At 44.0% G+C, this 114,403-nt stretch carries 121 protein-coding genes, 8 pseudogenes, 1 riboswitch and 1 other annotated feature (1 of these 131 cut by a window edge); of the genes and pseudogenes, 33 read left to right on the plus strand and 96 right to left on the minus strand.

Annotated elements, in window-relative coordinates:
- The first annotated feature begins 194 nt into the window (after positions 1–194).
- Positions 195–1,073, plus strand: coding sequence for a phosphatidylinositol-specific phospholipase C/glycerophosphodiester phosphodiesterase family protein (locus ABHN01_RS05330; RefSeq protein ID WP_429874699.1), 879 nt, complete (start codon positions 195–197; stop codon positions 1,071–1,073).
- 172 nt (positions 1,074–1,245) lie between these two features.
- Entirely contained in the window at positions 1,246–2,307 is a 1,062-nt protein-coding gene (locus tag ABHN01_RS05335; RefSeq protein ID WP_429874700.1) for a sulfite oxidase, read from the plus strand.
- Positions 2,308–2,404: 97 nt separating this feature from the next.
- Here ABHN01_RS05335 and ABHN01_RS05340 read toward each other — a convergent pair.
- The 16 genes and pseudogenes from ABHN01_RS05340 to ABHN01_RS05415 all read right to left on the minus strand — a co-directional run bounded on the left by ABHN01_RS05340 (position 2,405) and on the right by ABHN01_RS05415 (position 12,183).
- Positions 2,405–2,887: pseudogene (locus ABHN01_RS05340) on the minus strand (hypothetical protein).
- 6 nt (positions 2,888–2,893) lie between these two features.
- Complete coding sequence (locus tag ABHN01_RS05345) at positions 2,894–3,172, minus strand: RDD family protein (protein WP_429874701.1); 279 nt, start codon at positions 3,170–3,172, stop codon at positions 2,894–2,896.
- 311 nt (positions 3,173–3,483) lie between these two features.
- A complete protein-coding gene (locus ABHN01_RS05350; protein WP_290401106.1) occupies positions 3,484–3,699 on the minus strand; it encodes an alpha/beta-type small acid-soluble spore protein in 216 nt (71 codons plus the stop codon).
- Between the two features lie 155 nt (positions 3,700–3,854).
- A complete protein-coding gene (locus tag ABHN01_RS05355) occupies positions 3,855–5,318 on the minus strand; it encodes a flavin monoamine oxidase family protein (protein WP_429874702.1) in 1,464 nt (487 codons plus the stop codon).
- A gap of 174 nt (positions 5,319–5,492) precedes the next feature.
- Positions 5,493–5,825: a TipAS antibiotic-recognition domain-containing protein gene (locus ABHN01_RS05360; RefSeq protein WP_429874703.1), complete on the minus strand. Its 333-nt coding sequence runs from the start codon at positions 5,823–5,825 to the stop codon at positions 5,493–5,495.
- Between the two features lie 38 nt (positions 5,826–5,863).
- The gene (locus ABHN01_RS05365) at positions 5,864–6,001 is read right to left on the minus strand and encodes a hypothetical protein (RefSeq protein ID WP_429874704.1); all 138 of its coding nucleotides are present in this window, start codon (positions 5,999–6,001) and stop codon (positions 5,864–5,866) included.
- Between the two features lie 33 nt (positions 6,002–6,034).
- Entirely contained in the window at positions 6,035–6,154 is a 120-nt protein-coding gene (locus ABHN01_RS05370) for a MerR family transcriptional regulator (protein WP_429874811.1), read from the minus strand.
- Positions 6,155–6,354: 200 nt separating this feature from the next.
- A pseudogene (locus ABHN01_RS05375) lies at positions 6,355–6,674 on the minus strand (MOSC domain-containing protein).
- Positions 6,557–7,207: an MOSC N-terminal beta barrel domain-containing protein gene (locus ABHN01_RS05380; RefSeq protein ID WP_429874705.1), complete on the minus strand. Its 651-nt coding sequence runs from the start codon at positions 7,205–7,207 to the stop codon at positions 6,557–6,559. Before ABHN01_RS05380 ends, ABHN01_RS05375 begins: the two are co-directional and overlap by 118 nt.
- Positions 7,208–7,460: 253 nt before the next feature.
- Positions 7,461–7,661 (minus strand): cold shock protein CspC, encoded by a 201-nt coding sequence (gene cspC, locus ABHN01_RS05385; protein WP_290401103.1) that lies wholly within the window; start codon positions 7,659–7,661, stop codon positions 7,461–7,463.
- A gap of 215 nt (positions 7,662–7,876) precedes the next feature.
- A pseudogene (locus tag ABHN01_RS05390) lies at positions 7,877–8,917 on the minus strand (alkene reductase); the annotation flags it as partial.
- Positions 8,918–9,013: 96 nt separating this feature from the next.
- Complete coding sequence (locus ABHN01_RS05395) at positions 9,014–9,484, minus strand: DUF523 domain-containing protein (RefSeq protein WP_429874706.1); 471 nt, start codon at positions 9,482–9,484, stop codon at positions 9,014–9,016.
- 27 nt (positions 9,485–9,511) lie between these two features.
- Positions 9,512–10,420, minus strand: a complete 909-nt coding sequence (locus ABHN01_RS05400; RefSeq protein ID WP_429874707.1) for a DMT family transporter — start codon at positions 10,418–10,420, stop codon at positions 9,512–9,514.
- A 31-nt stretch (positions 10,421–10,451) separates the two neighbouring features.
- A complete protein-coding gene (locus ABHN01_RS05405; protein WP_429874708.1) occupies positions 10,452–11,210 on the minus strand; it encodes an alpha/beta hydrolase family protein in 759 nt (252 codons plus the stop codon).
- A 5-nt stretch (positions 11,211–11,215) separates the two neighbouring features.
- Positions 11,216–11,521, minus strand: coding sequence for an antibiotic biosynthesis monooxygenase family protein (locus ABHN01_RS05410; protein WP_429874709.1), 306 nt, complete (start codon positions 11,519–11,521; stop codon positions 11,216–11,218).
- Between the two features lie 254 nt (positions 11,522–11,775).
- On the minus strand, positions 11,776–12,183 hold the full coding sequence (locus ABHN01_RS05415; protein WP_429874710.1) for a carboxymuconolactone decarboxylase family protein: 408 nt from the start codon (positions 12,181–12,183) through the stop codon (positions 11,776–11,778).
- A 121-nt stretch (positions 12,184–12,304) separates the two neighbouring features.
- On the opposite strand from ABHN01_RS05415, the gene ABHN01_RS05420 reads away from it, so the two are divergent.
- Together ABHN01_RS05420 and ABHN01_RS05425 are read left to right on the plus strand one after the other, a co-directional pair.
- A complete protein-coding gene (locus tag ABHN01_RS05420) occupies positions 12,305–12,754 on the plus strand; it encodes an Lrp/AsnC family transcriptional regulator (RefSeq protein WP_429874711.1) in 450 nt (149 codons plus the stop codon).
- A gap of 314 nt (positions 12,755–13,068) precedes the next feature.
- Complete coding sequence (locus ABHN01_RS05425; protein WP_290401096.1) at positions 13,069–13,332, plus strand: DnaA N-terminal domain-containing protein; 264 nt, start codon at positions 13,069–13,071, stop codon at positions 13,330–13,332.
- Between the two features lie 323 nt (positions 13,333–13,655).
- Here the strand turns inward: ABHN01_RS05425 and ABHN01_RS05430 are convergent, their stop codons facing one another.
- The gene (locus tag ABHN01_RS05430; protein WP_429874712.1) at positions 13,656–14,462 is read right to left on the minus strand and encodes a helix-turn-helix domain-containing protein; all 807 of its coding nucleotides are present in this window, start codon (positions 14,460–14,462) and stop codon (positions 13,656–13,658) included.
- A gap of 156 nt (positions 14,463–14,618) precedes the next feature.
- Between ABHN01_RS05430 and ABHN01_RS05435 the strand changes: the two genes are divergently transcribed.
- Positions 14,619–15,236, plus strand: a complete 618-nt coding sequence (locus ABHN01_RS05435; protein ID WP_429874713.1) for an SAM-dependent methyltransferase — start codon at positions 14,619–14,621, stop codon at positions 15,234–15,236.
- Positions 15,237–15,295: 59 nt separating this feature from the next.
- Here ABHN01_RS05435 and ABHN01_RS05440 read toward each other — a convergent pair whose 3' ends face one another.
- From ABHN01_RS05440 to ABHN01_RS05470, 7 genes and pseudogenes are all read right to left on the minus strand, one after another.
- The gene (locus ABHN01_RS05440) at positions 15,296–15,781 is read right to left on the minus strand and encodes a DUF3995 domain-containing protein (RefSeq protein WP_429874714.1); all 486 of its coding nucleotides are present in this window, start codon (positions 15,779–15,781) and stop codon (positions 15,296–15,298) included.
- Between the two features lie 222 nt (positions 15,782–16,003).
- A pseudogene (locus tag ABHN01_RS05445) lies at positions 16,004–16,288 on the minus strand (FAD-binding protein); the annotation flags it as partial.
- Positions 16,289–16,715: 427 nt separating this feature from the next.
- Positions 16,716–17,633 (minus strand): phosphotransferase, encoded by a 918-nt coding sequence (locus ABHN01_RS05450; protein WP_429874715.1) that lies wholly within the window; start codon positions 17,631–17,633, stop codon positions 16,716–16,718.
- 165 nt (positions 17,634–17,798) lie between these two features.
- Complete coding sequence (catA, locus tag ABHN01_RS05455) at positions 17,799–18,449, minus strand: type A chloramphenicol O-acetyltransferase (protein ID WP_429874716.1); 651 nt, start codon at positions 18,447–18,449, stop codon at positions 17,799–17,801.
- 263 nt (positions 18,450–18,712) lie between these two features.
- Positions 18,713–19,180: pseudogene (locus tag ABHN01_RS05460) on the minus strand (DinB family protein).
- 128 nt (positions 19,181–19,308) lie between these two features.
- Entirely contained in the window at positions 19,309–19,809 is a 501-nt protein-coding gene (locus tag ABHN01_RS05465; RefSeq protein ID WP_290401090.1) for a VOC family protein, read from the minus strand.
- 277 nt (positions 19,810–20,086) lie between these two features.
- Positions 20,087–20,362: a hypothetical protein gene (locus ABHN01_RS05470; RefSeq protein ID WP_290401089.1), complete on the minus strand. Its 276-nt coding sequence runs from the start codon at positions 20,360–20,362 to the stop codon at positions 20,087–20,089.
- Between the two features lie 347 nt (positions 20,363–20,709).
- Between ABHN01_RS05470 and ABHN01_RS05475 the strand changes: the two genes are divergently transcribed.
- Entirely contained in the window at positions 20,710–22,314 is a 1,605-nt protein-coding gene (locus tag ABHN01_RS05475; RefSeq protein ID WP_429874812.1) for a family 10 glycosylhydrolase, read from the plus strand.
- Positions 22,315–22,458: 144 nt separating this feature from the next.
- On the opposite strand, the gene ABHN01_RS05480 is transcribed toward ABHN01_RS05475, so the two are convergent.
- The 8 genes from ABHN01_RS05480 to ABHN01_RS05515 all read right to left on the minus strand — a co-directional run bounded on the left by ABHN01_RS05480 (position 22,459) and on the right by ABHN01_RS05515 (position 31,184).
- Positions 22,459–22,788, minus strand: coding sequence for a cupin domain-containing protein (locus ABHN01_RS05480; RefSeq protein WP_429874717.1), 330 nt, complete (start codon positions 22,786–22,788; stop codon positions 22,459–22,461).
- A 114-nt stretch (positions 22,789–22,902) separates the two neighbouring features.
- Complete coding sequence (locus ABHN01_RS05485; protein WP_429874718.1) at positions 22,903–23,184, minus strand: hypothetical protein; 282 nt, start codon at positions 23,182–23,184, stop codon at positions 22,903–22,905.
- Between the two features lie 293 nt (positions 23,185–23,477).
- Positions 23,478–24,320: an STAS domain-containing protein gene (locus ABHN01_RS05490; protein ID WP_429874719.1), complete on the minus strand. Its 843-nt coding sequence runs from the start codon at positions 24,318–24,320 to the stop codon at positions 23,478–23,480.
- Between the two features lie 581 nt (positions 24,321–24,901).
- Positions 24,902–25,297: a hypothetical protein gene (locus tag ABHN01_RS05495; RefSeq protein ID WP_290401085.1), complete on the minus strand. Its 396-nt coding sequence runs from the start codon at positions 25,295–25,297 to the stop codon at positions 24,902–24,904.
- A 408-nt stretch (positions 25,298–25,705) separates the two neighbouring features.
- On the minus strand, positions 25,706–27,406 hold the full coding sequence (locus tag ABHN01_RS05500) for a M28 family peptidase (RefSeq protein ID WP_429874720.1): 1,701 nt from the start codon (positions 27,404–27,406) through the stop codon (positions 25,706–25,708).
- A gap of 9 nt (positions 27,407–27,415) precedes the next feature.
- Entirely contained in the window at positions 27,416–28,852 is a 1,437-nt protein-coding gene (locus tag ABHN01_RS05505) for a YfcC family protein (protein ID WP_429874721.1), read from the minus strand.
- 62 nt (positions 28,853–28,914) lie between these two features.
- Entirely contained in the window at positions 28,915–30,108 is a 1,194-nt protein-coding gene (locus ABHN01_RS05510) for a M20 family metallopeptidase (RefSeq protein WP_429874722.1), read from the minus strand.
- Between the two features lie 161 nt (positions 30,109–30,269).
- Positions 30,270–31,184 (minus strand): LysR family transcriptional regulator, encoded by a 915-nt coding sequence (locus tag ABHN01_RS05515; RefSeq protein WP_429874723.1) that lies wholly within the window; start codon positions 31,182–31,184, stop codon positions 30,270–30,272.
- Positions 31,185–31,321: 137 nt separating this feature from the next.
- On the opposite strand from ABHN01_RS05515, the gene ABHN01_RS05520 reads away from it, so the two are divergent.
- On the plus strand, positions 31,322–32,083 hold the full coding sequence (locus tag ABHN01_RS05520) for a MerR family transcriptional regulator (RefSeq protein ID WP_429874724.1): 762 nt from the start codon (positions 31,322–31,324) through the stop codon (positions 32,081–32,083).
- Positions 32,084–32,171: 88 nt separating this feature from the next.
- Here ABHN01_RS05520 and ABHN01_RS05525 read toward each other — a convergent pair whose 3' ends face one another.
- The 4 genes from ABHN01_RS05525 to ABHN01_RS05540 all read right to left on the minus strand — a co-directional run bounded on the left by ABHN01_RS05525 (position 32,172) and on the right by ABHN01_RS05540 (position 35,217).
- Positions 32,172–32,999 carry a MetQ/NlpA family ABC transporter substrate-binding protein gene (locus ABHN01_RS05525; protein WP_429874725.1) on the minus strand — a complete coding sequence of 276 codons (828 nt, stop codon included), beginning with the start codon at positions 32,997–32,999 and terminating at the stop codon, positions 32,172–32,174.
- Positions 33,000–33,020: 21 nt separating this feature from the next.
- Positions 33,021–33,686 carry a methionine ABC transporter permease gene (locus ABHN01_RS05530; protein ID WP_429874813.1) on the minus strand — a complete coding sequence of 222 codons (666 nt, stop codon included), beginning with the start codon at positions 33,684–33,686 and terminating at the stop codon, positions 33,021–33,023.
- On the minus strand, positions 33,676–34,689 hold the full coding sequence (locus tag ABHN01_RS05535; protein ID WP_429874726.1) for a methionine ABC transporter ATP-binding protein: 1,014 nt from the start codon (positions 34,687–34,689) through the stop codon (positions 33,676–33,678). The genes ABHN01_RS05530 and ABHN01_RS05535 overlap by 11 nt, the downstream gene beginning before the upstream one ends.
- 76 nt (positions 34,690–34,765) lie before the next feature.
- Positions 34,766–34,870: riboswitch (SAM riboswitch) on the minus strand.
- Between the two features lie 86 nt (positions 34,871–34,956).
- Entirely contained in the window at positions 34,957–35,217 is a 261-nt protein-coding gene (locus ABHN01_RS05540; protein WP_429874727.1) for a hypothetical protein, read from the minus strand.
- Positions 35,218–35,324: 107 nt separating this feature from the next.
- On the opposite strand from ABHN01_RS05540, the gene ABHN01_RS05545 reads away from it, so the two are divergent.
- Positions 35,325–37,349: a Na+/H+ antiporter gene (locus ABHN01_RS05545; RefSeq protein ID WP_429874728.1), complete on the plus strand. Its 2,025-nt coding sequence runs from the start codon at positions 35,325–35,327 to the stop codon at positions 37,347–37,349.
- A gap of 40 nt (positions 37,350–37,389) precedes the next feature.
- Here ABHN01_RS05545 and ABHN01_RS05550 read toward each other — a convergent pair whose 3' ends face one another.
- The 5 genes from ABHN01_RS05550 to ABHN01_RS05570 form a co-directional block, all read right to left on the minus strand.
- Complete coding sequence (locus ABHN01_RS05550; RefSeq protein ID WP_429874729.1) at positions 37,390–38,259, minus strand: AraC family transcriptional regulator; 870 nt, start codon at positions 38,257–38,259, stop codon at positions 37,390–37,392.
- 98 nt (positions 38,260–38,357) lie between these two features.
- Entirely contained in the window at positions 38,358–39,635 is a 1,278-nt protein-coding gene (locus ABHN01_RS05555; protein ID WP_429874730.1) for an MFS transporter, read from the minus strand.
- Between the two features lie 37 nt (positions 39,636–39,672).
- Positions 39,673–40,125: an RpiB/LacA/LacB family sugar-phosphate isomerase gene (locus ABHN01_RS05560; protein WP_290401074.1), complete on the minus strand. Its 453-nt coding sequence runs from the start codon at positions 40,123–40,125 to the stop codon at positions 39,673–39,675.
- 127 nt (positions 40,126–40,252) lie between these two features.
- The gene (locus ABHN01_RS05565) at positions 40,253–41,260 is read right to left on the minus strand and encodes a LacI family DNA-binding transcriptional regulator (protein ID WP_429874731.1); all 1,008 of its coding nucleotides are present in this window, start codon (positions 41,258–41,260) and stop codon (positions 40,253–40,255) included.
- Positions 41,261–41,881: 621 nt separating this feature from the next.
- Positions 41,882–42,757, minus strand: a complete 876-nt coding sequence (locus tag ABHN01_RS05570; RefSeq protein WP_429874732.1) for an SDR family oxidoreductase — start codon at positions 42,755–42,757, stop codon at positions 41,882–41,884.
- 208 nt (positions 42,758–42,965) lie between these two features.
- On the opposite strand from ABHN01_RS05570, the gene ABHN01_RS05575 reads away from it, so the two are divergent.
- The 3 genes from ABHN01_RS05575 to brnQ all read left to right on the plus strand — a co-directional run bounded on the left by ABHN01_RS05575 (position 42,966) and on the right by brnQ (position 45,919).
- The gene (locus ABHN01_RS05575; protein ID WP_429874733.1) at positions 42,966–43,403 is read left to right on the plus strand and encodes an Rrf2 family transcriptional regulator; all 438 of its coding nucleotides are present in this window, start codon (positions 42,966–42,968) and stop codon (positions 43,401–43,403) included.
- Positions 43,404–43,564: 161 nt separating this feature from the next.
- Positions 43,565–44,185, plus strand: coding sequence for a hypothetical protein (locus ABHN01_RS05580; protein ID WP_429874734.1), 621 nt, complete (start codon positions 43,565–43,567; stop codon positions 44,183–44,185).
- A gap of 102 nt (positions 44,186–44,287) precedes the next feature.
- Positions 44,288–44,537: a binding site (T-box leader), on the plus strand.
- Positions 44,538–44,587: 50 nt separating this feature from the next.
- Positions 44,588–45,919 (plus strand): branched-chain amino acid transport system II carrier protein, encoded by a 1,332-nt coding sequence (brnQ, locus tag ABHN01_RS05585; RefSeq protein WP_429874735.1) that lies wholly within the window; start codon positions 44,588–44,590, stop codon positions 45,917–45,919.
- 119 nt (positions 45,920–46,038) lie between these two features.
- Here the strand turns inward: brnQ and ABHN01_RS05590 are convergent, their stop codons facing one another.
- The 6 genes and pseudogenes from ABHN01_RS05590 to ABHN01_RS05615 form a co-directional block, all read right to left on the minus strand.
- Positions 46,039–47,142, minus strand: a complete 1,104-nt coding sequence (locus tag ABHN01_RS05590; protein WP_429874736.1) for a 5-methyltetrahydropteroyltriglutamate--homocysteine S-methyltransferase — start codon at positions 47,140–47,142, stop codon at positions 46,039–46,041.
- A gap of 404 nt (positions 47,143–47,546) precedes the next feature.
- On the minus strand, positions 47,547–48,680 hold the full coding sequence (locus ABHN01_RS05595) for an ATP-binding protein (protein WP_429874737.1): 1,134 nt from the start codon (positions 48,678–48,680) through the stop codon (positions 47,547–47,549).
- Between the two features lie 477 nt (positions 48,681–49,157).
- Entirely contained in the window at positions 49,158–49,616 is a 459-nt protein-coding gene (locus ABHN01_RS05600) for a hypothetical protein (RefSeq protein WP_429874738.1), read from the minus strand.
- Between the two features lie 79 nt (positions 49,617–49,695).
- Entirely contained in the window at positions 49,696–50,778 is a 1,083-nt protein-coding gene (locus tag ABHN01_RS05605; protein WP_429874739.1) for a PQQ-dependent sugar dehydrogenase, read from the minus strand.
- A gap of 150 nt (positions 50,779–50,928) precedes the next feature.
- A pseudogene (locus tag ABHN01_RS05610) lies at positions 50,929–51,296 on the minus strand (VOC family protein).
- Between the two features lie 37 nt (positions 51,297–51,333).
- Positions 51,334–51,718: pseudogene (locus ABHN01_RS05615) on the minus strand (VOC family protein).
- Between the two features lie 274 nt (positions 51,719–51,992).
- Between ABHN01_RS05615 and ABHN01_RS05620 the strand changes: the two are divergent.
- From ABHN01_RS05620 to ABHN01_RS05635, 4 genes are read left to right on the plus strand one after another with little or no spacing between them, the layout of a single operon-like run.
- Complete coding sequence (locus ABHN01_RS05620) at positions 51,993–52,646, plus strand: GntR family transcriptional regulator (RefSeq protein WP_429874740.1); 654 nt, start codon at positions 51,993–51,995, stop codon at positions 52,644–52,646.
- Positions 52,646–53,347 (plus strand): DUF2848 domain-containing protein, encoded by a 702-nt coding sequence (locus tag ABHN01_RS05625; protein ID WP_429874741.1) that lies wholly within the window; start codon positions 52,646–52,648, stop codon positions 53,345–53,347. The genes ABHN01_RS05620 and ABHN01_RS05625 overlap by 1 nt, the downstream gene beginning before the upstream one ends.
- The gene (locus ABHN01_RS05630; RefSeq protein ID WP_429874742.1) at positions 53,344–54,126 is read left to right on the plus strand and encodes a carbon-nitrogen family hydrolase; all 783 of its coding nucleotides are present in this window, start codon (positions 53,344–53,346) and stop codon (positions 54,124–54,126) included. Before ABHN01_RS05625 ends, ABHN01_RS05630 begins: the two co-directional genes overlap by 4 nt.
- Positions 54,127–54,141: 15 nt before the next feature.
- On the plus strand, positions 54,142–55,446 hold the full coding sequence (locus ABHN01_RS05635) for an MFS transporter (RefSeq protein ID WP_429874743.1): 1,305 nt from the start codon (positions 54,142–54,144) through the stop codon (positions 55,444–55,446).
- A 212-nt stretch (positions 55,447–55,658) separates the two neighbouring features.
- Here the strand turns inward: ABHN01_RS05635 and ABHN01_RS05640 are convergent, their stop codons facing one another.
- The 9 genes from ABHN01_RS05640 to ABHN01_RS05680 all read right to left on the minus strand — a co-directional run bounded on the left by ABHN01_RS05640 (position 55,659) and on the right by ABHN01_RS05680 (position 64,023).
- On the minus strand, positions 55,659–56,084 hold the full coding sequence (locus ABHN01_RS05640) for an RbsD/FucU family protein (protein ID WP_429874744.1): 426 nt from the start codon (positions 56,082–56,084) through the stop codon (positions 55,659–55,661).
- A gap of 45 nt (positions 56,085–56,129) precedes the next feature.
- The gene (locus ABHN01_RS05645) at positions 56,130–56,942 is read right to left on the minus strand and encodes an SDR family NAD(P)-dependent oxidoreductase (RefSeq protein ID WP_429874814.1); all 813 of its coding nucleotides are present in this window, start codon (positions 56,940–56,942) and stop codon (positions 56,130–56,132) included.
- Between the two features lie 20 nt (positions 56,943–56,962).
- Positions 56,963–57,811, minus strand: a complete 849-nt coding sequence (locus tag ABHN01_RS05650) for an amidohydrolase family protein (protein WP_429874745.1) — start codon at positions 57,809–57,811, stop codon at positions 56,963–56,965.
- 47 nt (positions 57,812–57,858) lie between these two features.
- Positions 57,859–58,779, minus strand: coding sequence for a ribokinase (gene rbsK, locus ABHN01_RS05655; RefSeq protein ID WP_429874746.1), 921 nt, complete (start codon positions 58,777–58,779; stop codon positions 57,859–57,861).
- A 12-nt stretch (positions 58,780–58,791) separates the two neighbouring features.
- Positions 58,792–59,814 carry an aldose 1-epimerase family protein gene (locus ABHN01_RS05660; RefSeq protein ID WP_429874747.1) on the minus strand — a complete coding sequence of 341 codons (1,023 nt, stop codon included), beginning with the start codon at positions 59,812–59,814 and terminating at the stop codon, positions 58,792–58,794.
- A gap of 63 nt (positions 59,815–59,877) precedes the next feature.
- Positions 59,878–61,218, minus strand: a complete 1,341-nt coding sequence (gene fucP / locus ABHN01_RS05665; RefSeq protein ID WP_429874748.1) for an L-fucose:H+ symporter permease — start codon at positions 61,216–61,218, stop codon at positions 59,878–59,880.
- A 94-nt stretch (positions 61,219–61,312) separates the two neighbouring features.
- Positions 61,313–62,362, minus strand: coding sequence for a LacI family DNA-binding transcriptional regulator (locus ABHN01_RS05670; protein WP_429874749.1), 1,050 nt, complete (start codon positions 62,360–62,362; stop codon positions 61,313–61,315).
- A gap of 698 nt (positions 62,363–63,060) precedes the next feature.
- On the minus strand, positions 63,061–63,525 hold the full coding sequence (locus ABHN01_RS05675; RefSeq protein WP_429874750.1) for a phage tail protein: 465 nt from the start codon (positions 63,523–63,525) through the stop codon (positions 63,061–63,063).
- 18 nt (positions 63,526–63,543) lie between these two features.
- A complete protein-coding gene (locus tag ABHN01_RS05680) occupies positions 63,544–64,023 on the minus strand; it encodes a GyrI-like domain-containing protein (protein ID WP_429874751.1) in 480 nt (159 codons plus the stop codon).
- Positions 64,024–64,129: 106 nt separating this feature from the next.
- Here ABHN01_RS05680 and ABHN01_RS05685 point away from each other — a divergent pair, with 106 nt between their 5' ends.
- Together ABHN01_RS05685 and ABHN01_RS05690 are read left to right on the plus strand one after the other, a co-directional pair.
- A complete protein-coding gene (locus ABHN01_RS05685) occupies positions 64,130–65,092 on the plus strand; it encodes a helix-turn-helix transcriptional regulator (RefSeq protein ID WP_429874752.1) in 963 nt (320 codons plus the stop codon).
- Positions 65,093–65,210: 118 nt separating this feature from the next.
- Positions 65,211–65,387, plus strand: coding sequence for a VOC family protein (locus ABHN01_RS05690; RefSeq protein ID WP_429874753.1), 177 nt, complete (start codon positions 65,211–65,213; stop codon positions 65,385–65,387).
- A gap of 134 nt (positions 65,388–65,521) precedes the next feature.
- On the opposite strand, the gene ABHN01_RS05695 is transcribed toward ABHN01_RS05690, so the two are convergent.
- The gene (locus ABHN01_RS05695; RefSeq protein ID WP_429874754.1) at positions 65,522–66,505 is read right to left on the minus strand and encodes a tRNA dihydrouridine synthase; all 984 of its coding nucleotides are present in this window, start codon (positions 66,503–66,505) and stop codon (positions 65,522–65,524) included.
- 558 nt (positions 66,506–67,063) lie between these two features.
- On the opposite strand from ABHN01_RS05695, the gene ABHN01_RS05700 reads away from it, so the two are divergent.
- Entirely contained in the window at positions 67,064–67,453 is a 390-nt protein-coding gene (locus ABHN01_RS05700) for a hypothetical protein (protein ID WP_429874755.1), read from the plus strand.
- 20 nt (positions 67,454–67,473) lie between these two features.
- On the plus strand, positions 67,474–68,046 hold the full coding sequence (locus ABHN01_RS05705) for a VanZ family protein (RefSeq protein WP_429874756.1): 573 nt from the start codon (positions 67,474–67,476) through the stop codon (positions 68,044–68,046).
- Positions 68,047–68,521: 475 nt separating this feature from the next.
- On the opposite strand, the gene ABHN01_RS05710 is transcribed toward ABHN01_RS05705, so the two are convergent.
- The 6 genes from ABHN01_RS05710 to ABHN01_RS05735 all read right to left on the minus strand — a co-directional run bounded on the left by ABHN01_RS05710 (position 68,522) and on the right by ABHN01_RS05735 (position 73,625).
- Positions 68,522–69,190, minus strand: coding sequence for a Type 1 glutamine amidotransferase-like domain-containing protein (locus ABHN01_RS05710; protein ID WP_429874757.1), 669 nt, complete (start codon positions 69,188–69,190; stop codon positions 68,522–68,524).
- A gap of 409 nt (positions 69,191–69,599) precedes the next feature.
- A complete protein-coding gene (gene rlmD / locus ABHN01_RS05715; protein WP_429874758.1) occupies positions 69,600–70,979 on the minus strand; it encodes a 23S rRNA (uracil(1939)-C(5))-methyltransferase RlmD in 1,380 nt (459 codons plus the stop codon).
- A gap of 337 nt (positions 70,980–71,316) precedes the next feature.
- On the minus strand, positions 71,317–72,237 hold the full coding sequence (locus tag ABHN01_RS05720; RefSeq protein ID WP_429874759.1) for a diacylglycerol kinase: 921 nt from the start codon (positions 72,235–72,237) through the stop codon (positions 71,317–71,319).
- A 142-nt stretch (positions 72,238–72,379) separates the two neighbouring features.
- Positions 72,380–72,694 (minus strand): DMT family transporter, encoded by a 315-nt coding sequence (locus tag ABHN01_RS05725; RefSeq protein ID WP_429874760.1) that lies wholly within the window; start codon positions 72,692–72,694, stop codon positions 72,380–72,382.
- Positions 72,694–73,035, minus strand: a complete 342-nt coding sequence (locus tag ABHN01_RS05730; protein WP_290401032.1) for a DMT family transporter — start codon at positions 73,033–73,035, stop codon at positions 72,694–72,696. The genes ABHN01_RS05725 and ABHN01_RS05730 overlap by 1 nt, the downstream gene beginning before the upstream one ends.
- Before the next feature lie 14 nt (positions 73,036–73,049).
- Positions 73,050–73,625: a TetR/AcrR family transcriptional regulator gene (locus ABHN01_RS05735; RefSeq protein ID WP_429874761.1), complete on the minus strand. Its 576-nt coding sequence runs from the start codon at positions 73,623–73,625 to the stop codon at positions 73,050–73,052.
- A 127-nt stretch (positions 73,626–73,752) separates the two neighbouring features.
- Here ABHN01_RS05735 and ABHN01_RS05740 point away from each other — a divergent pair, with 127 nt between their 5' ends.
- The 4 genes from ABHN01_RS05740 (at position 73,753) to ABHN01_RS05755 (ending at position 75,091) form a co-directional block, all read left to right on the plus strand.
- Positions 73,753–73,875 (plus strand): hypothetical protein, encoded by a 123-nt coding sequence (locus tag ABHN01_RS05740; protein WP_429874819.1) that lies wholly within the window; start codon positions 73,753–73,755, stop codon positions 73,873–73,875.
- Entirely contained in the window at positions 73,856–74,245 is a 390-nt protein-coding gene (locus tag ABHN01_RS05745) for an N-acetyltransferase family protein (RefSeq protein ID WP_429874815.1), read from the plus strand. The genes ABHN01_RS05740 and ABHN01_RS05745 overlap by 20 nt, the downstream gene beginning before the upstream one ends.
- A gap of 92 nt (positions 74,246–74,337) precedes the next feature.
- A complete protein-coding gene (locus tag ABHN01_RS05750; RefSeq protein WP_429874816.1) occupies positions 74,338–74,706 on the plus strand; it encodes an HXXEE domain-containing protein in 369 nt (122 codons plus the stop codon).
- Between the two features lie 49 nt (positions 74,707–74,755).
- Entirely contained in the window at positions 74,756–75,091 is a 336-nt protein-coding gene (locus ABHN01_RS05755) for a DUF1516 family protein (RefSeq protein WP_429874762.1), read from the plus strand.
- Between the two features lie 142 nt (positions 75,092–75,233).
- Here ABHN01_RS05755 and ABHN01_RS05760 read toward each other — a convergent pair whose 3' ends face one another.
- From ABHN01_RS05760 to ABHN01_RS05780, 5 genes are all read right to left on the minus strand, one after another.
- Entirely contained in the window at positions 75,234–76,190 is a 957-nt protein-coding gene (locus ABHN01_RS05760; RefSeq protein ID WP_429874763.1) for a patatin-like phospholipase family protein, read from the minus strand.
- A 332-nt stretch (positions 76,191–76,522) separates the two neighbouring features.
- On the minus strand, positions 76,523–77,080 hold the full coding sequence (locus ABHN01_RS05765; RefSeq protein WP_429874817.1) for a GNAT family N-acetyltransferase: 558 nt from the start codon (positions 77,078–77,080) through the stop codon (positions 76,523–76,525).
- 277 nt (positions 77,081–77,357) lie between these two features.
- Positions 77,358–77,783 carry a hypothetical protein gene (locus tag ABHN01_RS05770; protein WP_429874764.1) on the minus strand — a complete coding sequence of 142 codons (426 nt, stop codon included), beginning with the start codon at positions 77,781–77,783 and terminating at the stop codon, positions 77,358–77,360.
- A 109-nt stretch (positions 77,784–77,892) separates the two neighbouring features.
- A complete protein-coding gene (locus ABHN01_RS05775) occupies positions 77,893–78,558 on the minus strand; it encodes a hypothetical protein (protein WP_429874765.1) in 666 nt (221 codons plus the stop codon).
- A 213-nt stretch (positions 78,559–78,771) separates the two neighbouring features.
- Complete coding sequence (locus ABHN01_RS05780; protein ID WP_429874766.1) at positions 78,772–79,335, minus strand: MEDS domain-containing protein; 564 nt, start codon at positions 79,333–79,335, stop codon at positions 78,772–78,774.
- A gap of 112 nt (positions 79,336–79,447) precedes the next feature.
- On the opposite strand from ABHN01_RS05780, the gene ABHN01_RS05785 reads away from it, so the two are divergent.
- The gene (locus tag ABHN01_RS05785; RefSeq protein ID WP_429874767.1) at positions 79,448–79,789 is read left to right on the plus strand and encodes a cupin domain-containing protein; all 342 of its coding nucleotides are present in this window, start codon (positions 79,448–79,450) and stop codon (positions 79,787–79,789) included.
- Positions 79,790–79,831: 42 nt separating this feature from the next.
- On the opposite strand, the gene ABHN01_RS05790 is transcribed toward ABHN01_RS05785, so the two are convergent.
- From ABHN01_RS05790 to ABHN01_RS05815, 6 genes are all read right to left on the minus strand, one after another.
- The gene (locus ABHN01_RS05790; RefSeq protein ID WP_429874768.1) at positions 79,832–80,920 is read right to left on the minus strand and encodes a glycerophosphodiester phosphodiesterase; all 1,089 of its coding nucleotides are present in this window, start codon (positions 80,918–80,920) and stop codon (positions 79,832–79,834) included.
- 96 nt (positions 80,921–81,016) lie between these two features.
- Positions 81,017–81,472 carry a GNAT family N-acetyltransferase gene (locus ABHN01_RS05795; protein WP_429874769.1) on the minus strand — a complete coding sequence of 152 codons (456 nt, stop codon included), beginning with the start codon at positions 81,470–81,472 and terminating at the stop codon, positions 81,017–81,019.
- Between the two features lie 331 nt (positions 81,473–81,803).
- Entirely contained in the window at positions 81,804–82,655 is an 852-nt protein-coding gene (locus tag ABHN01_RS05800; RefSeq protein ID WP_429874770.1) for a DUF2935 domain-containing protein, read from the minus strand.
- A gap of 116 nt (positions 82,656–82,771) precedes the next feature.
- Entirely contained in the window at positions 82,772–83,386 is a 615-nt protein-coding gene (locus ABHN01_RS05805; protein ID WP_429874771.1) for a PH domain-containing protein, read from the minus strand.
- 67 nt (positions 83,387–83,453) lie between these two features.
- Entirely contained in the window at positions 83,454–83,942 is a 489-nt protein-coding gene (locus ABHN01_RS05810; protein WP_429874772.1) for a DinB family protein, read from the minus strand.
- On the minus strand, positions 83,939–84,442 hold the full coding sequence (locus ABHN01_RS05815) for a GNAT family N-acetyltransferase (protein WP_429874773.1): 504 nt from the start codon (positions 84,440–84,442) through the stop codon (positions 83,939–83,941). The genes ABHN01_RS05810 and ABHN01_RS05815 overlap by 4 nt, the downstream gene beginning before the upstream one ends.
- Before the next feature lie 496 nt (positions 84,443–84,938).
- Here ABHN01_RS05815 and ABHN01_RS05820 point away from each other — a divergent pair, with 496 nt between their 5' ends.
- The gene (locus ABHN01_RS05820; RefSeq protein ID WP_429874774.1) at positions 84,939–85,076 is read left to right on the plus strand and encodes a hypothetical protein; all 138 of its coding nucleotides are present in this window, start codon (positions 84,939–84,941) and stop codon (positions 85,074–85,076) included.
- Positions 85,077–85,131: 55 nt separating this feature from the next.
- Here ABHN01_RS05820 and ABHN01_RS05825 read toward each other — a convergent pair whose 3' ends face one another.
- Complete coding sequence (locus ABHN01_RS05825; RefSeq protein WP_429874775.1) at positions 85,132–86,100, minus strand: DUF6454 family protein; 969 nt, start codon at positions 86,098–86,100, stop codon at positions 85,132–85,134.
- Positions 86,101–86,335: 235 nt separating this feature from the next.
- Between ABHN01_RS05825 and ABHN01_RS05830 the strand changes: the two are divergent.
- A pseudogene (locus ABHN01_RS05830) lies at positions 86,336–86,515 on the plus strand (aldo/keto reductase); the annotation flags it as partial.
- Between the two features lie 214 nt (positions 86,516–86,729).
- Here ABHN01_RS05830 and ABHN01_RS05835 read toward each other — a convergent pair.
- From ABHN01_RS05835 to ABHN01_RS05860, 6 genes are all read right to left on the minus strand, one after another.
- Positions 86,730–87,203, minus strand: coding sequence for a hypothetical protein (locus ABHN01_RS05835; RefSeq protein WP_429874776.1), 474 nt, complete (start codon positions 87,201–87,203; stop codon positions 86,730–86,732).
- Between the two features lie 13 nt (positions 87,204–87,216).
- On the minus strand, positions 87,217–87,765 hold the full coding sequence (locus ABHN01_RS05840; RefSeq protein WP_429874777.1) for a hypothetical protein: 549 nt from the start codon (positions 87,763–87,765) through the stop codon (positions 87,217–87,219).
- Positions 87,766–88,025: 260 nt separating this feature from the next.
- Entirely contained in the window at positions 88,026–89,456 is a 1,431-nt protein-coding gene (gatB, locus tag ABHN01_RS05845) for an Asp-tRNA(Asn)/Glu-tRNA(Gln) amidotransferase subunit GatB (RefSeq protein WP_429874778.1), read from the minus strand.
- A gap of 11 nt (positions 89,457–89,467) precedes the next feature.
- Positions 89,468–90,925 carry an Asp-tRNA(Asn)/Glu-tRNA(Gln) amidotransferase subunit GatA gene (gene gatA / locus ABHN01_RS05850; protein ID WP_429874779.1) on the minus strand — a complete coding sequence of 486 codons (1,458 nt, stop codon included), beginning with the start codon at positions 90,923–90,925 and terminating at the stop codon, positions 89,468–89,470.
- Positions 90,926–90,940: 15 nt separating this feature from the next.
- On the minus strand, positions 90,941–91,228 hold the full coding sequence (gatC, locus tag ABHN01_RS05855; RefSeq protein WP_429874780.1) for an Asp-tRNA(Asn)/Glu-tRNA(Gln) amidotransferase subunit GatC: 288 nt from the start codon (positions 91,226–91,228) through the stop codon (positions 90,941–90,943).
- 818 nt (positions 91,229–92,046) lie between these two features.
- Entirely contained in the window at positions 92,047–92,409 is a 363-nt protein-coding gene (locus tag ABHN01_RS05860) for a DUF3905 domain-containing protein (RefSeq protein ID WP_429874781.1), read from the minus strand.
- Between the two features lie 182 nt (positions 92,410–92,591).
- Between ABHN01_RS05860 and ABHN01_RS05865 the strand changes: the two genes are divergently transcribed.
- The gene (locus ABHN01_RS05865) at positions 92,592–92,993 is read left to right on the plus strand and encodes a DoxX family protein (RefSeq protein WP_290401007.1); all 402 of its coding nucleotides are present in this window, start codon (positions 92,592–92,594) and stop codon (positions 92,991–92,993) included.
- Between the two features lie 55 nt (positions 92,994–93,048).
- Here ABHN01_RS05865 and bla read toward each other — a convergent pair whose 3' ends face one another.
- Entirely contained in the window at positions 93,049–93,849 is an 801-nt protein-coding gene (gene bla / locus ABHN01_RS05870) for a subclass B1 metallo-beta-lactamase (protein WP_429874782.1), read from the minus strand.
- Between the two features lie 136 nt (positions 93,850–93,985).
- Here bla and ABHN01_RS05875 point away from each other — a divergent pair, with 136 nt between their 5' ends.
- Positions 93,986–94,687, plus strand: coding sequence for an FHA domain-containing protein (locus ABHN01_RS05875; RefSeq protein ID WP_429874783.1), 702 nt, complete (start codon positions 93,986–93,988; stop codon positions 94,685–94,687).
- 39 nt (positions 94,688–94,726) lie between these two features.
- Here the strand turns inward: ABHN01_RS05875 and pruA are convergent, their stop codons facing one another.
- The 5 genes from pruA to ABHN01_RS05900 all read right to left on the minus strand — a co-directional run bounded on the left by pruA (position 94,727) and on the right by ABHN01_RS05900 (position 102,787).
- Positions 94,727–96,274: an L-glutamate gamma-semialdehyde dehydrogenase gene (gene pruA / locus ABHN01_RS05880; protein WP_429874784.1), complete on the minus strand. Its 1,548-nt coding sequence runs from the start codon at positions 96,272–96,274 to the stop codon at positions 94,727–94,729.
- Positions 96,275–96,473: 199 nt separating this feature from the next.
- Positions 96,474–97,673, minus strand: a complete 1,200-nt coding sequence (locus ABHN01_RS05885; protein ID WP_429874785.1) for a CamS family sex pheromone protein — start codon at positions 97,671–97,673, stop codon at positions 96,474–96,476.
- Between the two features lie 42 nt (positions 97,674–97,715).
- Complete coding sequence (gene ligA, locus ABHN01_RS05890) at positions 97,716–99,725, minus strand: NAD-dependent DNA ligase LigA (protein WP_429874786.1); 2,010 nt, start codon at positions 99,723–99,725, stop codon at positions 97,716–97,718.
- Positions 99,726–99,790: 65 nt separating this feature from the next.
- Positions 99,791–102,025, minus strand: a complete 2,235-nt coding sequence (gene pcrA, locus ABHN01_RS05895) for a DNA helicase PcrA (protein WP_429874818.1) — start codon at positions 102,023–102,025, stop codon at positions 99,791–99,793.
- Positions 102,026–102,097: 72 nt separating this feature from the next.
- Positions 102,098–102,787, minus strand: coding sequence for a heptaprenylglyceryl phosphate synthase (locus tag ABHN01_RS05900; protein ID WP_429874787.1), 690 nt, complete (start codon positions 102,785–102,787; stop codon positions 102,098–102,100).
- Positions 102,788–103,072: 285 nt separating this feature from the next.
- Here ABHN01_RS05900 and ABHN01_RS05905 point away from each other — a divergent pair, with 285 nt between their 5' ends.
- Complete coding sequence (locus tag ABHN01_RS05905) at positions 103,073–103,618, plus strand: GNAT family N-acetyltransferase (protein WP_429874788.1); 546 nt, start codon at positions 103,073–103,075, stop codon at positions 103,616–103,618.
- Between the two features lies 1 nt (position 103,619).
- On the opposite strand, the gene ABHN01_RS05910 is transcribed toward ABHN01_RS05905, so the two are convergent.
- Positions 103,620–104,285, minus strand: coding sequence for a VC0807 family protein (locus ABHN01_RS05910; protein WP_429874789.1), 666 nt, complete (start codon positions 104,283–104,285; stop codon positions 103,620–103,622).
- Positions 104,286–104,417: 132 nt separating this feature from the next.
- Between ABHN01_RS05910 and ABHN01_RS05915 the strand changes: the two genes are divergently transcribed.
- Together ABHN01_RS05915 and ABHN01_RS05920 are read left to right on the plus strand one after the other, a co-directional pair.
- Positions 104,418–104,627, plus strand: a complete 210-nt coding sequence (locus tag ABHN01_RS05915) for a hypothetical protein (RefSeq protein ID WP_429874790.1) — start codon at positions 104,418–104,420, stop codon at positions 104,625–104,627.
- Entirely contained in the window at positions 104,605–104,724 is a 120-nt protein-coding gene (locus ABHN01_RS05920; protein ID WP_429874791.1) for a GNAT family N-acetyltransferase, read from the plus strand. Before ABHN01_RS05915 ends, ABHN01_RS05920 begins: the two co-directional genes overlap by 23 nt.
- 257 nt (positions 104,725–104,981) lie before the next feature.
- On the opposite strand, the gene ABHN01_RS05925 is transcribed toward ABHN01_RS05920, so the two are convergent.
- The 3 genes from ABHN01_RS05925 to ABHN01_RS05935 all read right to left on the minus strand — a co-directional run bounded on the left by ABHN01_RS05925 (position 104,982) and on the right by ABHN01_RS05935 (position 108,141).
- Complete coding sequence (locus ABHN01_RS05925; RefSeq protein ID WP_290400997.1) at positions 104,982–105,290, minus strand: YerC/YecD family TrpR-related protein; 309 nt, start codon at positions 105,288–105,290, stop codon at positions 104,982–104,984.
- 21 nt (positions 105,291–105,311) lie between these two features.
- The gene (locus ABHN01_RS05930) at positions 105,312–106,337 is read right to left on the minus strand and encodes a DUF3048 domain-containing protein (RefSeq protein WP_429874792.1); all 1,026 of its coding nucleotides are present in this window, start codon (positions 106,335–106,337) and stop codon (positions 105,312–105,314) included.
- A gap of 61 nt (positions 106,338–106,398) precedes the next feature.
- On the minus strand, positions 106,399–108,141 hold the full coding sequence (locus tag ABHN01_RS05935) for an adenine deaminase C-terminal domain-containing protein (RefSeq protein ID WP_429874793.1): 1,743 nt from the start codon (positions 108,139–108,141) through the stop codon (positions 106,399–106,401).
- A gap of 118 nt (positions 108,142–108,259) precedes the next feature.
- Here ABHN01_RS05935 and ABHN01_RS05940 point away from each other — a divergent pair, with 118 nt between their 5' ends.
- A complete protein-coding gene (locus ABHN01_RS05940) occupies positions 108,260–108,520 on the plus strand; it encodes a YgaP family membrane protein (RefSeq protein ID WP_429874794.1) in 261 nt (86 codons plus the stop codon).
- 93 nt (positions 108,521–108,613) lie between these two features.
- Positions 108,614–108,715 carry an EYxxD motif small membrane protein gene (locus tag ABHN01_RS05945; RefSeq protein ID WP_354005851.1) on the plus strand — a complete coding sequence of 34 codons (102 nt, stop codon included), beginning with the start codon at positions 108,614–108,616 and terminating at the stop codon, positions 108,713–108,715.
- On the opposite strand, the gene purD is transcribed toward ABHN01_RS05945, so the two are convergent.
- The 5 genes in view from purD to purF are tightly spaced (at most 25 nt apart) and all read right to left on the minus strand, a layout consistent with a single transcriptional unit that may run on beyond the window.
- A complete protein-coding gene (gene purD / locus ABHN01_RS05950; RefSeq protein ID WP_429874795.1) occupies positions 108,693–109,961 on the minus strand; it encodes a phosphoribosylamine--glycine ligase in 1,269 nt (422 codons plus the stop codon). The genes ABHN01_RS05945 and purD overlap by 23 nt on opposite strands.
- A 12-nt stretch (positions 109,962–109,973) precedes the next feature.
- Positions 109,974–111,512 carry a bifunctional phosphoribosylaminoimidazolecarboxamide formyltransferase/IMP cyclohydrolase gene (gene purH / locus ABHN01_RS05955; protein WP_429874796.1) on the minus strand — a complete coding sequence of 513 codons (1,539 nt, stop codon included), beginning with the start codon at positions 111,510–111,512 and terminating at the stop codon, positions 109,974–109,976.
- Positions 111,509–112,099: a phosphoribosylglycinamide formyltransferase gene (gene purN / locus ABHN01_RS05960; protein ID WP_429874797.1), complete on the minus strand. Its 591-nt coding sequence runs from the start codon at positions 112,097–112,099 to the stop codon at positions 111,509–111,511. Before purN ends, purH begins: the two co-directional genes overlap by 4 nt.
- Positions 112,096–113,136, minus strand: a complete 1,041-nt coding sequence (gene purM, locus ABHN01_RS05965; protein ID WP_429874798.1) for a phosphoribosylformylglycinamidine cyclo-ligase — start codon at positions 113,134–113,136, stop codon at positions 112,096–112,098. The genes purN and purM overlap by 4 nt, the downstream gene beginning before the upstream one ends.
- Before the next feature lie 25 nt (positions 113,137–113,161).
- Positions 113,162–114,403, minus strand: the 3' portion of a protein-coding gene (gene purF, locus ABHN01_RS05970) for an amidophosphoribosyltransferase (RefSeq protein ID WP_429874799.1). It continues 177 nt past the right edge of the window; only the last 1,242 of its 1,419 coding nucleotides appear in the window; the start codon falls outside the window, past its right edge; the stop codon is at positions 113,162–113,164.

The raw sequence follows: 114,403 nt of genomic DNA on the forward strand, positions 1-114,403 counted from the left end.
GTCAGTCCCTTGAAAAAAAAGGGATGAAATCCTGCGAATTCATGAGTATTTAAGAGATATTCCTTAGTTACCGAGGGAGTTGAATTAGTATTGAACAAATGAATCTTGATTTTTTGTTAAGTTTCTATTGATTTCATTTTTTCGTCATGATTATGAGCTAGAATGGTAGTGAAATTGAAGTGGGGAGGAAAAATATGAAACGATTGAGATTAATGGTGTCGGTGGCCATAACAGCTATAACGATGTCCATTGCAGCCATACCAGTTTTTGCAGAAACTGAGCCAAATGATTCTAAGATTGTGCCCCTTGCCAAAGCCCATGCGCATAACGACTATGAACATGAAAGGCCGCTTTATGACGCACTCGGCCATGGCTTTACTAGTGTAGAAGCAGATGTATGGCTAAAGGATGGAAAATTACTTGTGGCTCATGATGAGGTCGATGTCAAACCAGAACGGACGTTAAAATCTTTATATTTAGAACCACTCAAACGAAAAGTTACTCAAAACCAAGGATCAGTATACAAAGGTTCGGATCAGGATTTCTTGCTATGGATTGATATTAAATCTGAAGACGTGGCCACTTATAAAAAAATTCATCAACAGCTTGCTGATTATCAAAAAATGCTCACGAAATTTTCAAAGGTTGGCGTAAACGAAAGTGCGGTAACCATAATTATTTCAGGAAATCGTCCAAGAGATTTGATGGAGAACCAAGCCGTTCGTTATGCAGCTTATGATGGCAGAATGAGTGATCTAGGAACACCTGCTTCCAATGAATTCATGCCCGTAATCAGCGATAACTGGACGAAACATTTTACATGGCAAGGTGAAGGTGAAATGCCTTCAGAAGAACGAGACAAGCTGAATCGTATCGTAAAAACTGCACACAACAACGGACAGATGGTCAGATTTTGGGCGACACCTGATCTCGACCTTCCAAATCGTAAAGCTGTATGGGATGAGCTCATGAAGGCGGATGTAGACTTAATCAATACCGATGATCTTCCCGAACTACAAAAGTATATACTCGAAAACGATCCAAACCCTACCCAGCAGCATATCGAGTGGTAAAAAAACACTTACTTGAATTCGCGAAACATTGACCAGCCAAAGGATGCCCAGAGCATCCTTTTTTAGTTGTATCGATAAAATGCTCGTTATTTGGATAAAAGGCTGATGGAAATAGAAAATGCGCGACTCACATATGCTTTAATATCTATTTCATTGTAAAGAGGGGATCTATATGCAGGATTTCGGTCAAATCGATGTTAAACCATACTTAACTACAAAATCATTAGTGCCGGAAAATCAAGAAACTCCTATACAATTTTCAAATAATGATATTGTCCACCCTAAGCTTTTCTATAGAAGGAATCACTTTACTTATCCAAACTTTACTTTCTATTTCCTTACAGTCGAGGGGCTTGTTCATACTTCAAAGGCATTTTCTCTCCAGGATATTTACTCTTTTCCTTCAAAGAACGTAAAAGCTGTATTGGAATGCTCCGGTAATAAACGGGGATTATTTCAACCTAAAGTTTTTGGGGAGCAGTGGGGTAAAGGAGCAATAAGTCAAGGAATTTGGAAAGGGGTTTCTTTAAGAATATTATTACAGCATACGGGACTTCTTAATACGGCTAAGGAAATTGTTTTTGAGGGTCATGACTTTGGAGAAAGGCCTGATTCTAACCGGATTGTTCATTTTTCAAGAAGTCTGCCTATAGAGATAGCTCTTGATCCAGATACAATCATTGCCTATCAATATAATAGTCGCCCCATACCCTTTAAGCATGGTTTCCCTTTGAGGCTAATTGTTCCAGGTTGGTATGGCATGGCGTCCGTTAAATGGATCAAAAAGATCACTGTGATCGACAGGGCTTTTAAAGGACCTTTTCAAGCCAAGGATTATATCTATTATCCCAATAAAGAAAATGAAAAAGGGAAATTTCCTGTTACAAACATTAATGTAAATTCCACTATCCAGTTTCCCCGTGAAATGCAATTGCTGCATAAAGGCATATATGAAATAAAGGGAATCGCCTGGACAGGTAAAGGAAGTATAGAAAAGGTAGAAATAAGCTTTGATGAGGGACACACTTGGGAACCTTGCCAATTAGATGCGATCCCCCAAAAATATGCATGGGTTTCTTGGAATTATAAATGGAACGCAGCAAACGATGGTGAATACGCCATACGATCAAAAGCCACTGACACTTATGGCAATGTTCAACCATTTGATCCATTTTGGAACAAAAAAGGATATGGGTACAATGCACATGACCGTATAAAAGTGAAAATCGAGTAAGGACAACTGGATTCCTCCCCCTTGTAATACCCATCTTGGATCCCTATCTTATACAGGAAGTTTACTCTGAGAAATATGAAAGGGAGAGGTTATTCATTTATCTAACCGGTTGTTCCGTCATTCTTTGACCTTTAACGAGCTTAGTAAACACATACCGAACAAAAGGTCCCATAATGAAAAGCTGGAGAGGGAAAGCAAATATGAAATTTTTTAAAGCAATGGAAAAGTAACTTTTAAGTAATGATTCTTCACCCGGGCCATTATAAAAACAGGCGGTCCCCAAAGAGACATAAAAAGAACCATTCCAACCACCATAAAAAATGAAAGGGATAGTATAACAAAGAGCTTCTTTGATTTGTCATACGGCAAAGACAAAGCTATTTTATGTGCCGCTGGACCGACAATAAATAACTCCAGCAGGAAGGCAATAAAAAAACCCATCTAAAGCTGGATAAGAATGGCTTTGAACGGTACTTTGCCAATGATGCCATTGATAACTAAATTATAAAATGTCATGAATACGACCATACCCAAGCACATCATTAGCAAAATAAAAACTTTCTTTCTTCGTTGTTGGCAATTTCCATCATCCCTTCCCCATTTTTCGTTTTCCCCAAGTTGCATGAAATCTCGTCCCCTCACCTATGGCCAAATACAGATATACGGGCAGCGTAATGAATAGGAATCCGGTCATTTCCGCAGTCAAGGCGTTTTCACTGAACAGCGGAATGAGCAATGGACGTGCAAAAAAAGATACCCCGAACAGCAGAAAGAAATAACTCAGAATAATAACATAGTCCCACAAAAAAGCGATGAAACGTGTTCCGGGCGATACATTCTTTAATTTTTCTAGCCGCTCCTCCACTGTTTTCAACTCCCATCACCACGATGCCTATACAGCAGCTTCATATAACACTATTTAATTATTTAAGTTTATATTCAACGCTAGTTCTGATAATATTTACATTTATTTAACAAGAAAAAACGGATACATCGTTGTCCTTTTGTTTATGCTGAATGATATGGGGATAACTGCTATAGGCAGGTGTTGTTATCCATTGTTGTTTTAACAGGCGGCTACATTCAGCGGACAATACGAAAAGACTGCCTATTGGTTAGGCAGCCTGATCCATTATGTTTTGATTAAGAATGTAAAACTTATGCATTATTGATCAATTAGCGAGTTCCAAAGCCTCCAGATAGTTGCGATTGTGCTTGAGCAACAAGTCGTTTTGTGATCTCACCACCTACTGAACCGTTCGCACGAGAAGCTGTGTCAGCTCCTAGTTGAACACCAAACTCAGTAGCAATTTCATATTTCATTTGATCTAGTGCTTGTTGTGCACCTGGTACCAAAACCTGATTACGATTCCCACCACTACGATTTGCCATTATGTATTCACCTCCTTTTTCCATAACATCTCACTTTAAATTGTTTTTTATGCAATAATTTTTAAAATGTATAATTTATGATTCCGTTTCTCTAATTAATCTGCCCGATGATCATAAGAAAAGCCGCCTCGGAGGGCAGCTAGTTCCGTTCTGGCTTACGGCTTTGATCTTGGCAGATTGGTAACTTCATGTGCAACCCGTATTCCGGATTGAATCGCCCCTTCTATCCAGGCTGGGGCTGTTGAAGTATGTTCGCCAGCAAAATGGACCCTTCCTTCAGGCGTGGGGATAACTGGAAATAAGTCGGTCTCCTGCCCAGGCTTAAACATAGAAAAAGCCCCCCCTGAAAACTGATATTGTGACCAGCTATGAGAAGCGCCTGTTAGAAATCTTGAATATATTTGATTGCCATGGATTAAAGATAAATTGTCTAATGCATTTCGGATTCGGTCACCTTCGGGCAAGTTATCCCATGACAATGTATCATCTTCCCATGTATAGCTGGCTAAAATGATGCCTGATCCGGTTGAACCGATTAAATGGCTGGGATAATAAGCAAACCTGATCGGTAAGTCCGTCATCAATTTCCCGCCTCTTATCCCTTCCTTTTCCCAGAATCGCTCTTTAAATTGCAGACCGATTTTCGTTGAGGAAACGTAATGAAGCTCCCGAATCGCTTTCCTTTTGTGATGTGAAAAAGCAGGCTGAGTCTCCACAAAGGATAACACTGAAAACGGAATGGTGATAATGGCTACATCCCCTGTAACTGTTAAAGGCTTTTGACTTTGTGTATGTCTGGAATGAATGGTTACTTCACTATTGTGCTGTTCAATTTTTGTCATTTGATATCCTAAAAAGAGGTTTTCTTTTAATTGAGGTAAAAAAGCCTTAGGAAGCAGGTCATTCCCACCGACTACTTCGTAAAATTTGACACCGGCGCTAAAGAGAGGCAATAGTTCTCTGAGGATGGCCGGAAACGAAAGTTCAGGAAATCCCTCAAGACCAAGGAGTACTTTAATGCTTTCAATTGCGCCTGGAGATAAGCTCATCCCTACAGGATTATATTGCAAAAAAAAAGACATGGGATACTTGTCAAAGTCTCTTACGACTTGTTTCCAATTCTTAATGGGGTCTTTAAGGATAAAGTCAGCAACCGGTTTAATCGCTGTCATTAATAATTTTTCAGCTGTCTTCCCTTTCTCATGCGGAGCAACAGGGTAATTTAGCATGTCTGGATTTCTCTCATATGCCACCTTATTGGTTTTTATACCATTTGCATAGATCAGGTCATTGGGAGTCGTATTTAAGAACGAGTTAACGCGCAATTGAAATTTTTTTATATATTCTAGGACCAAATAGTGATCATGGGGAATCCGCATAGCTCCAACATCAAGATACATATTATCAACGAAGGGGCTTCGCATCGTGTATACACGGCCCCCAACCCTCGCGGTAGCTTCCAGTAACGTTACGTCATGACCAGCATCCTTTAATAAGGAAGCTGCAACCAATCCCGACATCCCTGCCCCAACAACCACTATTTTTTTTTGGACCTGCGATAGACCAAGTCCATTTCTAATATAGAAAAGCATCTGTTCTGTCGTTAACTGTCTGTTCAAATGACATGCCTCCTCTCGACCGCCTCACAAAGTTATAACGCCTTTTGATTGCCGTGTGTATAACTGACTTCTAAAGTTTATTCTTAAGGAGAAATAACTATGTTTGTAAGTTGAGGTGCTAAAAACAACTAAAAAAACCGTATGCACTATTTGGCATACGGTTTGGTTTGAGAATCATTTAAGGTGTGAGATGGCCTTCTTGATGTAGTCAGACAGCTGTTGACCTATTCCAAATTTCTCTCCGATTTGTGGGTTCTCTCTGTAATACCTTTCAGCGGCCTTGGAAATCTCGGGATCTCCAAAACTCAGCTTATCGAGGAATTCATTCCATTGTTTGGCCAAATGTGTGACATCCACGTTTTCCGGCGGTGTCCCCTTCTCATATTCCACACGGATTTTTGCAGTGATTTCAGCCCATTCAATCACATACTCCTTTCGTTTCTCCAGTCCAAGCTGTTTGAACATCTTTTCCTGCTGTTCTTTTGTAAAGTATTTATCTTTATTCAAGTTAATCACCTCTATTAAATTTATAAATTGTTCATGCGTTACTTCTTGCTGACTAATAAGCAATTCATATACTTTCTGAAACGGCTGCATAACAGTTCTTGCAGCCGAATACTCTTTTTCACATCATTCAACTGTACTTTGATCAGTTCAACCGGATTGAAATTTCGATTGTCCATGATCTCCTTAATCTCCTCCAACGCAAATCCTAACTACTTAAGTGACATGATTTGCTGAAGCCTTACGATATCTGATTCTGTATAAAGCCTGTGACCCGAATCTGAATATTTTGAAGGAGAAAATAGTCCAATCTTATCGTAATGATGTAGCATGCGTACCGTAAGTCCGGTTTGTTTAGCTAATTCTCCAACCTTCCAGTTTTTATTATACAGGCTCAACCCCTCATTTCGTACGAATTGTTTTTGCCGGCAACCTTACTATACAACCTGACACTGTGTGAGCTTCAAGCCCCTTCAATCATTTTTTTTAAATGAGGTAAACAAAAAAAAGAGCTGCATACGCAACTCCATATTCATTCCAGAAGGTGGACCTCATCACCGTTGTGCAGTTCCCCCGTTTTTATGACCGCAGCATAAACGCCAAAATGATTGTTTCTTTCTTGAACAACCGTTTTAAGTAAAGTGGAATCTCTCTCTGCTTTTCTGGGTGAATGGTAATAATCATACACCTTTCACAATGCCTTTTTACTTGAATTTCCACTTCTTTTCCTATCCTTAGCCGTTTGCCAAACCATGTCTCTTCAATAAACGGTATCTTTTCTTGTAGGGATATATATAAATTAGGACGAAAACGTCGATAATCAAGTTCTGTGTTACCCCATTTTCTTTTAATTGATCTAGTGAAGCATCCGTAATCAGTTGAATATGTTCTTCTTCAATGGCCCCTAGTGGAACAGCCGAAGGTGTGTATGAAACAAGGGAGATTTTCCGTTTCGATTTACTTTCTATTTCTTTCGTTAGTTCTTTATCTCCCCAATGAAAAATGGGGCCCTCAGGCGTCACTATTTCGACTTTAGGATACCGATCGATTGACTCTTCTCCGGCAAACCTCGCTTTATATCGGACCATTTCTGGGAATTGTGTGATCGTCAAAAACTTTCCTTTTCGTGTTTCATCCAAAAAAGCGTGGCTGCGGTCTCCATACAAACCATATTTCATTATTTTTGTTTCCTTGACACTTTCTCCATAGAAAGATTTCACAGGATGTCGAATGATTTCTTTGATATGGCCAATTAAACATTTAATCCACCTCACCCTTTTCCCTGTCGTATCGCCCCTGTCCAAAGATGGCTTCAGGAATTGCAAGTTTATTAATATCCATGCAAATTTCTCTATATTTAATAAATTCCCTTTAATAAAACTCATAATGGACCCTGCTTCTTACTGCAATTTTAGCTAAGGAATTAAATCTCCCTGCATACGGTAACTAAATTTCCCATTTTAAAATTAGGATATCTCCTGTCACTATGCTATACTTAGTTAAACCATTTAAACGAGCATCACTTTACTTGTGCCATTTACCCGCTCTTGCGTTGAGCGGGTTTTTTCATTGCACTTTTTTTAGAAAACAAAAAAACAGATCCTTGTAAGAAGGACCTGTTAAATAGAGAAGAGCTAATTATGCTTTTTGAACATTGGCAGCTTGAGCTCCACGAGCACCTTGCTCAACATCAAAAGTAACTTTTTGACCTTCATCTAATGATTTGAAACCATCAGTTTGGATAGCAGAGAAATGAACGAATACGTCGTCTCCACCTTCACGCTCGATAAATCCAAAACCTTTTTCTGCATTAAACCATTTAACTGTACCTTGCTCCATATATGTTGCCTCCTAGTGTGTTAAACACACAATGTGTTACTATCCTTGCCCAAAGTGATCATCAAGATCATCAGATGAAAAGTAAAATAGTTATTCTAGTTTTACACCGAACAAAAATAATTCTTTTTTAGAATAACAGAAAATAGAAATTAAAGCAAATTAAATGAAAGAAATAGGTACTGCCTTTTTCGAGGCAGCTGGTCATTTCGTTTCTATTACACTAATTGAATTAAATGTTTTTGGGCTTCATACTCGACAAGTGGCTGATCCTGTTTAATACGCGCCAGATAATCCGGATTGGCAATCAGCGGCCGGCCAATGGCGGCCACATCAATTGTACCTTTTTTCAATGCAACTTCTGCTGTATTTGCATCAAGTCCACCTACACCAACGATAACTCCATCCCAGTGGCTGCGTACCAATTCATGCAACGTTAATCCTCTGGCGATGGGTTTGGTAAATTCCATGGTAGAAGGGTGAATCATTTGAACGCCTGTTTCTTTAAAAGCATCAATAAATGTTTGAATGGCAGCTTCAGGGTCTTCCCACATGTATGTAGGCTGATCAATCTTAAGAGCCGAGAAACGAATAAGGGTACGGTCTGCTCCGACAGCATCAATGACTGCTTTTAGAACTTCTTTCATAAACGTAAGACGCTGTTTCAAATCACCGCCGTACCGATCCGTCCTTTTATTTGAAACGTCCGAGTTAAACTGGTCGATTAAGTAACCGTGTGCACCATGGATTTCGACGCCGTCAAAGCCAGCTTCCATCGCATTTTTTGCAGCTTGTGCGTATTGATTCACGACTTCTGCAATTTCTTCCTCGCTCATTTCTTCAGGAACATCGAAAGGTTTACCGAACCGTGACACTTTTCCTTCAGCAGCAATAGCAGATGGCGCCTGTGGAGGAAGCCCTCCTGCTATTTCATGGTGGCTTGCCCGGCCGACATGCCATATTTGTGCAATGATCGTTCCGCCTTCAGCGTGTACCGCGTCGGTGACTTTTTTCCAGCCATCGATCTGTTCTTGAGTGTATAGCCCAGGTACGCCAGGATTCCCCTTTGCTCGAGGTGAGATCACAACACCTTCTGTAATGATGAGTCCGATTCCATCCTGAGCCCGCTTTCGGTAATATTCTACGATTTGATCATTAACCACACCGGTTTTGTCATCGGCAAACGCCCGTGTCATAGGCGCCATTGCTGTTCTTGTTCTTAAGTTCCATGCACCAATGGTTACAGGTTCAACAAGCTTAGAAATTTGACTCAATTGAATTCCTCCCTTAACCTCTTATTGTTTGAGAAAACTTACTTTAAGTAATCGTTAAGAGTAAGATTATACGAGAAGAGCCTAATAATCAAATGATTGGATCCGGTTAAGAAAGTCATCTTCTGACAGCACTTGAATGCCGTTTCTTTGCAGAAGTGCTGCTGTCACACCATTTCCCGCTATTTTTGTTCCTTTAAATTCACCGTTATAGATGAACCTGCTTCCACAGGAAGGACTGAACTCCTTGAGGACGACCGTATCAGCTTTCAGCTCTCTGGCTTTTTCAAGCGCAGCATTTGCTCCTTTTATGTACAGTTCTGTAACGTCTCTTCCTGATTTCTCATGCACCCTCGCTTTACCATCAAGAACGTGTTCTCCATGCCCGCCAACTATTTCTGCTGGTTCTCTCGGTGTTGGAAGACCGCCAAGCAACTCGGGACATATAGTTACGGCCTTATTCTCTTCTATTAGTTTCCTGATTTTTGTATTAAGACAATGGGTGCCATTATACCTTACCTCTAAACCAGCTAAGCAAGCACTGATCAGTATCACATCATCACCTCCACCCATAATTCCACATCATGCTGTCTTCTTTTTCACTTTCAATGGCTTCTTATCCAGGACATTAACAACAAGAACACCCGATATTGCAACTAATCCGCCGATAAGCGAAAGGGTGCTCGGCCACTCGTTCAGCCAGATCCACGCTGTCAATATCGCGACAGCCGGTTCCAAGTAGATCATGCTGGCCACAGAGCTGGCATTACCTGATGAAAGAGCGATCGCCCACGTGACATAAGCAATGGCTGCCGGAAAGACTCCTGCATAAATCGCACAAAGATGAGCCTCCATGGTGGCGTGCTGTATCGAATCAAAGAGTCCCGGAGAGAACCAGAAAAATGGAATCGTACCTGCCCACGTCATATACGCCGTTAATTCAATGGGGGTATACCGCTGAAAGAACGGTTTTTGATAAACAAAAAAGACAGACGTGGCTACAGCAGCCATCAAAACTAAAAGGGCTCCTCTGGAAATGGTCAGGGACGGGCCTGCACTCCCCAGTGTGATCAATACCACTCCCGCCAAGCCGATGCCAAGGCCGATCCATCCGAACCTCCCCAACCGCTCTTTAAGCACAAAAACTGCGATCAGCGCTGTAAAGACAGGTGCTGCTCCAATCAGCATGCCGGCTGTTCCTGCGGAAATGGTCTGCTCACCAAATGTTACTCCGATATGATAAATGCTGATGCCGATCCATCCAAGCAGAAGAAGCCTAAAAAGGTCTTCTTTTTTCGGCAGCCGAAATTTCACCCCCGGCCACAAGGCGTAAAGGATAAAAACACTGGATGCGATGAAGTAACGGGTGAGAACTAAGTGGCCCGCCGAATAGCCGCCATGCAGACCCGCTCGGATCGCCGCAAATGTTGATCCCCAAATGATAATCGTAATGAATGCCATAATGAAAGCCTTAGCGTTCAACTTTTCCACCTTCAGTTCTATAAATCCTGTTTAGAAAGCTCTATTTTTTCAGAAATCGAATACTGTGACCAAATAGCTCCTCGATCCAGCTTAACCTGGAGAATACATGGTTAACATCCTCCATTAAATGAATCACGCGATCGTTGTTTAAATAAGCATCGTAATACCTTTGTCCGTATTCATGCGGAACCGTCTGGTCATCTGTTCCATGGATGATCATGACCGGATTCGTATATGCTGTGATATCGTGATAGAGATCGCGGCCCTTTAAGTCTTCATAAAATGCGCGGCCCAGCTCAAGTCCGTCTAAATCAACATTCCCATTCGGAAGCTTGGGGTACTTTTCAAAGTAAGAAGCGGCCAGCTTATTCATGTTGCCGGCTGGCGCCCATAAGCACACTTTATGTATGTTATCTGGAATTTCTTTCGCTACTTGGACAGCAACTGCACCGCCCATACTGTGCCCCACTAACATCATTCTTTCTGGATCTGCCCAGTCCATTTCTTTTACGAAATTCACGATCTCCCTGCCCTCATGTACCTCGCCGCTAAATGTCATCTCTGAAAAAGAACCGTCACTTTCTCCTGAACCGGAAAAGTCAAACCTCACACAGCCAATTCCCTGTTTTGCCAGCTCACGGGAAAAGCGCACCCATAAGAAGTGGTCATCCATTTTCGATCCAGTAAATCCGTGAAACAGAATAGCCACGGGCACTTTTACAGGACCGTCTGATACTGGCTTATGAGCCATCCCGCGCAGTGTTAATCCATTGACTTCAAGTGTTATCGCATATTCCATACGGATCAGCCCATCTCTTCTAAAGGCACGTTTTCAAAATGTTCAACGGTTGGAAAGGGATCATAGAAATCGTGCAGCTGATGCTTCCATTCTTGATACTCACTCGATTGCCTGAATCCAACGGTATGATCCTCTAATGTTTCCCACTTCACCAGCAATAAATATTTGCCATTAACTTCCATGCAGCGCTGCAGTTCGTGTGAAATGTAGCCTTTCATAGACGAAATGATCGTTGAGGCCTGACGAAACGCTTCTTCATATTCCTCCTCCATGCCTTGCTTCACCTGCAGCATAACCGCTTCCAATATCATGTCACCACTCCTTTTTTTAACAGTATAACATGAAGAAAAAGAGCTGCCGAAGCAACTCTTATCCTTGCACTATACGGATTTGATCATCGCAAAGACATCGGTTCTTCCGTTATTGCCATTTGCTTAACAAATCCGCATTTTTCATAAAGTTCAACAATCGAAAACTGTATATTCATCCCCTCTAATTTAAGATCTTTCCATTTGCTAGTTCGACATGATGAAGGGGTTTACCTTTTCGATTGAGAGTTTACATTTTAAGCTTCCAATTTCATCATCGCTCCAAAATATTGGGAAGCGGTTGTAAACGCCATGAACGCACAAAGCTCACTGATCTCTTCATCAGAGAATGATTCTCTCAAGACATTGAAAATGGAATCCGGCAGATCTCCTTTCGTCTTCAGGAACACCTCGGTAAAACCGATGGCAATCGATGTTTTCTCATCAAATAGATGCGGTTCAGGCTTTCCTTTTGCTTTGCAGTACTCACAGCCATTTTCCTGGGCTAATGCCCTTCTCACCTGCTCTTTCAGCTCGGAGGAAAGCCTCACATCCTTCCCCAAAACCTCCCCTAAACGGCTCCATGAGTCCATTATCTCCGGGTTATGCCCTAACAGTTTTTGAAACGGGGTAGCCCCGAAATTCGATTCCTGTATCCTTGCCATTATTCTAACCTCCTTGTACATTTAGGATAGCAAAGCTCCTGGTTGCTTCCCATTAAATGGGGAATGTACTTTCCCCGATTACTTTAAGAAGAAAATGAGTTTAGGAGGATTTCTTTAAGAAATGAAAATTGACGATATGGATAGAAGAATCATAGATGAACTGAGCAAGAACAGCCGCTTATCGATGAGTGAGCTTGGCAGAAGGGTTAACCTCTCTTCACCCTCTGTCACAGAGCGCGTAAGAAGAATGGAATCGTTCGGCATCATTAAAAAGTATACGGTGGAAGTAGATTATGAAAAGCTGGGGCAGCCGATCCAATGCATGGTGGAAGCCACCATTAAAAACGGGGACTACAGGTCCTTCAAACACTTTATCGAGAGGCTGCCGAACGTGGAGTTCTGCTACCGTATTGCCGGCAATGCGTGTTTTATGCTGAAGCTGCAGTTCCCGACATTCGCGAAAGCAGAAGAATTTATTGAACACGTAAACCCCTATGCCCAAACCGTCACCCATTTTATCTTTTCACAGGTTGAAACGTCTGGACGGGCTTTCTATGAAACGAACGTTTAAAAAAGTTTAATAGGCCATTGTACGTTTTTCCATATTTTGTTTAAATTTGCAGGACCCAAATTAAATAATAGTCACGTTGAAAACAAATGTTGTCTAAGAAGATTAACCTAAGGAGAGGGTATAATGACCACGATTGGAATCGATTTGGGGAGAACACGAATCTCAACTAATAAAAGGGCAGAGCCCCTGTGCGGGCTTCTGGTCTTTGTTTCATTTTCTGCATTTTCTGTATAACAAGCCCTTTCTTTGGAAATACCGTTCCCAAAGTATGATAAGATTAAATTGATCAGTTGAGGTAAAGGAGAGTAGTGTAAATGGACGCTCAAATCTTGTGGGATGAAATTTTGAAAGAGATTAAGGAAAAAATAAGCGGTCCCAACTTCGAGACATGGTTCAGTACGGTCATTGCCCGTAACATTGAGGGTAATACCCTCATACTGCTTGTTGATGATCCAATCCAGCAGGAATGGCTGGAAGCCAGATATACCTCAACCGTTTTAGAAGCCGCTTCCAAAGTAAAAGCAAGCATAAAGCATGTAGCCTTTATTTATAGAGAAGCATCTCCCTACATTAATTAAAGAGTAAACGCCTCCGAATAGGAGGCGTTTACTCTTTAATCAGTATAGTATCCGGATCATCCAGCCAGCCCTGCAGCCTGCTAAAGTACTTTCCAGTATGAACGCCGTCCACCAGGGCATGATGGGCTTAAACCGATACCGGCATCTTGATACTGCCATTCTCTTCAACAAAATTTCCCCCATGCGATTCTTGGAATGCTGTCTGGGGGTCTTCTTTCCTTCTTCTATTTAAACAAATGTTTAATTAATTAGTTTCCTTTTTCAAGAATGCCCTTTATTTTCTTTAAATCTACTATCCTTGCTCCCTCCGATTTTTAAGGAAACTATTTATTTTCAACGTAATTTTTCAGAAGGGTTCCGAGAAGATACTCCCATCCTTTCGCGTGCTCTTGTTCCCATTGCTCTTCCAGCAGTCCAGATGCGGAATGGGAAAGTTGAAGCAAGGTTCCTCCATCTTTCTCGACAAGACGGTACGTATAGGCACTGTTTACAGCTCCGCGCATGCCAAGATGTCCGTACAGACGAATTTCTTCCGGAGCATTTACATAATAAACATTGCCCCAGACTGCCCCCTCATTATCCCCCCATTTTTCCATAAAGAGCCCTCCCGGCACTGGATCAAATGTAAAATGGGAAGATACCCCCTTTGGCGCAATGCGGAACTCCCACCAATCCCCTGCTTTTTCTGTTAATGCGTGAAAAACCTCTGCCCTAGTTGCATTGATGAAGATCTCTTGTTCAATATGAAAATCCTTAGTGTTTGCCATCGTTTCATTTCCTCCTTTTTGTTCTGCAAGCGACTGCAGGTTTAACAATGAGCTGGCCGTTGTCTCCATATATTTACCTACCCAGCGGTTATGCACTTCTTGCAGCGGCACTGCATTGAGAAAGTTTCTTTTATATTTGCCTTCACGCCGAACCAGCACCAGATTCCCTTCCTCCAGAATCCTTAAATGCTTCATGATGGCGTAGCGCGTCACATCGGGAAAATATTCGATAAGTTCACCCGTAGTTTTCGGCGATTGCTTCAGAAGATCCAGTATGTGCCTTCGGATCGGGTGTCCCAAGGCTTTAAATACAGTAGAAAGCTTCTCATCCATTCCAACAATCCTTTCAGTCGAATTAAACATGTGAACAAAGGGTCACCTGTATTAAGTGACCTAATAGTAACATGTTATGCAGTGACATTCAACTTACTTGTTCAAAAAAGAAAAAAATTTCATAAGTGTTTGTTCCTGGTATTGTGATATTATTTATTTTAATTCTTGATATTGAGGTGAGTTCAGTTGAGCAGTGTCGAGCAGTTTAAAAAGTTAGATCTGGAGAGAATTGTTTTTATCGGAAGAACCTTTGAGGAGTATTTGGATATGTTTTCTCTTTCTGTAGAAGCACTGAAGGGAAAGAAAATACTTGATTGCCCAGCGGGAGCATGTTCTTTTACGGCGGTCGGCAACAAAACAGGTTTAGACGTTACAGCTTGTGATATTACGTATTATTTTTCTGATGAGGACTTAACAAACAAAGGCCATTTGGATATCGGCCATGCTTTGGAGCATATGGAGACAGTCAAGAGCAACTACGTATGGAGTTATTTCAAGGATATGGAAGATCTTAGAAAACATCGTTTAAACGCCTTAGATGACTGTTCCAAAGATATGAAAGACTCCAGAGAGCGATATGTTCCTGCTGCTTTGCCTTCTTTGCCGTTTGAAGATGCAGAATTTGATATTCTTCTTTCCGCACATTTCCTTTTTACGTATGCTGACCGGTTAGATCACCAATTTCATTTGGAAACTCTAAAAGAGCTGCTGAGGGTTACTAAAGAAGAAATTTGTATATTCCCATTGGTCGATTTGGCAGGAAAACGATATAAATATTTAGAAATAACCTGCCCCATAAGTTAAAAAAGAAAAGCTGCCAGATTGGGCAGCATGATCCTGGATCCTGGAGGACGCATCCGTATTTAGAAATCGTTGAGCGGATTCACTTTGTACAGGTAAAGCCGAGTTGTCATCACAAAAAGAATAGCACCAATCATCACATAGGCATCAAAAATTCGACCTGCCCAAGTTACATACTGTGATTCTGCACTCCCGAAGAAACCATATGGAAGGATTCCGGTTAATCGAAAAATCTGGTCGATAGCACCACCGCCACCCCGTAGGACAAGGAGTATACACCCCGACCAAGCTGGGATTGAGACAGTCCACCTTGGTACTGTCCTGCCCCACGCTCGAACTGCTGCGAGTGATACAAAAATACCGGCAATGCACATCATAGTAACTACAATGTTTGCCATCCATTCAAGTGAATCAGCGTGGTGAGTCCCTGGATCGCTCGAAACTGCATAGTATCCTCCGAAAGCGGAGTAAATATGAGCTGCTCCAAAAATAATCATCCAAATACAGGCTGCGTATGCTGCTCTTTTTTGCTCTTTTTCTACTTTCACCAACGGTTACCTCCCTCAAAAAAAATTGATAAAGGTTCAATTAATCCATCCCTCGTTACCCATCTACTCCTCGGTCAGTGATAGTCATCCTAAAATGACCCATTACTGCCATTTTTTATAGTATAGGAAGCGCCGATAAACAGGAGGTAAACAGAGGATAAACATCACACTAACAATGTGCTGAGGGCAAGCTGGCCTTCTTTTTATACCACTATTTTTCAGTAAAAATATGACAGCTGAAGCTATAAGACCAATCGAACGTGAGAGCACTCCAAATCCACCGCCCATCGTAATTCCTCCGATTCTGACGGTTGGACTGTCTCCAAACGGAGCCATAAACCCTTGTCGCGCTAATCCTTTTACAAGCGGACCTACATGAATTCCTGTTTCTACGGTTGCAATGGCCTTTCTTTTATCCAAGAGCACTTTTTGCATGTCACTCACATCAATAACAACCCCTCCCTTTACTACTGAGAGGTTCTTATCAAGAGCATGCCGGCCCGTTCGAGTAGAAGCAGAAACTGAACAAGCTGCTATTGCGGTTCAAACGATGACAAACGTATTGACAGTAGTCCTTACTTTAATTGCATCAAACGCATCCTAATTATAAATTAAACCTGCCTGAATGAAAGTTCAGGTTTTTTTCTATTCTCCTGTTCACCTAAACACAAAGGAACCCGATCATATATGAACGGGTTTTATAAGTAAGTTTCAATAGGAGTACATTAATATATGCAAAGATAAGTAAAAAGTTACTGAGAAATAGGCTCAATAGGGGCTTTCCGGCAGCCTGGCCACCCTACATGTACTAGAATCACATCTGAAACACTTTTATAACTTTCAAATAGCAAACTTTTTCAATAAACTGCTGGTACACAACCTAATAAAAAAGAGGATTCTTAATGCCCCATCAAGCCAGGTTTAACCACGATGCCTAAGTATGTGGCTTTTTCATTTCACACTGAATGATTTCTATTGCTTTGTTTACAATCTCTCTATTATTTCTTTTTAAGCCTTCCAATAATAGCAAAACGTTATCAGCTGTCAGGAAAAAAGAGAGCTTTTCCAGCCTCTGTTGAACGTTTTCTTCCTTTCTCACTTCCATCACTTTTTTTGTAAATGCCTCTCCGCACTCCTCCAGCAAATACAAATATTCATAATCGGGATCACCCATTTTCATGTCGCCAAAATCGATGATTCCAGTTAGTTCTTGCCTCTTTTGATTCAATAATAAATGGTCCAACGATAAATCAGCATGAAGGAGCTTAGGTGTATAGCTGAAGTGGTTCTTACTCTCGAGGTATGTTTCAAATCGAAAAGATAGATATGTTTTCATTTCTTGGTCGATTCGAGTAAAAGCTTTTTTCTTCACTTCACGGAATGTCTCTAAGTAATGTTGATAGAAGCTCTTTATCCGTATATTATATTCCCTCGCCTGGTCAACACAAAATGAACTGTTCTGATCCATAAATTCAGCGATTTGCTCGGCAATTTTGTTTTTTGTTTCTGATGGTAATGAGTGAAATAGTTGTTCATCCATGGGCTCTCCAGGCAATAGTTTGTAGCCGACAAAAGGAAAACCATTAGCTTGTTTGCCACAATAAATAAATTCCGGGATGTTTAGGGAAATATGTTTTTTCAGGTTGGGTAACGCCTTTATTTCTTTTGCTGTATCAATGGCTCCTTCTTTTTCCATTGGAAATCGAAACACAAGCTCATGATTAATTAGAAATGCACGACTCCTCCAGCCTTCACCAAGTGGCGCGATATGATTAATTTTCATGTGTTCAAAATTTCTCATAATCGTTTTTTTTACCCAGTCAAACTCAGCATTCTCTATGCGGCTGCTCATCCTGATTAGTCTCCTTTTTAATACAATGGGTTCTTTTAAAGTCATATACAGACGCCCTTAAAAATACGAAAACCAGGCGCTGATCCTTGTGACAGGAAAGCGCCCTTTACAGAAGAGGGTGCATATCTCAAGGTACTCACCCTATATCAAACGGATCGGTTATCTTTACGGCAGCCAGTCATGAAAGTTATTGGCTAATTGTTGCAGCTCCTCTATAAAAAGACCAGCGTGATATCCATCACATACGGCATGATGTACTTGAAGTGCTACAGGCAACCATGTTTTATTTTCTCGATTAAAATATTTTCCACTTGTAACGATGGGCAATAAAAAGCCGTTATCCTCATTTATATTTAGGTTAAAGCTAGTAAAACTGACCCATGGGATTGCAGATATATGAAATGCATTTTTAGGTACATGGTTTTTTGTAAAAAGTCCTTTAACATTTGCATATTGCTTTATATCATCATTGTAATTTTTATAAAACACACAAAAATCATTTGAAAACTCAGTTGATAGGCAAGAGAATGATTTGTTATCACTATGGAAGATTGTATAGCTCGGAAACATTTGGTCCCAATAACCTAAATTTCCCTCATCATCAAAGGAAGTTCTAAATTCTACATGAGCGTTCACTATTCTGCTGACCATGTAGATAAAGGCGGGATATCGCTTGATTTCCTTGTTTCGAAGCTGCTCTAATAACGTTGTAATGTCTATATTTGCTGTTAAGCTAAAGGTGCATTTTTGACCTAAATAATGCTCGAAATACTGAGTTCTATACCAGTTTTCTCTTTTAATTAAATAAAACCTCATATAATCAGCCTCCTAAAATTGTGCTTACGTTATTTAGGAGGCTAATTTATCTGCTTTCACCAAATCCCTCACCTCTATTTAATCACCATTATTGCGTTATGAAATGCTGCTTCTCGATCTGTTCTCCAATTGATGTTTTCGCTCTACCCAAATTTTTCTATTATATTTATTCGGAAAGAGAAATAAGAATTCCTCCTTGGAGTCATCTGCTCGATCGTTCAATAAGAACAAAGACTGCCAATTTTGGCAGCCTGATCTCAATATTAAAGTGGTGGATTTTCCACCCCTAAATGAATCCAATCTTCTTTTGGTGGTCCATAAACCCCAAAAGGTTTTATTCCTGCTTGACGCATAAGAACTGTAACTTGTCCGCGATGATGAACGATATGCTTGATTAGTCCGATCAGAATTGAAGCATTTGTTTCCTGTCTTCCGAATGCTTCTTGTATTTGGTTTAAGGATTCGTCTGTCCATTGTTGTTCAATGACTTTTGCTGCGTCAGCACTGACGTTGGGACGCTTTCTGAATTTTCTACCCCATTTATCTTAAACCCGAAATGAGCTAGATAATCTGGAATACTTGTTGTGAGATGCCACGCAATCCTTCCCAGGGTACGACCTTCCGGATAAACGGTGTTTTAATGAATCGTCTGTCAAACCGTCCAAAACCTTTTGCGTTAATATCGCTTCCTTATCCCATTCTTTAATGAAATCTGAAATCGTTACATACATATATACTTCCTCCATCTCATTTCGGTACGTATTTTAATCTCAAACACGTTTTAAAACATATGTTCGTATATTTCAAAATGCCTTTCTTAGGCAGGCACCGGTTCATTAACCCACATGTTTATAAAGTTCTATTCCTCATACACATCCTTCAAGACATTGATGTTGATTTTTTTCATTTGCAGCAATGCCTGCATAACTCTTTCGGACTTTTCGGGGTTGGGGTCGGTTAACATATCATTTAGAGCGATAGGAACAATTTGCCAGGATACACCGTATCTATCTTTCAGCCAACCACAAACTTGTGCTTTCTCATCTCCACCCTCTGAGAGTTTTTGCCAAAAGTAGTCCAATTCTTCTTGCGTTTCACAATTCACGATAAAGGATATTGCTTCTGTAAATTTGAATTGCGGACCGCCGTTCAACGCTACGAATTCCTGCCCTTCCAATTGGAACCTTATGGTCATTACGTCCCCTTCTGTTAGCCCGTCAATTTTATGCCTTTCTTTTCCATAGCGGGTGATTGTTCCGATTTTAGAATTTCTAAAAATAGAAGTGTAGTACCTCGCTGCCTCTTCGGCTTCTGTGTTGAACCACAAGTTGGTTGTTATTTTTTGAATTTTATCATTCAAATTGTTCACTCCTTATGGCTATTAGTATTATTAAGAGCTTGCTTCCTATGGTGTTGTTATTCACCACCTTTCCACAACTATCCTGCCCTTTTGTTCATTAAAAAAAGCCGACTTATATGGCAGCACGATCTTTAGATCCCACAGTGACAAATAATAATTACCTTCATCCTTTACATAATGCATATGGCCTTGGTAACCATCTCTCACTTTTGACAATAAAAAAAGCTTGTGAATATAAAGAGGTCACAAGCTAGAATAGTAAAGTACTGCGATATTCCTACTGTTTCTTTTCATTAAAATAGTGGACACCATAGACGGAACCTTCTGATACCATTTTAGAATCCTCGTGGTCATATGGATTCGGATGGCCGCCTTTTTCCACAGGTAAAACTTTGGTTTTGTAGCATGGATCCGGCATCACTTTTCTAGTAAAATTCCTTACCCAGCATTTGGCGCGTATACGATTGTGTTTAGAGGATAACCATACTGCAGTTGCTGATGTGCCTAATCCAACTATTACCCATGGCTTAAAGCTTGTAGTTGTTTGGCTCATTGTTACCCCTCCTTTGCTAGTAAAATACCCGGAATTCTTAAGGAATAACATCTCATTTTTATTACAAAAGCGGTGCGAGAGCTGTCTATCTTTAGAACTGTGATAAGATTTTTCCGCATAGTACCTGCCAGCCTTATTTTCTTCCGACAGATATGTTTTACACGCATGCAATCTAGTACTCTGCCTTATTAGCAGATCCATTGCGCGATTAGTCAGCGGATGATCTAAGAAGATAGGCCCATTACTTTTTATGAAAAATAAACCAAAAGCTATGGTTCGTGGTTCCTCCAATCTTTTATAATAAAATTATTCCTAAAAATTACAAAATAAGGAAGAGAGGTTTTGTGATGGTATGTAGGAAAAAGGCGGTTTCATTATGGTTAGCTGCTTTAATCGGCGGAAATCTTCTGCTTTCTCCCCAAGATGCTTTTGCTGAAAAATCCCCTCATCATGCACAAACACTTTATCCCAAACAAGAATTGCGGGCGGCCTGGATTGCCAGCGTAACCAACATTGACTGGCCGTCCAAACCCGGGCTTTCCATTGCACAGCAAAAAGAAGAGTTTACTAGATTCCTTGATGAACAAAAGGCCATGAACATGAATGCGGTTGTCATGCAGATTAAACCGACGGCTGACGCCTTCTACCCTTCCCAATATGGTCTTTGGTCCAAGTATTTAACGGGTGTCCAGGGAAAAGACCCTGGCTATGATCCCCTTTCTTTCATGGTAGAAGAAGCACATAAACGCAACTTGGAATTTCATGCCTGGTTTAATCCGTACCGTATTACGATGCCGCTGGGCAAAACAGCCGGCCTGTCGGACCTGAATAAACTGCCCGCCGACCATCCGGCCAGACAGCATCCGGACTGGGTTGTTCCTTATGGCCAGCAGCTGTATTTTAATCCCGGCATCCCTGAAGCACAGCAATTTATCATCGATGGTATTTTGGAGGTGGTTCAACATTATGATATTGATGCGGTTCATATGGATGACTATTTCTATCCCTACAAAATCGCAGGAGTTCCTTTTCCAGATCAATCCACATATGAAGCATACGGAAAAACACGATTCTCCAATATTGACGATTGGCGCCGCGACAATGTGAACCAGCTTGTAAAGCACCTGAACGAAGCGATAAAATCAGAAAAATCCTATGTCAAGTTTGGCATAAGCCCCTTTGGTGTGTGGCGCAATAAGGCCGTAGATCCAACTGGTTCAGACACCGCAGCCGGGCAAACGAACTATGATGATTTGTATGCAGACACCAGGACTTGGATCAACAATGGATATATTGATTACATTGCACCGCAAATTTATTGGAACATTGGCCTGCCCGTTGCAGATTATGCGAAGCTGCTGGATTGGTGGGCAAAGGAAGTCAGGGGCAAAAACGTTCAGCTCTATATAGGACAAGCAGATTATAAAATCAATACGATAACGAATGGAGTATCCAACTGGCTGAACCCGGAAGAAATGCCCAATCAGTTAAAATTAAATCGTACGTATGGAGACTTTAAAGGAAGCATGCACTTTAGTGCCAAAGATCTACGCAAAAATCCGCTTGGAATCGCCGACCGTTTACAGAACGATATCTACAAATATCCTTCTTTAATACCTCCCATGCCCTGGATTGATGATCAAACACCGAAAGCGCCAAAAATCCGCAGAATTCAGGTTAATAATAATGAGGTTTCCTTTGCGATCGAAAAGCATAATAAGCACAGCGATGCCACTGCTTACGCCGTCTACCGTTTTAAAGGGAAAAAATCAGGAAGCATAGAAGATCCGGCCCACTTGCTTACAACGGTATACAGCCCAAAGAAACGATACTTGTTCTCCGACAAAACAATAGAGAGTGGAAGGGCTTACACGTATTTGGTTACAGCACTGGACCGGACCCACAACGAGAGCAAACCTTCAAAGAGGATAAGAGTGGACACAGAGAAGTAATGCGAATGTCTGAACAAAAAAGCGAGCCGGTTTTCATTCCGCTCGCTTTTTTTATTCTTTTATATTCCCGGGGGTTCATTAGATAGCATTTTATCAATAATGCTGACTAATTCCTTCTTTGCCAGGCTAAGCGATACATTTGATTTAACCGATGTTACCTGTTATATCATTACTCGCCTTTTCAAAGCATAGATTAACTGTCCTCTCCTTTGAACGAGTACGATGCATTGTGTTCGCAGGTATGGTGAATATTTCACCTGGTTTCAAAGAAATGGTTTCATTGTTTTCAAGGTCAATGAAAAGTTCTCCTTCCAGTACATAGAATAGTTCATCACATTCTTCGTGCTTATGCCAGTGGTATTCGCCATTTATCACAGCTATTCGGAGTGCGTGGTCATTGACTTCGCTTACGATAAAATTTGTATATTCGTTTTGATTTTCTATTAATGTGTTTAAGTTTAACAACTCTAGCACGACTTATCCACCCTTCTGCAAGTTGGATTATATTTAGTGTTTAAAGTTGTTCCCTTACCTCCACTATACACCTCTCACTAACACTGCCGCTAACGGAAGTTCCTATATTTCATTTCATTTTTGCAGCGCCTTAACAGCTAAATATTCTTCATCTATTTTTACGTATATATCATATTGTTGTGTACTCTCCTTAAATCGGTCAATGTTATGATCAAAGCCTCTGTTTGGAGTCTCGGTTTTAAACTTTATTCCTTCTGTTTTTAATTTCTCAACGATCTTAAAGTAATCTTCACTGCCATATGTAGAGTAAACAAGTTTCCAATTCCAGTTAGAAACAATTCGAAGGATTAAAATAATAATCAACAACAATATAAGAATAGCTATTCCTAAATACATCCCATTCCTCCCTCAATCGAATCGTTGATTATATACTTTTATATTCCTGTAACGGTTATGTAATTCCTTCTGTAACAGAGCTGCCCTTTAAATCACCTTTGGCAGCAAGATGAAGAAAAGAGGAAGACGAGACGAATAAAGAAAAAGCGAGCGGTTTTCCTTCCGCTCGCTTCTTTATTTATTCTCCTAAGTTACAGTTATATCCCATTTGACAGCTTTCTTACCTTCTTGCCACGCTGTTTCCCCATGAAAATCAATAATAATCCGGCAAGTCCCATAAGAAGCACCTTATTTTATACGGACGCTGTGCTAAAATATTCGTTCAATGTTTGCTGAAGCGTACCATTGGTGGATGCATACTCATCAAAGGATACATCCAAGTGAATCATTTTCCTGACAAGTTCTGCGCGCAAACCGGTAATGACCGCCTCACATCCCATCAGTGAAATGCCGCTCAATACTCTTTGAAAATGGTGGATCACTTCAATACCCATATCTGTAATGCCCGATAGATCCATAATTAACGTTCGGATTTTTAAATTTGAAATATCCGTTAATATTTTTTCTTCAATGGTATCCATACGGTACACATCAATCATACCGATTAAAGGAAGGACGGCTATATGAGGACTGATCGGTATGATAGGAACAGATAAATGCTCAACCATTTTTCGCTGAGCGCTGATCAATTCATCTTTATAAGATGAATAACTAATGAAGAAGGTATTAAGAAATTTATCGATGCCGTCATTGATCTGCTTCTCCATCTCATAAATCATTGATCGGTAGTCTGAAATGTTTAATCCATGGGTATTCAGTTGATCATATTCAAACAGATAGTACCATACCGTCCTTCTAATCGCATGTACCCACTCCAGCTTAAGAGTAAGAGTTAAAGCATGCTCCGCCCAAGCTATCCCTTCTTGCTCAGCAAAGGAAATAAGTTCGGAATCTTTCCCCTCAACAACAAACGCTACCATCTTCTCAGCGTTTTTCAAAAGATCAATATTCCCAGACTGTAAAATATCATTTATTTTAGCTGCGACTTCTACAGCCTCGGATAACAGCCTGTTTTGAAACTCTTCTCTGTGGCTGACGATAAACTCCGTAATCTCCTTTTGCTGAAATTTTCCCATTGGTTCTTCTCCTCCAGTATTTAAAAAATGGTCTCTTTTATTTTAAATGATTTCCTTTATTATTGCGCACCCCTTTGTCTCAATAATTAGATGATAATCCTCTTGGTAAAAATCCTTTTTACTTCTCTTATTACCCTATCCAAGTTTAAACAAAACTTTAATTTATGCAGGCAAGATTCATTGCTTTTTTAACTTTGAAGTACAGAACGGACATTTTCTTATTTCACTAAGACGAAAAAATTTCCATTATATCACTCTCTGGTGTATACTTTTATTGCCAATCATACCGGTAGGGGTAAAAACGGCCGTCCTATTCATCATAGAGGCGTCAGCCCTGTAAAAGGTTTATATTTTATCGGATTACCCTGGCAGAATCAACGGGGTTCAGCATTAGTATGCGGTGTAGGAAGAGATGCAGAGTACCTGGCAAATCAGGTGATGTTTGATTTGAAATCGGACACTTGAAAAGGGTTTTCAACCAACCTGCTCTTTCGTTCAAAAAGAAAAGCCGATTCTCCTTAAGACTAAAGGACAATCGGCTTTTATACTTCCTATATATTTTCAGGACTAGTTCCTTTTCTCTAATCCCAGGCATACACCGTTGAATTTCCACCCGAGTATTTTGCTAAATAAAATTCCGCTTGATCTCCATCTACATATTTACCGATATTTCTGAAGATATGACAGCCTTTGGAATCGAAATCGTTACTGCCTGCTGTTTTATAGTAGAGGCCTCTAACACCATTTGAATACACTACATCATCGCGATTATAAGGATCTTCGTCATATAACTCATAAAATCCTGGTTGACTATTAGAACTAAGGCAAATTTTAAAATCGCCTCCACCTGATAGGAAGATTTTGCTTTGGTTAGTAAATGCATCACTCCCTTGATAATCCCAGCCACTGGCATATGTAGTTACTGGAAGTACCAATGAAAGTGCGAACGCAGACAAAATTACACTTATTTTCTTCATTATTTCGTCAATCTCCTTTCGATAATAAGATAAAAGGAGCCAAGTTGTACCGCTTGGCTCGGCGGGAACCTACTGGCTGTTGTTGAAAAAATGGTATTAATGGGTCATATAACCAATACTTTATCAATATATATTATATGGATATAATTGTAAATGAATAATTGGTCTTAATTTCCCGTCAATCCATAGCCTGGGACTCTTTAGATCTGCCCGTTTCACTACCCCAAATGGCCTGGTTCTTCGCTAATCGATCCGTTAAATCAACACTCCCCTCTTTTTTGATATAATTTTTTAACTCAGAATGAACTTGTTTTTGAGCCTTTAGCAATGTTTAACTAATTGCCATGTGTTCAAGGGAATACAAAAAGCCCGGGGAATCTCCCCGAGCTTTGTTGATGGAAACTAAATTTAGTTAGACCGTAAATAATCATCAATTATGAGACATAAGTCTTTTACTTCGTTGACAATCCGATTCCGTTGTCTGACAAAATAAGTTATTGTGAACAAAAATTCTTCGGGTGATACGCTGGATGAGAAGATATTCTTGGCCTTTGATAGACCGGGAAAAGGCTGAAACGGAAATGTATTATCAAATTCATATTTACTGGAGCAGGAAAACATTAATCGGTTCAAAGTCCCGCCGACTGTTTTAAGCAAACGATTATAATCCTCGACCTTTACCCTCTCTTTTTTTGAGAGTGCCGTTACCTTTTCGCTCAATCTATCAAGCATCTTATAAACAGGTGTGAAATCAAATTGTTCGTCTGAACATCTGTCAATATCCCCAATAATCCTGCTGCTGTTTTTAACAAAATCGATCAGGTTAAGCGGCAAAACATCCAAATTGCATAATTCAAGAACAAGTGAAGTATGAATCTTTGAATCTCTGGCTAATAGCTCCAAGTCGACTTTGTCATATGAATCTTCCTCCGTATGCCACCACCAGTTACCTCCAGGAGTTTGATAGAGTTTATCCACTTCGTTCGGTTCATATTTCAGCTGAAAATGAAGCGGAATATTCGTTCCCCAGAAGGACTGATCAGCACCACGAGGTAAAAATGCGAAATGATTTGGCTTCTTCCCTGTAAAATATAAGATTATATCATCTAGTAAACTTCTATCCTCGATAGAACTGGACCTCGGGAGAACATTGATACCGCCCTTCGTTCCGGGAAAATCCACATTGATATGAGCGATACAATTTTCATTAATCTCATGCCAGAATTGATCACAATACCAGGCAGACCCAGCATACCTTCCATTGGAATGGCCTGGCCACCATGCAAATTTTATCCCACGAGTCAATTTTCCGCTCATAGATGAGAAGATTCGCGCCAACTCAAGCAGTAATGCATTTCCCCCGGCATTATCGGTCGCTCCTTTATGCCAGGAGTCGTAATGTCCTGATATTAAAATGTATTGATCCGTATTGCCTGGAATGGCAGCCATCGGTAAACTCACTCGCTTGATTCCTGTCTGTATTTCCGTTTTCAGGATGACTTTGATGTCTTCTTTTTGAATCTGTTTGATTAAATGTATACCATCGTCATACGTGATCCCAACGACAGGAATCTTCGTTAGCTGGTCTGCGTTTTCGATTGTCGGTGTCCCCCATACTGTCCCAACGGTTTCTTCATGGATGACTTTTTCAGGAGATGGCCAAATATGAATTAACCCTACCGTACCAGCACTTTCAATTTTTTTGACGTAATCCTCATAATAATTCCAGCTAACCACAATTTTCCCTTTTAGGTTTGTGTATCGATCACCAGGATGCATGCCGCTATCTGGCTTCTCACTGTATATGTCATAGAACACATCACCTTTGATTCCTTCGGGACAATGTAAGCTGTATGATCTGGCTTTGGCCCGGATATTAAAATTTTCAGGAGAGATGACCGTGACCTGCCCTTGAATGGGATCACTGAAATAACCGTCAAATTGGTGGCATTCATATTGAATTTCATACTGTTTCAGCTGTTCTGCAATGTAATCGGCTGCTTGTTCGGCTTCTTTCTCACCTGATAAACGGTCCCACTGAGTCAGTGTTTGGACATGACGGTCTAGTTGTTTTTCATCGATTAAGTTAAAAAGTGTATGTTTTTCCATACGATCACCTTAATATTGAATCGCATCTGCAATGAGAACAAAAACAGCTCCGATTACTGTCCATATGAAAAGCAGCGGCCAGAAAAACTTTACCCATTCCTGATATTTGATCCTGGAGACAGCTAGACTTCCCATTAACATGGCTGAAGTCGGCAGTATACAGTTGGATAAACCATCTCCCAGCTGAAAAATTAAAACTGTGGTTTGTCTTGTCACATTAATCAAATCAGCAAGAGGAACTAAGATCGGCATCGTTGTGGCGGCTTGTCCCGTTCCAGAAGTAATGAAAACATTCATGATGTTTTGAACGATATAAATGCCCATAACCTGAATTTGGGTCGGCAAGTGCTCTATCGCTGTAAACAAACCATTCACAACAGAATCGATCACGGCACCTTGCTCTAATACAACCACAACACCTTTAGCGATCCCAACAATGAACGCTCCAAACGTAATCTCTTTTGCCCCTATCACAAACTCACTGGCAATTTTACTTGGTCCATATCTAGAAAGAAAACCTACAATGATTCCGAGGGATAAGAAAAATGCAGCCAGCTCCTCCATCCACCAGCCCTTTTGAGAGACACCCCAAATTAAAACTCCAAACCCTAGTACAATGGTAAGTATCGTGAAATAATGTGTCAGCTTTAATTGTGGTAAAGAGGTCATAAAATCAAGCTTTCCTTTACCCTCCGTTTGTTCCAGCTCATAAGCAAGGCCCAGAGAAGGATCTCTTTTCACTTTTTTCGCATAACGCATGATGTACAGACTCGTCACAGCCAGCAATACAACTAAAAGAATGGCGCGCAGCCACATTCCTGAGAACAATGGAATCTCAGCGATTGATTGGGCAATCCCAACGTTAAATGGGTTTAAGAGCCCAGCTGTAAATCCGCTGGCAGCACCAAGCATCACCATCGCAGTACCTGTTACAGCATCATATCCCAGTGAACGGGCAATCGCTATTCCTATCGGAACAAACGCCATAACCTCTGCCGACATTCCCATCGTAAACCCGCCGATGGAGAACAACGTTAAGAAGATAGGAATCACAACGAGCCCGCGGTTCATAAAGGTTTTCCCAACCCTTGCCGTTACTGCCTCAATCGTTCCAGTCGAATTAATGATCTGGAACACTCCACCAATGATAAAAATGAAAAAGACCACATCACTCGCACTCGTTAATCCATGAACGATAGCTAATGGCACTTCTATGATGCTTACTGGATTTTGATCAAACGAATGAAACGTATTTTCGACGGCAACCTTGTTGCCTGTCTCTTTATCCTCCACTCGATCAAATTCACCCGCAGGCAAAATATAGGTTAATAGTGCAGAAGCTAGAATAATAAAAATGATGATGACCAACGTATGAGGCATTTTAAAAAAGCTTTTGAATTTCGAAGGAGGATCCGTACTAAACTCAACCGTTGATTTTGTACTCATTAGAAATACCACCTTTCTAGAGTTAGGGCTGCATGCCAAAATCGTTTCTTTTAAACAAATGTTTAAACCGATCTTTTATTCTTTTTCCATCCTTCGAACTCATTCCGTATCGCTTGGAAATGTTCGGGATTGCTGCAAACATCATAAGCGGTCATCGCTAATGCTTTTGCGGCCTTATTTAGGCCGATCATCCCCTCTTCCGAAGCTGATGCTTCCACGAATTCTGGAGTATGTGTCGTTGCATCGGTAATTTTTATGTAAGGGTGAATGGCTGCGGTCACTTGTCCGACATTTCCAATATCCGACGAACCGATGCCACCTTTATTCGGAGGCTCAATCACCACTTCTCCTAATGATTCCAAATTGTCCTTGAATAAGTGAGCCAATGTTTTATTATTGTTTCGTTCAGCGTAAACAAGTCCTTCCGTAATATCGATCCTCGCACCAACGGCTTCCGCCGCATGACGTGCGGCGGAGTATACCTTTTCGCGTACGATCTTCAGTTCATCCACTGTCTCAGCCCTAAGTAAGAACTCAGCTTCACAATAGGCTGGCACCACATTTGTAGCTTCCCCGCCTTTTGTAATAATCCCATGGATTCTGACATCATCCTTGAAAAACTGCCGCAAGGAATTAATCGCAACAAACGTATGGATTACCGCGTCAAGAGCACTAATCCCTTTTTCGGGTGCAGAGGAAGCATGCGAAGCCTTTCCATAAAATTTAAAGGAGGCATCCACACAGGCTAGTCCATCCCGCAACACCATCGACTGTTTCTGTGGGTGGCACATCATGGCGACATCAATATCATCGAAAACTCCATTTTCAACCATCAGGATTTTACCGCCTCCCTCTTCTTCAGCGGGTGTGCCCAGAACCACGATTTTCCCAGGCAGATCGGGATAAGTATCCTTTAGAGCGAGTGCTGCACCAACAGCAGACGTTCCAATAATGTTATGGCCGCACCCGTGTCCGAGACCTGCCAGTGCATCATATTCCGCTAAAATCGCAACAGTGGGTCCGCCTGATTTCCCTTCCCATGTCGCCCTAAACGAGGTTTCAAGATTTGAAATTCCTTTTTCAACATGAAAACCCGCCTTTTCTAAAGGCTCCGTCAACCATTTCATGGCTTGATATTCATTAAAGCTGAGCTCAGGATGGGCATGAATTTTTAATGATATCTCTCTTAGTTCAGCATCACGGGCATCAACGGCCGCCAGGATGGCCTCTTTTTCTCTCAAGTCAATGGTATTCATACTATATGACCTCCAAAACATTCAGAAAAATCAAATTAGTTTATTCCATTATTCATTTGTTGAAATGATAAGTAAACTTAATGTTTTTTAGGCACCTATAAAATTATTTTATATGCAAACAAAAAAACGCCGAATCGGCGTTTTTCTTAAATCTTCAGCAATCATGTACTCCTTGCATGTTCAAGTTTATAAATTTCTTTAATATAATTCACAAATGTAGAAATGGCCGCTAATTGCATGGATGATTGCCTGTATAACATCCACGTTCTTCTTGTTAATTCCTGGCCGTCCTTGAAAATCAATGGATGACAATATAAATCATCACTTTCTTTCACAAATACCTTTGGAATAATTGCATACCCCAGCCCTTTTTTCACCATTTCTTTACTGGTCTCATAACTATCCAATTGCATCGTAATGAGAGGCGGTTCATCAAATTGTTCGTTCCACCAGCATTGAATGCTTTGATCTAAAGGACGGATGGGCAAAATTTTATACTTCATTAAAACAGTGGGTTCTTTTCGATTAATCAAGGGCAGCTGAGGAAGTTTATGAAGATCAAGTTTGTTCTTCGATATGAGGCAAATGTTTTCCTCGCTCAGCAAATACTTTTGATCCGGCCAGTTGTATTCACCTTTAACAATGGAAACATCAATTTCCCCTTCCATCAGCAGATCCACGATTTCCGTGCTGAACCCTGTATCCACATTCACATGAAGATTTGGGTACTGATTCACTAAATATTCCAGAATCGAAGGCAGATTATAGAGCCCAAAGTTACTGCTTACACCTATTTTCAAACTTCCCTGAACTTCATTTCCCATGTTCAGTAAGTACTCTCTTGTACCCCGTAAATCCATGAGGATCCTTTTCGCATAGCCGACCAAATATTCACCAGCAGGAGTCATCTTCATGTTCTTCCCATTTTTGCTGAATATCACAATTTGAAATTCCTTCTCGATTTGGCGCAGCCGATAAGTGAGAGCAGGCTGTGTCATATAAAAGCGTTCTGCTGCTTTCGTCAAATTCGCGTTCTCATACAAGTACTGTAATATTAAACAATCCTTCTCATCCATCTGATGGATTCACCCGCTCTCTTATATATTGGTTTACGAAATGTTCATCCTAAATTTAATTGAAAAAACAGATCTCCAGTTCTTGACTCTAACCTAAAGGGAGCCCTTAAGCTAAATACAAGAAAGGAGTGAATCCAATGCTCTATACGGTAAAAGAGATTGCAGATCTATCGAACGTAACGAACGTAACAGTCAAGACATTATATCACTATCACAAGATCGGACTTTTACTGCCCTGCGAGACGAGCGAGGCAGGTTACCGCTTGTATGGAATGAAAGAACTGGAGCGTTTGCAGCAAATATTATTTTACAGGGAGCTTGATTTTCCGCTGGAGAAGATCAAGCAGCTGCTTGAAGGTGAACCGGAGCGATTATCGATATTGTCCAGCCAGAAAGAACTGCTCCTTGCCCGCAAGCTGAGACTTGATCGTTTGATCCAGACACTGGACGAATCGATTGGTTGTTCTGAGAGAGGAGAAGCTATGGACAAAACAGACATGTTTAAAGGATTTAATACAGAAAATGAATGGAAGGAAGCACTCGTTGAGCAAAATCAATATTTGAAAGAGACGTACGATTACGATTTACTCGACAATACTACGATTGATGTTGAAACGATGAATGAAACCGCTATTGAAGCACAACGATTTATGAATGGCATAGCAAGTGCCCTTCGATCAGGATTGAAAATCGATGACAAGATCGTAAGAGGCCTGATTCGCGATCATATCGATCTCTTAAATAAACAAGGCCATCTGATTACTCATAAAGATTATGCCACACAGGCAAGGTTTTTCCCAGATGATGATTTTCATCGGAATATGCTGGAGGCACAACAGACTGGCCTTGCGTACTTTCATTCGACCGCTGCAGAATCATTCGCAGCTGAAACAGATTAAGCATCTCAAAACGGAACCAATAGAAAAACTGGGAAAGGAAAAAGCAGCCTAACTCTTGTTAGACTGCTTTTTCCTTTCTACAACAAACTTACTTCTTCATCCACTCCGGTTTCCCGAACCCTTTAAATTCTTTATCAATGGTTTGTTCAAAGGCTTTGGATTCCACAACCTTTTTGATGTCTTTCGCGAATTTCGAGTCAACATCCTTTGTGTTTACAACTACTCGGTTGCGGTATTGATCCGGCATGTTCTCAAGGAACAGTGCATCCTGCAAGTTCATTTTTGCAGCGAGGGCAAAGTTACCAGGAACGGCTGATACATCTGCACTCCCGACAGCTCTTGGCAATTGCGCAGCTTCAAGCGCATTGAACTGCAATTTCTTCGGATTGTCCTGAACGTCTTTTTCTGAAGCAGTTAATGGATTAACACCTTTTTTAATGGTGATGAGTCCGGCATCCTGGAACATGATCAGCGTTCTTGCAAGGTTAACAGGATCGTTGGCAATGGCCACCGTGCTGCCGTTTTTGATGTCTTCCATCTTTTTGAATTTATCGGAATAGACGCCCATTGGCGCAGTTGGTACAATAATCAGCTCAGAAAGCTTTAAATTCTTTTCTTTTGCGAAATTCTCCATATAGATCTTGTGCTGGAACAGGTTCGCATCAATGGATCCTTTGGCTAATGACAGGTTCGGCTGAATGTAATCACTGAACTCGACCACCTTAACGTTATAACCCTTCTTCTCCAGTTCAGGTTTGATCGCTTTCGATACCATATCACTGTAAGGTCCGGCTGTTGCTCCAATGCTGATGTCCTTCTTGTCTCCCGCGCCTGATGATCCGCTGGAGGTTGATCCGCACGCTGAAAGAACAGCAATAGCGAATAGTAGAATGAGTGCTGAAGTAAACTTTTTCATTGGTTTCTCTCCCCTATTGTTTTATCTCTTGTCTACGAGTTTGGAGATCCTATCTCCGGCCAATTGAATGATTTGTACGAGTAGAATCAGAACGACTACGGTAGTGATCATCACAGTATTATCGTAGCGATAGTAACCAAACCGGATGGCCAGGTCCCCGATTCCTCCCCCTCCGACAATCCCTGCCATGGCCGAATAACCGACCAAAGAGATTGTCGTGATCGTCAATCCTTGAATGAGGCCAGGTTTGGCTTCTGGCAGAAGCACATCCTTAATGATCATCCATGAGGTTGCCCCGACTGCAACCGACGATTCGATCACTCCCTTATCGATTTCCCGGAGCGAGGTTTCAACCATCCTTGCAAAAAAGGGAATCGCGGCAACAGAGAGGGATACAGAAGCCGCAGTCGGCCCAATCGTTGTCCCTGTCAGCAAATCCGTTAACGGCAACAGCGCCACCAAAAGAATAATGTACGGAATGGAACGTATCAGGTTGACGATCCATCCTGTAATACTTTTCACAGCCGAGTTTTCAAGGAATAATCCTTTTTCCGTGACAAAAAGCAATACACCAAGCGGGAGCCCGATGATGATGGCCACGGCTAAAGAGATGCCTACCATATAAAGCGTTTGGAAGAACGCCTTGTTTAAATCCGGAAGAAGCTGCACCAGTGAATCAAGCGACATCATGCACCACCTCCAGACTCCTTGTTTTCTCCGTAATATATTCGATCGCTCTCTCTACTTCAGAACCTTCACCGGTAAGCTCCATAATGAAAATACCGAGCGGGATCTCCTGTATGTACTCAATCTTTCCATGCAGGATGTTCCCTTTGACCTTGTATTTCTGGAAGAGCTCAGACACTACCGATTCTTCTGCAATCTCGCCCTTGAACTGAATCCTGATGATCTTCCCTTTACGGTTTTGGATGAGCTGCTGAGGCAGTTCATACTGCAGGATACTGTTGATGAAATCTTTGGTCAATGGTTCCTGAGGATTGGAGAAGATGTCATAGACTCCGCCTTCCTCAATCACTTCACCGTTTTGCATGACGGCAACCTTGTGGCAGATCTCCTTCACCACTTCCATTTCATGCGTGATCAAAACGATGGTCAATCCCAGCTTTCGGTTAATGTCCTTTAGCAGGTTGAGGATGGATTTCGTTGTACTCGGATCGAGTGCTGACGTTGCCTCATCACATAATAGGACCTTCGGGTTATTGGCGAGCGCCCTGGCAATTCCGACCCTTTGTTTCTGCCCGCCGCTCAATTGAGCCGGATATTGGTCCTTCTTATCCGCAAGACCGACGAGATCCAATAGCTCCAATACTCTCTTCTCCGCCTCATCCTTCGATTTGCCTGCTGCTTTTAAGGCAAACGCAATATTTTCATAGACGGTTTTTGAACTGACGAGATGAAAGTGCTGAAAGATCATCCCAATCTTTAACCGCGCTTTTCTTAAGTCTTCTCCTTTTAGTGAAGGCAGATTGACCCCATCAATTTCTACCTCGCCGGATGTCGGCTTCTCCAAAAGGTTCAAACACCGTAACAGGGAGCTTTTGCCGGCGCCGCTGTATCCGATGATGCCATAGATCTCCCCCGCCTTGACGGATAAGGAAACATTGTTGACCCCTACGATCTCTTTTTTCTTTGATCGATACACCTTCACCAGATTTCTCACTTCTATCAAGTTACAACCCCCTCTTTCTTTCCAACCAAAAATGCCTCTTTCATCATGAAAGAGGCATTGGATTATACATTCAATCACCTTATCTTTCAGAATGACTTCATTCTGCAGGAAGTGGCACCTTTCCAAAATGGAGGTTGCCGGACGTCATAGGGCCTAATCCCTCAGTCTCTCTTGATAAGAACGGATATGTAATTATTATTAGAACATTTTTAATAATAAAGCGATTATCCTCCATTGTCAATGGCATTCATAGTGGAAAGGTTGGAATTAGGCCAGGATGGATGCAGAAATCCATTTTAAAAAGCTTTTTATTTTAATCATACTGATAACCGCTAAAATAATGGAAGCTGCGAAAAGAAGCATTAACATCCATTCGTACAAGTAGAACAGTGATTCCTTGTAGACAGCGAATAGATAACCAACAATGGAAAGAGGTATGATGGCAAATAATAAAAGGCGGCGTTTGTTCTTGCATATTTCAATTCTTCCAATTGACTTCCTCTCCAGCATCCAACCGTATTTTACCATCCAAAATGTTCAGATAAAAAGCCATGATTCCCGCAAAAAATAACAGGCAAAGATGTACAATGAAAAACACATTTGTGGTACAAACTGAATATGAAAGGAGGCAGATCATGGAGTTTTTTCTCGTTATTTTATTGCTGCTGTCCCTGATCGGGCTATCCAGCTTAATCAATCACCTTTTGCCATACATACCGGTGCCGCTCGTCCAGATTGCATTGGGCGTAACGCTCGCTTCCCTTCCCTTGGGGTTACAAATTCCTCTGGAGCCGGAATTATTTTTTATTCTCTTTATCGCGCCATTGCTCTTCCACGACGGAAGGCATGTTTCGAGGCAGGATTTATGGAAGCTCCGTAAACCCATCCTGTTGCTCGCCCTCGGTCTCGTGTTTCTCACAGTCTTGGTGATCGGAAGCTTGATCCATTGGCTCATACCAACGATCCCATGGCCTGCAGCCTTTGCCCTTGCAGCGATTCTATCCCCTACCGATGTGGTGGCTGTAAGCTCGATCTCGGCGCGGGTAAAGATTCCGAAGCCGATCATGCATGTTCTTGAAGGCGAAGGATTAATGAACGATGCCTCCGGGTTGGTCGCCTTTAAATTTGCCGTTGCCGCAACGGTGACCGGCGCTTTTTCATTGGCACAGGCCAGTGGAAGTTTTGTCGTGATTTCAATTGGAGGGTTCCTCGGCGGTGCGTTATTGGTTATCGTGATCATCCAGTTGAGGACGTTTATTCGGAGGCTCGGTATGGAGGATGTGACGATCCATATGCTCATCCAGCTCCTTACGCCCTTTTTTATCTTTTACATCATCGAACATTTCCATCTCTCGGGGATTCTATCGGTCGTTGCCGCCGGGATTATCCATGCCATCCATCAGGAGCGCAGCCGGATTCCCGCTGGAAAATTGCAAATTGTTTCCGAAAGCACCTGGACGGTTCTCATCTACATATTAAACGGACTGGTATTTGTGCTGCTCGGCTTGCAGATTCCAAGCGTGATCAATGAAATCCTTGAGGATCCCCTCTTCAATAACTGGCAGGTTACGGTGTACACTCTCATCATTTCCGTGGCGTTGATTCTTCTTCGCTTTTTGTGGATTTCGGCCACGTGGAGGGGATGGATGGAAAAAAAGAAGCCTCACATGCAGTCTCTGAGAGCGATATCCATCCTTACGATTTCCGGAGTACGAGGGGCGGTTACCCTTGCTGGTGCATTTACGATTCCCTTTGTCATTGCGGGAGGAGCTCCCTTTCCGGAGCGTTCATTGATCCTCTTTATCGCAGCCGGTGTGATCTTGTTTACATTGATCGCAGCCAGTGTTTTTCTGCCGGTTCTTTCACGAACGGAAAAAGGCGACCGTAATACGCTGAAAGAGGAAATGGAAAGGAAAGCAGCGCTCCGGACCATCGACGCAGCCATCCATTCGATCGAGGAATCCATAACCGATGAGAACCGGAGCGCGGCCATTTCCGTCATCAACAATTACAATACGGTACGCAATGAGGTAAGTGAAAAGAGTTCGGAGCAAATGAAACGGGAAGAAAACGAGGCACGGCTTACGGCACTCGAAGCGGAAGTCCGCTACTATGTGCATGTAAAAAGAGCCGGGGAGGTTGACCGGGAGACAGCGCATCTCATCGGGGAACATATCCAGAGAAGGCGGCTCGCCCGAACCAACCGGATGCAATACAGGAGATTGTTCCTTTGGACGCTTTTTAAACGCGGCTTGTTTGCCTTGCTAAAGCTTTTTATACCCAAACATAAGGAACGTAAAAAAACGCGTCGCGCAAGGACAAAAAAGCTGGTGAAGCTAAAAGTGAGCATGGCGAAAGCAGCCATTCACTATTTAAGGAACCATATCACTCCTGAAAATAAAAATAGTTATTTAGCGGTCATCGGGGAATACAATCGCCTCATCCGGCAGTTCAAGCTGGCGAAAAAAGGAGAGGAATCCAATCACTACACCCTGATGAAAAGAGATCTCCAGATCAAAGCCTTCCAGGCAGAGAGGGACGAAATTCAGCATCTTTACGAAGAGGGCGAAATCACCATCGACATCATCAGGGAATTGCGTAAACAGGTGAATATCAGGGAGGCGTATTGGATCGAGGAAACGACCGTTCAGCCGCATTAAAACAAACAGCATCGGCCTGCTTGGGCCGATGCTTGTCTTGTTATTTCTTTTTGACGGGAATCCAGATTTCACTTCTAAAGGTTTTGGACGAGGTGTCTTTATCCGCATTCCAGAGAATTTCCGGTCCTTCCACCTGTTCATACGACGATGACGGGAACCACTCGGAATAGATACGGCCCCAAATGTTCTGCAACGTATCAGGAAACGGGCCGGCTGATTCAAAAACAGCCCATGCAGACGGTTTTACATCAAGCTTCTCGAAGTGCTCCGGACACCCAGCTGTCGTGGCAGCCCCAATATAATGATCAAGCTCACTGTTCTCGGCTAGCCTCTCCGAAAAATTAGTGGATGCACTGATCAGCCCTTTTGGCTCGACATCCGATAAACCTTTTAACTCATCGATCATATCCGGGTTTAGACTCTGCCACATCGCAGCGATCTCAGGGTTCACCCCGCTAAAGACCAATGGCACTCTTTTTTTGATCCCGACGACATGAAACGCATCCTTCTCGACGATCCGATAATTCATCTCATTTCCTCCCTTAATGGATAACTGAAAGGACATACGCGGAAATGCTTTTAGAGAATGACCATTCTTCTTTGCTTCTGTCGGGGTAACGCCGTGCAGCTGCTGGAATGCCTTTGTAAAACCGTCGGCAGAACCGTATCCATACTTGACGGCTGCGTCAATGACCTTACAGTTACCGTTCATTAGTTCAAAAGCAGCCAGTGTCAATCTGCGGCGGCGAACATATTCCGATAACGGGATCCCTGCCAGAAACGAGAACATCCGTTTAAAATGATACTCAGAGCAGCAACCCCTTCTTGCGGCCTCGCGATAATCGAGCTCATCATCCAGGTTTTCCTCTATATACAGTAATGCATCATTCATGCTTTTAAGCGAATCCACTATCATTTCCCTCCTTTCATCCTCATCCTATCAAGAGACGAATCAACCCATCCGACAATCCGTGCACCGGTTTAACCGATTATTATTGTGAACTCCCCTTAGCTGCTGATGATGATCTTCTCCGCACCCACCGCTTTGTTCCTTTCTTTTAAAAATAATGCCAATATTCCTGATAAGGTTAACGAGGAAACGAGGAAGACAATTCCAAAGAGAAAACTGCCGGTTCCTGAAATGAGATATCCCACCATAAAAGGACCAATAAATCCTCCCAAATTCCCTATAGCGTTAATGGTGCCTATTCCAACGGATAACACTTCGTCTGCTAAATAGGCTGAAACCGCTGTCCAAAAAACTCCATAGCAATACATAAATCCTAGGCACAGACATAAAAACAAAATCGACAGGATAGGGTTGCTGCGGCCGAATAAAACAGAGATCAGTAAACACCCTGCTCCTGCCAATATCGGCACCGCTAACGTCCATTTATAATTCCCTGTTCGGTCTGCGCGTTTCGAGTTAATAACTGAGCCGATCATCGCAGCGATCCAAGGAAGAGCGGAGAGCAAACTGGTCACCATTAAACTTCCGGAGGATATGGAGTCTATTAATTTTGGAAGCCAGAGTCCAAAGCCATAAAAACCGACTTGAAGAAAGCAGAACACAAGCAGCAAAAGAATAACATTTCGATTGGTTAGAGCGTCTTTTATGCGCGGTGCAGCTTTTTTAATGACTTTTCTTTCCGCCGCCAACGTTGTTTCTAAGTATTCCCTCTCCTGTTTAGAGATCCACTTGGCCTGATTCGGTTCATCGTCAATCGTGAACCACCATACCAGTGCCCATAATAGAGGCGGAATCCCTTCTATTATAAACATCCACCGCCAATCCATATGAGTAAGGATGAAACCGGATAATGGGGCCACAATGATCGAAGCAAACGGAATACATAAATACCAGTAGGCATTGGCCCTGGCCCTTTCATTTAATGGGAACCATTTTGTTAACAGGATCATAGTAGCAGGCGACACTCCGCCCTCAGCTACCCCCAGCAATAATCGGACAATAAGAAGCTGCGTAAAATTTTGGACAAAGCCTGTTGCTATTGAAAAAACACTCCAGAAAAGCAAAGAAATCAAAATGAATTTCTTGGCACTCCATTTCTGTGCCAGCAAAGCGCCCGGTACTTGAAGAAACAAATAACCAAAAAAGAAAACTCCGGCTGCAAGGCCTGCATCCTTATCATCGATCCCCAAATCCTCTTGCATCCCAAACAAACCAAAACTAATATTGGTCCTGTCCATAAAAGCAATGGTATACATTAAAAAAGCAACTGGAATAATTCGTTTCCAACGATTAGAAGGTATTTCCAAAGCAGGCATGTCACTTCCTCCTTTAATAGGGTGTTTATAACCTCACTTAACGGCGTGAATAGTTCTCCATTTGTTTAAGCTTTTCAACCCTTCTTCTGCAATCTTCATCTGTACTGAACTCAGCGTTCAGGAAACTGGCGACTAAATCACCAGCAAGCCAAGGGCCAACAATTTGCGCTCCTATACACATGACATTGACATCATCGTGTTCCACACATTGATGGGCAGAATGTACATCATGACATACAGCTGCACGGATACCGGGAATTTTATTAGCTGCAATACAAGCGCCCACTCCTGTGCCACAAACTAAAACAGCCTTTTCCGCTTCTCCAGAAAGGATTTTATCGCACACTTCCCGAGTGATATCCGGAAAATCTATTGGTGTTTCATCAAAACAGCCACAATCAATAACCTCATAATCCATGTTTTTGATAACGTTTACAATTTTACTCTTCAAAGGATAACCCGCATGATCCCCGCCTACTACAATTATCATATTTCTTTTTCCACCTTTTCTGGTTAATCGTTTAACTGAACATGACAAAAAAATCCTTACACAGGAGAAAAATAAGTTAATCGTTTAACTTCTATGCAGAAATCACCTCCTTTGCCTTATTTATTTATCAACATCCACAAGATTCTCTAACTATCAGTGACGGATCCAGGTAGATTTCTCTTGGTTTAAATGGATCCTTTCTTTTAATTCTTTCGCAGATTAAATTAGCAGCTTGAACCCCCTGGTCATACGCCGGCTGTTTAACGGCTGTTAAAGAAGGATTGGAAACTGCAGCCCAGTCAGGGTCATCATAACCAATGATGGCCAGATCTTCTGGTACACGAATACCTGACTCTTTTATGGCATGGTAAGCCCCTAGTGTCATAAAGTTATTGCTTATTAATAAGGCATCAGTCTTAAAGTCTTGCTTGATCAGCTCTTTTGTTAACCTATTACCGCTCTCTGCCTTGAAATCTCCCTCTTTTATCAGTCTTTCATCAATAGGGAGATGATGTTTGTCCAGCGCCTGCTTATATCCAATTAAACGGTCACGTCCCGTACTTATACTTTGAGGACCTGTAATCATTCCTATCCTTTTATAGCCATGCTGTATTAAATGTTCAGTGGCTGTATATGCTCCTTTAATATTATTGGTTGCAACAATATCAGATAGTAGAGGATCCGGATACCGGTTCAAAAAAACAACGGGAACGTCCAAATTTCCAAGCTCTTCTAAATAACCATCAGCGTTTCCAGAAGAAGATACGATTAATCCATCCACTCTCTTCCCTAGTAAAACCTTCAAGTATTTTTTTTCCTTTTCAACATCCGAATCGGTATTACAGAGCAGGACGTTATAGCCAAGCTCGGTTAAATTATCCTCAATGCCTCTCACCACATGAGAAAAAAAGGGATTGGAGATATCGGAAATCATTAATCCGATCAGGTTCGACTCCTGAACCCGCAAACTCTTTGCAACGGTATTGGGGACATAGTTCAGAGCGTTCATCGCCGAGTATACATTTTTCTTTACGGAATCGCTTACATATTTGGTTTCATTAATAACATTGGAAACAGTGGCAGTGGATACGTTTGCTAATTGTGCCACCTCTTTTAGCGTTGCGTTTCTTTTCACGTTACTCCACCTTTTGAGTTAATCGATTAACCGAACTCTCTGAATTATTTGAATTCTATCAAATAAATGGGAATACTGTCAATGTTTTTTTACTAGAGTAAAATGCAATGGAGTTGGGCGCCTATTTGAAAAAGAAATAAGCACACTTTTAAGCTTTGCCCTCACGATCTACCATAATTTTACATAGTATATTCAGAGATTAAGAGATTTTCTCTTCCTCTCAAATCGTTTACAAGGGGGTGGAATTGAATGTCATCTTCTCGTAAAAAGTATTATTCACATGATGAGAGTGCACAAGAATCTTCAAGTTCTTCACATCACAAGAGAAAAAAGGAATCTTCAAGCTCTTCAAGCTCTTCAAGTTCTTCGAGTTCTTCAAGTTCTTCAAGTTCTTCGCATAAAAAAAGAAAAAAACGATCCTGTGATCATTGCTGGGAAAAAATTGATCATAGTAATTGGCTTAAAAAACTTGGACCTGCCCCAAGGCTATAACCTAAGTAAAACAGCTTAATTTTAAGCTGTCTAAGCTGGGCATAGAGAAGCCCATGTCCAGCTTTAACTTAAAAAAACAGAACAAACCCCTTTTCAAAGAAAATTGAAAGGGGGTTTGTTTTTTTGCGCTTAATTCTTATTTGCAGACAGTTCATTAACCATTTGACTCAAAGCCTCGTTTACTGGTGTAGCCGGGCGGCCAAGCAATTTTTCAAAACCCTTGCTCTCGACCTCCAATTCACCGTCCCGAATGCCTTTTTGGATGTCGACAAGCATAGGAATAATAAAATCCGGTACGCCGGCACCCTTCATCATGTCAGCATACGAAGCATCATCGACTTGCTGAACAGGTACTTCTTTACCCAATACATTCCCAACAGCAGATGCCAATTCTTCTTGCGTCATAAGCTTACCGGAAAGTTCGTAAACGGTATTCTCGTGTCCGTTCCCAGCCAATACAGCAGCTGCTGCCTCCGCATAATCCTGCTGCATCGCCCAGCCTGCTCTGCCGGATCCCGCAGATGTCACCCAAGGCGCTCCTGCGATCACACCTTGTATGCTCCCCATTTCATTTTCCAGATACCAGTTATTGCGCAGGAAGGAGTATGGAATGCCGGTTTTCAAAATCGCCTCTTCCGCTGCTTGGTGAGGCGGAGCAAGGAACAGCTTACTTTCACGTGCGTTTGCTAAACTCGTATAGGCAATAAATTTAACTTGAGCACGCGCTGCCGCAGCAACCGCATCAGTGTGCTGTCTGATTCTTGTTTCATTGTCCCCATCGGCAGATATGATCAAAAGACGGTCAATACCCGCAAAAGCAGAATCCAATGATCCCGGCTGGTCAAAATCTCCGTGTCGAACCTCTACTCCACGAGCCCGCAGGCCCTCCGCTTTCTCCGGATTACGAACACTTACAGCCAACTGATCGGCTGGTACAGTCTTCAACAATGTCTCTACAATCCTGGCGCCCAATTTCCCTGTAGCCCCTGTAACTAACATTTTCATTTGATAATCCCCCCATTTATAATTTTTGGTTAAACCTTTTATTCGCTATTTGTAATCAACTCTGTTACCTGTAATCACTTTAATTACATTTAAGTTTTTTGTCAATAGATATATCCTTGCACTTGGAGTATACTAGTGCTTGTAACCAATATAATTACATTTAAAAATATTACTGTTTTAGAAAATGGCAAGGAAGGTGATGAAAAAGATGTCCATCAGCAGCCGTTTTGCTGTAGGCGTTCATATATTGACTCTCATCGAGTTTAATAAAGACGGGGTAAGCTCATCTGAGTATTTGGCGGAAAGTGTAAACACAAACCCTGCCCTCATCAGAAAAATTACAGGAATGCTGAAGAAAGCCGGGTTAGTAGAAGTACACCCTGGCATCGCAGGGGCCAGGGTAGCCAGGAAATTATCCGAAATTACACTGCTGGACGTATATAAGGCGGTCGATGTCGTACAGGAAAATGAATTGTTCAGTGTTCACGGGAATCCGAATCCTAAATGTCCTGTAGGAAGAAACATTCAAGATACGATCATTCCTGTACTGTCCACCGCTCAACTCGCCTTGGAAAAAGTGCTGGGAAATGTAACGATTGAAGATATTGTTAAAGGTATCGTTGAAAAAGAGAATATCTCATCATAAATTGAAAAAGACATTCCTGATATCAGGGATGTCTTTTTGCGCAGGTAACATGTTAAACGACCGTTTAAATGAATGGAGGAAATTGATATATTTACTGACTTCTAAGTAATTTATGCGTTGAATATAAATATTAAGATACTACCTAAGTTAAAGGAGGATTAATGGAAAAGGCAAAAACAAAAATAACTCTCTCAGATTTTGTGGATTTCAGCATTAAAAATGGACTTTCGCGATTAACCAAAATAGAAGAGATAAAGGCCAGGGAAGAATATCATCCTGGAAAAGATTATTGGAAAAAGTTCAGAGATGGAATTGTAAATTTTCATAAAAATAAACATTCGGAGGATTATCTAAACCACATAGTGAATGAAATCACGGCGGCTAGAAAAAAGAATTACGAGAATGCAATAAATACCTACAAGAATTTAATAGAAAAAAAAGACATTCAATGGTTTAATCCTAAAAAAGATGATTGGCACTTCAGCAATTCAAGTATTAGAGTTAATCCCGAATTAGGCTTAGTCATTTCAAATGAACCCCATGTGATAAAACTTTACTTTAAGGAAGACAAGAGTAAGCCTGAAACAATATTAGATAAAAGAAAGTTAAGTACCATATTTTTTCTAATGGAAGACACTTTATCCTATGATGAGAATTATAAATATTCCATATATAACGTCAAAACAGGAAAACTGATTACTAAAAACAAGTCTCCTGTTGGTATAAAAAAAATACTTGAATCCGATATCCTATCTCTTGAGCATTTATTGCATAATGATTAACCATTTCAATAGAGCTTAAAGCGCAGCAGCAATAATTGGAATTACTCAAACTGTCAAAATATATTGACTTATCGATTTACCTCTGCTAAATTATTTTTATACTTAAAATCGATGAAGAGAAGAGTAAGATGGGATCCCTGTCCTACAGAGAATCGGCGCTTGGTGAAAGCCGATGTTCAGGCCTTGTCCGAAAATCATCTCTGAGATGCAAAGCTGATGAATGGTAAGCTTTTGCCGGGTTGTCCGCCGTTACAATGGAACACGTATGATGGTACGTTGACTGAGAGCCGTAAGCTTACTTTTTGGAGCTGCGGAATTAGGGTGGTAACGCGAGCACAAACTCGTCCCTGCATACAGGGGCGGGTTTTTTTATGTTTCAAAAACAATAAAGGAGAGATTACTTTGAGAAGACTGGACACCTTATTTATTGGATTAATGCTATTTTCTATGTTTTTTGGGGCAGGAAACCTGATTTTCCCTCCATTCCTGGGAGCACAATCAGGAACATCGTACTGGCTCGCCATGGCAGGCTTTATCATTACCGGGGTAGGTCTTCCCTTCGCCGTGCTATACGCTGTTTCCCTTGTAAAAGGCGGCGCACAGACGATCGGAAACCGTGTGCATCCGGTATTCAGTACCGTCTTTATGGTGGTCGTCTATTTATCCATCGGACCATTCCTGGCGATTCCCAGAAATGCCAATGTTGCTTATGAGATGGGAGTTAAACCATTTCTCGGACAATCTTTGAACTCATCCTTGGTTTTATTCTTATTCACCGTGTTATTCTTTGCCCTGGTTTATGTCGTCAGCTTAAACCCGTCCAAAATGGAAAAATACATGGGCCGTTGGATTACCCCTGCTTTGCTGTTAGCGATGGTAGTGCTATGCGTGGCTGGTTTTGTTAAACTCGATGCACCGTTCCAATCACCATCAGCGGCATATCAATCCGGGGCCTTTTCCAAAGGCTTCCTTGAAGGGTATAACACCATGGATGCCCTTGCTTCACTGGCATTTGGAATCGTTATTCTTACATCTATCCAGCAAAGAGGCATCCGTGACAGAAAGCAATTGACGAACTATACATTGAAAGCCGGCCTCATTGCGGGAGTATTGCTCTCCTTGATTTATGTCAGCCTCGGGTTGATGGGGGCAAGAATGGCAGCCAGCGGGTCGTTTGAAAATGGTACCGACATTCTTTCAGCAGCTTCCACCCTTTTATTGGGACAGAGCGGTAAAACCTTGCTTGGATTGATCTTTACGTTAGCGTGCTTCACGACAGTCGTTGGTTTAACCTCAGCCTGTGGCCAATATTTTTCCAATCTGATGCCAAAAGCAAGCTACAAGTCAGTGGTGTTAGCCGTCACTCTGGCAGGCTTCACCCTTTCAAACCTGGGGTTAAACCAAATCCTAAAGGTTTCAGTGCCGTTCCTTGTCACAGCTTACCCGTTAACCATCGTGCTGATCACACTCACGTTCTTTCATCGTTTCTTTAAACATGCGAAAACAGTGTACGGATGCGCCCTCTTATTTACCGGTGTATTTACCGTCATCGGCGGGTTAAACGCCTTTGGACTGAAGCTCGGTCCGGTTCAAACGATGAGTGATATCCTGCCGCTATCTTCTGTCGGATTGGGCTGGGTCGTACCCGCACTCGCCGGTACCGCTGCAGGACTGGCCATTAGCCGATTCCGGAGCCATACGCCAGCGGTTGAGAAGGAATTGAAGGTTTCATAGTTCTATACAAGATAAGAAGCAGATCCACAATGGATCTGCTTCTTATTTTGTCGTATTTTCCGATTTCGTCAATCGATAAAGTCCACAGAAAGAACACTGCCCTTTTTTCGACTTTTGAGTTATTTCCATACCTCATCAGCAATCGAAATGACATGTTTTATCTTGGCCCATTGCTGTTCTTCAGTCAGTAGATTCCCTTCTTCTGTGGAGGAAAACCCGCACTGTGGGCTTAGGCAGATTTGACCAAGCGGCACATACTTCGATGCTTCCCGAATCCGTTCTTTTATCGTTTCAGGATGTTCCAAATCACCAAATTTTGATGTAATCAGCCCAAGAACAATTTGCAGGTCATCGCGGTTGACGTGCTGAATCGGTTCAAAACCGCCGGAGCGCTCATCATCAAATTCCAAAAATAATCCGTCTACTTTCAACTTGCCAAAGATAAATTCAGATGCATTATCATATCCCCCGCTTGCTGTATAGCTGGATTTAAAGTTCCCGCGGCAGATGTGCATCGTAATCACCATATCCTCAGGCTTATGAGCGATGGATTCATTGATGGCACTCGTGAAACGTTCCAGCAGCTCTTCTGGCGAGTATCCCTTTGCGGCGATCTGTTCTTGTCCCTGATCTGAGAAAAAGACGGCCCATGCCGTATCATCCAGCTGCAAATAACGGCATCCAGCATCATAAAATGCCTGGATCGCTTTTTGGTACACTTTTATTACATCATCAAAGAAATCATCCTGATTGGAATAAGCGGTCTCTTCAATCCGGCCTCTAAAAAAAAGCATGTTTGGACTTGGAATCGTAAATTTGGCCACATGATCCCCTGCAGCACGATGCAAGAATTTATAGTCTTCAATCATTGGGTGATCATGAAAGTCCAGTTTTCCCACTACTTTTACGCCGTGAGCTTTCGTTTGTACACCATTAAACTGAATTCCTGCTTCTGTTTCATAGAGCTCCACGCCAACAAGTTCTGATAGAAAATCAAAATGCCACCAAGCCCGTCTGAACTCCCCATCTGTAACGGCTGTCAAACCCACTTCTTTTTGTTTTTCAACAAGGCGAATGATCTCTTCATCTTCAATTTCACGAAGCTGCTGGCTGGTTATCTTTCCATTTTGTTTGAGGACACGAGCTTCTTTAATCCGCTCCGGACGTAAGAAACTTCCGACATGATCTGCTTTATACGGTCCTTTAGTTAATGTTTTTGTCAATTGGTACAGCTCCTTAAAAATTTTATCCCTATTATATACACAAGATTCTGATAAAGGCTATGTAAAATAGTTAAAAAATTTAAATACTGAACCAATTAAATGAAAACTGGAACGGGAGATCGTGTACCTTTTTTTTCCGAATCATAATGGGAGTTTTTGTGCATTACCATTTCATTCACACAATGTTTTGTCCCATAACAAGATATGCAGGTTCAGCTGTCATTTTAATTGGAATTGTTCTGAAGGAGTTTAAACAACAAAAAAAAAGGCACAAAATGACCTTCGTTGAACAAGAAAAGCCGCCTATAGAACGGGCAGCTTAATCCCCGTTATTTAAACAAATTCACTTTTGTTGCTGCCTTTAAAGACGGGGTGGCAACATTCCTGTTACCTTAATTCCCTCATCATAATGTTCTCTGTTTTTTATACGTTTTAGATGGCAGATTTATCGTAAAGGATGTTCCTTTTTTTAACTCGCTCTTGATCCTAATTTGTCCGCCCATTTGCTTCACGATTTGATGGCATACGGTTAAACCAAGGCCTGTTCCTTTTTCCTTTGTTGAGTAATACGGGCTGCCTAGTTTTTTCATTTGGTCTTCGGTCATCCCTACACCGTTATCTTTAATTTGAATGGATACGAAGCCATCGGAATTTTTTGCAGCCGAAATCCTGATTTCCCCTTCGCTTTTAATCGCTTCAATCGCATTTTTGATGATGTTGATTAACACTTGCTGAATTTCCAGCTTAAGTCCCTCGATTTCGAGAGATGATTCCACTTGCTGTGTAATATGAATGCTGTTTAGAATGGCGTACGAATGCATCACGTCAATCGATTGTTGAATGACGGAAGTTAAATCAATGGTTTCATATTGATCGGTTTGCGGCTTTGCGAGAGCTAAATATTGATTAATGATTTCCTGTGCCCGGTCTAATTCCTCAATCGAGATGCTTATGTACAATTGCTGTTCCTTCGTTAAATTTTCTTTTTGCATCAACTGCATAAATCCCCGGACAGATGTCATCGGATTGCGGATTTCGTGTGCAACCGAAGCGGCCAGCTGGCTGACGACATTCATTTTTTCCGTTCGGATCAGCTCTTGTTTCATTTCAATTTGCTCATTCATATTTTCAATTAAATATACGATTGCAATCAGGGTCGCCAATACAATAAGAGAAGAGCTTAATTCAAAAAAGGTCTGCCGGTGGTCTCCTTTTGACAGAAGAAAGGCCCCTCTTGTGATCGGAATCATCATATAAAACAAGCTGATCAATATGACTTTACCTTTTATTCGATAACGGTGAAACATGCTGGTTACAGGGAGTAACAATAGACAAAACACTGTATAATTGCCAAATAGGACCAACAGCCTCTGGTCTGTAAAGAAACCGGTTACAAGCAGTGCCAGGAAGGCTGCAAATCCTGCCCTTTTGCCTCCGTATAAAAAGGACAGGATGATAGCGACTGCTTTAAAGTCATACTTATAGATCTCGGAATAAAGGACAGGCTGGCTCATTGTAAAAACTAATATAATCAGCATGGTCAGAAAGAATTCGAACGAATTTTTTTCCGTTTCTCTTCTCTTTCTTTAAAAAAGACTTGATAGATAAGGATTGTAAAAAGAATGAAGACCACGTGCAAGCACATGCTTTGGATTGAATCCCACATACCGTTCCCTACTTCCTGGATTGACATACCTTATTGGATTTTTTCTACAAAATTCAGGAATCTCCTTGTCCACACAACTAAAATTGCAGGTATTTATATCGATAATTTCGGTTTCGCCTTTAAGAAAACCTGGCTGACACCAAGGACAGCTATGGGTTTATTCTGCAAGATTCAGCTTAAAAACACAAGCGTCCCTATACTCCTATGGAAGGCACAAACAAGGCAGTTTACCGCTGAACAAATGTAGAATACAGGGATCTTCAGGGACGGTCTTATAATGAAACCACACACAAAAAAAGAGTAAGCGGTAAGCTCTACTCCATAGCAATTTATATTAAACATATTCTGTTTATTGACTTTGATATTGATCTTGCGTTTCAAATCCCATTTGTGTTAAAAGCTGTTTAGCTGAGGTTAAACTTTGTTCTGCTTGCTGCTGCCATCTGATGATGATTTCTATAGTGGATCTAAACGGATTAGGGGCATTGTCTCTCATGATACGTAACCCTTTCATTACTTCCTGATCTTGTCTTAGTGCATTATTTACACATGAAGTCAGAGTTTGAATAATCGACGCATGAGTTTCACCATTACGTAAACGCAGTGCACTTCCTGCTGCTGTCACTCGATGATAAGAAGCTGGAACAAGATGATTATGCATTTCTGCATTTCCTTTTATATTTGCGGCTGCCGGGATGTGAAATAGTTGTGTGCTCATTGAACAAACCATTTCTTCGGCATGTAAGGTTTGATTTAAAAGCTGCAAAACAGCGGTCCAATCCTGTCTATATAAATAATGATTCAACACTTTCACCCACTTTTGAAAATTCTTTATATCCTATGTGGCATAAAAGTTTTTGCTAAAAAAATTCGAAAGGCGGGTGTGTTCAATTCTCTAAAGGAAGTTTGATTAATTTATCATCGCCTTCTCGCGGATTGCCTCTCCCGTCACGATTATTCGTAATCGAGTATATGGAACGATCTTCAATCAGCACATCCCGCATTCTCCCTGCGTTTTTAAAAAAAGTTTCTACGGTTTGGTCAGTCAAATCAACCACGAGAATACTTTCACCACGTAAATTGGCAACATACATTTTATTGTTTTTAATCGCAATACCTGATGGGGCCCACGTGTCATCCCCTGATTGAAATAAAGGAGAGACCATATTCGGAGCTTGCTGACTGCCCTCAATGACCGGCCATCCATAGTTCTTTCCGGGTTCAATCAAGTTAATTTCATCATGAGCCGTTTGGCCATGCTCAGAGCTATACAGTTTTCCGTTATGATCCCAGGCTAACCCTTGTGGATTTCGGTGCCCATAGGAATACACATAAGAATTTTGAAATGGGTTATCGTTCGGCACAGTACCATCTAACCCCATTCGCAAAATTTTCCCTGCCAGACTTTTCGTGTTTTGAGCATTTTCTGGATTCCCTGCATCACCTGCAGCAGCATACAACCTTCCATCGGGTCCAATTTTAATTCGTCCGCCATTGTGTATGGTTCCTCCCGGGATCCTCTCCAGGATGATCCTTCTTTCCGTCCATTTGTTGCCGTTAAGTTTAAGAACGATGATGCGGTTAAAAACAGTACCATCCTGTTTGTAGGTATGGTAGGCAAACGCCTCTTGAGAAGTATCAAAGTCAGGAGCAAGGATAAAACCTAATAATCCCCCCTCGCCTTCATGCAGGACATTCTTCGCAGCTTCTACATTCTGAACCGTTTTCGATCCGTTCTCCCCATTAACTCGAATGATATAGCCTGGCCGTTGACTCATATAAAAGGTATGATCATGTTTGTTAATATTCCATGGGATTTCTAAATCTGTTGAGATTACCTCAGCTTGTCTTGCCGCCACTTCTTTTGCATCTTTATCGTTCTTTTCGGATGTGTTTTTATTTGCCGGTGAACATCCAAAAATAAAGACGATCGAAATTAGTGTGAAGATCAGCCGTTTCAATACGAACACCCCCATTTTGCTGTTTTACTATAAATATAGTTTAGCCATATATTTAATAGAATTAACAACGGTTTTTTTGGAACAACGACAAAAAGGAGCTCAACCCAATGAACTCCTTCAATACCAATTCCATCTGAACAGCATCTTCTATATGTTTATTTATTGTGGCTGTTTACTTTTTTCCAGGACGGCAAAGTAATTTTCTTCATTATCTGCAAAGTTAAATACTCTGCCCGAAGGAATAGTTACAATTTCTCCAACGGTAATATTTTATTTGATAGTTCATCATGTAATTTATCGAGATTTTCTGTGAAAAACATTAAAGAAGGAGTACCAAGATTTAACCCAGGTGACATTTTAGCAACGAATTCCTTATTTTGCAGAATGATGCTTGTTTCTGTTCCCTTTGTCGGCGCCATTTCAATCCATCTCATTCCTTGACAGTGATCTTCATCAGAAATTACGGTAAATTCTAGTTGTTCTCTCCAAAATTCCACTGCCTCATCTTGGTCATTTACGTATAACATGATTTGACCGACCTTATTAATCTAATGATCATAGATTCTATTTTGCGTTCTCATCGGGTTGATGAATTCCGAAGATATTCCCTTCCGTATCCATATAGTAACCTTGCCACGCCATTCCTGGCAGGGCATATTTCGGCATGGCTACCTTGCCGCCATTCTCCAACAGTAGAATCGTAATTTTCCACTCCCATGGTACAGGCAAATCCATTTAAAGGTTGGTTTGGCTCCGGCGGAGCACTTTGCCGCTGCATCAAAGCACCGTTGATCCCTGGTTCATTCGCATTGCCCGTCACTGCTCCAAAGTAAGGCATTCCTGCATATTCACTCCAATCTTCGAATGACCATCCGAATACCTCTCCATAAAACTTCTTTGCACGTTCCATGTCATCTGCATGAACTTCAAAATGAACTAATCTTCCCATGATACCCTCCTATTTTTTTTAATATGACTGCGCTTTCACCACTTACCTATTAATTAGTATAACGGACATGGAAATAAATTTAATTAGCAGAATCTTATTCTATGAAATCACCCAAATATTTGCATGTAAGGTTTACTATAGAAAATAAACAAAGAAGCAGGAAGCAGCATGGAACTGCTTCTTGTTTTATTTACGGCAAAAACAACAATGCCCTTGAGATTATCTGAATAATCTGTATTATATATTATATATTATATATCTGAGGTGCTAAGTGATGAAAAGTCGATCGTTCCATGCTAACCCATTAAAAGTGCAAGCTTACAACATTCTGAAAGAAGCGATTATCAACGGGCTTTTCAAAAAAAACGAGGTGATTACAGAAAAAAGAGCTTTAGAAGAGTTCAATATTAGCAGAACCCCTTTTAGAGAAGCCGTTCAATCCCTTGAAACAGAAGGATGGCTCGTATCCATCCCTTATAAGGGGACATTTGTCAGCCCTGTTACAAAAAAAGATATTGAGGATGTTTTTGAGCTTAGAATGCTTGTGGAACTACATATTGTAAAAAAAATCTGCTCTTCTATCAGCGACAAGAGTTTAGAAGAGTTAGAGAACATTATTTTTTTAATGGAACGAGAAATGAGTCAGGGCAATGAAGATCAATTCATTATCCTCGACCGGGAGTTTCATAAAACGTTATATGACCTTGCAGAAAACAAAAGGCTGATTAGTATTTCGGAACAAATATCCGATCTGTTCCGCAGAATTGGAGTCCAGGTTATTCACCGTCAAAACCGTTGTGAAGAAGTAATTGACGAACATAAAAAAATAGTTGAGGGGTTAAAAAACGGTGATGCGGTGGATGCTATGAGGATTCACCTTGAGAAAACAAAATCAGCACTGGAAGAAATAAACGAGGAGGATGAGTGATGAGATTTTCTGTAGATAACTCTGAGGATGTAACCATCAAGATAAAGCAAAGTGTATGCATTGGGTATTCCGGCAGAAACCAGGAATCGGTTCAGCATCATATTGACGAGCTGGCAAATGAAGGAATTCCCGCTCCCCCAGAAATCCCTATGGTCTACCCTGTCAGTAATCTTCTTGTAACCCAGGAAGATCAGATTCAGCTTTTAGGTGAAAAAACTTCCGGAGAAGTCGAATTCGTTCTGGTCATTACACCACAAGGTAATTATGTGACCGTAGGATCAGATCATACGGACCGCTTACTTGAAGCGATAAGCATTCCATACGCCAAACAAGTATGTCCAAAACCAATTGGTAAAACCGTATGGCCTCTGGAAGAACTGCTTCCTCATTGGGATGAACTGAAGCTGAAATGTGAAATTTTCACGGAAAATGAATGGGAGATCTATCAGGATGGCAGCATCTCTTCTGTCCTCCCTGTTACTGACATCTTAAAGTTTGCTTCAGAAAGAGACCGTATCGACCAGGAAGGGACAATCCTTTTCTGCGGAACCGTACCCATCAAAGGCGGAAAATTTAAATATGCGGATGCCTACCGGATGACGTTAACTGATCCTGTCTTGAAAAGAGAGATCGAACTGGAATATAAAGTTGTACCTGTTGAGAACTCAGATTGTCTATTACCAAAGGAGGCAGTGAAATGAAAGTAGCGGTATGCCAGTTAAATGTGCTGCAGGGGGATCGCGAAAGCAACTTGTTGAATGCCGAGCAAAAGATTGATGAAGCCGTTTCTAACGGAGCAGAGATTGTTGTCCTGCCGGAGATGTGGTTAAGCGGTTATGATTTTAAGCATTTAAGCAAACACAGTGAACCCATTGATGGAGAAACAAGCCTCTTTTTATCAAGAAAAGCAAAACAGCACCAAATTTGGCTGATTGGCGGTTCATTCACAGCCGATCGGGGAGACGGTGTTTACAACACAAGCCTGAGCTACAACCCATCAGGAGAGCTCATTAATACATACAGCAAGATGCATTTAATTGGCCTTATGAAGGAAGACCAGTATTTAAAAGGCGGTCTTGATTCTCCCTTGTTTGATTTGGGTAACCATCGGGCCAGTACAGTGATTTGTTATGATATTCGTTTCCCTGAGCTCATGCGCCATTACGCGGTTGAAAATGCATCGGTTCTTTTCGTTCCGGCGCAATGGCCGATCCAGCGTGAAGAACACTGGAGAATACTCCTTCGTGCAAGAGCGATTGAAAACCAATTCTTTGTGATTGGAGCCAATGTAGCCGGCCGAAACGAAAATGATGTTTTCAATGGACATTCTATGATCATCAGCCCATTGGGAGAGATCATTGCGGAAGCAGGTTCAGAACCAACCATTCTCTATGCCACAATTGACCTTGACTCCGTTTCCTCCGTCCGTGAGAGGATGCCGGTGCTGAAGGATAGAAGACCGGAATTGTATAAAATTTGAGGAGGTCACTGAAAAATGGAGCAACCCATAAGCAAACAAGAAATGGAATTCAGCGGTAATACAAAACCCCGTTCACGAGTACGCTGGTGGCTCGCTTTATTATTCTTTGTTATTGGTTTGATCGCCTATATGGACCGTTCCAACATCGCGGTCATTGCGAAGCCTATGATGGACGATTTAAATATGACAAAGGTACAGTTTGGGCTGCTTGCTTCCTTTTTTTCATTAGGCTATGCTTTATCACAAATTCCAGCGGGAATGCTGGCTGAACGCTTCGGAGCCAGAAAAATTGTGTTTTTTGCCTTAGTCTGGTGGTCCATCTTTACTGGGTTGACGGCCATTGTAAAATCACACGGTCTATTAGCCGCTGTTCGTTTTCTTTTTGGTGTTGGAGAAGGACCAATGTATCCGGGAAATGCCGTGTTTAATACGTATTGGTTTCCCAAACAGGAAAAAGGACGTGCTTCCAGTGCATTATTGGCTGGTTCCTACTTCGGACCGGTTATTGCGCCGGTTCTGACCGTAGCTATCTTTCAACAATGGGGATGGGAGGCTGTTTTTTATATTTTTGGCTTTCTAGGAGTAGTCGTGGCCTTTTTATGGTACTGGCTCGGGAGAAATAAACCAGAAGATCATCCCTTTATCAGTAAAGAAGAAACTCAATACATTCTTGAAAATCGAACGGTACAAGAAGAGAAGAAAGAGATTGCTCCTTGGAGAGCCTTTTTAAAGAATGGCCGTTTTTGGGCACTCGGTTTACAATACTTTGTGGTCCTTTATATAGTTACCTTCTTTTTAGTATGGCTTCCTACTTACCTCCAAGAAGCGAGAGACTTTTCTTTGGCCAGTATGGGCTTCGCAGCAAGCCTTCCTTGGCTCTGTATCTTTGTAACCGTTATGACGGGCGGTGCCATATCTGATTATCTTGTAAAAATCGGCAAGTCGAAGCTCATCGCCCGCGGTGCTTTAGCCATAGGGGGACTGATTGTCTTTTCGATATCCATGTACCTGGCTGCCTATGCGACTACCCCTTGGATGAATGTCCTCTGGTTAACCATCTCCCTTGGTTCCCTTGGGTTTCCGGTAGTGACTTCATGGGCTGCAGCTGTTGACCTCGGGAATGAATTCTCCGGTTCCGTTTCAGGCTGGATGAACCTCTGGGGCAACATCGGCGCATTTTTATCCCCTCTACTCTGTGGATGGCTTGCCCAGACGGTCGGCTGGGAAAATACACTCATCATTTCGATCATGCCGATCCTTGCTGCTGTTGTTTTGTGGTTTGCTGTTAAGCCGGATCGTCCGTTAACGGAACCGAAATAATTTCCTTTATTACTAAAAAACCCTGCCACGCAGCCTTTTGTTTGCTGCTGACAGGGTTTTTCTGCTTATTAAACGATCGTTTAATACTATGCTTCTACTCCCTCACAGCGTTTTGGTGACCATCAACACCTCGGAACCGAGCTTATGAAAATATCTTCTAGCCCGCATTTATTAAAGCAGTAAAGTGTGCCTTCGCATCAGTGTTTCATTAACTATAAAACACCTTTTTTTAAAATGATATTCGCATACGGTACTTGTTCACTTGTCGCCAGAATGGCATAGGCAGCCTTGCTGCGCTCATAGAATGCATGCCGTTCCAGCGTTTCAAATGGAACGGGAGAACCTGTCATTTTTCCTAAGATTTCCTCGTATTCCTTCCAGATCGCCGGCGGATTGTTATCACCTTCCACTGGATTCATTAGTACGATTGGAGCTGTCACATATGTATCGAGCGGAAACAATTCCAGGATGGCACGCAGGAAATCACTTACGCCGTGGCCATACCCGGGAATGAATCGGCGAGCATGACTGGCTGCCGGAAAATTCCCGTCGGCAAGAACCATTTCATCGCCATGGCCCATCTCCATCAGAATTTTGATCAGTTCCGGAGAAATGATGGGAGGAATGCCCTTAAGCATGTCTCTTGTCCTTTCTGCGTGCTTTCACAATATTAGCAGAGATCCTCATCGTATGGCTGCCTCATGATCCATGTGGTCTTCCGGCTGTGCCGCTTTCACCGTTAATCCGCCATCTACCATCAACAGGTGCCCGTTGACCTGCATTGCTTCATCTGAAGCGAGGAAGACGGCCGCATCTCCGATTTGCTTCTCTGTTCCCAATCGTTTCATGGGATTCGCTTCGATTTCTTTTTCCAGGATCTCTGGATCTGCCAGATAATCCTCACACATGTCTGTTGCAATGGTGCTCGGACCGACAGCATTGACGTTAATATTGTATTTGCCCAGTTCAATGGCCAGCGCTCTTGTTAAGTGCGCGGCTGCGGCCTTTGAAGAGATATAATGAGGAACGACCGGGCTCGTCACAACAGTACTTGCTGTAGAGGTGATGTTGATAATTTTTCCGTACTTCTTCTGGATCATGTTCTTCGCCACTCTTTGTGAGGTTAAAAAAATCGATTTCACATTGGTCTGATACGTTTTATCCCAGGTTTCTTCTGAAAGGCTTAAAAAAGGTTCAAACGGGTTGATCCCCGCATTGTTTACCAGAATTTCAACCGATCCCAATTCCTTTTCCACTTCATCGATCATCTGGTCGACCTCTTGCTTGATCCCGACGTTTCCCTTCACAACCATCGCCTTGATTTGAAATTGCTCCTCCACTTGCTGTCTTAGTGCATTGGCTTTTTCAAAGGAACCCGGCGAAGTATAGTTGATCGCTACATTGGCACCTTCCTCAGCCAGCCGTCTCACGATCGCTTCCCCGATCCCGCGGCTTCCTCCTGTAACAAGCGCTGTTCGATTGGCAAGTCTGTTCATCATGATTCCCCTTTCCTTTTTTATAAGACCGATTTTCGTTCCTTTAGGTTGTAAAACTGCCTGGCATTTTCAGAGAAAATTTGGTCCATTTCCGCCGGACTTACAGTGCTCTGCAGGTTCTCCCTTATGATCTCTATTGTGTCCTGGTAGCTGCCTGCTGCTAAACAGACGGGCCAGTCACTGCCAAAGAGCAGACGTGATGTCCCGAAGGTCTCAACAATATGGCCGATATAAGGTTCAAAGTCTTTTGTTTTCCACGTGTATGGTTCCGCTTCTGTCATGAAGCCCGATACTTTGCACCACACATTTGGATATTCAGATAAGGATTTCATATCTTGCTTCCAGCCATCCAGCTCTCCACCTGATATATTCGGTTTCGCCATGTGATCCACAACCGCCTTTAATTCAGGGAGCGCTTTCAAAAGAGTTAAGATAGACGGAATGTGTTTTTGGTTAATCAATAGATCCAAAGGAAGATGATGTTGATGAAGGCAGTTCACATTCTCTGTGACCTGGTCTTGTAAAATCCAATCCGGTTCCTCAATATCCTGCAGCATCGGCCTCAGACCAACAATTCCGGGGTGCTCCAAAAGTGACGCTAGCTGCGCAGGAAACGATGGAGACGATAGATCGAGCCAGCCAACGACTCCGCAGATCCAGTCATAGCGGTCATACAAAGATAAAAGAAACAAAGTCTCTTCATATGCAGGTGCCGCCTGAACAACAACCGTCCCCGAAATCTGATACTGCTTCAGCAATGGCGTTAAGTCTTCCGGCATGTAATCCTGATAGAGCACCCCCATGTCTTCTGACAGCCAGCCATAATCGTTCCGTTGAAGCTTCCAAAAGTGCTGATGACTATCAATCAAAAGAGCCGCTCCTTTCCTGTTATTTTTAGGTTAGGGTGTTTTAACGATTAAACGCTTGCTTTTAAAAACTGTTCCACTTCTTCCCTGCCCGGATACGATGTCTGTGTCCCGCGCTTTGTTACACTCAATGCCGCAAATGCGGTCGCTTTTTTCATCGCATCCATCACATCTCCGCTTTGCACATAATAATGAGAGAAACAGCCGATGAACGCGTCCCCGGCACCTGTCGTGTCGATGGCATTCACTTTGTGTGAAGCGACGGTTTGTACATCATCTCTCGTTACCCACATCACTCCTCGGCTTCGCATCGTGACGATGACATTCTTCAATCCGCGTTCGATCAGCGTCATTGCCGCTGCCCGAATCTGTTCGTCCGTTTCCACTGGCATGTCCGTCAGAATCTCCAGCTCGCTTTCGTTCGGAATGAAGAAGTCGCTCTTGCACACGTACTCAAAATCCAGTTCCTTGGACGCTGGAGCAGGGTTCAAGATGACCGGAATGCCATGCTCGTTTCCGAATTCAATCGCACGGTAAACGGCAGGCAACGGAACCTCCAGCTGCAGGACGATGAGTGAGCACTGCTTCAGTTTTTCGGCCGCTGCGTCCACATCCTCCGGCGAAAGATGCTGGTTCGCTCCCTTAATGATGAGGATGCGGTTCTTGGACTCTGGATCCACGAAGATCGGCGCGACCCCGCTCGAGGTGCCAGGCACCTTGACGGTAAATTCCGTATCAATGCCGTACTTTTTCAGGTTGCTGATGGTGTTGTCGGCAAACAGGTCATCCCCGACTTTTGTGACCATCATGATTTTTGAGCCGAGTTTCGCCGCGGCTACCGCCTGGTTCGCTCCCTTTCCGCCACAGCCGATTTCAAAGTCCGGCGCTTCAAGCGTCTCCCCTTCTTTTGGCATCTTATCAATGTACGAAATGAGATCCACCATGTTGGATCCGATCACTGCAATATCCATATCTCTTCCTCCTTATTTCTTACCGGTCACAACGGTAAATGAACGCTCTTCTCCCGCACCGAGCGTGATCAATGTTCCAGCATTTTCCGCTGCTTTAAATCCTTCCGGACGGCATGTCGCAGGCAGTACGAACGCTCCTACCTGCTGGTCGCTGTTATGAAGCAGCCAGCGGGTCGCATGGTTCAGCTCTGCCGTTGAAAACCTTGTGAAAAAAGACGTTCCGTCCGGTGCCGTCATCTCAAACTCGGCTTCTTCACCATAAGCATTTAAGTGATCGGCAAAAAAGACGATCTCCGGGTCATACATCTTTGGCTTGTCCAGCACATCCAGCGTTTCTTCTCCGTTCAAAAGCTTCTTATTGTATGCCAGCCATTGTTCGGTCGGCTTCACATGTGCTGGTATGGATTCCCGAAGCACAAAAGCATCATCCGGAATGTTCTGCTTCATCTCTGCTTCTTCCACATACGCATAATTTGTGTGGCACATATACTGAAGCGGCATGCCGGATCCTGACAGGTTCTTCACCTTCATATTCATCTCAATAAATGAGTTTTCCTTCACCATGGTAACACTCGGTGATGCCAAATAGTGATGTCCAAAGCCCTTCACATATTCGGTCTCTCCACAAACCTTGATTCCCTCTTCGCTGATCTCAAGCCATGCCCGGTCCATCTCGGCACACGCCATCTCGCCATGCAGCTCGTGGTCATCGTCCGGACCTGGACAGCCATTCGCGATCAACCCGGAGTGAAAGGCAAAACAGCCGTATGTATCGACGATTTCAATCGCCCTTTTCGGCTGGGAGAACATGTTCTTCATCTTCAGGTCAGTCCCGTCAAACTCAAGATCCCAGATGATCTGCCCCATATACGGCAAAACGACCATCCGTCCCCGAGAATTGATGAGCTCAATCGCCTCCACCCCTGACGGATAGCGGAACAGACTCGCTGTAAATTCCTCATCTCTGTAGATTACTTTTTTATATTCTTTAAAAAAGTCACGCTGCAATTCAACGATTCCTGTCATGTCTAGCATCCCTTTCCTGCTGAGTCACCCATCTGGGCAGCCAGCACAGGCTGCCTGACAGGTCACTACTTTTTACTGAGCCAATCCGATCTTTCCGTCTCTCTTTTTCACAGCAGATTTTTTCATCTCTCCGAAGAAATAAATGCCGACGTAAACGAAACACGCCATCGATACGAGGAACGCCGTCTGCATGGAGCCGAATACGTCAGACGCATAGCCCTGCAGAGCCGGAATGACCGCACCGCCGACGATGGACATGACGAGGATCGCTCCAGCCGTTTCCGTGTACTTCTTTTCTACGACCTCAAGTGTTTCCGCATAAATGGTTGGCCAGCACGGACCAAACAGCATGCTTACCGCGATGGCTCCATAAACCGCCGTCATATTCGGAACGAGGACCACATACGCCAGGAGCGCGGAACCGATGATGGAATAGCTGAACAGAATTTTCGATGGCGAGAAGCGTGCCATCAGGAAGTTCGCGATGAACTTTCCGACGAAAAAGGCGATAAAGCTGTAGACCATAAAGTTGGACGCCGTTCGTTCATTGAAATCCGGGTTCAAGTCGAGCGCCAAACGGATCGTAAACGACCAGACCGTTACCTGCATTCCGACATATAAAAATTGAGCAGCAATTCCATTTTTGAATCGTTTGTTGCCTGCCAGGTATTTTAGGGTCTCGCCAATGCCGGGTGATTTCTCAGTCCCCTTCGCACTCTTAACCAGCGGCTTACAGACAGGGAATTTCGTTACGGCGAACAGGATGAACATGGCAATCAATACGAAGATGATATATTTATAAGGTTGAAGGGTATGCTGCAGCATCTTCAGCCCAAACGCATGCGCTTCAGCCGCAGACATCTTCGCCATCTGGGATTCAAGGCTTGCCCCCTCCTGGAACACCAGGTACTTCCCGAGTAAAATTCCTGCGATGGAGCCAAGCGGGTAAAACGTTTGAGAAATGTTCAAGCGAAGAATTCCGTATTTTTGCGGCCCGATCATCGAACTGTACGTATTCGCCGCTGTTTCCAAAAAGCTTAGCCCGATCGCAATCGCAAAGATCGCAAACAGGAACATCGTGTACGTCCCCATGTTTGATGCCGGATAAAACATCGAGCAGCCTACGATATAAAACAGAAGACCGGTCATGATCGCAAACTTGTAGCTCATCTTCTTAATGACCATCGATGCCGGAATGGCTACGAGAAAGTAGCCTCCGTAAAACGCACTCTGTACGAAAGCGCTTGCAAAGTCACTGAGTTCAAACACATGTTTAAATTGCGCAATGAGGATATCGTTCAGGCTTGCCGCCACCGCCCATAACGGGAACAGCAGGGAGACGAGGATAAACTGGAAAATCGGCGTGCGGTTCAAATAGCCATCAAGCAGCTGAATCAATGCATGGTTCTTCATATGTAACATCCCCTCTTCTTCCATCAATTTTTAGTAAAGCGCTTACATCCATGCGGTAAAGAGAAGGCACAGAGTGACCTCCTCTTGTGCCCGTTTACTTTTTAAGAGATTGTCCGGTAGGCGAGTTGTGTGGAAAACGCAGCCGGCAGGAATCCCGGATGATGAGTTCCGGTGACAGGTTGTATTCCCGCTTCGGCATCTCCCCTTTAAAATGAATCCGTTCAAACAGGAGCTGAAATGCGATCTCCCCTAACGCATTCATCGGACGGGAAACGACACTGAGCTTCGGATTCACGAATGTGGCGATATCGACATCGTCAAAACCGAAGAACGAAATTTCCTCGCCAAGCTTCCAATCGAGATCACCGATCGCTTTTACACACCCGGTGGTCATCAGGTTATTGGACGAGAAAATGGCAGTCGGCCGGTGGTTTAAGGAGAAAAACTCGTGAGCTGCCTGATACCCGCTCCGCTCTCCAAAATCCCCCTGGAAAACGTAACGCTCGTCCAGCTTCAGGTTGTAATCCTCGAGCGCCTTTTTGTAGCCGATGAACCGGTCGCGTCCCGGTGATGTGTTCTGAGGACCGCAAATGATCGCGATCTTCTTATGCCCCTGAAGGATCATATGCTGCACCGCTTGATACGACCCCTTCACGTTATCGACCAGCACCGTATCCACGTCATAGCTTTGAATGCTGCGGTCGACCGCCACCATCGGTATGCCCTGTTCATGAAGCTGCTTCAGATGGTCGCCGTTCTCGTTGGCCGTGGTGAGGATGACACCATCCACGCCCCGCTCGATGAAGTTCTTCAGGATCTCTTCCTCCACGACCGGCGACTCGTTCGTACTGCTCAGGATCGCAAAGTACCCTTTCTCCCTGGCCTTCTGCTCGATTCCGGCCATCACGAGCGGAAAGAACGGGTTGCTGATGTCAGGGACAATGACCCCGATCGTCTTCGTATCCTTGCTCTTCATCGTCCGGGCAGCCGCGTTGCGGATATAACCGAGCTCCTCTATGGCATTAAGGATCTTCTCCTCCGTCACCTTGCGCACGCCGCCCTGGTTATTGATTACCCGAGAAACCGTCGCAATTGACACATTGGCCAGCCTGGCCACATCCTGAATATTCGCTTTCCCTTCCATTGGACAAAACTCCTAAAATGTAAACGTTTAGATTTTTACAGAAAAGAATAGAATTTGTATGTATGATTCTTAGTTGTCCAGTTTGAACAATAATGTAAACGTTTAGATTTTTGTTCTTGGGTATAATTTAGCATGAGGGAAGATAGATTGCAAGAGGATTTTAAAACGCTTACAAATAATAAAAAGGATAATCTCAATTAATATGGCTCATCCTAAGATTTTTCTTTACTCTGTTTTCATGGCTCTAAATAGTATCTCATTGGCGTATTATTTGTATATGGCAACACTGGCGAGATGCTGGTGAGTTTATTCATCTTCTCCAGTGAGTTAAATGGTAAATGGTTTTAATTCCTTAGCAGGACAAATCTCAAAAAATCAAAATTGTAAAGTGTATTTTCCAGTTTAAAGTTCTTATATTTTTTCTGCTTAATTTCAAGTAGATTGAAAATGGGCTGCTTTCTTATCAATGGTTTTCACTTTGTTCCGGCGAATGCTATGGTTTATTGGTGAACGGGTTATCAGGATTTATTTTATCGCTTTATTCTTTATATAAATCAATGACAAGTTTACTGCCTCTTTGGATATATCATTAACCTGAAGCTCCAAATTGAAATACCCAGTTCAAAAAAATAAACAGAAACCATTTTCGGTTTCTGCCTAATTTAAGGGATAAGCCATGCCAGTGTACTGCGCTTACTTTAATATTCTCCTTTAATGACAAAGAACGAGCCCCGAATGGTTCCAGCTAGTTTTGACTTCTGTCTGGCAAACTTAAACTTGCCTTCTAACTCCTTTGGTACCGCCATCCCTTCAGAAAGCTTAAAACCAACGGCCCGCTTCTTAGGGTCATCAACTGTATACATGACGTTGACCGCAAGACCATCCTCATAAAAGACGTAGGCAAATTGGATGTTTTCCACTTGAAACCTCGACGTTTCCAAAGGTTTGGCCGCAAACTCAATATCACGTTCTTCTTTTAGAATCCGGTTCACATAATCAATGGTCTCCTGGCTTTCGCTGGCTGGTACAACTTTAAATTCGTGTTTGTATTTGTTCATAAAGTAACGGGCTTCATTCGCACGTAAACCAGCAAGTGCTTCTGCTGCAGGTGAAGATTCCAAACCTGCTTCCGACACATTTTTAAAATCAACGGTATAGCTCATAGCCTTTCCTCCCTACGATTATTTTCGGATAACAGGAATCCACATTTCACCATAAATCAAGCCGTTACGCTTCCCCATCTCAACCGATGCATTGGGTCCGCCAACATAGGCAACATTCTCTGCTTCTGGCAGGACTTGCCCAAAGGCGACTGCCGCAAGCTTGTTATTCAGATCATCAGCCGATTCCCCTTCCCCTTTGACCACTACGTATTCCCCTTTAGGAAATTGGATCACTCTGGCTTCTTCTGGAGCCGGTTCCTCTGTCATGACGCCGGCATAATGCATCATCTTGTTGTTCACCGCTTCATTCACCGCAAAAATGTAGTCATTTGACGCCATGGATTTTAACGTATCCAGCCTTCCATCTTGGCCGACTGCCTGCCAAAAGTCTGCCTTTTCCTTGTGAATGCCCGCATAGTCTGTGTAATCGCTCTTTAGCTCCGTTCCAAGACCGATCACGGTAAAGCCTTCTTTTTCTTCCAGGGTATAATTGGCCATGTTCAATACCTCTCTTCTCCATTTTTTTAATGATTTGTATTGATTGCTTGATAGGTATATCATAGCCTTAAATTATGTCAAAAAATGATACTGTTTAGGAGCCCCGATGAAAAAAGTTGAGCGGATCAATGTCATTATGCGGTACATCAACAATCGTGCCCAATTTACCATTTCTGAAATTATGCGGGAGTTTAATATCTCCCGTTCGACCGCCATTCGAGACATAAGAGAAATTGAGGCCATGGGAATGCCCCTTGTCGCTGAAGTTGGAAGGGACGGGGGTTATTTTGTCATGCACAACTCTGTCCTGCCCGATGTCCGCTTTACCAATCATGAGGTCAAAGCGCTTTTTATTGCCTTTATGGCCACCAGAAACCAGCAACTCCCTTATCTGAAGAGCCGTCAGTCTTTAGCTGAAAAATTATTGGGTCTGATATCCGAAAACCAGCAGGATGACCTCGTTCTTTTAAATCAGATCTTGCTTTTTGAAGGAACCAATCCGCACAATCCTGATTTGCTTGATCTCTCTGACCTTCCCCATCCCATGTTAGAAACACTGATCCAAACCCTGCTTGTGGACCGCTATTTATCACTTACCATCAGAAAAGAGAAGAGCATCACATCGTATCCGATCTATCTCCTGCACCTGTTTCGTGAAAAAAGTGCCTGGCTGATCGAAGGCTTTGACTTACAGGAAGAAAAAAAGAAAATCATCCCTGTCGACCATCTCACTGAGGTTAAATCCTACCCAGTGAAGAAAAGAGTCAGCAAGAAAAAGATCCTGGAAAAACTGAGCAAGCAGGAAGAAGCCATCAACCTCGTCCTCGAGCTCGGCCCAAAAGCCATCGCCCAGTTCAAAAAATACCATCCTTTAAAAGTTTCGATTTCCTATACGAATCCTTATCAGACCACAGCTCTATTAAAAACGTTTATCTATGTTCATAAGCAAGAAGAACTGAACGAAGTCACCAATTGGCTGCTGTTTCTGGGGGAAGATATCAAGATTAGGGAAATGCCAGAAGAGGTTTTGGAAGGTATTGAAGAGCGGTTAGGTATATACGGGCCATGAGCAGTGCTTTGTTTATGGGGCCCATACCTGTTTGGTTAATAAAGAGGAAAACGATTAAGCCATCGAGAAGTTCCTTTAGAGACATACCGGATTAAACTTCGGAACATGGGAGGTAGACATGAAGATTCGTAGAATTGATCATGTGGGTATCATTGTAGAGGACCTTGCTGCTGCAAAAGCGTTTTTTCTTGAACTTGGGCTTAACGTGCTGGGGGAAGCACACACAAATAACCCTGGGTTTGGCCACTATTTCACTTTGGAATCGCCTGTTTATTCCTACGTGGCGCCTTTCTAAATAAGGAATAATTTTCTTGAAGCATGAATGGCTATTACTATCCGCTCCCTTCTCTCAAAAAAACTAACGGAACCTGTGTCACCTGATCCCGTTAGCAATACTTCATTTAAGACACCATTTTTCTCGGAACACTTCTACAGTTCCCCCATACCATCAAGATTCTTTGAAACAAAGTTATCGAGCAACACACGCACTTCATCTGTTGATTTTGTGCTCATCAATTGATTTCTTAATTCACTTGCCCCTCGAAAGCCTTTGACATACATCTTAAAAAAGCGATGAAGGGCCGTGAACGGACGCAGCTCCAATTCGGAGTATTGATCATAGAGATCCAGATGCAATCGTAAGAGATCAAGCAATTCCTTACTGCTATGTTCTTTCGGCTCCTTTTCAAAGGCGAATGGATTATGGAAAATACCACGCCCAATCATCACCCCATCCACCCCATATTGATCAACGAGCTTCAAGCCCGTTTGACGGTCAGGAATATCCCCATTGATCGTCAAAAGTGTATCGGGTGCCACCTCGTCACGGAGTTTCTTGATCTCCGGGATCAGCTCCCAATGCGCATCTACTTTGCTCATTTCCTCCCGTGTACGCAGATGGATGGATAGATTGACAATGTCTTGTTTTAAGATGTGTGTGAGCCAATCCTGCCATTCGTCTACATCCGTGAAACCAAGCCTTGTCTTTACACTTACGGGCAATCCTCCTGCTTTTGCGGCTTGTATTAAATCTGCCGCTACTTCCGGACGAAGGATAAGGCCGCTTCCCTTCCCATTCTGTGTCACATTCGGTACAGGACAGCCCATATTGATATCGATCCCCCGAAAGCCCAGTTCCGCCATGCCAATACTCATCTGCCGAAAATTTTCAGGCTTGTCTCCCCATATATGGGCTACCATTGGCTGTTCATCCTCTGTAAACGTCAAACGCCCCTTCACACTCTGAATCCCCTCTGGGTGGCAATAACTCTCACTGTTTGTGAACTCTGTAAAAAACACATCAGGCCTTGCTGCTTCACTTACCACATGACGGAACACAACATCCGTCACTTCTTCCATTGGTGCTAGTATAAAAAATGGCCGTGGTAACTCACGCCAAAAATTATCTTTCATAATTCAAATCCAAATCCTCTCATCATGGGATACCTGGACAAACCCTTATCCCAAAATTAAAAAGCAAGATATCCCTGCTTCATTTATACTTATACCATGCTTAAACACTTATTATCAAACGGATTGAAAATAGTTTAGCTCCACAATCTCTGTACAATCAAAATAATCTCCTGCTAAAGATCCACCCCTATCAACCATTATTCCACTTTTCGAGTTAAATAAGAAAAGACTGAAAAGAAAATCGAACACTGGATTTACCGAAATTCAAAAGAATTTTTTAGCGAGATCAGGATCGGACTGGTAAATGGTTCGTCACGACTTCTCCATGTCCAGACTGTATGTGGCAACAAATGAGTTGTTGGTGAGTTTATACACTTGTTTTAATAAGCCTTTATCAAACTTATTTGTTTCTTTCAAGAAGAAAGGCATTCTATTACAGCTTGTTTTAATTTATCGAATTTTGTAAAAATATGAATTATATTGACAATATTTTGAATTTAATGTTATTATATGGTAGTCATTTGCGCGAATAACTATTAACTTAAAAGGGGAATACCTATGAAATACAAGTTTAAAAGAATCGCAGGAATCTTAGTCTTCACCTCTGTTATGTTAATGCCAGTCAGTGCATTAGCTGCCTCTAAAAGCTTTACATTTGATATGACACATCAATTATCAATAGGTACATACACTTCTACAAAAGGTACCGTTACTGGTACAATTAATATGAGTAGCTGGGGTGGAGATGATTACTTTACAATTCACATTTATAAAAAGGGACTTCTCTCATCTACACTTGTTGATAAATTGCAATACGAGAAATCCAGTTCTGGATCACTTTATACAGATTCAAGCAGTGCCGTTACAACTGGAGAATCATATGGTTATGAAATTTGGAAAAACCAAAATGGTCTAAGGATTAAAGGTTCTGGATCTTTAAGTTACTAAAATAAGTTTGGGGTTATCGTATGTTAAATGGTGTTTTTCCTAGTATTGTTATAATCATTTGTTTTGCGCTGATTTTTGGTAGTAAGTTTTTAAAGCGGTCAATTACTGGCTTACAGTTTTTTTATTGGGTGATAGTTGGTCTCTATGTTGCCGGATCAGTATCTGTTACTTTATTTCCCTTTCCATACCAAAAGTTTTTAATAGATACTATGATTGAAGATAAATTAGGACTGCCAAATAACTATATTCCTTTTAAAGGAATAAAAGAAGCCATCCAAACCGGTTACTCTCCTGTGATAATAAAACAAATAGGTGGTAACATCTTATTATTTATTCCACTTGGATTTGCATTGCCTATACTATTTTCAAATATAAAGAAGAAAAAGGTTATGATTGTCAGTTTTCTGGTGAGCTTAACGATTGAAACAACCCAGCTTATTGCTGGTAAATTAATAGGGTATAATTATCGAGCATTTGACATTGATGACCTCATGATGAACACTCTGGGCGCATTTATAGGCTTAATAATTTTTAAATTGTTATTTACATTTCTAAAGAAGAACAATTTACTAATCAATCAAAAATCAGCTTAGTCGCATCTTAAATAAGGACAAACCTCTATTTCTGAGGTTTGTCCTTTTTATCGATCCAACATTTAAAAATCCGACCATAGTGTAGGTGGTAATGATAACACTTTTGCACGAAACATGGTTTAACAAGGGAGTATACTCTAAAACCTTTTTTTCTAAACCCGAGCCCTCCACTTTCGCCTTACAGCCTGTTTGAATTCTTCTTTTGAATTGAGAATGGTTGGTATGGTAGTGGCTCTTTTTTTCTCCTGATCCCACTTCAATCAACGAAAGTCATGCCTCATGCATATAAGGCTCTAAAAGGACATACAAAAAGTAACCTCCTCAGTGACGAAAATCTGTTTAAAGGTTACTTTTCATTTTGTTTGTTCAGTAGCCTTCCTTCTACTAATAGGGAGAGATAAATCAAATTCAGTATGGTGTATTTCATCATAAGAATCTCGCCTGCGATTTTGATATGTTTAGCGGCGGAGTAATATCAGGGCGAAAACAGTTTCCAATGTCCTTCGGAGACAACTTCGACTGCTCCGTCGATCACTTTGATGGCGGTTTGATCGTCAATCGCATACGCCGGCCCCTGCATCCCGGCGGCCCATCTCTCTGCGGCAGCCATAGTGTTTTCCGGCAGCATCTCGTGATCCAGATGCGGAAATATTGCAAAATCGACCAGCTTCAGCGTTTCATCGCCACCGTTGGGTGGAGTCCAACCAACGAAGAATTCACCGATGTTAGGTGCCATCACCATGCTCCCAGCACTCATTCCCACATAGACTGAACGCAGCGACGGCAAGAGGTCTGCCAGTCCGGACTGCCGCATCCAGTGGCACAGGTAGAGGGCGTCGCCTCCCGCCACCAGCAGGACGTCCGTCTCCCGTACCAGTGGCACCCAGCGGTCTTCACTTATACTTGGCAGCGCTGTGAGCTCCAGTACGCCGACGGATTTCCAGCCCAGGTCTACCATAGGATTATCTTCATTCCCGCTGATGAACTCCCAAGCTTTGACGCCGGGGCCAACCCAGGGGTGTCCGTACATCGCGGTGGGGATGCATAGGGCGTTGGAGTCGGCGATCGGCTTGTCCAGCATGTCAACCAACGCGTCATGTATGCTTTTGTTATTGATGCCAGCAGATGTAAGCAGAAGTTTCATAACTCCACTCCTTGTCGTTGTGTGGTATTGACAGATTACACTTACCATGTGTTATTTTACTTAATATTCAGAAAATTGTACAGCTTTTAAGTATAACAAATTTCCGATGGATTCAACTGATTCTTCAAGTAGATTTTCAATATTATTTACTAATTCATTAAGTTCAATTTCTTCATCATTCTTTGACTCTACCGAAATATAACCCTTCCCATTCGTGGGTTCTTTTAACAATTTCTAAATTCAATTTCTTTAATAAACTATCATAAGTTCCAAAGTTACAGTCATCAAGTGACAAGTTCTAAGTAAGAGTTAGACCCCTAAAGAAAAATCCCCCAGACTTTTTAGTCCGAGGGAATATAAAACACAATTAAATATTCAACTAAAACCTGCTAAGCCCACTAATACCAAGCTATTTTAGCTCTATCAACGCGACCGCTTCCACATGCGTCGTCTGCGGAAACATATCCACCGGCTGCACTTCTACTGTCTTAAATCCACCATCTTCAAGTATCCTCAAATCCCTCGCCAGCGTTGACGGATTACAGCTCACATACACCACACGCTTGGGCTTCATTTCAATAATCGTTTGAAGCAGGGCTTCGTCACACCCTTTTCTTGGCGGATCGACGACAATGACATCCGGTGTGATGCCTTGCTCCTTCCATCGAGGAATCACCACTTCCGATTCCCCTACGGCAAACTCCGCATTGTCCATTCCGTTCAGTTCCGCATTACGTCTTGCATCTTCAATGGCTTCCGGTACAATCTCTACTCCATATACTTTCTTCGCCTTTTGCGCCAGGAAAAGGGAGATCGTTCCGATGCCGCAATAGGCGTCGATGACGGTTTCGTCCCCTGTTAACTCCGCATACTTGAGGGCCTGGTCGTACAGCACCTTCGTTTGCTGCGGGTTGATCTGGTAGAAGGAGCGGGCGGAGATGGCGAACTTGATGTCGCCGATGTAATCGTAAATGTATTCTGAGCCCCAGATGACTTTCGTTTCGTCACCGAAGATCACGTTTGTTCGTCGTGTGTTCACGTTTTGCACGACCGATTTGACCTGTGGAATGGTCTGGACGATGTCATCCACAATCTTTTTGCGGTTCGGCAGGTCTTTGCCGTTCGTCACCAGGACGATCATCAGCTCGTTCGTTGTTTTGCCGAAGCGGGCGATGACGTGGCGGATGATGCCTTTATGGCGCTTCTCTTCATACGGAGAGATGCCGTACTTGTTCAGGATGTCCTTGACCGCCTGGATCGCTTCGTCGGCGGTGTCGCCGGTGATGATGCACGTGTCCATCTCCACGATCTCATGGCTTCCCCTTCTGAAAAAGCCGGTGATCAGCTGGCCTTCGCGTTCGCCGACCGGCACCTGGGCTTTGTTCCGGTAGCGCCATGGCTCGTCCCCCATGCCGAGTGTCGGCAGGACAGGTACGTTGTCGAGCTTGCCGATCCGCTGAAGTACATCTTCAACCTGCTTGCGTTTGAATTCCAGCTGTCCTTCATAAGACAGATGCTGAAGCTGGCAGCCGCCGCAGCCTCTTTTATAGACCGGGCATGGCGGGTCGACCCGATGCCCGCTAGCTTCGGTTAGTTCCATCAAACGGCCGAAGCCGTAGCCTTTTTTTATGCCGACGACCTTCACCTGGGCTTTCTCGCCCGGCAGGCCGTTCGGGACAAACAGCGGGAATCCATCGACCTTTGCCACTCCGGCTCCGTCATGGGTCAGATCCGTGAATTCCACCTCTATGATTTCATTTTTTGAAACCGGCACATTTGCCTTCGTCATTGTACATCGATCCTTTATGTTCAGTTCTTTCCTGATTGTAGCATAACTCTCTTGTTAAACGATCGTTTCATTAAACATCCGTTTAACTCCTATCCTGAGTATACCCTTAGAATTCAAGCGGTAACGGGCGAAAGGATAGATAAGCTCTCTTATGTTAACATACTGCTCACCGGGGCCCCCATCGATGTGTCACAGTATTTGCTTACTTTTGCACACTGGGAGCTCCCCCATGCGATGAACCACTCCTTTTCTGGCCAAAAACAAAGCCCCTTCTATGTGTGGAGTCTCGAGGACTCATACATAAAGGGACTTTTTATAAAGAAAAGATGGGGCTCTCTTATTGAGCCTCATCCTCTGTTGGTTTTACGCGCTCTTTTGGCACGAGCATCTGGAAGTGGTGGCGAAGGTTCACGAATTCGCCCGGCAGGAGTCCGCCGAATTCACCGTCCAGGTTGAGCTGCATTTTATCGGTCGGCCGTACTTTCACGCGGTTCGCTTTCGTGTAGATGACATGGTCGTCATTGATATGCTCGCCTCGAAGAGCCAATGTCGCGATGCGGACAAATTCAGCCAGGTTCGTTTTCTTCAATATAATCAGGTCAAACATGCCGTCGTTGAACTCGGACGTCGGCGCCAGTTTTTCAAAACCGCCGATGGAGTTCGTGTTCGCCACGAGGAACAGCATGATCTCGCCTTGAAAGAGCTTGCCGTCATACTCGATCTCCGCGTACGTCGGACGGATGGACGGAAGCATCTCGATGCCTTTCAGGAAATAGGCGAGCTGACCGATCATCGTCTTGAGCTTGCTTGGGACTTCATACGTCAGCTCGGTAATACGGCCGCCGCCGGCAATGTTGATGAAGTATTTGTCGTTGACTTTTCCGATATCGACGGGTATTTCTGCACCCTGGCACAGGACGTCACACGCACCTTCAATTGTTCTTGGCACGCCAAGGGCACGGGCAAAATCGTTCGTTGTTCCGGCCGGAATAATGCCGAGCTTCGGACGTTCTTCAAGATCGGCAAGGCCGTTGACAACCTCATAGATCGTTCCGTCACCGCCTGCAGCGATGACAAGGTCAAACCCGCGTTGGCCTGCGAGCTTGGCCGCTTTTGTGGCTGACCCTTCCTCCGGTGTTGTTGCATGGGCAGACGTTTCATAGCCTGCAATTTCTAAACGCTCCAGAATATAAGGAAGCTGCTTCTTGATCGCTTCTCTGCCTGAAGTTGGATTGTATATTAATCGTGCACGTTTCATAGTTTTCACCTGATTTTTCTAATGGTTTGTTATTAAACATTGTACGCTGTAACCAGAAAAAACAGCCCATGTTTGGACTGTTTTAATACCCATTTTTATTATAGTGATTTCGCCTAAAAAAAGCAAAACTGTGAAAAATTTTTCATGAAATAAATTTAAGTCCAATTGCCGCGCTCAGCACCATCGCCATGAACAAAATGCGTTTCCAGTCGCGCGATTCACCGTATACGAGCATTCCGACAAGCACACCGCCCACCGTTCCGATTCCCGTCCATACCGCATAGGCGGTTCCCATGGACAGGCTTTCCATGGCAAGGGATAAAAGCGAAAAGCTGCAGGCGAACCCGAGCGCCAGAAACAAGAACGAAGCAATGCTTTTCTTCTGGTTCACTTTATTCAGGCCGATGACCCCTAACACCTCAAACGCACCGGCGAGCACAACATAAAGCCAGCCCATTACGCTTCACTTCCTTTCCCCGCCGGTTCCCCCGTAACGGCTTTTAATCCGATGACCCCGGCGAGCAGCAGCGCGATCAGGGAAATCTTCGCCCAGCTGAACGGTTCGTCGAAGAACAGCATTTCCGCAAGCACGGTTCCCGCTGTTCCGATTCCGGTAAAGACGGCATACACCGTACCGACCGGCAGTTTATCCAAACATGGCAGCAATAGGAAGAAGCTGATGATGATCACAAGTCCGGTCCCTGTCCACGCCAGGGCAGAATCCGCATGCTTCAGTCCGCTGACCCACAGCACTTCCAAAATGCCTCCCATGATCACTAATGTCCAATATCGATTCATTTTACGTTCACCTCTTAGCTGAATAAGGCCCGTTCATACATATACCATGATGCTTCAAGCCGCTCTTCCGTTCTTCTCTCTCCGCCATACAGCAGCTCAACGAACACACCGTCCAGCAGCGCGATGTACGCTTTGGCCGCATGCTCGATGTTCAACGAATGAAGCTGTGGCTCTTGTTCCTTTGCTTCTTTAAATTCCTGAAGCAGAAGAGTCTCCATTTTATCCAATAGATTGTATACATCCTTCATCACTTGATCGTGCAGATGCTCCGGGGGAAAGTACGACGTCCGCAGCCAGAACTTCGCCCGCTCATCCTCATCGTAGTTTTCCTTTTGCGATCGTAAAAATCCATACAGCTTCTCTTTGAATGAGGAGCTGCGGTTTTTGAAATAAGCCGTTGCCTGCTCCCATTCCCGTGCGATCGCCTCCTCCGTCACCGCCAAAAACAATTCATCCTTGTTTTTAAAATGGGCGTAGATCGACGGCGTTTTAATTCCAACATCAGATGCAATCCCTGATAGAGAAGCCCCGCTGTAGCCGTGGTTCGCAAAATGGGCAAGTGCCGCTGCTTTAATTTTATCTGCTGTCATTTTTCATCACCTAACTAATGTTCGTTAGGCAAATATCTCACACTCTTCCTCACTTGTCAAAGGAAGAAGGGTTTTAAGTGGGAAAACTCGAAGTAGAAGGATGGAAATCGTTGAAGGAGAGAATACAATGACTATCGCTAATCTTACGTTTCGTCTGTCCAACCGTTTTGACTTCCCGCAGCTGGTCGAATTGGAGAACCTCGTATGGAACACGGATACCGCTCCGGCGGATCTACTGGCATTCCGCTGAGGAATATGCCAAGCACTGTCCGGAAGGCAGCCAGCTTTTGGCCGTTTCCGGCGACCGGATCTGCGGCTATTTTTCCTACCGCATCCCTACCCCGCTCGACAGCAACAAGCATGTGGCCGAGCTGGCATTGGCGGTGCATCCTGATTTTCAGGGCCAGGGCGTCTCGAACGAATTAATGAAGGCCGGTGAGGACTGGATGAAGCGCCTCGGCAAAAAGAAGCTGTCTCTAAGGGTGATGGCCACGAACCCGAAGGCCGTCCGTTTTTATGAAAAGTACGGCTTTATCAAACAGGGGCTGCTCGTGAACGAATTTTATATCGATGGCAGCTATGTGGACGACATCATGATGTATAAAATGCTCGATGACTAGGGCAGAACTGGATCCACAGAAGCAGGCGAAGACCGGACTCCCGCTTTCAAGAAAGCTGGTTTGGCTCTTTCCCGCTGTGTTTATCGTGCATGATGCTGAAGAGATCTTTACAGTATAGGCGTCCTCGATGCCCACCGGGAAGTGCCTCCGTTCAACCGGCTGCCGATCGGCCAGCTGACGACAGGTACATTTGCTATAAGCTACTCCTGATCCTCCTGGTGATCGTGCTTGTCTTCCTTTATATCTCAAGGAATCCCGTGAGAGAACAGCCGCTTTTCCCGCTGCTTGCTTCCACACTCTTTATGAACGGTGTCACGCACGTGCTGCAGGCCTTGTACTTTAGAGGCTATACGCCGGGAGTGGTCACTTGCGAGGTGCCTGGCACCACATTTGAACATTTTTCGGATATTGGCGGCTTTCCCTTGTTTAAACAAATGGGAACCGATACTATAAATAGGTGAATGGTTTCATATGCACTTATACGGTTGACCGGTAAAAGGAGGAAAATGAATGTTTGACATGTTCTACGAAATGCATAGAGGCTCTTGGGCGATCTTGATCGTATTGTTCCTGATCACCTACTTTACGAAGAGCCAAAAGATTTCTCTCATGCTTCAGCGCCTGTTCTACCTCATCATGATCGTCTCTGGTGTAGGCATGCTCGTGACACTGAACTTCCCGCTTCAGTATGTCTTAAAAGGTGTGCTTGCGATCGTATTGATCGGTGTGATGGAAATGCTCGTTGCCCGCAAACGAAAAGGCAGCCCGATGCCGATGATGTGGATTGTCTTGATCATCCTTCTCGCCATCATTTTAATGATGGGATACGGCGTCATTTCATTCTAATTAGGAATAAGCCGTTCTCTTTTATTGTATAAAAACAGCTAAAAGCAGTGGATTTCGCAGGTGAAATCACACTGCTTTTAGCTGTTTTTTGCAGGGGAAAAACCGCTTGATAGCAGCTGAAGAAGGAATCGATATAATTTGATCAGTTCCAGTTCCTCTCTATAAATTGAACGGCAGGCTGTAAATTGGTTTTGTTCGCAATTTCAATGACAGCGGGAACCACTGCAGGGTCCGTTTTGGAGAGGTTAGGGATCCGTGGATCTAACCGAAAAAAACGATTTCCCAGAAGATTGGAACTGACCATGGATTCATAGTAACCATTTCCGCCGGCGACAATCTGAAGAAATGGCAGTAAGGGTTCATTGGGCGATCGATCCAAAATGACTCCCCAATTTGGAGGAAGGTCCTTCAGATTTTCGGGGCGTATGTTATCTGCACTCACCATTCCCCACCCGTGCGTATCTCTTTTTAACTGCGTCGGGGTTTCACCTGTTCCAATGGATAATACCGCAATTTGATCCAATGGCACTTTGGCTTTACCCACTGCAAACGAGATACTGGCTGTACTCGGGTTCGTTGCTACTACATACCCATCCACGTAGTTTTGATAGGCTCGTTGCGTCGCGGGAGCACCGCTGCTCCGCAGTATCACATCACTCGCTTTCTCATTTAAATAAGGGGAGCCAGGAAAGTTGTGGAACAACACAGGAGTCCAACGATTCAGCTCCGGTGAATATAATTGAAATGAAGGGACAACTATTCGTTTTTTTAAGTTTTTGAGACGAAGATCTGATGGAAAAAAGGTTCGTACCGCATTAATGAAACCAGAATAGGGCAATTGCTGGTTAAAAACAGGTCCACCTGGGCGGGAAACACTGAATGCCGGCAGGATTTTTTCCATAAAATACCGGAACGTCTCCTTCGGCGATCTTCCACTTGCCAACGCAAGGGCAGTGAATGAACCGATTGAATTGCCGGCGAAAACGTGGGTGTTTCTAATTAATTTTGGGTTCTTCTGAACCAGTCTGTTCAAAAGCTGTAAGCTTAAAGCACCTAGGGTACCGCCTCCATCAAAGGTCATGATCCGATATTTTGTCAAAGGTGAATTCTCCTTTCTCATCTGATCACAAGTATCCATTCAGTATATGTTTATACGATTGAATTGCACCCGCTTTTTATTTTGAGTTCTTTAAAGACAAAACAGCCTGGCCTCCGATGTGGAGCCAGGCTTTTTATTGCTTCTGCTTGATCATTTCTTTTTTATGGTTCTGATATTCCAAAATGTCGACAAAGTTAAAATACTCAGATAACGAGTCCACCGTTTTTCTAAGCAGACTGTTATACGTTCGTTTAAATTGCCTTGATCATTAAATACGTCAATGGATTGGGTCGAGTTCTTAAACCTTGGCGGGTGGTACGTATATCGCTTCATTATGTATCCTTTTTATGGAGGTCTTCTTTTAAGATGGAGTACATATATAAATCATCGAACTTTCCGCACGTATATTCGTAATGCCGCAGCAGCCCTTCTCGTATAAATCCCTGCTTTTCTACCAGTCTTTGTGACGCGAGATTCTCCGGTTCGATTAAAGCCTCAATTCTCTCTAACTGAAAATGTTGAAATCCATATTCAACAACGGCTTCCAGTGCTTCGCCCGCTATCCCTTTCCCCCAGTAATCTTTGCTTAGCTCGAACCCAATCTCCGTCCGAAAATGTTTAGGATGCCGGTTAAGAAAGCCGCAGCTTCCAATCACCCGGCCTGAATCCTTGAGCGTGATTCCCCACCGTATTCCTGTGCCTTCTTCATATATGGATTGGTACCATTTGATCTCAGCTCCTGTGCCTTCTATTGTTTGATAAGGTTCCAGCCCCATGTGCTTCACAACCTCTTGATCCGATAAGTAGATGAACAGATCCTTAGCATCTTCTGTTGTTACTTCTCGTAAAATTAATCGCTCTGTCTCTATGACAGGAAATTCCACTTCGATTTCTCCTCTTGGGTTTTCATATTTTCAAAGCCGGAATCCGCCAAAACGATTACGAATATGGCCTGTTTTACGGCGGCACCAAACACCAGGATGATAAACGGGGATAAATCGTTAGAATACCGATCCTTTTATAGCCGGCCAATATCCTATCCAAGCCAATGATCATCGGTCCAATGATACTTGCCATTCCCGTTCCCTCCTCAACAAGTTATATGCCAAATTATACCACCAATCAGAAATAAAAAAATAACAGCCCCTCGTCAGCAGCGGCTGGTTTTTAAGGATGGGTACTGCGGCAAAGCTTTTCAGGCTGTTTAACAATTGATTTGATGTTTTCAAACACATTCTTTTTGACCAAGTTAGAAGTCCGTTTATTTAGCGTCACTTTTTCATCTTTCATCAGCTGTTTTGTAAAAATCGTTAACGGCCCTTTATTCAGGTTCGCATGCTCCATCATATCGGTGCTCGATGTGTAATACAGGTTGGTGTGCCGGTAACGGCTGCTCTCTTTATCATAAACATCCTTAACCGTCATTACATGAAGTTTGTTCTGCTGATCCATACATGATACCGTGTTGACCTTGTACCATTCACTATTTTTAGTCTTGCTGTATACAAAAGCCTCCTTCGTAAAATCAAAGTAAAAGATAAAAGGAAGAAAGATGATCAAAAGAAAGATGGCCATTTTGAACGCTTTCGTCAAAGCGATCCACCTCCAATTCCGCATTTATATCATTGTAAGTTTCAGATTAAGCAAATATGCAGGTTTGTTTTATACGAAAAAAAGGCTACCAAAGCAGCCCCAAATCGTTTCATAATTGCCTCTTGTATTTTCCCGAAGTAATGATAATTCCTGGAGAAAGTTCTCCACCTTCAATATGATCTTTTATATGTGATACATCAATCTCTCTCTCGATTATTATCGTTTTATTTTCCTTTCCCCGTAACATGGCGTTATACGGGGCATTTGCGTTCACAAGTGTGACCGGCTTCATATCATTTTTATCCCCATACTTTTCCCTAAGCGCTACAGTGAACCGAACATCCTTATGACTGTAGTTTTTCATTGGGAGTTTACATACTGCATGCAATGTTGTTTTATTTGCCATTTCAAAAGTGCAATCGCCTTTATCACTATTATAGGAAATGGCGTAGATGCCTGTTGCAAAATGCTTTTGGAACGAATCCGCTAAAGTATGAGGAAGAAAGATCGCCATCACAATAGCCAGCACTACCAACCGTGCATGATATTGGTTCAAGGATGTCACAAGAAAATACAGGCCCGCCATCAATAAACCCAGTGAAATCATTCCGATGACATTTATACCGTTTACGGTTTCAACGGACCGACCTAATATATTTGTATTACCATAGGGACTTGCATTAGGAAAAGGAAAATTCAATGCCATAGATACAAACATGAAAGCAAAGGAGATGTATAGTAATCTTTTATTCTTTATCAATTCAATACGCTCCATCTGAATAATATTCTAACAGGTAAATTATAACAATAAGTTCCGCCCGTATCATTATATATATTGAATCAGATAAGATGCCTGTTTACTTCATGTACCTTTACATTTTATTCACTTCGCGATTTATGGTAAAGCACTGAGTGCTGCCAATACAGCTTTTACCGCTTGCCAAATCGGCTATCACATAAATTAAAGAAGCCAGGTATCCTGGCTTCTTTAATTAGACGTTCTATTATACAAAGCTGACTCCGAGAAATGGTGATCTGTCATACAATATTTATGTACTTTTTTTAAGAGAGTGCATAATTCAGACGTTAGGCGTTCGGAAGAGTATGCGCATACCGACAGTGTATTTTCCAGTAAGACAAAATCATCTGCGGTTGTTTCAAAATCCTTCAGCAGCTCGACATCCGGTTCAGAGGAAGACCATTCAACATGTGCCCAAGTCCGAATAGGCAAATTGAAATCTTTTAAAGAGGATAAATCACGTTCAAAGTGTTTTACAACGGTAGTTGTATTAAAATCTCCGTTTGAAAGGTAATAATCAAAATTATTGACCATTCGCACGTACGATCGTTGTTCTTCCGTTAATAACAAGTTAAGCTTCTCTTGTAATTTGGGAAGTATTTTCATGTTCTCAATTACTAGAATGAGCTGATGTTTTTCTAAGCCAGAGAGTATATATGAAACTAAATTTTCCAGATACAGTTCTTCGTCATTAAAATGATAAAAAATATGTCCCTCGGAAATCTTTTCTAGAAATTCTTCTGAATCGTTCATAAATCACCTCTGCGTTTAAACTTATTCCAACATTATAACACAGGGCTTTTTGAAATGTTTTTCAGAGGTTCTATAATAAAGGTGAGTAGAATAAGAGAAGGGTGTGTTATGAATGAAAATGAGTAAGATGAATGCTGAGCATTATGTATGGGGTGATCAATGCGACGGTTGGCATCTGGTCAAAACTATCGATTTAAGTATTATTCACGAACGTATGCCGCCAAATACATATGAGACAAGACACTATCATCATCGTTCCCGTCAATTTTTCTTTGTGTTATCAGGTACAGCTACGCTTGAAGTTGATGGCGAACTTATAGAGTTACATCCACAGGAAGGATATGAAGTCCCACCGCTCGTTCCGCATCAAATGTTTAATAAAACCAATGTCGATATTGAATTTATCGTCACTTCCCAGCCGAATAGCAGGGGCGATCGAATGTTAACAGAATAAAAAACGGCATCCTTTCTCAGAATGCCGTTCTTTTCCAGCAAACTATTTCGCTGGTGCCGGGTATCCTTTAGGCAGCTTAAAGCCATGCTGCTGCATTACTTCGCGAAGACGGTCCGGATAATCGGTGATCATTCCGTCAACACCATCTGCGATTAGTTTGTCCATGGTTGGCTTGTCATTCACTGACCAAGGAATGACCTTCATTCCCGCTTTATGCGCTTCTTCAACCATTTGTTTTGTTAAGTAAGGCTCGTAGCTGTCATCGGTAATTTTGCCATCCTGCGGAAAGCCATGGGTGGGGGAAATAGCATCTGCACCAAATGAACGGGCAGCTGCAACCAGGTCCCCTTTAAAATCATCGATGTCGATTCCACCCAGCCAAGGAGATGCACCCGGCTGGCCTGGCTGAAGAAACTGCGGCCCATTCGTAAGTGCGATTATAGGCAATCTCGGCTCGACCTCACGCATGCGCATGAGTGAACCCCAGTCAAAGGATTGGATCGACACACGGTTAAGCATGCCTGCCTCACGCACTTGGCGGGCTACGGTTTGAACGAATTCCTCCCGGGGAGCCGTTTCCTGCGGAGCACCAGCCTCCACCTTGGTTTCAATGTTCATCCAAACATTATTTGTTTTATAGCGTTTAACGAGGCCAAAGATTTCCGTCAGCAATGGCATTTTCGCGCCCGGACTCGTTACCTGCCCTGGATACTGCGGCTTGGCGGTTGAACCGCAATCTAGCGTACGAATCTGTTCTAGCGTCAGGTTCTTTATATATTTGCCGACATAAGGGTACTCCGGATCTCCCTGATACACAGGCTTGGTATCCTTACAATTCCCGCTTGAGATCTTACGGTCATGCGTGACTACCGCTTGGTGGTCCTGCGTAATCTGAACATCCAGCTCAAGTGTATTGACGCCCATCTCAAGGGCATGGGAAAACGATGCGATCGTCGATTCGACCGTAAGCCCCATTCCTCCGCGGTGTGCCTGAAGGTCAAACCCTTTTGGCCCAAAATCGCTGGAATCATGTTCTGCCGCAGAAACTGAGGTTCCACTGCCGAAACCAAGTGAACTGGCCACAATTCCCGCAATCGCTGCCAGTATTGCCTTCTTTTTCTTCCTTTTCATTTTGCTCATCTCCTTAAACTTTGAAGTATTTTACGCTTAAAGTATAAAGAGACTTTATAAACCTTTATTGAAGTGAACGTTAAGATACTTTATGTATTACAAAACTTTCGTCATAAACACACTGTTTGGATCCTCTTTATAATCGCCAAACGGCTGGCAGATTTGAAACCCGAAACTCTCGTAAAGCCTACGGGCCGGTTCAAAGGCTTCCATGGAGCCTGTTTCCAGACTGACCCGGCGATAGCCTCGCCGCTTCGCCTCCTCCATGATGTGCTGAAGCATTCGCCTCGCCACACCCTTTCTCAGGTGGACAGATGAAGTGCGCATCGATTTGATCTCTCCGTGCTGGCTGTCCAGTTCCTTCAAGGCTCCGCAGCCCATTAACTGTCCATCTTTCCAAACGCTCCAGAAGGTGATGTCCGGTTCTTTCAATCCGTCCAGATTTAGGGCGTGAATGCTTTCAGGCGGTGAATGCTGTTCCATTCCCTGAAGGTGCTCCCCAATTAATCTCGTAATTTCGGCTCCTGTTAAATCATCTACTTTAATCACCATGTAAAAACACTCCTTGTTTATTGTTCATTTCAGGCTTACACTTGATGGTCTTATCTACAGTAAATCTATTCTTGTTGTTCATTATAGAATAGAGGTTCAACGGATGGAATGGCAGAACCTTCTGTTGTTCCAGCCTTTTTGTAGGAGTACATCGATTTTGGTGAGGCATTCGTTTATACTCCTCAGTGCAGGCTTTAATCGCAAGCATCTATCTTTCACACCTTTCAACCTTTTAGTGATTCCCTATCCTTTAAAAGAATCCTTCTTCTACCGATAGGTGCCCAAAAAGAAAAGCCGCCTGACATGGCAGCTCTCTAAATGCATTCATCTTTTATTGACTTGATTGTGGACTGTGGCTGGTTAGATGGGCATCAAACATGTCGATGATTTCAAGGAATCGATCAGCCTCACGAAACACATGGTCGGCTAAAAGTGGATGAATAATACTCTTTATTTTGCATTGCTCAATTAAATCACGTGCCGTTTTCTTGAAGTCCCGAAGTGAGGATACCGACACACGATTTTGATCCAGGAATTGATCCAGAAGCGGTACGGTCTGAGATTGTGGCTTCATTGATTCGAGATCCCTTGCCTGATACATCAATTGATCAAAATCATTGCTGAAATTTCGTGCGATATCAACTAGCTTCCTTTCAGACGGATCCAGCAGATGGCCGATAAATTTAGCATGGTCCGCCATGATCCTTAAGAAGAAGACATTTTCTTTAATAATGGCTTCTGGAAGAGGCTTCAATTTGCCTTCATTCAATTCACCTAATCGTTTTCTAAAGTAATTCGCTTCCCTGCTTGTATGGTCAACCAACAGGGGGAAATTATTTGCCCCTGGCAATTTACATGTAAGAATTAATCCCAATACTTTTCGTTTAAATCCGAAAATATTGGCTGCAGCTTGCTGCACTTCTGTATTAAACCTTCTGATTTGCTCAGGATCTGATTGATTTGTAAAGGAACGTGAGGTTTGTTCGATGTTTTCGAACAGGCGGTAAAATTGATTAGCCTCATTGATTAATAGAGTGTCCTCTGCTCTAAATCCCAATCGAAGAAATAAAGAATGTTCCTTCATGATTCTGGACCAAAAACGAATTTCATTTAATGACCGTTCAACAAATTTCCCAGATGTCACACCCGTATCAGGATGCAGTAAGGCTTCTTCTCCGTTCATACACAATCCTCCCAGCAACTAGTCGTTTATCCTATTGTTATTAATCCAAACAGATAAAAATACCGAATAAAAAAGACAGGTTGCGCGATAAGCAGCCTGTCTTCAGTGACTTGAACCTAATTATTAATATATTTTTCAAACACATGGCCGTAGTCCTTCACGTGATACTCTTTTCGGCTTTCCATGAGCCATGTGAAGGCTGCATCGTTCAGCTGGTTGAAGTGATCGACGAGCTGGTCTTCCTTGCTCTGGATGCGGCTGAGTGTCGTCGATGCAAGGTTGATGCTCTGCTGGGCATACTGCAGGGCGAACTCGTTCTCGTGAGCGATTTCCGCTATTTTGCAAAGCGATTTGTAAAGGTCCTTCAATTCCTCAATGTGTTTTTTGTGGACGTCGATAGAAAACGGTACAGAGCCGATCACAAATTTGATCTCGACATCGAGGTCGACGGTTCCTGCCGTCTCCAAAGAAACGTTGGAAATCGTGTTCTCGCTGTAGCTGTATCGGTGAAGCATGCGTTTTTTGCTGACCGCGCTCGTTCCGTCCAAGTGGATCAGCGCACGGTTCGTAAAGCAGTACTCGTCGGTTTTGGATTTAATCAGAAAATAGATTTTCTCGTTGTCTTCATGGAACACATAATCGTCCGCGTCCACCTTGTCATAGTCTGCAGGCTTGATGACGCTCCCTACATCACTTAATCCGAGTGCATCTGAAGCTAAACGTTTTAACATATATTCTTAATCTCCTTGTGTTTTCGTCTATTCTTTATACGATACCATTTCGCAAAAGGTTTCGCTTTTAATGAACGCCGTTTTCCACATTCCAGCTGCCCTGCTTTTTTCGGGCATACAAAATCTGCCCCGTATGATAGGCAGTATGGATCGTAAGGTTCGCGATGACGGTTCCCCACTCTTCGTCTCTGTCGTCATAAGCTCCTTGATCAAAGCGCTCTTCTTCACTTTCTTCGATTGCCGTCCTCCACTGGGCCATGACCTCTTTTAGACGGTTAACCGTCTGCTTCCAATCCCAGTTTTCATTTACATCTTGAAATGTTCGATCGTTTCCTGCTTTAGCTGTTGACGGGCTTGCTCCCGTAAAACGGTCGAGGTAGCGCTGATTCCAATAGATGAGGTGGTTGACGATCTCACGGATCGAATTGCATTCCGCGGTCTCTTTCCAGGCCGCCTGTTCATCCGTCAGCCCTACGAGCGAGTTTTCCAAAGATACAAACCAGTGGTTGTTTTGAAAAGCGTCGAGCTGATTCAGCAAAAGTTCTTTTGCGTTCATTGTGTTGCCTCCTTTAATCGTTTTTGCTGCGGTACTGATGTAAATGTTTGAAAACGCACATTGTCTTTATGTGAAAACTGATCGGCAAAATCGCCGTTTGTGTAATCATGGATGATGTTTGTCCAAAAGGCCTGCGCCGGCTTGTTCTGTGGGATCTGGGCGATGTGCCAGTCCCCTGGAAACTGTTGAAAGACGGCAAATGCAGCCTCTTTCCCTATGCCTTGTTTCCGGTATTTCTTCAGGACGAAGAATTCCGACATAAGGTAGATGCCATGTTGTTTCCGGATCAGAGCAAATCCGGCATATCGCTCATCCGCTTTAATAAAGAACGGATACCGGCTCTCTTCCTCCCAATACTCATCAAGATAGGTGTACCCGTATCTTCCTTCACTGTTGAAATCTGAACCGTCAAACTCACTGAAATCATATCGGTACAGCTCCAGCATCTGCCGGAGAACAGGCTTCTTCTCCAGCGGTATCCCTTCGAGTGTAATGTTCATGGAACATCCCCTCTTTTCTAACTTCAGTTGCTTCGGTGCCTTTACTTCGGTTTCATTGCTTCGGTGCCAGGCACTGTAGTAATAGCGGTGCCTGGCACCCTGATGACACCCAAATCATACTCCTATCTACATTCTCCTTCTCTCGAAGGAATCCTTTTTAGAAGCGCAGAAAAAGGGTTGGTGCCAGGCACCGGCTTTTGACATCTGTGTAATGCCGGTGCCTGGCACCAAACAAAAAAGCATCAAACAAACAAAATAAAAAAAGCGTGCAGCCTCTTTAAGCCGGCACGCTCTTACTTAGAGCACGCTGTTTAGACAAGTAATTCTCCCCGATATTCACCGCCGACGCATTTTCCCCCCTGTTGTCATTGAGCATATTACGATTGAATCTCTACGAATAGATAAATACGAACTGAGCAACAACTTCGCGAACTTAGGCATCAAGGACCTAAAAGGCAAGCTGAATATTGGCGCGAACTATGGCCGGGGAATGAGCTTGCAGGAGGATGCCGAACAGGCACAGACGACCGATAATGCCCATAGGAAGATGATGAAGAAAAAAGAAAAGCTCCTCCAGCAGAAGAAACAGGAACAGGACGGGCCGAGCTACTCCATCAAAGGCAGGAAACCATAAAAAAAGGACTGGATCGATGATCTATTCAGTCCTTTAATCTATTTATGAGATCGATTTAGTTTTCTGGATTGTTTGTTTCATAAACCAGCAAGGAGCCGTTGTCATCATCAGGAACAGCATAAAGGCGAAGCTGTTGACCGGCATTTTCCATGAATACAGGATTCCGAGTAATCACATGCCCCTGCGGAGATAATTCAGTGATTGGTGCTTCGTGCAGCGTCGTTAGAGTTTTCATATCCACCAATGCCATTCCGCCCAATTCATAAGGCTTCGCATTACCATTTGCAGGATTATGCAGCTCAGAAATCCCACTCACGATCATTTTTCCGTTCCCTGCATAATGACCGTCTTGGTAATCAATAAAATGACTGGAATTTTCTTTCCTATCCAGCTCTTCCCCTTTTTCATTCCACTTATAGAACTTACGAGATCCCCAGCTGTTTCCTACGATTTTTCCATCTTGGCCTTCTCGTACGATTCCTCCGATATGATCATTAACACGAAAGGCTTCTTTGGCTGCCATTGTTTTTGGATCCACCTTGTAAATGATGGAACGGCTTTGCGGACGATACTCGGCAACCGATACCCAGATACTTTTCCCATCAAAATCGACACCGCCGGGATGGTACATGTTCCCTTCACCGAGTTTGATGTCTTTCACCAGCTTTCCTTCTTTCGTAAACACAAAAAGGTGCCCGATCCCTTTTCCTGGAGTCCGGTCATAGCCGTCCACGATCTTTCCGTATTTCACAGGCTTTTCAATAATCTGTACGGCAGACATATAAAAAAGGTCCCCAACCTTAACGATGCCCTGCGAATGATAGTTATTAAACTGCAGATCAATCTGCTCTTTTTGCTGCCATTTCGTATCCCTGGTCACTTTTTCAAACGGTGCTGAAACATTTTGCTTCTCTTGGCCGGAGACTGCAAAAGCCTCACTATCATTCTTATTGAAAGGCTGAAAAGCCGTCAAACCTGCACATATCACTAATAAGGATGCAGCTGTCGTTAATTTTTTGTTCATCGTATTCCTCCTAATTGGGTTGCAAACTTGGTTTTCCCGAATCCACCGTAACGCAAAAAAGAGTGAAATTGGAGGGCTTTTCCCCAAATTTAACCCAATCTTCATCGAGGTTTTACAAAGAAAACATACTTAACGACAGACGTTTATTTCTCCACGGTTCACACTTTTAGCCTAAGGTCATGTTTTTCCCTCAGGCGCTTTATGTCTTTCCTAGGCGGGAAACCAAACATGCGGGGTTGCGATTCCAAAGTCTGTTCACAAAGAAAGAATCATTGAAAACTTCAATATCTTTGACTTCCAATTAAGCAAAGAGCAGATGGATAGGATTGCTGCGTTAGATATGAAAAAGATCTTGTTCTTTTCACATAACGATCCTGAAATCGTCAAAGGGCTCAGCGACCGTAAACTTGATATTTTAAGCTTATGTAATAAAACAGCTGCCCCTATTTTTTATTTTGGGGCAGCTTTTTCGTTTCCTTATTAAAGAATGCGAGATAAATTTCTGTTGGAGCAAAACGAGGAAATTGCTCGTGTAGTGGCCTAATTCAGTGAAGGCCGCTTTTCCCCTGCTCTAATGTAGCTTTTGTTGTAGTTGAACAAGAAACACTCTTTCTTCGCCGCCTGCATATTTACTTTTCCCTATTGAACCTGCTCTTAAGTGACTGATACGAAACAAGAAGGACCGCCGCCGCTCCCGCTAAAACCAGAACACTCATCCACGGGTTGGTATCCGCTTGTTCCATCACATTGGCTGCTTTGTTCGTGTTGTATTTGTGCTCTCGTATCGCTTTTCTATACTTGCCTTCCGGTTCTTGCACGGCAATCGCCTTATCTGTGCTGATACCATGAATGGAGAAATATTTAGTTCCTTTTTTATATTCATTGGAGAAGTTTCCGGAATAGGTTCCTTCCTGATCGGAGTAATGTGTGACATGGCCGATTTCCTTATCTGCCTGATCAACGTACTCGTCGCTGATCGAATACGTATAATGATCCCAGACAACAAAAGGGTATGCCCACTTGGCAAAAGCTGCACTGGATAAGAGAATTTGAAACACGAAGAGCCCAGCAAGCATCACCGAAACGTTTTTTAACACCTTCATGAGCGGATCTCCTTTATTTCATCGAGTTTGCGATTTTTACGAGCTCCTTTTTGAGCTGTTTTTCGCTGTATTCATTGGCAAACATGTGCCGGAGATCGTATTCTTCCTCATCCTCCAGCCAAAACAGCTCAGCATAATTCCCAAAGTATGCAAAGTAAGCTTCCGTCCCGTCCTCCAGCTCTAGCGTATCTTTGTATTTCTTCTGTTTGATTAAGTCGCTCACCAAATTCTTATGGTTGAAAATTTTAAGGGCGATAAACCCCTTCTCGCTTTTCTCATCTTTCCGTAAGTATTCTGTCTCGAGCTGGAGCTTCTTTTTCTCTCCCCAATCCATAATAACGACTTTCGGCTTCTCGTATTTATACGGAATCGCCTCAGGCAGTTGCGCTTTAAATGGAAGGGCGTCCTTCGCTTTGTCTATGGAAACCGGCTTGTATGACCTCGGATAATGGCCCTTCTTATGCGTGTCGAGCTTCATCTCTCCGTCCGCCAGCATCGATCCCTGACAAGACGCAAGTACGGTCAAAAGCAATCCAGCTGCAACAACCCCGGCTTTTCTCATGAACTCCACCCCCGATTCTGTTTACTCAAATCATACCATTATTTCACAATCCGCCGGACAAGCAATCGGACGCAAGTTTCGACGTTTTTTGTATTGAAAAAGATAATGCGTTCGAGCGCACATTTATTGGGAGTTAGGCTCAATTATTCAGAGGTTTGTCTCAATAAATCTCCGTTCCGCTCAATTATCCTCATTTACGCTCAATTCCGTCTCTCAGCACACAAAAAAACTGCCGGACACAACGTCCGGCAGCCTTTTAATTAACGTTTCTTCAATTCTTCTGCGATGAGTTTATTAACTAGCGGCGGATTGGCTTTCCCTTTGGTCTCTTTCATGACCTGGCCGACGAGGAAGCCGATCGCCTTGTCTTTTCCGTTCTTGAAGTCTTCGATGGACTGCGGGTTGCGGTCGAGGACAGCCACTACGAATTCGCGGATGGCGCCTTCGTCAGAGATCTGAACGAGGCCTTTTTCTTTAACGATCGTTTCCGGGTCTCCGCCGTTCTCGATCATCTCTTTGAAAACTTTTTTCGCGATCTTGGATGAGATCGTTCCGTCTTCAATCAGCTTGATCATCTTAGCGAGATTTACCGGTGTTAAAGGTGTTTCGTCTATTTCTTTGGATTCGTTGTTCAAGAAGGCACTTACCTCCCCCATCAGCCAGTTGGAAAGCATTTTCGGGTCGGCTTCCTCCTTCACACCCTCCTCAAAGAAATCGGCCATCTTGATGGAAGCGGTTAGAACGCCCGCATCGTAGGACGGTAAACCGAACTCGGATACATATCGCGCTTTTCGTGCGTCCGGAAGCTCAGGAATTTCTGAGCGAACCTTCTCGATCCACTCTTCCGATACGCTCAAACGGACCAAGTCCGGATCCGGGAAGTAACGGTAGTCATCCGATCCTTCTTTTACACGCATGAGAATCGTTTTATTCGATTTTTCATCAAAACGGCGAGTTTCCTGAAGGATTTCTCCTCCATTCAGAATCTCTTCCTCCTGCCGTTTTTCTTCATACTCAAGGCCTTTTTGCACAAATGCGAAGGAGTTTAGGTTCTTCAGCTCCGTTTTTGTACCGAATTCCTTCTGGCCGACAGGACGGATGGAAATATTGGCATCACAGCGCAAGGATCCTTCTTCCATCTTACAGTCGGAAACGCCTGTGTATTGGATGATGGCTTTCAGTTTTTCCAAGTACGCATACGCTTCTTCCGGCGTGCGGATATCCGGCTCAGACACGATCTCCATCAGCGGCGTTCCCTGGCGGTTTAAATCAACCAGTGATCCGTCAGCTGCATGCGTGGATTTCCCTGCATCCTCTTCCAAGTGAAGGCGGGTGATTCCAATCTTTTTCTTTTCGCCGTTCACTTCGATCTCAATCCAGCCGTTCTCGCCGATCGGTTTATCCAGCTGGGAAATCTGATATGCTTTCGGGTTGTCCGGATAGAAGTAATTTTTACGGTCAAAATACTGTTCACGGTTAATTTCACAGTTCAACGCCATTGCCGCACGCATGGAAAAGTCGACTGCCTCCTTGTTCAGGACCGGCAGTACGCCTGGATGTCCAAGACAGATCGGGCATGTATGGCTGTTGGACGGCGCTCCAAAGTCGGTGGAGCAGCCGCAGAATATTTTAGAGTTGGTTTTCAGTTCAACATGGACTTCTAATCCAATGACTGTTTCAAATTTGCTCATCCCTGCACCTCCTACAATTGCGGTTTCGCTTTATGGTGTTCCGTCGCCTGTTCAAAGACTGAAGCTACGCGGTAAATCGTGCGTTCGTCAAAGTGTTTTCCGATGATCTGCAATCCGACCGGCAGACCGTTCGAGAATCCGCATGGAACAGAAATGGCTGGGACACCCGCAAGGTTTACAGGAATGGTTAAAATATCGTTGGCATACATTGTTAACGGATCGTTTGTTTTCTCCCCAATTTTAAAAGCAGTCGTTGGAGTCGTCGGTCCGATGATGACATCATAGTGGTTAAACACTTGTTCAAAATCATTCTTGATCAGCGTGCGGACTTTTTGGGCTTTTTTGTAATAAGCGTCATAGTATCCGGAGCTGAGCGCGAACGTTCCGAGCATGATCCGCCGCTTCACTTCGTCTCCAAAGCCTTCGCTTCTGGAATTTTTATAAAGGTCCAGCAGGTTCTCGCTGTTGTCTGAGCGCACACCGTACCGGACACCGTCAAAACGGGACAGGTTGGCCGATGCTTCAGATGAAGACAGGAGATAATAGGTCGCAAGCGCGTATTTGGAATGCGGAAGTGAGACTTCCTCCCACGTTGCGCCTTGGCCTTCCAATGCTTTAAGCGCATCAAGCACTTTTTCTTTTACAGCAGGATCAACGCCTTCTGCCAGGTATTCTTTAGGAACGGCAATGCGAAGGCCTTTAATGTCTCCTGTAAAAGCAGTCTGGTAATCGGGAACTTCGACGTTTGCTGACGTGGAGTCCATGTGGTCATGTCCGGCAATCGCCTGTAAAAGGTATGCGTTGTCTTCCACCGTACGGGTGATCGGTCCGATCTGGTCAAGGGATGATGCGAACGCGATCAGGCCAAAACGGGAAACTAGTCCGTAGGTCGGCTTCAATCCTACCACTCCGCAATACGCCGCCGGCTGACGAATGGATCCGCCGGTATCGGAACCAAGGGAAAATAGAACTTCGCCCGCAGCAACAGAGGCTGCTGATCCGCCGCTCGATCCTCCTGGCACATAATCCGTGTTCCACGGGTTCTTCGTTACATGGTAGCCTGAGTTTTCGTTGGAAGATCCCATCGCAAACTCGTCCATGTTCAATTTCCCAATGGTGATGGCGCCTGCTTCATATAGCCTTCTCGCCACCGTTGCATCATAGATCGGGTCAAAATTGGAAAGGATCTTGCTTCCGCTTGTGGTGCGGAGTCCTTTAGTGGAAATGTTGTCTTTCAGGGCGATCGGAAGTCCGGCCAGGATTCGTTCTCCCGGCGATCCGGCAAGAACATCATCGAGCTCCCTCGCCTGCTGGCGGGCATGCTCTTCGTTCAGTGTAAGGAACGATTTGACTTTATCCTCCACCTGGCCGATTCGGGCATACGAAGCATCAACGAGATCCGTCACGCTCACTTCTTTTTTATGTAACAGGTCGTGCAGTTCTGAGACTTTCTTCTCTAATAATGACATTTGCTGCCTCCTACTCTAAAACGCCTTCGGTACTTTAAACTGTCCATCCCTCTGTTCAGGGGCATTCTTCAACGCATCTGCACGGGAAACGGATTCTCTCACCGTATCTTCACGCAGCACGTTCTTCAGCTCAAGCACGTGGGTTGTTGGTTCAATGTTTTCTGTATCCAGTTCATTTAGTTCTTCGGCAAAACCGATGATCGCATCCAGCTGTTCCGTAAACATGTCCACTTCTTCTTCACTGACAGAAAGACGGGCCAGATGGGCAACGTGTTTTACCTGGTCTTTTGAAATTCGAGACAAACTTGCCACCTCCAAAACAGTACGTTCACAATATATAGATGATATCAAATATCACAGCTACTAAGCAACACAACGGGGAAAAACCGGTGCCAGGCACCACGTTTTGACATATATGTAAGAGCGGTGCCTGGCACCATTTATAAAAAAATATGTGGTATCGGGCATTTTAGCCTTAGGGGCATAACCAGCAAGGTTCTCCATTATAACCAAAATGAAAAGATCTCTTCCTGAATTCTATTAATTAAAACAATCTAAAAATTCTGCCAAGAGAGGGCAGATAGTCTTATGAGTAAGGTTATTCGGGCAGAGGTTAATGGAGAAAAGGCACAAATGGAAGATTTTCAAATCATTAGCTTATTTAATTATGTTCAGAAACACCTCCTTAGCGCATGTCTTATCAATTGACGTCGCAGCTTATTCAGCGGGGCCTAGAAAAGAATAATGTTAAGGTTGAAGTATGCGAAATATATCCCAACGATCTCTCAACCTTTACGTCTGCCTTTGTTACGAAGGCCTCAATAGGATGGGGGCCAGTTTCGGGGATTAATAATTTTAATTTTTCTATCGATCCAAAGTTCAATAAAATCCTGACAGAAGGCTACCAAATTAACCCTTTGGAGGAGATATGAAGATGCAGTAATAGCTGATATAAGTTCAACAACAATTGGCGCGATTCTTTCATAGAATCGCTTCTTCTTGTTTATCCTGAGGATAATACGAAAGCAATTTTAATAATTGGTCGCGATCCTCACCTAAGATGCGGTGCCAGGCACCGCGATTACACACTTGTGTAATTGGGGTGCCTGGCACCTTTGTGTTTAATCTTTCCGAAAGCTCGTATCTTTTGTCGGATGCATGAATGGAACGCCCTTTGGCTTGACTTTCTTCTCGATTAGATCACGGTTTTCTGCCGTGTTCCACCCGATATCATTTGTTGGGTGCACCCATTGGTCCCCTGACATGATTTCCGGGTCCGTATCTTCGCTCCAGTTGTTGAGCGGCGAATTTTCGGAATTGTATTTGCTGTCCCCGATGACGACGCCGTAATCATTCACAAAGGGAGGCTGCATCTTCATTCCTGTTCCTTTGAATGAAGGTGAACCTGCCTGATGAGGCATCGTTTCTTCGATATAAGGCTCCTCGAGATTATTATCCTCTTTATTGTTCTTATGATCAGCCACGTTTTTTCTCCTTCACAAGTAAGTTGTAGTCATACTTTTTCCTTAAGTCGCTATTCTATGTAGTAGGCACTAAAATCGGGTGCAAAAAAATTTTTTCACTCAACACTTTACAAAAGTAAGCATATATTGTATTATACTTACATAAAGTAAGTTATTAAATCTCAACAGGGAGTTGTTCTTATATGTTAAGTTTAGGATTATTAATTATCCGTCTCGTAATCGGGTTATCGTTTGCGGCACACGGTACACAAAAGCTGTTTGGCTGGTTTGGGGGCCACGGTTTGAAAGGAACAGCCGGATGGCTCGAGTCCATCGGCGTTAAGCCTGGCTACACAATGGCACTGCTTGCAGGACTCGCTGAGTTTGGCGGAGGTCTGCTATTCGCAGCTGGTCTTGTGACTTGGCTTGGAGCAGCAGCTATTATCTTTACGATGCTTATTGCCATTGTAAAAGTGCACGGAGCTAACGGCTTCTGGTCCACATCAGGCGGTTATGAATACAACTTGATCCTGATCGCTGTAGCGTTAGGAGTGGCCTTCACTGGTGCAGGCGATTATTCTTTAGACGCATTATGGTTAAAATAGATAAAGAAAAAGCTGGCGGGAACTTGGTTCTCGCCAGTTTTTTTTATGTTTATCGTTATTTGTTGTTCTCCAACAGCTCTATGGTGTGATAAAGAAGCTCTGTTCCTCCCAGGTTTCCATGCCCTGGAACAACTGTATCCACTTGAGGATAGCGGTCGATCACGTTTTGCACGGACACCGGCCAAGCATCAACATCAGCATCCTCTAAATTCCCGAGGTCCTTTGCTTCCTGTGACTTGATCAGGCAGCCTCCAACCAACAGCTTGTACTGTGGAAAATAAACGGTAATATTATCTTCGGTATGCCCTTTGCCCGGATAATAGGTTTCCACCTTAACGTTCCCGAACTTTAAGTGGGTCGACACAGGATTCAGAAGCCGGTCTGGTGACTCATAGCCGTTTTCTGCTCCAAGCTTTGCGGTTTGAGGAGTCGTATATACATGGACACCCCGCTCCTTCAGCGTTTTAATCCCTCCGATTCGGTCTGCATGGGAATGGGTAATGATGGCGTTTTTCACCGGTTTTTTCAAATGCTTCGAAATCAAATCCATCAGTTCTGTTGTAATAGAATCATTCCATGAAGAATCGACGAGCAGCAGGCCTTTGGAAGTCTCCATCAACAGCCCGTTCGAAGGAACCGGCATCCCGTTAAACTCTCCGATCGACGTATGTACCCAAACATGCGGCTTAATTTCGGTGAGTGTAACCGTTCCTGCCTCGTTCGAATACGTTTTTTGAACATGAGCGGCTTGGCTGTGTGGCTTCTGGGCCTGCGCATTAACGATTAACGGTGCGGTTACCACACCTAAACCAATGATTCCGCTGAGAGCAGCATTTAAAACGATTCTTTTTTTCATGACCATAATCCCTTCCTTTACTTAAATTTTCCTGCTATGTTATTGATGATATTCCTTCTCTTTAACCCCATCAATGGAGCGGGAATAACAAATCTCTAACAAGAGTAAGAATATTGAAATAATTGAAGGTGAGCCAATGGAAGTCTTAGAGAAGTTTCACTTGTTGATTGAACGCGGACAGCCTTATGATAATGAATTTGTTCCTTTAAAAAGAAAAATTTTCATCGGAAGATTCGGCTCTGAGCCCGCTCCTGGAATTGCTTTTCATATTCCGCTCGTCTCTAGAAGGCATTGTGTGATCGACTGTGATAAGCCCTCACCCATGCTGATTGATCTGGGAAGCAAGCATGGCACCTGGCTAAACGGCATCCGCCTTCTTCCCCAAAAGGAATATGCTCTGCACAATGGTGACCAGATTACTCTGGTCAATGGCATGATCTCCATGAAGTATATGACGATGAACTCCCATGAAACAATGGATTGGGACCCGGTAAAACCTTTCGCCCTTCCAGCCGAGGATTTCATTGAGATCCATGAGCTTTTGCAAAAAGTTCGGGTGCGTGAAAAAGACATTCACTTTTCACATAAGGAGTTTCAGTGCTTTAAACTGCTGTATTCTTCCCTCGGGCAATTCGTTTCAAAAGAAGAAGTCAAACGGCACGCCTGGAGCGAAAGAGACTTGCTTTTCGACGGCAGGGTACCCGATGTTGGCTCTGATGAGCTAAACTCCCTGATCTACCGTGTACGGAAAAAGCTCTCCCCTTATCTACACATCGAATCTGTTCTCCGTAAAGGATTTGTGATGGCTGTGTCGCAAGGCAGCCCGGCAGAAAAGTAAAACCCCTTACGGCCGAAGCCGTAAGGGATTTTTGTTGTATTAAAGCAACTCTGATGTTGTTTTTGCTTGCATGTGAAGAAGCAGGTAGTCAGGGCCGCCAGCTTTAGAGTCTGTACCTGACATGTTGAAACCGCCAAATGGCTGGTATCCAACGATCGCTCCCGTACATCCGCGGTTGAAATACAGGTTGCCCACGTGGAATTCTTCTTTTGCACGCTCGATGTGCTCACGGTTGTTGGAGATAAGAGCTCCAGTCAAACCGTATTCTGTGTTGTTTGCAATTTCCATCATGTGATCGAAGTCACGTGCTTTAGAGAATGCCACAACCGGTCCGAAGATCTCTTCTTGCATGAGGCGTGCTTTTTCTTGGACATCTGCTACGATTGTCGGTTGGATGAAGAAACCTTTAGAGTCGTCGCCTTCTCCTCCAGCAACGATTTTCCCTTCTGTTCGTCCAACTTCAATGTAGCTCATGATTTTGTTGTAAGCCGCTTGGTCGATTACTGGACCCATGTAGTTTCCTAGGTCTTCAGGGTTTCCAACACGAAGCGATTTTGTTAACTCAACTGCTTTTTCCAGTACTTCATCATACACGTCTTGGTGAACGACTGCACGGGAACCTGCAGAACATTTCTGTCCGGAGAATCCGAATGCAGAGTAAACGATCGCAGCAGCCGCCATGTCTGTATCTACGTTGTTGTCGATCACCATTGTGTCTTTTCCGCCCATTTCAGCGATAACACGCTTCAGCCAGATTTGGCCAGGGTTTACTTTTGCAGCACGCTCATAGATGCGGGAGCCGACTTCACGTGAACCAGTAAAGGATACGAAACGTGTTTTCGGGTGGTCTACCAAGTAGTCGCCCACTTCTGCTCCGCTGCCCGGGATGAAGTTTAATACGCCGGCAGGAAGACCTGCTTGCTCCATGACTTCAGCAAACTTCGCTGCAACAACCGGAGTGTTGTTAGCCGGTTTAAGAAGCACTGTGTTACCAGAAACGATGGCAGCTACTGTAGTTCCCGCCATGATCGCAAGCGGGAAGTTGAATGGTGCGATGACGATGCCGACCCCAAGCGGGATGTAGTTGAATTGGTTGATTTCACCTTCACGGCTCTTTACAGGTACACCGTTTTTCATCAATTCCATTTGGCGAGCATAGAACTCGAGGAAGTCGATCGCTTCGGCTGTGTCAGCATCTGCTTCTTTCCATGGCTTACCTGCTTCTTTAACTAGGTAAGCAGAGAATTCATGCTTACGGCGGCGGAGAATGGCAGAAGCTCGGTAAAGGATGCTGGCGCGAGCTTCAGGCGCCCATTTTTTCCATGTTTCAAAGGTAGAAACCGCAACTTGCATTGCTTTTTCTGCTAAATCTTTATTTGCTTTAGAAACCGTTCCAATAACTTCTTCTTTATTGGCCGGATTGATAGAAACGATTTTTTCATCCGTTGTAATCTTTTCGCCGCCAATGACAAGAGGATACTCTTTACCTAGCTGCGAATTAACAAGGTCTAAAGCTTCCTCAAAAGCTTTCTTGTTTTCTGTAACTGAAAAATCCGTAAATGGTTCGTGCTTATATTCTCGAATCATTTGGTCCCCTCCTATGCCCTTAAGCGTTTTCATTTGTTCAACATGTCTATTCTACCCTAAACTCGTGCCACAGTTCAAACAATGACAAATAGTCAGAATAGTAAGAAATGGGCATGAAAGCCTTTTATTTCAAGGGATTTTATAACTATGCACATAAAAAAGACAGACCCCTGTAATTTCTTGGGTCTGCCTTCCGAAACTATTTATAAATATGCACAAATGGTTCGCTGTTTGCGTCATCTCTTACGATGAGCGCTTCCGGTTTATTGACGGCTGATTGGATGTTAATCGTGACCGGAACGGTTGGCAGCTCCTTCATGACCGACGAGGTGACATACTGGGTGAATGAGATCACTTCTGCTTTCCCTTGGAATTGCATCGGAATATCGATGTCAAGACGGTTCAGGTTTCCATCACGGTAGTGAGCTTTGCCGATCACGCCCACATAGTTCGGGAAGTAGTCCTGGATCTTGGTTTTGAAGTTATTAAACTTCTCAGCGTCATCCCTTTGTGCAGCAGTTCCGTCTTTTGAAGGGAACAAGTAGTAGCGGTCGTCAATCTTGTCCCAGCTTCCGAGCTGCGAGCTGCCCGCTCCGGCGGATGCCGTCGCGAAAAAGTGACCAGGTGTTACCGACTCTTTTTCTGCTTCCTGATACAGAGCAATGGTAATCGGTACATTTTTCAGTGCCTGGTTTTGGCGAAGGCGGTGGATCACCTGCTGACCCATTTTTTTTGCCTCTCGGGAAACGTCACTTGCATTCAATTTCTTCGAGCCGTTATAGATCAAACCGGCCTTGTCCATCGCCTTGTAATAGTACGTGGAGTTAAACGATAAGCCGACAACGACACCTCCGAGTTTTACTTTATCATTGCCGCTCTGTACAAGGTAGTTCTGCTCCAGCACATACGATAAGTATTTCGGATGCTTGTCTTCCGCTGCCATGACCTGCTTGTAAGGCGCATCCTGCTTGACACCCAATGCAGGATTCAGCCCTTTTTGAGTCATGTCTGTTTTATTGTTTTTAGCTGTTTTCTCGTCCGCACGCTTCAGCCAGTTATTGACGGTCGTGGAAGACAAATACTGGCCTTCCTGATAGTAATACTTGTCGGTGCTGAAATTATCCTGTGCAATCCGCATGAGGCCAAGTTCGAATTCATTGATGTCCAGGCGGTTATCTACACCGTACTTGATCAAGCCGCGGGCACCTCCGGGCTCAAACGGCACGATGCTTCGGTAGTATTTTTCCCCGGTATTGATCTCCCCGGTAATGATGGCTTTTTCTTCCGTTTTCCCCTTTTTCTTAACAACTTCCTCTTCCTTCTGCAGCTTATCTTTCCCCATACAGCCGCTCAGGATCAAAAGGGAGCTTATCAGGATCAGGCTGATCCGCTTTATCATGGTAACACTCCTCCATAAAACTTGATGGAACAGAGCTATTCTTTATTTTTCAAGCTCCTCGATAAATCGCTGTTCCGACCATACTTCCACGCCAAGGGATTGTGCTTTGTCCAGCTTCGATCCCGCATCTTCCCCTGCGATCAGCAGATCAGTATTCTTGCTTACGCTTCCGGTGACTTTACCGCCCAGCGCTTCCAGTTTTTCTTTCGCTTCGTTTCGGTTCAGAACCGATAATTTTCCGGTCAGAACAATGGTTTTCCCTGCAAAATAGGAATCAACATCTTCTGCACGAACGACACGCGGACCTTTATATTCCATGTTCACACAGGATTCTTTAAGGGCAGTGATAAGTTCTGCCACTTCCGGCTTATCGAAATAAAGCTCAACCGAATCGGCCATTTTTTCGCCGACTTCATCAATGGCCATCAGCTCTTCTTTCGTTGCCGAACTTAACCGGTCCATCGTTTCAAACACCTGGGCGATCGTTTTCGCCGCCTTTGCGCCGACATGGCGGATTCCAAGACCGAACAACAGACGCTCCAAAGAATTCTCTTTCGATTTTTCTATAGCGTCCAGCAGGTTGTCAACCGACTTTTCACCCATTCTCTCCAGTTTCAGCAGTTCTACCTTCTCAAGCTTATAAAGATCTGCGACATCCTGAATAAGATTTTCCCTGAACAGCTGAGCGATGACCTTTTCTCCCAGGCCATCGATGTTCATAGCGTTTCTGGAAACAAAGTGGATGAGCCCTTCACGGATCTGCGCCGGGCATTGCGGATTCAAACAGCGCAATGCGACTTCCCCGTCCAGGCGGTCCAGAGCACTTTCACACTCCGGACAGTGAGTCGGCATATGGAAGTCTTTTTCCTCGCCAGTCCGCCGGTCCACGATTACATTTACTACTTCAGGGATGATGTCTCCCGCTTTTTTCACAACCACATAATCGCCGATCTTAATGTCCTTCTCCCTGATCAAATCCTCATTATGTAATGAAGCACGTTTGACCGTCGTTCCGGCAACGACGACCGGGGACAGGAGGGCGGTCGGGGTTACCACACCCGTTCTCCCAACATTAAGTTCAATGCCTTCAAGCCGTGTGACTACTTCTTCCGCCGGGAACTTGTAGGCGATGGCCCAACGCGGGCTCTTCGCGGTAAAACCGAGTTCCTCCTGCTGATAGAGAGAGTCAACTTTTATGACAATACCGTCTATCTCATAGTCCAGATCCGGCCGGCGTTCTCCCCAGCCTCTGACAAACTCGACGACTTCATCGATATTTTTGCAATGCTTCCATTCAGGGTTCGTTTTAAACCCAAGGTCCTTCAGGAAGTTCAGGCTTTCGCTATGCGATTCAACCTTATGCCCGGAAAGCTGGCCGATCCCATAGACAAAAATGGAAAGGTTCCGCTTGCCCGCAATGTTCGGATCGAGCTGTCGCAGGGATCCTGCTGCCGCATTCCGGGGATTTGCAAAGAGCTCCTGTCCTTCTTCCTGACGGGCTTCATTCAGCTTTTGGAAGGAGCGCTTCGGCATGTATGCCTCCCCGCGCACTTCAAGGGAAACGTCTTTATCCTTGATGCGCAGAGGAATCGCCCGGATCGTCTTTAAGTTGTTCGTAATGTCTTCACCGGTTGTTCCGTCCCCTCGGGTCGCTCCAAGAACAAAGCGGCCTTCTTCATAGGTGAGCGATACGGCAAGACCGTCAATTTTTAATTCAGCCACGTATGAAACATTGTCACCGACTCCGTTTCGTACACGGCGGTCAAAATCACGCAGATCCTCCTCATTGAACGCATTTCCAAGGCTGAGCATCGGAACCTTGTGCTGTACTTTTCTGAAATAGTCGAGGACTTGCCCTCCGACCCGAACTGTCGGGGAATGTTCATCCCGCAGCTCCGGATGGTTGTTTTCAAGCTCGATCAGCTCCTGAAGCAGTTTGTCATACTCTGAATCGGGAACCGTCGGCTGATCGAGGACATAATACTCATAGCTGTATTTTTCAAGGAGCTCACGCAATTCATTTACTCTCTTACTCGCATGCTCTTCGTTCAAACTTTCCAACTCCTTTTAAAAAATGAGAACCACGCAGCTTTTTTAAGGAAGGTTTAAACGGACGTTTAAACCCTTTCAATCGGAGCAAACTTCGCAAGCAGGCGTTTCAGTCCTACAGGCTGAGGGAACGCAATGTCCAATTCGAGAGAGTCGCCTTCGCCCTTCATGCTGACGACCACGCCGGTTTCCCATTTGCGGTGTTTCACTTTGTCTCCGACTTTCCAATCCTGCTTTTCCCCTCCATTGTCTGTGTAGACAGGAGCCGTTCTCTTGGCTGGCTGCTTCATAAAGGAAGGTGCAGCATTGGATCGGGAACTTCTTGCCCAGCTCGGTGTTTCTTTTTCCTTCTGGATGGATTCCAGCAGCTCTTCCGGAATTTCGCCGATAAAACGGGATACAGGATTCATGTTCGTGCGACCGAACAGCGTTCTCATCCGTGCGTTGGTCAAATACAGCTCCTCTTCCGCCCGGGTAATCCCCACGTAAGCCAGACGGCGTTCTTCCTCCATCTCGCTCTCTTCAAAGAGCGCCCGGCTGTGAGGGAATACACCCTCCTCCAGGCCGATCAGGAAGACAACAGGGAACTCCAGGCCTTTTGCTGAGTGAAGGGTCATCAGAACAACTGATTCTTTTGGTTTATCGCCATCGCTGTCCTCGTCGAGGCGGTCGATGTCCGCCACAAGAGCAAGGTCGGTCAAGAAGGCTACGAGGCTCTTATCTTCCTGTTTCTTTTCAAAGTCCTGGGTAACAGACAGGAACTCATCGATGTTCTCCAGTCGGCTCTGGGCTTCAAGCGACTTGTCCGCCTTCAGCATGTCGCGGTATCCGGTCTTATCAATGACTTCTTCCACAAGCTCGGTCACGGAAAGGAACTCCTGCATGCGGGTCCAGTTCGTGATCAGCTCGGAAAACTCGCGCAGTAAGCCTGTGATCCGCGCGGTTAAACCGATCTGCTCCACTTCCTGAAGCGCCTGGTACATGGAAAGATCGTTATCCGCACCATATTGTAGAATCTTATCGACGGTCGAAGCTCCGATCCCGCGCTTCGGCACATTGATGATCCGCATCATGCTGATGTCATCATCCGGGTTTGCGATCAGGCGAAGATACGCCAGGATGTCCTTGATTTCTTTTCTGTCATAGAACTTGATTCCGCCGACGATATTGTAAGGGATGTTCGACTTCATCAAAACTTCCTCGATCACACGGGACTGGGCATTCGTACGGTAAAGGATCGCGATATCCGAGCATTTGCGGCTTCCGCCAGTCGTCATCTCGCGGATCTTCCCGGCTACATAATGGCCTTCATCGTGCTCATTATCCCCTTGGTAGTAAAGGATATTCTGTCCTTCCGATTTATCGGTCCACAGATTTTTCGCCTTGCGGTTGAAGTTGTTTTCTATCACTTTATTCGCTGCGTTCAGGATGGTTTTCGTAGAACGGTAGTTTTGTTCGAGCAGAATCACCTTCGCGTCATTATAATCCTTTTCAAAAGAAAGGATGTTCGCGATGTCCGCTCCGCGCCAGCCGTAGATGGACTGATCCGAGTCACCGACAACACAAAGGTTTCGGAAACGGTCGGCAAGCATCTGTACGAGCATGTACTGCGCACGGTTCGTATCCTGATACTCATCCACGTGGATGTATTGGAACTTGCGCTGATAGAATTGCAGCACCTCAGGAACACGCTTGAAGAGATGGATCGTTGTCATTATTAAATCATCAAAATCGAGCGCAGAGTTCTTTTTCAAACGTTTTTCATATTCTTGGTATACCTCGTAAACAACACTGTCATACGGCCCGTTCATGGTTTTCGCAAAATCAGCGCTCGTTTTCAGTTCATTTTTCAATGACGATATAGAGCCAAGGATACTCCGCGGCTCAAATTTTTTCGAATCAAGGTTCTTGTCTTTTAATATATTTTTAATGACCGAGAGCTGATCCGTAGAATCAAGGATCGAGAAGTTTCGGCTGATGCCGATCCGGTCGATGTCACGGCGTAAAATTCTTACACACATGGAGTGGAACGTTGAGATCCAGATGTCTTCAGCAACCGGCCCGGTAATGGCCGCTACCCTTTCCTTCATCTCGCGAGCTGCCTTGTTCGTAAACGTAATCGCAAGAATGTTCCATGGAGCAACTTCCTTCTCCATCATTAAATAAGCGATGCGGTGGGTCAGCACCCTCGTCTTTCCGCTTCCCGCTCCCGCCATGATTAACAGCGGTCCCTCTGTATGTTTAACGGCTGCTTTTTGTTCAGGATTGAGCCCTGTCAGCAGCTTTTCAATCAATTGGTGCATACTCATTTATCCGTCACCTACCCAAACATTTGTTCTTATTTCCATTGTAAATGATTTACCGGCCTACTTCAATTAACCTTTTACAGCCTTTACCGTCTCCAGTGCACTTTTTAAATCATCGTAAATGATATTTCCGATGACGACCGTGTCTGCGAAAACCGCCATCTCTCTCGCCTGTTCCGCGCTTGTTATACCGCCGCCATAATAAAACTTCGTACGGTCGAGCACTTTCCTAACTTCCTTTACCACTTCAAGGTCACCGTACATTCCGCTGTATTCAAGATAAAACACCGGGAGCCTGAACATTTTTTCCGCCATGCGCGCATATGCTACAACATCTTCTAATGTAAGACTGGCATTCGCACTGGAGTATTGAGCGGCTTTGCAATCCGGGTTCACGATGCAATAGCCTTCTGTCACGATCTCCTCCCAGTTCATGAGATCGCCGTATTCCTTTACTGCCTCATGCTGAAGGCCAACGATAAAGCTAGCGTCCCTGCTGTTCAGAACGGTCGGAATATAATAAAAATCAAAGCCCGGAGTCAGCGATTCCATGTTGGAAACCTCCAGAACACAAGGAACCGCAAACTTGCGGATCCGTGACATCAAATCAAGGGTATTATCAAGTGTTACTCCGTCACTCCCGCCGACAATGACCGCATCCGTGCCTGAATCGCAGACGGCCTCCAAATCGGCATCCGATATTTTCTTATTGGGATCCAGTTTAAAAACATGCTTCCAAACCAGATAATCAAAATTCATAAGATCCGTGATCCTCCTAGTAGCTAATGCTGAAATGTCCTATAACGAAATGATGTCTTTTCGTTCCAAAAGGCCGACAAGCGCTGGAACTCTTGAACTCGCCTAAGACGAAACCAAACGAAGCCAATATATGAAACCGGGATTGTCCGGCCCGTTATTCTCTTTATACCTTTTGCCATTATAACAAAAATTATTGGGCTACTCATCTTTGACACTGTGAAACAACGCTTACATGATGATTAATTTTTGGTAACTCCAGAAAAAGCGATGAACAGGAGAATGTGTATGTTTTTTTTACAGGTTGATGAGGAAATATCCTTGAAGCTGATCGAAAAAAGAGATGCCCAGCTCCTCTTCCAGCTGACCGAATATTCGAGGGACCACTTAAGGAACTGGCTCGGCTGGGTCGATTATTCGCGCACCTTAAAAGATACGAAAAATTTCATCAAGCTTGCGCTGCAAAAGTACGCTGACCACACGGACCTCGTCACCCTCATCTGGTACCGGGGCATCCCCGCCGGCTCTCTCGCTTTATACGACATCAAGTGGAATAACTTTTCGGGAAACATTGGGTATTGGCTGGGCAAAGATTTCGAAGGCAAGGGCGTCATGACTCGTTCGTGCAATGCGATGGTGGAATATGCGTTTGGAACACTGGGACTGAACCGTCTGGAACTGAAGGCGGCTCTGGACAATAAAAGAAGCCGCTCTGTTGCAGAACGGCTTGGATTTCGTCAAGAAGGAGAACTCCGCCAAGCGGAATGGCTCTATGACCATTTTGTGGATGTCGCCGTCTATGGCATGGTGGCGGGCGACCGGCCAGAAAAATAGATCAGATCTTCGGTTCCGTTTGGATCGGACTTTCCGAACCCTCTCCCCCTTTGTTCTTTTCATGATAGTTATAGATTTTTAAAGAGATGAATACAAATCCAGCGATGATGAGGCCTCCGAAAATCCAGCCTGAGATTTTCATCGCGAACAAAATAAAATCATACTTTTTCGCGCCGTATTCCATCAGGAGATAGGATTTCAACCCGGCCTGGAACAGGCTGCGGAACGCAAAAAGACCGGTCAGCCATACAAAATACTTATAAAACTCAGGCTTTCTGTACAGTGACTGCGTCTTGTCGCGCGGCTCCCCCTGAATATAAGCGATGTCCACCGCAAAGTGCATGCCCAGCGGCTGTTTGATCAGGATGGTCGTGAAAATGAGCAAAGCCATAAAAATTCCGAAGAACACCTGGTTCCAAAGCATTCGTTCGGCTCCCCCTGACAGAAGGTCAATGGTCGTGCCGGCGAACAGGGAAAACAAAATAAACATCCCTGTCACGTTGAATTGTTTTTCCTTTACAAACCGGTAGATGGTATAGATAAAACCCGGAACCGAAGACAGCAGGATGGCGTAATAATCGCCCAAAACGTCCCTTCCCTGGTTCCAGATCAGATAAGGTAAAATTAAATAAAACAGCAAATCAAAAACAACGATACTTTTCTTCAAAGTTCTTCACTTCCCGTTTTGAAATGTTTCATAACTGTGCTTGATCGGGGAAATCTCCGATAACTCTTGTCCATAGTGTTCGGCCGTCTCTCATTCTTTTGACCTTACGCCCTATTTGGAAGAGGTGATTTTATGATCAGAAAAGCTGGCTTGGAGGACGTATCCGCCTTGTCTTCTCTGTCGCTGCTGCTCGGCTATACCGATGACACTACTGAAAGCATAACACGGTTGGAAAAAATTATCATCCAGGAAAATGCATCTCTTTTTGTAAAAGAAGTGAACGGCGCAATTGCCGGCTGGGCTCCTGTACGGAAAAACATTGCTGCAGAGGGAATACTGTGAAATCGGCGGTTTAGTCGTCGATGAAACCCGACGCCGATCAAGCATAGGTAAGCAGTTAATGAAAAAATGTGAAACATGGGCGCTTGAAAACGGATAGGATCAAATCCGGCTGCGTTCCGGTTCCGACCGGATAGGAGCACACCAATTTTATTCAGATATCGGGTATGAACGTGTGAAAAATCAAGTAGTGTTCACTCGTAAGCTTTTATAAGAGCCTCCGCTCGTTGTTTACTTGCGGTTCGACATGCTTTACTTGCAGAACACATCATTTTCATAAAAATCCCCTTCCCGTCCGATCCGATTTCCGCACCCCGAAAACAAAAAACCTGCACCGCCCATAAGGCGTTGCAGGTTTTACTTTGCTTCTTCTTCTTTTCCGTGTACGCGGTCGAGTGCCATCTGATAGGCATCATTTCCAAAGTTCAGGCAGCGTTTTACACGGGAAATCGTGGCTGTGCTGGCGCCGGTCTCGGATTCGATTTTGTGATAGGTCTTTCCTTCCCGGAGCATGCGGGCCACCTCGAGGCGCTGTGCCAGTGACTGAATCTCGTTCATCGTGCACAGATCATCAAAGAATTGATAGCATTCTTCCAGATTCTTCAGTGAAAGGACGGCTTCAAACAGCTGATCCAGCGCCTTCCCTCTTAATTTATCAATTTGCATGTACTTTGCACTCCTTCTGCTCTATTCAATAAAAACACTCTTACTGATTCCTGGCTGCGTCGGGATGATATTGATCCAGGTTTTACCCGGAACGAAACCTGTGCCGGACGGGATTATTCTGCCGTCCTTGTTTTCCCAGCTGACTTCCCTGGCTTTTCCGCACTGAAGCAGAATCGCTTTGCCGCCGGATGTAAGGTCGATTTCTCTGCGTCCGTAACTATCAATGATTCTATGGGCCGCTTCCACAATGAACACGTTATCGACTTCGATTGGTGTTTCTGTTTCGCGGTCTGTGGTCGGCTTTCCGTTGCTGGAACGGGCATACCGTTTCGTTGACGAATCGTAGGTGTAGCTGACATTTTCACCGTGATTGTATGTTATCAGAACTTTATCGGCTTTGTCACCTGTAAGCGCTTTGGCCTCCGCTTGATTCAAGAAAGGAAGAGGCCTTATTTTATCTTTATTGTCATAGCCTTTCTTCTTTAAACCTTTCATGATGTCTTTGTACGCAATGTACGAATTATGAGGCGCCTGCCGGAATGATGCCCGGTGAAACAGCGTGCCGTCATAATACAGGCCGTTCAGTGAATCGACATCGCTGTTCCCGGATAGGATTTTCTTTGCCTCCGGACTCCAGCCATGATGAATATAAAACGAATGAAACCCTTGGCTCAGTTCGATAAAATAATCTCTCGCACTTCGGACAGGTCCTACGACTTTTGGCTTCTCACTCTGAAAAACGGCGAGAAAACGTGTAATATCGCCTTCTGCCAGCACCTCATAAACAAGGTCGGCTTTATGAAGCCCTGACTGAGGACGGGCCTTCTGATGGTTATTGACCATCACCGCAAACACGCGGGCATCGGTCGGTTTGTTCGTTTTGATGCCTGTGAGCGGATACGTGTTTTTCAGCTCTGTCTTTTCTTTCTTTTCAGGAGCCTTCTCATGTTCCGCAGGTTTTTTGTTACTTGCCTTTTCATCCTTCTGGCAGCCTGCACCTCCCAGGATCAATAAAGCCGTACAAATAGCAAGCATCCATTTTTTCATCTGGCACCCCTGCCCCCCTGGCCCCCCGGCCGAATATTCCCAGACGCTTTACTTCTTTAGTTTAACGCATAATCGAAGGAAAGAGTATGACTTTCTTCTTTACATCGTAAATTCCAAGCTGTGTGATGCGGATATACGGCAAATGTGTTGACGAAAAGAACAGCAGGCTGTAGATCGGATCCTCAAAAGGATAGCCTCTTTTGCGCAGCTCTTTCGTTAAAGCCTTTTCTTCCTGTATGAGATCTTCAACTGATGAAGGAGACATGCCCCCGCCGAGCGTCAGCTGGAGCTCGCTGATCACTTCTCCGTCCTCGACAAGCACGATGCCGCCTTTCATTTCTTTCACGCGGTTAAAGGCCGCAAGCATATCCCTTTTGCTTTTTCCGATCAAAAGAAGATCGCCTGTACTCGAATAGGAGCTCGCAAATCCGGAAACTCCCCTTGCAAAACCTTTTAAAAGCGTGTTTACCCGCCATTTGCCTTTTTTGTCAACAAGCATGAAGAAGCACTCGTCATGATCGTCATCCAGCATCTCGTTCGTTGGATTAAGCTGAATGTGATACGGCTTCGTTATGACGGAGTTCACCATCTCCATGCCTGCGAGGGAACTGAACTGAAAGTCCTTCAGTGACAGATCCCAGTTCAATTCAAGCGGCCCCATTCCATAATCGCTCCAAGGGAACGGTGCCCCCGCTTCCATGACCTCACCGTCACGCTTGATCCATTGCCCCTTAGCGAGAACGGATTCAGGATTCGGCTGCTGTACGCTTTCCAGGATATTAAGATGGGCTGCTCTACCCGGTGCAACCATTCCGAGTATATGCTCTTTACCGTAATATCTTGCTATGTTATAGGAAGCCATTTTATAAGCATCAATAGGATCAATTCCTTCTTGCAGGGCGATAGAAATCATTTTGTCCGTAACGCCTTCTTCATAAAACGCCGGTGTTGATCCGTCGGTTGTAAAGATGACACGGTCAAAATGGGCAGCACCGATCTCTTTCATTTCTTTTAAAATCTGTGCGAGATCGGGACGGATGGATGAATAGCGGAGAGAGGTCGTCAGCCCGAGGTTCAGCCTCATCATCGCTTCCTCTCCCGTCATCGCCTCATGATCGCAATCCACACCTAGCAGGGCCATTTGCGTCAATGTTTTCTCAGAAGCGCCCGGCAGATGTCCTTCGATGCGCTTCCCGGCCTTGCGGGTTTCCCTCATGAGATGAAGAATATGATCATCTCCCTGAAGGACTTTCGGCCAGCCTGTCAGCTCTCCGCCCTGTATCACGTATGGAGATGCAAGCATTTTTTTAATATTGCTCAATGAGAACAAAGAGTCTTCATTCAATAGCTCAGACTGGGAATCATAACGGCACCACCAATAGTACGTAAAGGGCAGCCGGTTCAGGTCCTCCATAATAGTAAGCGCTTTCGTAACTGGCAATGATAAAAAAAGCATAAGGTTATCGCACATGAAAGTCGTTGTGCCCCTTGCCGATGCATAATGGCCCAGAGTCTGGGGATTATATAGTTGAAATGGATGGGCATGCGGCTCAATGTAACCCGGGACCACATATTTACCGTCAATGTTTACAATCTCTGTCCCGTTCGTTTGGCTGGGCATTTTGTCCCCTACATAAACGATGCGGTTTTCGTAAATCCATATGTTAGCTTTTGTCCAGCAGTGCCGGGCAGCATTTAAGTATGTTGCATTCTGCAATACGATCGATGGAGCCAATTCGCCCATGATTACTGCTTGATGGCGTCGAAGTTCCGCCTTCGACCAAAACAAGAACTGGTTAGACATAGGTTTCACCCTTTTTCTCTGTATAAGTACATTTTCTCAAGGATACCATACAATTTCGGTTCGTGGGTGTCTTTAAGCAAAACACAAATAATCATCACAAAAAGGAGCATTCCCCGTTATGAAACAAAACATTGGCATCTTAAACTCCATGATTCGGATCGTGTGCGGATTGACTATGCTTGCGATATTAACCGCCAAGTACACACGCAGACCGTACAGAGGATCTTACATCTTTATGATGATCCTCGCGTCCATGAAAGTGGCTGAAGGCATCCTGCGCTACTGCCCGGTCACAGACATGGTAAAACAGGGAACTGAACTGAAAGACATGGATTTGGACGATATTTCCAAGGAGGGCTCAGCCATTAATCCGAGTTAGTCAGAAAGGCTGAAGCTGGCCATCATATCTGCGAATAATCAACAAAAAAAACTCCCCTGCAGCGGGGAGTTTTTTATAAGGAGGCTTATGGCAATGAAAGAATATTTAATGGATACGATTTTTATCTATGCAACGCTGATCGGCGGCATCATTGCGATCTTGTTCGCTTTCATTAAAAAGCGGCGCGTGAAATAGCCTTTGAACCGATGTCCGTACGGTAAAATGATTCTTCACATTGTATTTTAGACATTTCCCTATACACCGCTTCCTGTGCTTTGGACAGGTCTCCCGCTTTAACCGCAGCGAGAAGAATTCGCCCGCCATCTGTAACAAGCCCTTCTTCTGTTTGCTTTGTTCCAGCATGGAAAAGCAATGTATCATCCTTCAGCGTGTCGAGCCCTGTGATGCTGTTCCCCTTTTTATAGGCTTCCGGATAGCCTCCGGACGCAAGAACCACACCAAGCACCTCATCATCTGACCAGGACAGCTCCAGTTCCTTTTTATCTAAAATAGCCAGCAGGATTTCTGCAAAGTCACCTTGAAGCCTTGGAAGGACAACCTGTGTTTCCGGATCACCGAAACGGGCATTGAACTCGATGACCTTTGGCCCTTGAGCTGTCAGCATTAGCCCCGCATACAGAATCCCCGTAAACGGTCTGCCTTCTTTTATCATCGCCTGTGCCGCTGGTTTCAGGATCGTTTCCAATGCCTCATTCACGACAGACTGCGGAATCTGCGGAACAGGCGAATAGGCACCCATGCCCCCTGTATTCGGTCCTTTGTCTCCAGTAAAAGCCCGCTTATGATCCTGTGCGATCACCATCGGGTAGACCTTTTCTTCATTAACAAAAGCCATGAATGAAAATTCTTCGCCCTCCAGGAACTGTTCCATGACAACGGACGCACCCGCCTCTCCAAAACGGGCATTGTTCAGCATATCATCAAGACCGTTTTCCGCTTCTTCCTCTGTCATGGCGACGATGACACCTTTTCCCGCTGCCAGTCCATCCGCCTTCAGGACGATTGGTGCGCCCTGTTCCTGAAGGTAATCTCTCGCTTCTGCATACGAGGTAAACGTTCGGGAAGCAGCTGTCGGTATGCCATGCTTGTCCATCAGATCTTTCGCAAAGGATTTGCTGCCCTCAATTAAAGCAGCTTCCTTTGACGGCCCAAAAATGGTGAGGCCTTCTCTTTTAAAATCATTCACAATGCCGTTTAAGAGGGGAACCTCAGCTCCAACAAAAGTAAGAGCGATTTGATTTTCTTTTGCGAACGCGATCAAACCCTCGTGATCGTTTTCCTCGATGCTGACACACTCAGCGATTTCACCCATGCCAGGATTTCCGGGCGCGGCAAACACTTTCGTTACACTCGGGCTGTTCGCAAACCGCCACACGATGGCATGTTCACGGCCGCCTTTTCCTATCACCAGAACATTCATGCGGAATCCTCCTTAATGTTTAAAATGGCGTACGCCGGTAAAGACCATCGCGATGCCGTACTCGTCTGCTTTCTTGATGGAATCTTCGTCTTTTACCGATCCGCCAGGCTGGATGATCGCCGTCACACCAGCTTTCGCTGCGGCTTCCACCGTATCGTCCATTGGGAAAAACGCATCAGAGCCCAAAGCGCTTCCTTCGGCTTTTTCTCCCGCTTGTTCAATCGCAATCTTCGCCGCACCGACACGGTTCATCTGCCCGGCTCCGACTCCAATCGTCATCTGGTCTTTCGCTAAAACAATCGCATTGGATTTCACATGCTTAACGACTTTCCATGCAAGCTTCAAATCCTCCCATTCTTTTTCCGTTGGCTCGCGTTTCGTAGGAACAGAGATATTCGCCTGATCCCATCCATACGCATCTTCGTCCTGAATAAGAAGGCCTCCGCGAACGGTTGTCAGGCGCTTCCCCTGCTTTTTATCTTCACCGAGCTCCAAAGTGAGCAATCGGATATTTTTCTTTCTTGTTAAAATCTCTTTTGCTTCCGGACTAAATGATGGCGCAATAATAATCTCCAAAAAGATTTCGCTCATCTTTTGTGCAGCCACTTCATTAATTTCCTTGTTCGATGCGATAATTCCGCCAAATATGGAGATCGGATCCGCAGCGAACGCTTTTGCGAATGCATCTTCCACACTGTTTCCTGTGCCTACGCCGCAAGGGTTCATATGTTTTACCGCTACGATTGCCGGGTCTTTGAACTCGCGCACGATCTGCAGTGCCGCGTCGGCATCATTAATATTGTTGTAGGATAGTTCTTTCCCGTGAAGCTGTTCAGCTTGCGCGATCGATGTTTTTGTACCAAGCGGCGCTTTATAGAAAGCCGCTTTTTGATGCGGGTTTTCCCCGTAGCGAAGATCCTGTTTCTTCTCATACGTAACCGTGTAAGTTTCAGGGTTCTCCTCTTCCACCATGTTTGTTAAGTATTCCGCGATCAGCGCATCATATGCCGCTGTGTGGCGGAATGTTTTTGCTGCCAGTTTACGGCGGGTTTCCTCAGTAACTTCATTGTTTTTTTCTACTTCTTCCAGGACGCTGCTGTAGTCGGAAGGATCAACGACAACCGTGACGTACGCATGGTTTTTCGCTGCCGAACGAAGCATGCTCGGCCCGCCGATATCGATGTTTTCAATCGCATCCGCAAACGTAACATCCTCTTTTGAAATGGTTTCTTTGAACGGATAAAGGTTGACGACGACAAGATCGATCGGGGAAATACCGTTTTCCTCCATCTGGCGCACATGGCTTTCGTTTTCTCTCACCGCCAAGAGTCCCCCGTGAATCATCGGGTGCAGTGTTTTCACCCGGCCGTCCATGATCTCAGGGAAACCTGTCACTTCTGAAATGCCCGTCACGTTAACTCCGGCTTCCTGCAAAGCCTTGCTCGTTCCGCCGGTTGAGATGATCTCTACCCCTTTATCAGCCAGTGCTTTAACAAAAGGAACCAGTCCTTCTTTATTGGATACCGATACTAATGCTCGTTTGATGGTCAAGATTGAACTCCTCCCACTTTTTCTTGGTTGAATAGCTCTTCTAAAACACGAGGAAACAATTCATGCTCTACCTGTTGAATTCGCTGCTGCAGGCTCTCAATCGTATCTTCTTTTCGGATCATTACTGCTTTTTGGGCGATCACCGGGCCTGTGTCCATTCCGCTATCCACGTAATGTACGGTAACACCCGACACTCCCGCCTGGGCCTCCAATGCTTGTCCGATCGCGTCCTTTCCAGGAAAATCAGGAAGCAGGGACGGGTGGATGTTCACGATACGGCCTTCAAAATCAGCCAGCAATGTGCCGCCTATAAGTCGCATATAACCGGCCAGTACGATAAATTCAATTCCTTTTGCTCTCAGCCGTTTTAAAATCTCCGTTTCGAACTCTGCTTTTGTTTCGTACTGCTTCGGAAAAAACGTGAAGTATTCCACTCCTGCTTCTTCCGCCCGCTCGATGACACGCGCTCCCGGCTTGTCACAAACAAGCAGTGAAACTTCCGCATTTAGTTTTTTCTCTTTTATTGCGTCGACGATCGCTTGAAAGTTTGAGCCGCTCCCAGATGCAAATACTGCGATCTTTTTCATTTCAATTCACCGCCGCCAAACACAACGCCCTCACCTTTTTTCACACGGCCGATCACAAATGCCTTCTCGCCATCCTGTTCAAGCGACCGAATGACATCGAACGCTTCGTCATAATCCACTGCAAGCACCATGCCGATTCCCATGTTGAACGTCGTGAACATCTCTTTTCTTCCGATGCTTCCGGTCTCTTCGATCGCATCAAAAATCTCTGGAATTGGCCATGAACCGTAATCGACTTCTGCCGCAAGTCCTTCAGGCAGCATACGAGGAATGTTTTCAACGAAACCTCCGCCTGTAATATGAGCCGCTCCGTGCACATGAAATTCTTTGTAAACGTTAAGAAGCGGCTTCACATAGATGCGAGTAGGTACGAGCAGTTCTTCTCCAAGCGTCCGGCCTTCACTGCCAAAGCTTCCGTTTAAATCCAGCTGGCCTGTTTCAAGCAACACTTTACGGACCAATGAATAACCGTTGCTGTGAATGCCATTGGAAGACAGGCCGATCAATACGTCCCCTTCCTTCACAAGGCCGGGATGAATCAATTTTGACTTTTCAGCAGCACCAACCGAGAATCCGGCGAGATCATAATCTCCGTTGCTGTACATGCCTGGCATTTCTGCCGTTTCTCCGCCGATCAGGGCACAGCCCGCCTGCTCACAGCCGTCCGCGATTCCTTTTACGATATCTTCCACTTTAGCAGGATCAAGCTTGCCGCATGCAATGTAATCCAGGAAGTACAGCGGCTCGGCGCCTTGAGCCACGATGTCGTTCACACACATCGCTACAGCGTCCACTCCGATGGTATCATGTTTGTCCAGCATGATCGCTACCATAAGCTTCGTTCCCACTCCGTCCGTTCCAGAAATCAAAACGGGCTCCTTGTACGGCAGATTGGACAGGTCAAACATCGCTCCGAATCCGCCGAGGCCAGCCATGACTTCCGGACGGCGTGTGCGCAATGCGTGTTTTTTAATTCTGTCTACCGCTTCATAGCCCGCTTCAATATCCACTCCGGCCTGTCTGTATGCCTCTGCCATTGTATTTCCTCCCTTTTTTAAACCATTACACCATTTCTTTTTCGTACGGCAGCACCGTATCCGGGTAGATCTCTGTCGGATACTTTCCGGTAAAGCAAGCGAGACAGTGCCCGTTGTTTGGATCGCTGTCCGGACGGCCCACTCCTCGCATCAAGCCTTCCGGTGATAAGAACGCCAGTGAATCTGCACCGATAATGTCCCTGATCTCCTCCACAGAATGGTTGGATGCAATCAGTTCTGCACGTTCTGACGTATCGATGCCGTAATAGCATGGATGAGCAATCGGCGGTGCCGTTATTCTCACATGTACTTCAGTCGCACCTGCCGCACGCAGCATTTTAACGATACGGCGGCTCGTTGTTCCACGTACGATCGAGTCATCCACCATGACGACACGTTTTCCTTCTACGATCCCACGAACTGGAGAGAGCTTCATTTTCACCCCAAGCTCCCTCAATTCCTGTGAAGGCTGGATGAACGTACGGCCGACATAACGGTTTTTGATCAAGCCGATCTCATACGGGATGCCGGACTCTTCCGCATATCCGATCGCTGCTGAAATACTGGAATCAGGAACACCTGTCACGACATCTGCTTCTACCGGGTACTCCTTGTAAAGCTCTTTACCAAGGTTCTTTCGTGCGCTGTGAATGTTGATCCCATCAATGTTGCTGTCGGGTCTTGAAAAATAAATATATTCCATGGAACAGATCGAGCGGTTCATCGGTGAAGAAAACGTGTCCGCTACCATCCCATCGTTATCAATAATTAATAGTTCGCCAGGTTTCACATCACGTAAATACTCGGCTCCAACGACGTCAAATGCACACGTTTCAGAAGCGACAACATAGGCATCTCCAAGCATTCCGATGGAAAGTGGACGAAGGCCGTGCGGGTCGAGCGCCACCAACAGTTTGTCTTCGGTCATGATGACAAAAGCGTAAGCTCCCTTTAGCATCGTTAACGCATTTTTCACTTGATCCTTTAATCCGATATAGCCGCTTCGTTTAATTAAATGAGCGAGTACCTCCGTGTCAGAAGTCGTTTGAAAAATACTTCCCTGAGCTTCAAGCTGATGCTTAAGTGCATTGGCATTGACGAGATTTCCGTTATGCGCAAGTGCAAGACTCGATGTCTGCGAACGGAAAAGCAGGGGCTGAACATTCGCATATTCATTCCCGCCTGCCGTGGAGTAACGGACATGGCCAATGGCCGCATGTCCTGTTAATCCTTCCAATTCTCCGCGGCTGAATACCTCGTTAACGAG

This window comes from Fictibacillus sp. NRS-1165 (assembly GCF_050468105.1).
GTDB lineage: Bacteria > Bacillota > Bacilli > Bacillales > Fictibacillaceae > Fictibacillus_C > Fictibacillus_C terrinigri.

Excerpts from the sequence above, each read along its gene's own strand:
- ABHN01_RS05330 (WP_429874699.1), top strand. The coding sequence starts at position 195 with ATGAAACGATTGAGATTAATGGTGTCGGTGGCCATAACAGCTATAACG.
- ABHN01_RS05335 (WP_429874700.1), top strand. The coding sequence starts at position 1,246 with ATGCAGGATTTCGGTCAAATCGATGTTAAACCATACTTAACTACAAAA.
- ABHN01_RS05350 (WP_290401106.1), bottom strand. The coding sequence starts at position 3,699 with ATGGCAAATCGTAGTGGTGGGAATCGTAATCAGGTTTTGGTACCAGGT.
- ABHN01_RS05365 (WP_429874704.1), bottom strand. The coding sequence starts at position 6,001 with ATGGACAATCGAAATTTCAATCCGGTTGAACTGATCAAAGTACAGTTG.
- ABHN01_RS05370 (WP_429874811.1), bottom strand. The coding sequence starts at position 6,154 with ATGCTACATCATTACGATAAGATTGGACTATTTTCTCCTTCAAAATAT.
- ABHN01_RS05380 (WP_429874705.1), bottom strand. The coding sequence starts at position 7,207 with ATGAGTTTTATTAAAGGGAATTTATTAAATATAGAGAAATTTGCATGG.
- cspC (WP_290401103.1), bottom strand. The coding sequence starts at position 7,661 with ATGGAGCAAGGTACAGTTAAATGGTTTAATGCAGAAAAAGGTTTTGGA.
- ABHN01_RS05405 (WP_429874708.1), bottom strand. The coding sequence starts at position 11,210 with ATGGAATATGCGATAACACTTGAAGTCAATGGATTAACACTGCGCGGG.
- ABHN01_RS05410 (WP_429874709.1), bottom strand. The coding sequence starts at position 11,521 with ATGATATTGGAAGCGGTTATGCTGCAGGTGAAGCAAGGCATGGAGGAG.
- ABHN01_RS05415 (WP_429874710.1), bottom strand. The coding sequence starts at position 12,183 with ATGGCAAGGATACAGGAATCGAATTTCGGGGCTACCCCGTTTCAAAAA.
- ABHN01_RS05420 (WP_429874711.1), top strand. The coding sequence starts at position 12,305 with ATGAAAATTGACGATATGGATAGAAGAATCATAGATGAACTGAGCAAG.
- ABHN01_RS05425 (WP_290401096.1), top strand. The coding sequence starts at position 13,069 with ATGGACGCTCAAATCTTGTGGGATGAAATTTTGAAAGAGATTAAGGAA.
- ABHN01_RS05430 (WP_429874712.1), bottom strand. The coding sequence starts at position 14,462 with ATGTTTAATTCGACTGAAAGGATTGTTGGAATGGATGAGAAGCTTTCT.
- ABHN01_RS05450 (WP_429874715.1), bottom strand. The coding sequence starts at position 17,633 with ATGAGCAGCCGCATAGAGAATGCTGAGTTTGACTGGGTAAAAAAAACG.
- catA (WP_429874716.1), bottom strand. The coding sequence starts at position 18,449 with ATGAGGTTTTATTTAATTAAAAGAGAAAACTGGTATAGAACTCAGTAT.
- ABHN01_RS05470 (WP_290401089.1), bottom strand. The coding sequence starts at position 20,362 with ATGAGCCAAACAACTACAAGCTTTAAGCCATGGGTAATAGTTGGATTA.
- ABHN01_RS05475 (WP_429874812.1), top strand. The coding sequence starts at position 20,710 with ATGGTATGTAGGAAAAAGGCGGTTTCATTATGGTTAGCTGCTTTAATC.
- ABHN01_RS05485 (WP_429874718.1), bottom strand. The coding sequence starts at position 23,184 with ATGTATTTAGGAATAGCTATTCTTATATTGTTGTTGATTATTATTTTA.
- ABHN01_RS05490 (WP_429874719.1), bottom strand. The coding sequence starts at position 24,320 with ATGGGAAAATTTCAGCAAAAGGAGATTACGGAGTTTATCGTCAGCCAC.
- ABHN01_RS05495 (WP_290401085.1), bottom strand. The coding sequence starts at position 25,297 with ATGAAGAAAATAAGTGTAATTTTGTCTGCGTTCGCACTTTCATTGGTA.
- ABHN01_RS05500 (WP_429874720.1), bottom strand. The coding sequence starts at position 27,406 with ATGGAAAAACATACACTTTTTAACTTAATCGATGAAAAACAACTAGAC.
- ABHN01_RS05505 (WP_429874721.1), bottom strand. The coding sequence starts at position 28,852 with ATGAGTACAAAATCAACGGTTGAGTTTAGTACGGATCCTCCTTCGAAA.
- ABHN01_RS05510 (WP_429874722.1), bottom strand. The coding sequence starts at position 30,108 with ATGAATACCATTGACTTGAGAGAAAAAGAGGCCATCCTGGCGGCCGTT.
- ABHN01_RS05515 (WP_429874723.1), bottom strand. The coding sequence starts at position 31,184 with ATGGATGAGAAGGATTGTTTAATATTACAGTACTTGTATGAGAACGCG.
- ABHN01_RS05520 (WP_429874724.1), top strand. The coding sequence starts at position 31,322 with ATGCTCTATACGGTAAAAGAGATTGCAGATCTATCGAACGTAACGAAC.
- ABHN01_RS05525 (WP_429874725.1), bottom strand. The coding sequence starts at position 32,999 with ATGAAAAAGTTTACTTCAGCACTCATTCTACTATTCGCTATTGCTGTT.
- ABHN01_RS05530 (WP_429874813.1), bottom strand. The coding sequence starts at position 33,686 with ATGTCGCTTGATTCACTGGTGCAGCTTCTTCCGGATTTAAACAAGGCG.
- ABHN01_RS05540 (WP_429874727.1), bottom strand. The coding sequence starts at position 35,217 with ATGGTAAAATACGGTTGGATGCTGGAGAGGAAGTCAATTGGAAGAATT.
- ABHN01_RS05545 (WP_429874728.1), top strand. The coding sequence starts at position 35,325 with ATGGAGTTTTTTCTCGTTATTTTATTGCTGCTGTCCCTGATCGGGCTA.
- ABHN01_RS05555 (WP_429874730.1), bottom strand. The coding sequence starts at position 39,635 with ATGCCTGCTTTGGAAATACCTTCTAATCGTTGGAAACGAATTATTCCA.
- ABHN01_RS05560 (WP_290401074.1), bottom strand. The coding sequence starts at position 40,125 with ATGATAATTGTAGTAGGCGGGGATCATGCGGGTTATCCTTTGAAGAGT.
- ABHN01_RS05570 (WP_429874732.1), bottom strand. The coding sequence starts at position 42,757 with ATGAAAATGTTAGTTACAGGGGCTACAGGGAAATTGGGCGCCAGGATT.
- ABHN01_RS05575 (WP_429874733.1), top strand. The coding sequence starts at position 42,966 with ATGTCCATCAGCAGCCGTTTTGCTGTAGGCGTTCATATATTGACTCTC.
- ABHN01_RS05580 (WP_429874734.1), top strand. The coding sequence starts at position 43,565 with ATGGAAAAGGCAAAAACAAAAATAACTCTCTCAGATTTTGTGGATTTC.
- ABHN01_RS05595 (WP_429874737.1), bottom strand. The coding sequence starts at position 48,680 with ATGCTGATTATATTAGTTTTTACAATGAGCCAGCCTGTCCTTTATTCC.
- ABHN01_RS05620 (WP_429874740.1), top strand. The coding sequence starts at position 51,993 with ATGAAAAGTCGATCGTTCCATGCTAACCCATTAAAAGTGCAAGCTTAC.
- ABHN01_RS05625 (WP_429874741.1), top strand. The coding sequence starts at position 52,646 with ATGAGATTTTCTGTAGATAACTCTGAGGATGTAACCATCAAGATAAAG.
- ABHN01_RS05630 (WP_429874742.1), top strand. The coding sequence starts at position 53,344 with ATGAAAGTAGCGGTATGCCAGTTAAATGTGCTGCAGGGGGATCGCGAA.
- ABHN01_RS05635 (WP_429874743.1), top strand. The coding sequence starts at position 54,142 with ATGGAGCAACCCATAAGCAAACAAGAAATGGAATTCAGCGGTAATACA.
- ABHN01_RS05640 (WP_429874744.1), bottom strand. The coding sequence starts at position 56,084 with ATGCTTAAGGGCATTCCTCCCATCATTTCTCCGGAACTGATCAAAATT.
- ABHN01_RS05645 (WP_429874814.1), bottom strand. The coding sequence starts at position 56,942 with ATGAACAGACTTGCCAATCGAACAGCGCTTGTTACAGGAGGAAGCCGC.
- rbsK (WP_429874746.1), bottom strand. The coding sequence starts at position 58,779 with ATGGATATTGCAGTGATCGGATCCAACATGGTGGATCTCATTTCGTAC.
- ABHN01_RS05660 (WP_429874747.1), bottom strand. The coding sequence starts at position 59,814 with ATGCTAGACATGACAGGAATCGTTGAATTGCAGCGTGACTTTTTTAAA.
- fucP (WP_429874748.1), bottom strand. The coding sequence starts at position 61,218 with ATGAAGAACCATGCATTGATTCAGCTGCTTGATGGCTATTTGAACCGC.
- ABHN01_RS05670 (WP_429874749.1), bottom strand. The coding sequence starts at position 62,362 with ATGGAAGGGAAAGCGAATATTCAGGATGTGGCCAGGCTGGCCAATGTG.
- ABHN01_RS05675 (WP_429874750.1), bottom strand. The coding sequence starts at position 63,525 with ATGAGCTATACCGTTGATTTTAAAAATGTGTCGGAAGCAGGTTTGGAA.
- ABHN01_RS05680 (WP_429874751.1), bottom strand. The coding sequence starts at position 64,023 with ATGGCCAATTATACCCTGGAAGAAAAAGAAGGCTTTACCGTGATCGGT.
- ABHN01_RS05685 (WP_429874752.1), top strand. The coding sequence starts at position 64,130 with ATGAAAAAAGTTGAGCGGATCAATGTCATTATGCGGTACATCAACAAT.
- ABHN01_RS05690 (WP_429874753.1), top strand. The coding sequence starts at position 65,211 with ATGAAGATTCGTAGAATTGATCATGTGGGTATCATTGTAGAGGACCTT.
- ABHN01_RS05695 (WP_429874754.1), bottom strand. The coding sequence starts at position 66,505 with ATGAAAGATAATTTTTGGCGTGAGTTACCACGGCCATTTTTTATACTA.
- ABHN01_RS05700 (WP_429874755.1), top strand. The coding sequence starts at position 67,064 with ATGAAATACAAGTTTAAAAGAATCGCAGGAATCTTAGTCTTCACCTCT.
- ABHN01_RS05705 (WP_429874756.1), top strand. The coding sequence starts at position 67,474 with ATGTTAAATGGTGTTTTTCCTAGTATTGTTATAATCATTTGTTTTGCG.
- ABHN01_RS05710 (WP_429874757.1), bottom strand. The coding sequence starts at position 69,190 with ATGAAACTTCTGCTTACATCTGCTGGCATCAATAACAAAAGCATACAT.
- rlmD (WP_429874758.1), bottom strand. The coding sequence starts at position 70,979 with ATGACGAAGGCAAATGTGCCGGTTTCAAAAAATGAAATCATAGAGGTG.
- ABHN01_RS05720 (WP_429874759.1), bottom strand. The coding sequence starts at position 72,237 with ATGAAACGTGCACGATTAATATACAATCCAACTTCAGGCAGAGAAGCG.
- ABHN01_RS05725 (WP_429874760.1), bottom strand. The coding sequence starts at position 72,694 with ATGGGCTGGCTTTATGTTGTGCTCGCCGGTGCGTTTGAGGTGTTAGGG.
- ABHN01_RS05730 (WP_290401032.1), bottom strand. The coding sequence starts at position 73,035 with ATGAATCGATATTGGACATTAGTGATCATGGGAGGCATTTTGGAAGTG.
- ABHN01_RS05735 (WP_429874761.1), bottom strand. The coding sequence starts at position 73,625 with ATGACAGCAGATAAAATTAAAGCAGCGGCACTTGCCCATTTTGCGAAC.
- ABHN01_RS05740 (WP_429874819.1), top strand. The coding sequence starts at position 73,753 with ATGACTATCGCTAATCTTACGTTTCGTCTGTCCAACCGTTTTGACTTC.
- ABHN01_RS05750 (WP_429874816.1), top strand. The coding sequence starts at position 74,338 with ATGCTGAAGAGATCTTTACAGTATAGGCGTCCTCGATGCCCACCGGGA.
- ABHN01_RS05755 (WP_429874762.1), top strand. The coding sequence starts at position 74,756 with ATGTTTGACATGTTCTACGAAATGCATAGAGGCTCTTGGGCGATCTTG.
- ABHN01_RS05775 (WP_429874765.1), bottom strand. The coding sequence starts at position 78,558 with ATGGAGCGTATTGAATTGATAAAGAATAAAAGATTACTATACATCTCC.
- ABHN01_RS05780 (WP_429874766.1), bottom strand. The coding sequence starts at position 79,335 with ATGAACGATTCAGAAGAATTTCTAGAAAAGATTTCCGAGGGACATATT.
- ABHN01_RS05785 (WP_429874767.1), top strand. The coding sequence starts at position 79,448 with ATGAAAATGAGTAAGATGAATGCTGAGCATTATGTATGGGGTGATCAA.
- ABHN01_RS05790 (WP_429874768.1), bottom strand. The coding sequence starts at position 80,920 with ATGAAAAGGAAGAAAAAGAAGGCAATACTGGCAGCGATTGCGGGAATT.
- ABHN01_RS05795 (WP_429874769.1), bottom strand. The coding sequence starts at position 81,472 with ATGGTGATTAAAGTAGATGATTTAACAGGAGCCGAAATTACGAGATTA.
- ABHN01_RS05800 (WP_429874770.1), bottom strand. The coding sequence starts at position 82,655 with ATGAACGGAGAAGAAGCCTTACTGCATCCTGATACGGGTGTGACATCT.
- ABHN01_RS05805 (WP_429874771.1), bottom strand. The coding sequence starts at position 83,386 with ATGTTAAAACGTTTAGCTTCAGATGCACTCGGATTAAGTGATGTAGGG.
- ABHN01_RS05810 (WP_429874772.1), bottom strand. The coding sequence starts at position 83,942 with ATGAACGCAAAAGAACTTTTGCTGAATCAGCTCGACGCTTTTCAAAAC.
- ABHN01_RS05815 (WP_429874773.1), bottom strand. The coding sequence starts at position 84,442 with ATGAACATTACACTCGAAGGGATACCGCTGGAGAAGAAGCCTGTTCTC.
- ABHN01_RS05825 (WP_429874775.1), bottom strand. The coding sequence starts at position 86,100 with ATGAACAAAAAATTAACGACAGCTGCATCCTTATTAGTGATATGTGCA.
- ABHN01_RS05835 (WP_429874776.1), bottom strand. The coding sequence starts at position 87,203 with ATGAAGGTGTTAAAAAACGTTTCGGTGATGCTTGCTGGGCTCTTCGTG.
- ABHN01_RS05840 (WP_429874777.1), bottom strand. The coding sequence starts at position 87,765 with ATGAGAAAAGCCGGGGTTGTTGCAGCTGGATTGCTTTTGACCGTACTT.
- gatB (WP_429874778.1), bottom strand. The coding sequence starts at position 89,456 with ATGAGCAAATTTGAAACAGTCATTGGATTAGAAGTCCATGTTGAACTG.
- gatA (WP_429874779.1), bottom strand. The coding sequence starts at position 90,925 with ATGTCATTATTAGAGAAGAAAGTCTCAGAACTGCACGACCTGTTACAT.
- ABHN01_RS05865 (WP_290401007.1), top strand. The coding sequence starts at position 92,592 with ATGTTAAGTTTAGGATTATTAATTATCCGTCTCGTAATCGGGTTATCG.
- bla (WP_429874782.1), bottom strand. The coding sequence starts at position 93,849 with ATGAAAAAAAGAATCGTTTTAAATGCTGCTCTCAGCGGAATCATTGGT.
- ABHN01_RS05875 (WP_429874783.1), top strand. The coding sequence starts at position 93,986 with ATGGAAGTCTTAGAGAAGTTTCACTTGTTGATTGAACGCGGACAGCCT.
- pruA (WP_429874784.1), bottom strand. The coding sequence starts at position 96,274 with ATGATTCGAGAATATAAGCACGAACCATTTACGGATTTTTCAGTTACA.
- ABHN01_RS05885 (WP_429874785.1), bottom strand. The coding sequence starts at position 97,673 with ATGATAAAGCGGATCAGCCTGATCCTGATAAGCTCCCTTTTGATCCTG.
- pcrA (WP_429874818.1), bottom strand. The coding sequence starts at position 102,025 with ATGCACCAATTGATTGAAAAGCTGCTGACAGGGCTCAATCCTGAACAA.
- ABHN01_RS05900 (WP_429874787.1), bottom strand. The coding sequence starts at position 102,787 with ATGAATTTTGATTATCTGGTTTGGAAGCATGTTTTTAAACTGGATCCC.
- ABHN01_RS05905 (WP_429874788.1), top strand. The coding sequence starts at position 103,073 with ATGTTTTTTTTACAGGTTGATGAGGAAATATCCTTGAAGCTGATCGAA.
- ABHN01_RS05915 (WP_429874790.1), top strand. The coding sequence starts at position 104,418 with ATGATCAGAAAAGCTGGCTTGGAGGACGTATCCGCCTTGTCTTCTCTG.
- ABHN01_RS05925 (WP_290400997.1), bottom strand. The coding sequence starts at position 105,290 with ATGCAAATTGATAAATTAAGAGGGAAGGCGCTGGATCAGCTGTTTGAA.
- ABHN01_RS05930 (WP_429874792.1), bottom strand. The coding sequence starts at position 106,337 with ATGAAAAAATGGATGCTTGCTATTTGTACGGCTTTATTGATCCTGGGA.
- ABHN01_RS05935 (WP_429874793.1), bottom strand. The coding sequence starts at position 108,141 with ATGTCTAACCAGTTCTTGTTTTGGTCGAAGGCGGAACTTCGACGCCAT.
- ABHN01_RS05940 (WP_429874794.1), top strand. The coding sequence starts at position 108,260 with ATGAAACAAAACATTGGCATCTTAAACTCCATGATTCGGATCGTGTGC.
- ABHN01_RS05945 (WP_354005851.1), top strand. The coding sequence starts at position 108,614 with ATGAAAGAATATTTAATGGATACGATTTTTATCTATGCAACGCTGATC.
- purD (WP_429874795.1), bottom strand. The coding sequence starts at position 109,961 with ATGAATGTTCTGGTGATAGGAAAAGGCGGCCGTGAACATGCCATCGTG.
- purN (WP_429874797.1), bottom strand. The coding sequence starts at position 112,099 with ATGAAAAAGATCGCAGTATTTGCATCTGGGAGCGGCTCAAACTTTCAA.
- purM (WP_429874798.1), bottom strand. The coding sequence starts at position 113,136 with ATGGCAGAGGCATACAGACAGGCCGGAGTGGATATTGAAGCGGGCTAT.